The sequence below is a fragment of the Methylosinus sp. PW1 genome, assembly GCF_000745215.1.
GTDB lineage: Bacteria > Pseudomonadota > Alphaproteobacteria > Rhizobiales > Beijerinckiaceae > Methylosinus.
Genome location: NZ_JQNK01000006.1, coordinates 1 through 109,386, shown reverse-complemented (window position 1 = coordinate 109,386; position 109,386 = coordinate 1). Strand labels below are relative to the sequence as shown.

75 protein-coding genes and 16 pseudogenes are annotated in these 109,386 nt (G+C 61.6%); 37 read left to right on the top strand and 54 right to left on the bottom strand.

The window, feature by feature from the left end; genetic code table 11:
* Positions 1 to 279: 279 nt before the first annotated feature.
* Entirely contained in the window at positions 280 to 561 is a 282-nt protein-coding gene (locus tag K369_RS26105; protein ID WP_156967712.1) for a hypothetical protein, read from the top strand.
* Positions 562 to 1,054: 493 nt separating this feature from the next.
* Complete coding sequence (locus K369_RS04690) at positions 1,055 to 1,843, top strand: IS110 family transposase (RefSeq protein ID WP_036286211.1); 789 nt, start codon at positions 1,055 to 1,057, stop codon at positions 1,841 to 1,843.
* A 273-nt stretch (positions 1,844 to 2,116) separates the two neighbouring features.
* On the opposite strand, the pseudogene K369_RS26100 reads toward K369_RS04690, so the two are convergent.
* From K369_RS26100 to istA (K369_RS04680), 3 genes and pseudogenes are all read right to left on the bottom strand, one after another.
* Positions 2,117 to 2,281: pseudogene (locus K369_RS26100) on the bottom strand (IS110 family transposase); the annotation flags it as partial.
* A 506-nt stretch (positions 2,282 to 2,787) separates the two neighbouring features.
* The gene (gene istB, locus K369_RS04685) at positions 2,788 to 3,516 is read right to left on the bottom strand and encodes an IS21-like element helper ATPase IstB (RefSeq protein WP_024882319.1); all 729 of its coding nucleotides are present in this window, start codon (positions 3,514 to 3,516) and stop codon (positions 2,788 to 2,790) included.
* Positions 3,449 to 5,015, bottom strand: a pseudogene (gene istA / locus K369_RS04680) (IS21 family transposase). Before istA (K369_RS04680) ends, istB (K369_RS04685) begins: the two are co-directional and overlap by 68 nt.
* 87 nt (positions 5,016 to 5,102) lie before the next feature.
* Between istA (K369_RS04680) and K369_RS25255 the strand changes: the two are divergent.
* Positions 5,103 to 5,666, top strand: coding sequence for a hypothetical protein (locus K369_RS25255; protein ID WP_198033027.1), 564 nt, complete (start codon positions 5,103 to 5,105; stop codon positions 5,664 to 5,666).
* A 4-nt stretch (positions 5,667 to 5,670) separates the two neighbouring features.
* Here K369_RS25255 and tnpB (K369_RS04670) read toward each other — a convergent pair whose 3' ends face one another.
* From tnpB (K369_RS04670) to K369_RS04590, 17 genes and pseudogenes are all read right to left on the bottom strand, one after another.
* Positions 5,671 to 5,916: an IS66 family insertion sequence element accessory protein TnpB gene (gene tnpB, locus K369_RS04670; RefSeq protein ID WP_084570480.1), complete on the bottom strand. Its 246-nt coding sequence runs from the start codon at positions 5,914 to 5,916 to the stop codon at positions 5,671 to 5,673.
* A complete protein-coding gene (locus tag K369_RS27905) occupies positions 5,913 to 6,284 on the bottom strand; it encodes a transposase (RefSeq protein ID WP_051949034.1) in 372 nt (123 codons plus the stop codon). Before K369_RS27905 ends, tnpB (K369_RS04670) begins: the two co-directional genes overlap by 4 nt.
* Positions 6,285 to 6,391: 107 nt before the next feature.
* Positions 6,392 to 7,270 (bottom strand): annotated as a pseudogene (gene istA / locus K369_RS04660) (IS21 family transposase); the annotation flags it as partial.
* An 89-nt stretch (positions 7,271 to 7,359) separates the two neighbouring features.
* A complete protein-coding gene (gene istA, locus K369_RS04655) occupies positions 7,360 to 8,742 on the bottom strand; it encodes an IS21 family transposase (RefSeq protein WP_371033292.1) in 1,383 nt (460 codons plus the stop codon).
* A gap of 1,134 nt (positions 8,743 to 9,876) precedes the next feature.
* Entirely contained in the window at positions 9,877 to 10,176 is a 300-nt protein-coding gene (locus tag K369_RS04645) for an addiction module antidote protein (RefSeq protein WP_036288505.1), read from the bottom strand.
* Positions 10,177 to 10,181: 5 nt separating this feature from the next.
* The gene (locus tag K369_RS04640) at positions 10,182 to 10,475 is read right to left on the bottom strand and encodes a type II toxin-antitoxin system RelE/ParE family toxin (protein ID WP_026597665.1); all 294 of its coding nucleotides are present in this window, start codon (positions 10,473 to 10,475) and stop codon (positions 10,182 to 10,184) included.
* 151 nt (positions 10,476 to 10,626) lie between these two features.
* Positions 10,627 to 10,959 carry a DUF1403 family protein gene (locus K369_RS24470; RefSeq protein WP_051949032.1) on the bottom strand — a complete coding sequence of 111 codons (333 nt, stop codon included), beginning with the start codon at positions 10,957 to 10,959 and terminating at the stop codon, positions 10,627 to 10,629.
* Positions 10,960 to 11,270: 311 nt separating this feature from the next.
* Positions 11,271 to 11,501 carry a hypothetical protein gene (locus K369_RS04630; protein ID WP_036288431.1) on the bottom strand — a complete coding sequence of 77 codons (231 nt, stop codon included), beginning with the start codon at positions 11,499 to 11,501 and terminating at the stop codon, positions 11,271 to 11,273.
* A gap of 414 nt (positions 11,502 to 11,915) precedes the next feature.
* Positions 11,916 to 13,112 (bottom strand): RHS repeat-associated core domain-containing protein, encoded by a 1,197-nt coding sequence (locus tag K369_RS04625; protein WP_036288427.1) that lies wholly within the window; start codon positions 13,110 to 13,112, stop codon positions 11,916 to 11,918.
* A 234-nt stretch (positions 13,113 to 13,346) separates the two neighbouring features.
* Entirely contained in the window at positions 13,347 to 13,973 is a 627-nt protein-coding gene (locus tag K369_RS26095; RefSeq protein ID WP_156967711.1) for a hypothetical protein, read from the bottom strand.
* Between the two features lie 178 nt (positions 13,974 to 14,151).
* Positions 14,152 to 14,715, bottom strand: coding sequence for a polymorphic toxin-type HINT domain-containing protein (locus tag K369_RS04620; protein ID WP_245278097.1), 564 nt, complete (start codon positions 14,713 to 14,715; stop codon positions 14,152 to 14,154).
* Between the two features lie 5 nt (positions 14,716 to 14,720).
* Positions 14,721 to 15,026 (bottom strand): hypothetical protein, encoded by a 306-nt coding sequence (locus K369_RS04615; protein ID WP_036288421.1) that lies wholly within the window; start codon positions 15,024 to 15,026, stop codon positions 14,721 to 14,723.
* 59 nt (positions 15,027 to 15,085) lie between these two features.
* A complete protein-coding gene (locus K369_RS04610) occupies positions 15,086 to 15,403 on the bottom strand; it encodes a hypothetical protein (RefSeq protein ID WP_156967710.1) in 318 nt (105 codons plus the stop codon).
* 32 nt (positions 15,404 to 15,435) lie between these two features.
* Entirely contained in the window at positions 15,436 to 15,996 is a 561-nt protein-coding gene (locus K369_RS24465; protein WP_156967709.1) for a hypothetical protein, read from the bottom strand.
* A complete protein-coding gene (locus K369_RS25245) occupies positions 15,968 to 16,270 on the bottom strand; it encodes a hypothetical protein (RefSeq protein ID WP_198033026.1) in 303 nt (100 codons plus the stop codon). Before K369_RS25245 ends, K369_RS24465 begins: the two co-directional genes overlap by 29 nt.
* Positions 16,271 to 16,476: 206 nt before the next feature.
* Positions 16,477 to 17,199 carry a polymorphic toxin-type HINT domain-containing protein gene (locus K369_RS24460; RefSeq protein ID WP_156967708.1) on the bottom strand — a complete coding sequence of 241 codons (723 nt, stop codon included), beginning with the start codon at positions 17,197 to 17,199 and terminating at the stop codon, positions 16,477 to 16,479.
* Between the two features lie 121 nt (positions 17,200 to 17,320).
* The gene (locus K369_RS04590) at positions 17,321 to 17,686 is read right to left on the bottom strand and encodes a hypothetical protein (RefSeq protein WP_156967707.1); all 366 of its coding nucleotides are present in this window, start codon (positions 17,684 to 17,686) and stop codon (positions 17,321 to 17,323) included.
* A gap of 789 nt (positions 17,687 to 18,475) precedes the next feature.
* Here K369_RS04590 and repA point away from each other — a divergent pair.
* From repA to K369_RS04570, 4 genes are all read left to right on the top strand, one after another.
* On the top strand, positions 18,476 to 19,687 hold the full coding sequence (gene repA, locus K369_RS04585; protein WP_084570479.1) for a plasmid partitioning protein RepA: 1,212 nt from the start codon (positions 18,476 to 18,478) through the stop codon (positions 19,685 to 19,687).
* Positions 19,684 to 20,724 carry a plasmid partitioning protein RepB gene (repB, locus tag K369_RS04580; protein ID WP_036288492.1) on the top strand — a complete coding sequence of 347 codons (1,041 nt, stop codon included), beginning with the start codon at positions 19,684 to 19,686 and terminating at the stop codon, positions 20,722 to 20,724. The genes repA and repB overlap by 4 nt, the downstream gene beginning before the upstream one ends.
* Before the next feature lie 147 nt (positions 20,725 to 20,871).
* On the top strand, positions 20,872 to 22,206 hold the full coding sequence (gene repC / locus K369_RS04575) for a plasmid replication protein RepC (RefSeq protein ID WP_084570477.1): 1,335 nt from the start codon (positions 20,872 to 20,874) through the stop codon (positions 22,204 to 22,206).
* Between the two features lie 425 nt (positions 22,207 to 22,631).
* A complete protein-coding gene (locus K369_RS04570) occupies positions 22,632 to 23,612 on the top strand; it encodes an IS1595 family transposase (RefSeq protein ID WP_036288374.1) in 981 nt (326 codons plus the stop codon).
* Here the strand turns inward: K369_RS04570 and K369_RS04565 are convergent.
* Both K369_RS04565 and K369_RS04560 read right to left on the bottom strand, forming a co-directional pair.
* Positions 23,609 to 24,034 carry a hypothetical protein gene (locus K369_RS04565; protein ID WP_198033024.1) on the bottom strand — a complete coding sequence of 142 codons (426 nt, stop codon included), beginning with the start codon at positions 24,032 to 24,034 and terminating at the stop codon, positions 23,609 to 23,611. The two genes, K369_RS04570 and K369_RS04565, sit on opposite strands and share 4 nt — an antisense overlap.
* A gap of 1,516 nt (positions 24,035 to 25,550) precedes the next feature.
* Positions 25,551 to 26,592, bottom strand: a pseudogene (locus K369_RS04560) (IS3 family transposase); the annotation flags it as partial.
* 86 nt (positions 26,593 to 26,678) lie between these two features.
* On the opposite strand from K369_RS04560, the gene K369_RS04555 reads away from it, so the two are divergent.
* Entirely contained in the window at positions 26,679 to 27,719 is a 1,041-nt protein-coding gene (locus K369_RS04555; RefSeq protein ID WP_036286117.1) for an IS110 family transposase, read from the top strand.
* A gap of 218 nt (positions 27,720 to 27,937) precedes the next feature.
* Here K369_RS04555 and K369_RS25240 read toward each other — a convergent pair.
* Positions 27,938 to 28,399, bottom strand: a pseudogene (locus tag K369_RS25240) (hypothetical protein); the annotation flags it as partial.
* 134 nt (positions 28,400 to 28,533) lie between these two features.
* Between K369_RS25240 and K369_RS26090 the strand changes: the two are divergent.
* Both K369_RS26090 and K369_RS04545 read left to right on the top strand, forming a co-directional pair.
* Entirely contained in the window at positions 28,534 to 28,701 is a 168-nt protein-coding gene (locus K369_RS26090; RefSeq protein ID WP_198033025.1) for a DUF1403 family protein, read from the top strand.
* Between the two features lie 159 nt (positions 28,702 to 28,860).
* Positions 28,861 to 29,190: a hypothetical protein gene (locus K369_RS04545; protein ID WP_156967705.1), complete on the top strand. Its 330-nt coding sequence runs from the start codon at positions 28,861 to 28,863 to the stop codon at positions 29,188 to 29,190.
* A 324-nt stretch (positions 29,191 to 29,514) separates the two neighbouring features.
* On the opposite strand, the gene K369_RS04540 is transcribed toward K369_RS04545, so the two are convergent.
* On the bottom strand, positions 29,515 to 31,995 hold the full coding sequence (locus K369_RS04540) for a TonB-dependent receptor (RefSeq protein ID WP_036288381.1): 2,481 nt from the start codon (positions 31,993 to 31,995) through the stop codon (positions 29,515 to 29,517).
* A 488-nt stretch (positions 31,996 to 32,483) separates the two neighbouring features.
* Between K369_RS04540 and K369_RS27530 the strand changes: the two genes are divergently transcribed.
* The 4 genes from K369_RS27530 to K369_RS04520 all read left to right on the top strand — a co-directional run bounded on the left by K369_RS27530 (position 32,484) and on the right by K369_RS04520 (position 35,522).
* Positions 32,484 to 32,642, top strand: coding sequence for a hypothetical protein (locus K369_RS27530; protein ID WP_245278095.1), 159 nt, complete (start codon positions 32,484 to 32,486; stop codon positions 32,640 to 32,642).
* A complete protein-coding gene (locus K369_RS28145; protein ID WP_371033293.1) occupies positions 32,627 to 32,704 on the top strand; it encodes a hypothetical protein in 78 nt (25 codons plus the stop codon). The genes K369_RS27530 and K369_RS28145 overlap by 16 nt, the downstream gene beginning before the upstream one ends.
* 448 nt (positions 32,705 to 33,152) lie before the next feature.
* The gene (locus tag K369_RS04535) at positions 33,153 to 33,692 is read left to right on the top strand and encodes an AfsA-related hotdog domain-containing protein (RefSeq protein WP_036288379.1); all 540 of its coding nucleotides are present in this window, start codon (positions 33,153 to 33,155) and stop codon (positions 33,690 to 33,692) included.
* 1,170 nt (positions 33,693 to 34,862) lie between these two features.
* Positions 34,863 to 35,522, top strand: a complete 660-nt coding sequence (locus tag K369_RS04520) for a TetR/AcrR family transcriptional regulator (protein ID WP_245278094.1) — start codon at positions 34,863 to 34,865, stop codon at positions 35,520 to 35,522.
* Positions 35,523 to 36,022: 500 nt separating this feature from the next.
* Here K369_RS04520 and K369_RS25230 read toward each other — a convergent pair.
* Positions 36,023 to 36,676, bottom strand: a pseudogene (locus K369_RS25230) (transposase); the annotation flags it as partial.
* A 167-nt stretch (positions 36,677 to 36,843) separates the two neighbouring features.
* Here K369_RS25230 and K369_RS04510 point away from each other — a divergent pair.
* Positions 36,844 to 37,824, top strand: a complete 981-nt coding sequence (locus K369_RS04510; RefSeq protein ID WP_036288374.1) for an IS1595 family transposase — start codon at positions 36,844 to 36,846, stop codon at positions 37,822 to 37,824.
* Here K369_RS04510 and K369_RS04505 read toward each other — a convergent pair.
* Positions 37,821 to 38,246, bottom strand: coding sequence for a hypothetical protein (locus tag K369_RS04505; RefSeq protein ID WP_198033024.1), 426 nt, complete (start codon positions 38,244 to 38,246; stop codon positions 37,821 to 37,823). The genes K369_RS04510 and K369_RS04505 overlap by 4 nt on opposite strands.
* Before the next feature lie 133 nt (positions 38,247 to 38,379).
* Here K369_RS04505 and K369_RS04500 point away from each other — a divergent pair, with 133 nt between their 5' ends.
* Complete coding sequence (locus K369_RS04500; RefSeq protein ID WP_371033291.1) at positions 38,380 to 38,943, top strand: HlyD family efflux transporter periplasmic adaptor subunit; 564 nt, start codon at positions 38,380 to 38,382, stop codon at positions 38,941 to 38,943.
* Between the two features lie 95 nt (positions 38,944 to 39,038).
* Here the strand turns inward: K369_RS04500 and K369_RS04495 are convergent.
* Positions 39,039 to 40,079, bottom strand: a pseudogene (locus K369_RS04495) (IS3 family transposase); the annotation flags it as partial.
* An 86-nt stretch (positions 40,080 to 40,165) separates the two neighbouring features.
* Between K369_RS04495 and K369_RS04490 the strand changes: the two are divergent.
* Positions 40,166 to 41,206 (top strand): IS110 family transposase, encoded by a 1,041-nt coding sequence (locus K369_RS04490; protein ID WP_036286117.1) that lies wholly within the window; start codon positions 40,166 to 40,168, stop codon positions 41,204 to 41,206.
* Between the two features lie 249 nt (positions 41,207 to 41,455).
* On the opposite strand, the pseudogene K369_RS27525 reads toward K369_RS04490, so the two are convergent.
* Positions 41,456 to 41,887: pseudogene (locus K369_RS27525) on the bottom strand (hypothetical protein); the annotation flags it as partial.
* 89 nt (positions 41,888 to 41,976) lie between these two features.
* On the opposite strand from K369_RS27525, the gene K369_RS04480 reads away from it, so the two are divergent.
* The 4 genes and pseudogenes from K369_RS04480 to K369_RS27520 form a co-directional block, all read left to right on the top strand.
* Positions 41,977 to 43,446: a DHA2 family efflux MFS transporter permease subunit gene (locus K369_RS04480; protein ID WP_051949021.1), complete on the top strand. Its 1,470-nt coding sequence runs from the start codon at positions 41,977 to 41,979 to the stop codon at positions 43,444 to 43,446.
* A gap of 798 nt (positions 43,447 to 44,244) precedes the next feature.
* Positions 44,245 to 44,598 carry a hypothetical protein gene (locus K369_RS04475; protein WP_051949019.1) on the top strand — a complete coding sequence of 118 codons (354 nt, stop codon included), beginning with the start codon at positions 44,245 to 44,247 and terminating at the stop codon, positions 44,596 to 44,598.
* Positions 44,599 to 44,604: 6 nt separating this feature from the next.
* Positions 44,605 to 45,009 (top strand): hypothetical protein, encoded by a 405-nt coding sequence (locus K369_RS04470; RefSeq protein WP_036288366.1) that lies wholly within the window; start codon positions 44,605 to 44,607, stop codon positions 45,007 to 45,009.
* Between the two features lie 86 nt (positions 45,010 to 45,095).
* Positions 45,096 to 45,287 (top strand): annotated as a pseudogene (locus tag K369_RS27520) (IS110 family transposase); the annotation flags it as partial.
* Positions 45,288 to 45,460: 173 nt separating this feature from the next.
* Here the strand turns inward: K369_RS27520 and K369_RS04460 are convergent.
* Both K369_RS04460 and K369_RS26080 read right to left on the bottom strand, forming a co-directional pair.
* Complete coding sequence (locus tag K369_RS04460) at positions 45,461 to 47,785, bottom strand: TonB-dependent receptor (RefSeq protein WP_051949015.1); 2,325 nt, start codon at positions 47,783 to 47,785, stop codon at positions 45,461 to 45,463.
* Positions 47,786 to 48,390: 605 nt separating this feature from the next.
* Positions 48,391 to 48,542: pseudogene (locus K369_RS26080) on the bottom strand (transposase); the annotation flags it as partial.
* Between the two features lie 22 nt (positions 48,543 to 48,564).
* Here K369_RS26080 and K369_RS04455 point away from each other — a divergent pair.
* Positions 48,565 to 48,729, top strand: a pseudogene (locus K369_RS04455) (IS6 family transposase); the annotation flags it as partial.
* A 66-nt stretch (positions 48,730 to 48,795) separates the two neighbouring features.
* On the opposite strand, the pseudogene K369_RS27515 reads toward K369_RS04455, so the two are convergent.
* The 3 genes and pseudogenes from K369_RS27515 to K369_RS04445 all read right to left on the bottom strand — a co-directional run.
* Positions 48,796 to 48,939: pseudogene (locus K369_RS27515) on the bottom strand (transposase); the annotation flags it as partial.
* 521 nt (positions 48,940 to 49,460) lie between these two features.
* Positions 49,461 to 50,909, bottom strand: coding sequence for a DUF1501 domain-containing protein (locus K369_RS04450; RefSeq protein WP_198033023.1), 1,449 nt, complete (start codon positions 50,907 to 50,909; stop codon positions 49,461 to 49,463).
* A gap of 37 nt (positions 50,910 to 50,946) precedes the next feature.
* Positions 50,947 to 53,262 carry a DUF1549 and DUF1553 domain-containing protein gene (locus tag K369_RS04445; RefSeq protein ID WP_036288360.1) on the bottom strand — a complete coding sequence of 772 codons (2,316 nt, stop codon included), beginning with the start codon at positions 53,260 to 53,262 and terminating at the stop codon, positions 50,947 to 50,949.
* 769 nt (positions 53,263 to 54,031) lie between these two features.
* On the opposite strand from K369_RS04445, the gene K369_RS04440 reads away from it, so the two are divergent.
* The 4 genes and pseudogenes from K369_RS04440 (at position 54,032) to istB (K369_RS04425) (ending at position 61,191) form a co-directional block, all read left to right on the top strand.
* Positions 54,032 to 56,467, top strand: coding sequence for a TonB-dependent receptor (locus K369_RS04440; protein ID WP_036288358.1), 2,436 nt, complete (start codon positions 54,032 to 54,034; stop codon positions 56,465 to 56,467).
* Between the two features lie 762 nt (positions 56,468 to 57,229).
* Positions 57,230 to 58,903 carry a TonB-dependent receptor plug domain-containing protein gene (locus K369_RS04435; protein ID WP_245278093.1) on the top strand — a complete coding sequence of 558 codons (1,674 nt, stop codon included), beginning with the start codon at positions 57,230 to 57,232 and terminating at the stop codon, positions 58,901 to 58,903.
* Between the two features lie 60 nt (positions 58,904 to 58,963).
* Positions 58,964 to 60,530 (top strand): annotated as a pseudogene (gene istA, locus K369_RS04430) (IS21 family transposase).
* On the top strand, positions 60,463 to 61,191 hold the full coding sequence (gene istB, locus K369_RS04425) for an IS21-like element helper ATPase IstB (RefSeq protein ID WP_024882319.1): 729 nt from the start codon (positions 60,463 to 60,465) through the stop codon (positions 61,189 to 61,191). The pseudogene istA (K369_RS04430) and the gene istB (K369_RS04425) overlap by 68 nt, the downstream one beginning before the upstream one ends.
* Before the next feature lie 10 nt (positions 61,192 to 61,201).
* Here istB (K369_RS04425) and K369_RS04420 read toward each other — a convergent pair whose 3' ends face one another.
* The 14 genes and pseudogenes from K369_RS04420 to K369_RS28140 all read right to left on the bottom strand — a co-directional run bounded on the left by K369_RS04420 (position 61,202) and on the right by K369_RS28140 (position 85,343).
* On the bottom strand, positions 61,202 to 61,771 hold the full coding sequence (locus K369_RS04420) for a hypothetical protein (RefSeq protein WP_156967699.1): 570 nt from the start codon (positions 61,769 to 61,771) through the stop codon (positions 61,202 to 61,204).
* Between the two features lie 509 nt (positions 61,772 to 62,280).
* A complete protein-coding gene (locus tag K369_RS25220; protein WP_256380974.1) occupies positions 62,281 to 64,419 on the bottom strand; it encodes a DUF4236 domain-containing protein in 2,139 nt (712 codons plus the stop codon).
* 646 nt (positions 64,420 to 65,065) lie between these two features.
* A complete protein-coding gene (locus tag K369_RS04410; protein ID WP_036288461.1) occupies positions 65,066 to 65,395 on the bottom strand; it encodes a low molecular weight protein tyrosine phosphatase family protein in 330 nt (109 codons plus the stop codon).
* 136 nt (positions 65,396 to 65,531) lie between these two features.
* Entirely contained in the window at positions 65,532 to 67,121 is a 1,590-nt protein-coding gene (locus tag K369_RS04405; RefSeq protein ID WP_198033022.1) for a hypothetical protein, read from the bottom strand.
* Complete coding sequence (locus K369_RS04400) at positions 67,114 to 70,770, bottom strand: S8 family serine peptidase (RefSeq protein WP_036288348.1); 3,657 nt, start codon at positions 70,768 to 70,770, stop codon at positions 67,114 to 67,116. Before K369_RS04400 ends, K369_RS04405 begins: the two co-directional genes overlap by 8 nt.
* A gap of 184 nt (positions 70,771 to 70,954) precedes the next feature.
* Positions 70,955 to 73,864 (bottom strand): peroxidase family protein, encoded by a 2,910-nt coding sequence (locus K369_RS04395; protein WP_156967697.1) that lies wholly within the window; start codon positions 73,862 to 73,864, stop codon positions 70,955 to 70,957.
* 168 nt (positions 73,865 to 74,032) lie between these two features.
* Positions 74,033 to 75,799 carry a di-heme-cytochrome C peroxidase gene (locus K369_RS04390; protein ID WP_036288345.1) on the bottom strand — a complete coding sequence of 589 codons (1,767 nt, stop codon included), beginning with the start codon at positions 75,797 to 75,799 and terminating at the stop codon, positions 74,033 to 74,035.
* 327 nt (positions 75,800 to 76,126) lie between these two features.
* Positions 76,127 to 78,940, bottom strand: coding sequence for a hypothetical protein (locus tag K369_RS04385; RefSeq protein WP_156967696.1), 2,814 nt, complete (start codon positions 78,938 to 78,940; stop codon positions 76,127 to 76,129).
* 803 nt (positions 78,941 to 79,743) lie between these two features.
* A pseudogene (locus K369_RS25215) lies at positions 79,744 to 79,935 on the bottom strand (ISKra4 family transposase); the annotation flags it as partial.
* Between the two features lie 492 nt (positions 79,936 to 80,427).
* Positions 80,428 to 81,903: an FAD-binding oxidoreductase gene (locus K369_RS04375; protein ID WP_036288337.1), complete on the bottom strand. Its 1,476-nt coding sequence runs from the start codon at positions 81,901 to 81,903 to the stop codon at positions 80,428 to 80,430.
* Between the two features lie 30 nt (positions 81,904 to 81,933).
* Complete coding sequence (locus K369_RS04370) at positions 81,934 to 83,556, bottom strand: thiamine pyrophosphate-dependent enzyme (RefSeq protein WP_036288335.1); 1,623 nt, start codon at positions 83,554 to 83,556, stop codon at positions 81,934 to 81,936.
* Positions 83,557 to 83,597: 41 nt separating this feature from the next.
* Positions 83,598 to 84,686: an FAD-dependent oxidoreductase gene (locus K369_RS04365; protein WP_036288333.1), complete on the bottom strand. Its 1,089-nt coding sequence runs from the start codon at positions 84,684 to 84,686 to the stop codon at positions 83,598 to 83,600.
* 14 nt (positions 84,687 to 84,700) lie between these two features.
* The gene (locus K369_RS26070; RefSeq protein ID WP_156967695.1) at positions 84,701 to 85,027 is read right to left on the bottom strand and encodes a hypothetical protein; all 327 of its coding nucleotides are present in this window, start codon (positions 85,025 to 85,027) and stop codon (positions 84,701 to 84,703) included.
* A gap of 43 nt (positions 85,028 to 85,070) precedes the next feature.
* Positions 85,071 to 85,343, bottom strand: a complete 273-nt coding sequence (locus K369_RS28140) for a DUF1403 family protein (RefSeq protein ID WP_198033021.1) — start codon at positions 85,341 to 85,343, stop codon at positions 85,071 to 85,073.
* A gap of 464 nt (positions 85,344 to 85,807) precedes the next feature.
* Here K369_RS28140 and K369_RS27510 point away from each other — a divergent pair, with 464 nt between their 5' ends.
* Positions 85,808 to 86,533, top strand: coding sequence for a type II toxin-antitoxin system RelE/ParE family toxin (locus K369_RS27510; RefSeq protein WP_245278091.1), 726 nt, complete (start codon positions 85,808 to 85,810; stop codon positions 86,531 to 86,533).
* 4 nt (positions 86,534 to 86,537) lie between these two features.
* Positions 86,538 to 86,891 (top strand): DNA-binding transcriptional regulator, encoded by a 354-nt coding sequence (locus K369_RS04350; RefSeq protein WP_036288329.1) that lies wholly within the window; start codon positions 86,538 to 86,540, stop codon positions 86,889 to 86,891.
* Between the two features lie 224 nt (positions 86,892 to 87,115).
* On the opposite strand, the gene K369_RS27505 is transcribed toward K369_RS04350, so the two are convergent.
* On the bottom strand, positions 87,116 to 87,469 hold the full coding sequence (locus K369_RS27505) for an SOS response-associated peptidase (protein WP_245278090.1): 354 nt from the start codon (positions 87,467 to 87,469) through the stop codon (positions 87,116 to 87,118).
* A 539-nt stretch (positions 87,470 to 88,008) separates the two neighbouring features.
* Entirely contained in the window at positions 88,009 to 88,914 is a 906-nt protein-coding gene (locus tag K369_RS04335) for a hypothetical protein (RefSeq protein ID WP_198033020.1), read from the bottom strand.
* Positions 88,915 to 89,538: 624 nt separating this feature from the next.
* On the opposite strand from K369_RS04335, the gene K369_RS26980 reads away from it, so the two are divergent.
* From K369_RS26980 to K369_RS26060, 3 genes are all read left to right on the top strand, one after another.
* The gene (locus tag K369_RS26980) at positions 89,539 to 89,688 is read left to right on the top strand and encodes a hypothetical protein (protein WP_198033019.1); all 150 of its coding nucleotides are present in this window, start codon (positions 89,539 to 89,541) and stop codon (positions 89,686 to 89,688) included.
* Positions 89,685 to 89,948, top strand: a complete 264-nt coding sequence (tnpB, locus tag K369_RS04325) for an IS66 family insertion sequence element accessory protein TnpB (protein WP_198033018.1) — start codon at positions 89,685 to 89,687, stop codon at positions 89,946 to 89,948. Before K369_RS26980 ends, tnpB (K369_RS04325) begins: the two co-directional genes overlap by 4 nt.
* A gap of 61 nt (positions 89,949 to 90,009) precedes the next feature.
* Positions 90,010 to 90,195, top strand: a complete 186-nt coding sequence (locus tag K369_RS26060; protein WP_156967691.1) for a hypothetical protein — start codon at positions 90,010 to 90,012, stop codon at positions 90,193 to 90,195.
* Positions 90,196 to 90,223: 28 nt separating this feature from the next.
* Here K369_RS26060 and K369_RS26975 read toward each other — a convergent pair whose 3' ends face one another.
* Both K369_RS26975 and K369_RS26970 read right to left on the bottom strand, forming a co-directional pair.
* Positions 90,224 to 90,895, bottom strand: a complete 672-nt coding sequence (locus K369_RS26975) for an IS6 family transposase (RefSeq protein WP_198033028.1) — start codon at positions 90,893 to 90,895, stop codon at positions 90,224 to 90,226.
* A 9-nt stretch (positions 90,896 to 90,904) separates the two neighbouring features.
* A pseudogene (locus K369_RS26970) lies at positions 90,905 to 91,648 on the bottom strand (ISAs1 family transposase); the annotation flags it as partial.
* 217 nt (positions 91,649 to 91,865) lie between these two features.
* On the opposite strand from K369_RS26970, the gene K369_RS04310 reads away from it, so the two are divergent.
* On the top strand, positions 91,866 to 92,369 hold the full coding sequence (locus K369_RS04310) for a hypothetical protein (protein WP_198033017.1): 504 nt from the start codon (positions 91,866 to 91,868) through the stop codon (positions 92,367 to 92,369).
* A gap of 394 nt (positions 92,370 to 92,763) precedes the next feature.
* The gene (locus K369_RS25205) at positions 92,764 to 93,447 is read left to right on the top strand and encodes an IS5 family transposase (protein ID WP_256380973.1); all 684 of its coding nucleotides are present in this window, start codon (positions 92,764 to 92,766) and stop codon (positions 93,445 to 93,447) included.
* Positions 93,448 to 93,476: 29 nt separating this feature from the next.
* On the opposite strand, the gene K369_RS04300 is transcribed toward K369_RS25205, so the two are convergent.
* Positions 93,477 to 94,147 (bottom strand): IS6 family transposase gene (locus tag K369_RS04300; RefSeq protein WP_371033290.1). Its coding sequence is split into 2 segments (ribosomal slippage): positions 93,477 to 93,682 and positions 93,682 to 94,147, totalling 672 coding nucleotides; the frame shifts between segments, so codons are not numbered across the junction.
* Between the two features lie 219 nt (positions 94,148 to 94,366).
* On the opposite strand from K369_RS04300, the gene K369_RS04295 reads away from it, so the two are divergent.
* Genes K369_RS04295 through K369_RS04280 form a run of 4 tightly spaced genes read left to right on the top strand, consistent with a single transcriptional unit; the run spans position 94,367 to position 107,023 of the window.
* Positions 94,367 to 97,309: a DUF6603 domain-containing protein gene (locus K369_RS04295; protein ID WP_036288316.1), complete on the top strand. Its 2,943-nt coding sequence runs from the start codon at positions 94,367 to 94,369 to the stop codon at positions 97,307 to 97,309.
* The gene (locus K369_RS04290; RefSeq protein WP_036288313.1) at positions 97,309 to 100,722 is read left to right on the top strand and encodes a hypothetical protein; all 3,414 of its coding nucleotides are present in this window, start codon (positions 97,309 to 97,311) and stop codon (positions 100,720 to 100,722) included. Before K369_RS04295 ends, K369_RS04290 begins: the two co-directional genes overlap by 1 nt.
* 19 nt (positions 100,723 to 100,741) lie before the next feature.
* Positions 100,742 to 105,322, top strand: a complete 4,581-nt coding sequence (locus K369_RS04285) for a hypothetical protein (RefSeq protein WP_036288310.1) — start codon at positions 100,742 to 100,744, stop codon at positions 105,320 to 105,322.
* The gene (locus K369_RS04280) at positions 105,323 to 107,023 is read left to right on the top strand and encodes a hypothetical protein (RefSeq protein ID WP_036288305.1); all 1,701 of its coding nucleotides are present in this window, start codon (positions 105,323 to 105,325) and stop codon (positions 107,021 to 107,023) included.
* Positions 107,024 to 107,488: 465 nt separating this feature from the next.
* Here K369_RS04280 and istB (K369_RS04275) read toward each other — a convergent pair whose 3' ends face one another.
* Positions 107,489 to 108,217 carry an IS21-like element helper ATPase IstB gene (gene istB / locus K369_RS04275; protein ID WP_024882319.1) on the bottom strand — a complete coding sequence of 243 codons (729 nt, stop codon included), beginning with the start codon at positions 108,215 to 108,217 and terminating at the stop codon, positions 107,489 to 107,491.
* Positions 108,150 to 109,386: pseudogene (gene istA / locus K369_RS04270) on the bottom strand (IS21 family transposase); the annotation flags it as partial. The gene istB (K369_RS04275) and the pseudogene istA (K369_RS04270), both read right to left, overlap by 68 nt.

Here is a 109,386-nt window from a genome sequence, read left to right as displayed (position 1 = left end):
GTTTGCATTCAACTTGCTATTTGGCAAGTTATGGAGGGTTGGGCCAGCAATATTTTCATAGTCGCTCACGTCGACGGGGCTGAGCATATCCAAACGTCGGGCGCTTTGTGGGTCGACGAGGACGGGCTTTGTAGGTGAAACGGGGTGGCCACTCGGTATATGGGAAGATTACGAAATGAGCGCAAGCGGCACGGCAACCGCCACTGGAGAATTGGTCTCGTTCGTACGGGAGCCGTTCTGTATCTTCGGGCGCGCAGGCAAAGCCTGGAGGCGGCGGTCGTGAAGAGAGAGGAAGTGGTCGCTTCGTCCACGTATGAGCCATTCACCGCTGCCCATTTTGCGGTATTCGGCTGCCCGCCTGACGAGCAGGCGCAGAGATATTGGCAGTCGATGATATCGAGTCTCTCCCTTTTACCGCCATTGTTGATTTACTTCTCTCCCGACGTGACGCTTGACAGTTCGGAGGCTTGGGCAAAATTCGGGCTCATTCACGCGATTCAGATCGATCCGGATCAATGGCCCGAGCTCGGTCCGCTCCCCTTCATCGTCGCCCACGTATGACCGGCTCGCCGGCAAATTGCCCCAAATCGAGCAGGTGGCGCGCTTGCTGGAACACATGATCGGCAAGTCGCTGTCGCCGCGCAGCGTGATCGAGCAACTTGCGGCCGAGCTTGAGGTCGCCGGCCCATCAGTCAAAGGCTTGATAGAGGCGTGCAAGCTGGAGGGGAGCGGACCTTTCTGGCGCTTGGCTTTGGCGCGCCGAGCTCCGTTCTCGAAGAGAGAGATTTACGCGGCTCTCGTTGACGTCAAGACGATGCAGACGTTGTGGCGCACACAGTGGGGACTTCAGGCTTATGAGGCAGCGTACCGTCTATCCGCTCGCTGATATGGTGGCGGTGAAGATCGTTGGAGCGCCGGGCAAGATGAGCAAGGCGAAGGTGGTGAAAATCCACTGAATACAAGGAGGTGAACTGGTGGGGTGGATGCCCCCTTCGGCCGGCGTCGTATGAAGTCGGAGGGCGCCCGGATGGGAGGCGCGACGAAGGAGGTCATTATGGCGGAGGTCCATGTCTCGGCGATTGATTTGGCGAAGCGCAGCTTTCAGGTCTGCGGAATAGCTCGCGGCGGGGTGGTTCTATTCGTTCGCACAGTTTCGCGTTCGAAACTTGAGCAGCTCTTGCCTGGGCAGACGCCCCGCATCGTCGCGATGGAAGCCTGCGACACGAGCCATTATTGGGGTCGCGTAGCGCAAGGCCTCGGCCATGAGTTGCGCCTCATCCCTCCAATTTACGTGAAGCCCTTCGTCAAGCGCCAGAAGAACGATGCCGCAGATGCAGCGGCCATCGCCGAGGCGGCTCTGCGACCGAATATGCATTGCGTGGCGGTCAAGAGTGCTGAGTATCAGGCGCGGGCAGTCGCCCTACGGACGCATCAGTGTTTCTTCAGACAGCGAACGCAATTGATAAATTCGCTGCGCGGGCACCTGGCGGAGTTCGGGACCGTCGAGATGCACCGTCTATGCACGGTTCCCGGCGTCGGTCCCATCACGACGGGCGCGGTCCTCGCCTTCGCGCTCGATCTGCGCGCTTTTTTCAGCGGCAGGAATTTCGCCGCCTGGCTCGGCCTCGTGCCGCGCCAGCATTCGGCCGGCGGAAAAACGCGGTTGGGCTCAGTCAGCAAAATGCTGCAACATAACATTCGAAAGCTGCTGATTGTCGGCACCATGAGCCGGATCCGCTGGATTGTCCGCAAGGGCGTGCTGCCCGACCATTGGCTGGGCCGCATTCTCGGGCGCGAGCCGCGCATGGTGGCGGTCGTCGCATTGGCTAACAAGATCTTATGACCTTTTTCAAGCGGAATCTGCGTGCGCGATCCACCCCGCACTCCTATGAGGCGAGGGTGAACATATTCGGCGAGGCAGAGGTCAGGACGCCGGCGTGATTTCGACGGTTGAGCCGTTTCTCATTCGCGGGTTGGATACCGCATACGGAGCTTTCGTCGTAGGGGGGCCTCGGTCCGACCCGCGGAGATCGGTCGTGCCGCTCCTAAACTTGACGGAGGATCCCTTGACCGGCGCCGACGCCCTGGCCGCTGCCTCGATGTCCTTGTGTACGCGTTACGCGCCGATGGTCTTCGGTTCGACTTGTCGCGCGATCGCCCACATGAAGCCGACGAGCTCGCGCGCGATGGCGGTGATCACGATCGGCGCCTTCTTGCCGCGCGCCAGCATGCGACGGTATCGCCCGCACAAGCGGACCTGCGCCTTCCATGCGATCTCACGGTGTCAGGAGCCATTTTGGCGTGAGAATACGTTTTAAGGGAAATCAACGAGTTAACTAAAGCCATGATGCTTGAGAATATCCATTTAATTCGATAATATCGCTTGCCGAAGCCAGCTAATTTGAGAATTTGCTGTTCCAACATTTCTATAGAATTGCGAACGGCGACGCACGACACGGCCCAGTTTTCCGGCCAAAGCGACGTGGGAAGCCGTCAAACGTGAGAATATTATTGGTCAATATTATCACGTTCGATGGCTTTTTGGATTCGGATTCGGATATTCTCAAGCCAAGATGGCTCCTGACACCCGGGATCCGTTTTCTGCAGCGCCGCCGACGCCGATCGCGCCGGCGATTGTCAATCGGCATCGAAAATTGACCCCCGATCGGCGTTCAAAATTGACCCCCTTTTGGCGTAGGGCGGAACGCGAGCGCTCGCCCCGGCGGAGCTGGCGGGGTTGCGCAGCCGGGGCGAGTGCGTTTCGGTTCGCGATGTGATCGGGAAGCGTCAGGCGCGGTTCTTGAAGCGCCAGCTTTCGTTGCCGGTCTCGACGATGTCGCAATGGTGGGTGAGGCGATCGAGCAGCGCGCTGGTCATTTTCGCGTCGCCGAACACGCTCGGCCATTCGCCGAATGCGAGATTGGTAGTGATGATGATAGAGGTGCGTTCGTAGAGCCGGCTGATCAGATGGAAGAGCAATTGTCCGCCAGATTGCGCGAAGGGCAAGTAGCCGAGCTCGTCGAGTATGATGAAGTCCATTCTCGTGAGATATTCCGCGAAGCGTCCCTGACGACCTCCTCGCGCTTCGGTCTCGAGCCTGGTGACGAGTTCGACGGTGTTGAAGAAGCGGCCGCGTTTTCCAGCGCGAATGCAATTTCTTGCAATCGCTATCGAAAGATGGCTCTTCCCCGTACCGGTTCCACCGACGAAAACACAATTACGTTGTTGGTCGAGGAAGCCGCCGTTCGAGAGATCGCGCACCAACCCTTCATTGATCGGCGTACCGTTGAACTGGAAGCCGTCGAAGTCCTTCGCCAGCGGCAATTTGGCGATCGTCATCTGATATTTGATGGAGCGCGCGTGCTTTTCGGCGATTTCCGCCTCGAGAAGATCGCCGACGATGCGTGGCGGCTCATGCTGCCTCTTTATGCCACTCGACATCACCTCGTCATAGGCGTTCCTCATGCCGAAGAGCTTGAGCTCTCCCATGAGATCGAAGAGCTTGGTGCGTTCCATCAGCCTGTTCTCCTCAATTGATCATAGCGGGCGCAGTCGGCGAGCGGCATGTGCAGCAGCATCAACGACTCGGGCGTCGGGATCGTCGGCGGGGGCGGCGGCTCGCGCCGGCGGGCGAGAATGTTGAGAATGACGTCGGCGGAATGGACGCCTTGGCCGAGCGCCTCCGCGCAGGCGGCTTCCACCGCGGTCAATCCGTCCTCGACGACGGCGGCCAGAACCTTGACCATCTGTCGATCGCCATCATTGCTGCCGGCGAGCTTGCGCCGCACGCGCTCGATCGCTCCCGGCAACACCCAGTCCTTGAACGGCGCGCCGTTCCGTAGCGCGCCGGGCTTGCGCGCGAGAACTGGCACATAATGCCAGGGATCGAAGATCGTCGCGCCGCGCCCGAAGGCCCGAGCATGTTCGGCGACCACCCGCCCTTTTTGGCGGAAGACGATGCGGTCGGCGTAGGCGTGGATCTCGACCGGGGCGCCGACGGCGCTCGCATTGACCGAGTATTTATTGTTGTCGAAGCGCACGAGGCAAGTCTTCGACACCGACGCGGTCAGCTCGTGGAATCCGTCGAACCGCCCGCGCAGCGGAACGAGCTTCGGGCGCTCTTCTTCGAATGCCTCCCAGACCGTCTTGTCCGCGATTTCCGGATGCGGATGAGCCTTGGCGTAGGTGACGCATTTATCGAGAAGCCAGGCGTTCATATCGTCGTAGGTCTTGAACCGCAGGCGCGGCGTGAAGAACCGCTCCCGCGCCAGGCCGACTTGATTTTCGACCTGGCCTTTCTCCCAGCCGGACGCTGGCGTGCAGGCGACCGGCTCGACGAGATGATGGCTGCACATTTGCGCGAAGCGACGATTGAACTTGCGCTCCTTGCCGACGAAGATCGTCTCCACCGCCGTCTTCATATTGTCGTAGATGCCGCGCGTGCAGGCGCCCCTGAAGAAGGTAAAGGCGCGATCATGCGCGTCGAAAACCATCTCCTGCGTCTCACGCGGATAGGCGCGAACGAAAGGCATGCGGCTGTGGCACAGACGCATGTGCGCCACCTTCACGGTCGTCGTCACGCCGTCGAGCACAACGATCTCGTGGCTCCAGTCGAACTGGTAGGCTTCGCCCGGCTCGAAGCTCAACGGCACATAGGCGGCCGCCGTCGCCGCGCCTTGCTCGCTGCGCCATTTGCGCGAGTAGCGACGCACAGCGTCATAGCCGCCCGCGTAGCCCAGGCCGCTCAGATCTTCGAAAATACGGATCAGGGTTAGCCGCTCGCGCGGCGCCTTCTTCTCGTTCTCCGCGAGAACCTCATCGAGCTTGTCCGACCAAGGCCCGAGCTTGGGAAACGGCTGATTGTCGCGCTCGTAAGCGAAGGACGTTGCCTCCGACCGCAGCGCCTTGCGGACCGTGTTCCGTGAAATGCCCAGATCGCGAGCGATCTCCTTGATCGTCTTGCCCTTGACGAAATGTTCGCGACGGATTCGTCCGATCGTCTCCACAATCAACATCCCCCACCACCCGCCGTTTCAACCAAAACGGGCGGACTGTCCGGACTTCACCAGAGGGGGTCAATTTTCAACGCCGATTCCCCTCGTATGGGGGTCAAACTTGCACGCCGAATAACAGTCAAGCTACAGGCGGAAGGAACCACCAAGGTTCATGTTCGGTTCAAGGGCGGCAAAATCCAGACGCTCACGACCTCGAGCCCGAAATCGTCCGCCCAGCAGATCAAGACACAGCCCGGCATCGTCGAACTGGTCGACAAGCTGCTCGACGACCACGTCTATTCCGAGATCGCCGAACTCCTCAACCAGCAAGGGTATCGCCCGGGCGAGGCTGCGCGCCGAGGGCGCCACGACGCCCGCTTCACCCCCAAACGGGTTGCCTATCTCGTTCACGAATACAAACTGCGTCCCCGTTACGACCGACTGAGAGAGCGGGGAATGCTGACCAAGAAGGAAGCCGCGGCGCGTCTGAATATCCACGAGACCACCCTCACGAGCTGGGTCAAACATGGCCTCGTCACCGGGCATTCCTACAACGGGCACTATTGCCTCTACGAAATTCCCGACAAAGACGTACCGCAAAAACAATGCAGCCGATGGAACCGTCTCGTTGACCGAGCCGCTGCCCGCGCACAAAACACCAGCGCGGCATAAACGATCAGCTGAAGCTGGAAGAGGTGTAGTATGAATGCAGATCGTTCACGAATAGGCATTGGCCCTGGCCATCATGCCAGAGAATTTTTGCCAGATCGCCGCGGCGCCCACGAAAGACGAATAAATGTCCGCCATTGGGATTGCGGCGCAACGTCTCCTGAACGATCAGCGCCAGGCTCGCATAGCCCTTGCGCATGTCGGTATGGCCGGTGACGAGCCAGACCCGCGCGTCCGCCGAGACCGGGATCATCGCCGCAACGCCTTGACCACACGCGCCAAGGCCGAGGCGTCGACATCCGCGCTGACCATGATTCTCTCGCCCGTGGAAAGCGTGATCTCCATCCGGCCGATGGTATCGGGCGCCGACGAGAGCGCCATGGCGGGAGTCGACGTGATCGTTACCGGCAAGATCGCTGGCGGCTCGCCGCTATCGCCGGCGGCGAACCTCCGACGCCAGGTGAACAGAAGATTCGCGTTCAGGCCATAGCGCCGTGCGACTTCCGCCACCGACGCGCCTTCCTCCAAGCTCTCCGCGACAATGCGGCGCTTCTCGTCCTTCTTCCAATTGCGACGCCGGCCCTTGAAACCCGCCGCACCGTCTTCATCCGCCTCGATCATCAGAGATAGTGTCCATCATCGATAGTGGACACGATCCCCGCGCCACGCGCGCGACTATCGCCAACGTCAGCACCGATCGCCAGACGGCCTTCGGCGGAGCCTTACGCCTCCGCGATCGTCCCCGGCTGCGCGCTGTGGCCAATCTCGGCCCACAGCTCGCGGCATCGCGCCTCCAGCCAGTCGTTGAGCGCCGCCAGCGACGGAAAGCTCGGGATCGGCTGCCAGAGGCGGTGACGCGCATCCTGAACGTTCTTCTCGATTTGCCCCTTTTCCCAGCCAGAGGCCGGATTGCAGAATGCGGCCTCGAACAGGAAATGGCTGACCATGGCGGCGAAGCGGGCGTTGACCTGGCGTTCTTTGCCGCGCCCGACCTTGTCGATCGCGGTGCGCATGTTGTCGTAGACGCCTCGCCGGGGCACGCCGCCCAGCACGCGGAAGGCGTGGTTGTGGGCGTCGAACAGCATCTCATGCGTCTGTTGCGGGTAGGCGCGGAGGAAGAATGCGCGGCTGTAGGAGAGCTTGAACTGGGCGACCTGCAACTTCGTCCGCTCGCCCGCGATGATCGCCCAATCCTCCGACCAGTCGAACTGGAACGCCTCGCCGGGCAGAAACGTCAGCGGCACGAACGCGCCGCGCCCGCAGGTCTGCTGCTCCCGATGCCGCGCCGCCTTCCACTCCCGCGCGAAGGCCGCCACGCGATTGTAGGAGCCGTCGTAGCCGAGGGCGACCAGATCCGCGTGCAACTGCTTGACCGTCCGCTTCTGCTTGCGCGATTTTGCGGCCTCCTGACGCAGCATATGCGCCAGCTTGTCGGCGAACGGGTCGAGCCGGCTCGGTCGATCGGGCGTGGCGAACTGCGGCTCGATGCTGTCCGAGCGCAGGTACTTGCGCACCGTATTGCGCGACAGCCCCGTGCGTCGCGCAATCTCGCGGATCGAGAACTCCTGCCGATATCGCCAGCGTCGGATGACGCTCAATAACTCCATGTCGATCACTCCCAGGTCCCCCGCGACGGTCGAGGGGGAAAGGTTCGAACATGGGTCAGTTCTCGGTGGAAAAACCCGTGCTGCCTGGGTCAGCTCTCAGTGGAAATCAACAGATAGAGCTTCAGCAGCCCGAGGCAGGTCCGAAAGCCCTGCTCGGGATGACGCCGCGCGGCGAGCACGGCGATGATGAGCCCCTCGGTGTGCGGCCCGATCGTCGCCGCCCAGCGGCGGAAGCGATCCGGCGTCCAGGCGGCGTAACGCCGGTGCGCGCTCGGCATGTGTTCCGGGGCCGTGCCGTGCCGGGCGCCCATGTAGCGGCGCTCGTGCAGGCCGACGCGCTGACCGCGGTGAAAAATCTCGATCATCCGCTCGGTGACGCGCACGTCGACCTCGGCGTGGATGAGGGCGTGCGGAACCGAGTAGAAGAAGCTCTCGACCTCGATGTGATAATCGATACTGACGCGCGCCCGCTTCCACTCGGCGAACTCCCAATCCGTCGCGGGCAAGGGGCCGAGGGCGTCGCGCTCTATTTTCTCGAACAGCTCTCTGCGGCTGATCCCCAGCTTGCGCATCGGCCGGCCGTTCATCGTCTCCATGGCGCGCGCGATAGCGGCGTTGCATTCGGCGAGCGAGAAGAAGGTCTGCCGCCGCAGGCGCCCCAGAATGTAGAACTGCGCGAATCTCACCCCGGCTTCGACCTTGGCCTTGTCGCGCGGCTTTCGCGGGCGCGTCGGCAGCACGCCGACGTCGTAATGCGACGTCAGCGCGCCATAGGTCCGATTGATCTCGGGGTCGTAGAAAGAGGACTTATTGACGCCGCTCTTGAGATTATCGGGAACCAGCAGCCGCGGCGTCCCGCCGAAAAAGCGGAACATGCGCACATGCGCGCCGGTCCAATCCGCCAGCTTCTGCGTCCAGCTCGCCTCGGCGTAGGTGAGATTGGAGGCGCCGAGCACGGCGACGAAAATCTCCGCCTCACGGATCTCGCCGGTCACCGGGTTCACGATCCCGATCCGCTTGCCGGAATAATCGACGAAGACCTTGTCGCCGGCGACGTGATGCTGCCGCATCACCGGCGTCAGCCGCCGCTCGAAGCCACGAAAAAGATCGCAGAACCGGCTGTAGCCATAGCCCTCGGGGTTGGCGTCCCGATATTCCTCCCACAGGATCATCAGATTGACCCCGGGGCGCTTCATCTCCCGCGCCAGCTCCGCCCAGTCCGGCTCGACCCGGCGTCGTTGGCCCGTCTTGAAGCCGGGGCGCGCGAACAGCCGCTGCTCCAGCGCGTCGTCACTGGTCTCTTCCGGCAGCGGCCAGATCAGCCCCGCCGCCGCCGTTCGCTTCAAATAATCCTGCACCGTGCTGCGCGCCACGCCGAGCCGCCGCCCGATCTCCCGCGCGCTCACCCCCTCATGGGCGAGCCGCAGCATCTGCCGAAGTTGTCGCATCGTGAGTTCTCTCTTCGCCGGCATCCCGTTCTCCTCGTCGATCTCGACGAAGCGGAATGCCGCAGTTGCTGACCTGTGGGCAGCAGACGAAAAGAGGACCGGAAGGGCCTCCCGGTGGCCGGCTTCAGTTCGGAACGGTGGCCGACTTCAAATCGGAACGCCGGCCGGGATCAAATCGGAATCCCTGGCCGGATTGCGTCGGAATTCGCAGTGCGGATCGTCTCGCCGTCGTCCTCATCCAGCTCCCCATCCGTCGCGTCTTTGCCCATTGTGCGCGAACCGGTGGTTGGCTCACACACCGCGCCGTGCGGTCTCCAAGCACCGCGCAAATCGGCGAGGCCCGTCGGTCGTCAACGCCCATGCCGGTTCGCGATCGGTGATGCGACGGCGCGCGAGCAGAACGGCATGCCTCCTCGAGTTGGTGCGTCGGAGTATGGGCATCCGTCTCCGCGTCATGAAGGACGAGGTCCTCGAGGCGCACGAATTCGCCCGCGCGCCACAAGGCGGCGCAGGCGTCATGGAAATGCGCGCGGAGAACGAACACTTCGGAAACGGGAATGGAGCGAAGCCGCTCGTCGAAACGCGCGAGGGCGTCCGACGCGCTCTCGAATGGCGCTTGCAGGCGCTCGAATGCAACGGAGGCGGGAAGAACAAATCCCATTTTAATTCTGCGTGAATCAAGACAATTAGCAAGTTATCTAGAATATAGCTTGAGTGACATATGAGACTTTTTTCTCTTTCACTGAACGGATCGAAATGCGGTGCCGCGACTGCGGAAAGCAAGGCTCGGAAGGTCTCCGTAGGCGAGCTTTCGGCCCGCAAATCGACGAAAACGGCTGTTTTTCTGGCCTTTCTCCTGCTCACCAGTATGTGGCGGCGGCCAACTTCGGTCTTCGGCTGCGTTTTTAAACGGTCGTTTATTAAAATCTATCGCAATTGAAAGTTCGATTTTGAGAGCGGTTGGCGAGATCAGGGCGATAGGATTTTCTTCGTTACAATGAGACTGGCAGAGGGGCGAACGGTCCGCCGTGCGGGACACTATCGGGATATCGCTCGATCGCGCCGCTGACCGACGTCTGTTTATGGCAAGACGGTAAGTGCCCAACGTATGATCCGCATTAGAGCGTGGACTTTCGCAAGCTTGCGGGACAAGGGTGCTTATTCAGCGGAATGGGCCAGAGGCTCCACCGCCAGTCTCAGCCCGAGGGCGTGAACGACGCCGAGCAAGGTTGAGAGTTGCGGGTCGCCGGCCTCGCTAAGAGCTTTGTAGAGCGCCGGCCGGGTGACGCCGGCCTTTTCGGCGATCATCGACATGCCGCGCGCGCGCGCGACGGCGCCGAGAGCCGCCGCAATGAATTTCTGGTCGCCGGACGCAAAGGCTTCCGCCAGCAATTCGACCTGGTCTTGCTCGTCGGTGAGATCATCCGCCGGATCGTAAGGAATCGTTTTGATCGTCATGGGCGTCACTCCAGTTCTGGGATCATGGCTTTGGCTTTTTCGATGTCGGCCGCTTGTGTTTTCTTGTCGCCGCCGCAAAGCAATATCACCACGATGTCGCCGCGTCGGTGAAAGTAGACCCGGTATCCCGGCCCCAGGTCGAAGCGCAGCTCGCTGAGGCCGTCGCCGAGATATTTGGCGTCTCCGAAATTGCCCGCCTGGATGCGGATCATTCGTTTCGCTATCGCTGCTCGCGCGCGCCCGTCCTTCAGAGACCCGCGCCATTCCTGAAAAATGAGCGTCTGGCGAATTTCGAGCATGTGTCTCATATAGGAGACATTTGTTGGGCCGTCAACTTCCAAAGGAATGCCGTGACTTTGCCCCAGCACTGCTCAGCAAACTGGCCTCGATCGAAGCAATCAAGCGATCCGCACCCGGGGCGGAAAGATGCTCGGCGTTGCGCAACGCTTTCTAGTCTTCGCGCAGCCGGGCCAGCCGCGCGCAGCTCGCGGCGGCTTTGAGCGCGAGGCGCTGGTGCATGACGCCGGCATAGGGCGGCTCGACGCCGTCGGGGCCGGCGCGCAACATCCGATCGAAGAGCGCGAGGGCGGCACCGGCAGCGAAGGTCGCAGCCGCAGGGGCGACGGTGGCGTCGGGCTGGCGCGCCCATCCTGGAAAAGCGTTTAATTCTACAGAGTTCGAGGCGCGGTTCGATCGCGCCGAGGTCGCGCGCCGACCGCGCGTCGGCACAGGCGCGGCGGCGTGTTCGGGGTCGGCAGGCGCGCGCTCGGCGATTCGCGGCATGACGGAATCGTAGACCAGAGCGGCGCTCTGTCACCAGATTGCGAGGAAAATGCGCAGCACCTGTCTTCCGTTATTTGTGTCCGATAAGGTTGGCTTATCGGAAATATGGCGGCGGCCGCGGTATTCCGGGCGATCGGCGCCATTTCCGGTGCCTGGGGCCGCGTGGCCCGGACCAGCCGAGAGAGTTTGAACGCTTCCGGCGACGCCCCCTCCCCGGCCGACGCCGCTCGGCTCGCTCCGGTGCATTTCGCCGAGATCGGCGTCAAGGCGAGCAATGTGCCCGTAACGCGCGCGCCGGCGAGGTCAGCACCTTACTGCATCGGTGAGGGTGCCCCCTGCGCCCGGTTCGATCCATTGGTCGCCGCCGTCGAGACGCCGATGGTGGTCCCGTCGGAGCCGAAAGCGGCGTCGAGCCGCATCTGGTTCGTGCGGGCGCGGAAGGAGCTGACGAAGCTCCAGGCGACGCCCCCATTCTTCGGCGTGCGCTTGGTCAGCTGGCCGTCGGAGCTCCATTCGTAGCGATTGTTGGCGTTCTCCAGCACGCGGTCGGCGTTGTCGACGGCGTAGCTTGCCGAGACGTGGGAGGCGATGCTTATGCCGTGCAGTTATGCATTCGTGTCCTTGTCCTCTATGTCAGGACTATAGAACCATACCCAGCGGTCTTGTCTTGACGATCTCCTTGCGGCCCAATCAATCGGCAACTGAAATATCTCTTCCACAGAACAGTCCATTTCAAGGATATGGGAGATATGAAGTACTGTTGCATCCTCAATTCTCGATGGGGGTTCTGATAAGTCGAAATCATGGTCATCACGGTCGCATAAAGCCTGAAAATCACCGCCGCCACAAGAGATTATGAGCACCGGACGTTCTCCTGTCAGCACGTGACGGCAAACCAAACAAGCTCGTTGTCCGTCGACCCTCGCTCTTTTCTCAGCTGAGTGCTCACTCATCGCTCACCTCGCTCCTTTGCGGGAGTTACACGGAACACACAAGGACGAGAAGCCCGAAATCGAGCAACCCGGAGACGGCGACGATTTGCGCGAGGGCGGACGCGGCTTCTTCACCGCCTTCACCGCGCAGGACGACATGTCGGTCACGAGGTCATAGGCGCCGACCAGCGACGGGTCGTTGGCGAAGGAGAGCGCGTCCGCCAGCACGAAGAAGGTGCAGGCGATGCGCGCGCCGATCTTCTGCACCGCGCTGCCGCTGCGCGCGGCGACCGACGCCGCATCCGCGCCCGTCGTCAGCGCGGTGGTCCCCTCCGCCGTAGTCACAATGCCGTCGCCGAGGATCGCGCCAGCGGTCGCCGAATCGATCGTCCCCTCTTCCGCCGCGGCGCTCAGCCCGCTCGGATCGCTCCAATTCTTCGGATTGTTCCAGGCGAAGCTGTAGAGGTTGGAATCGGCGCCGCCATAGCCGAGCGGATCCTCGGCGAGGAAGCGCCCGAGCGCCGGATCGTAGAAGCGCGCACGGTTGTAGTAAATATCCGGGCCGGCGATCCATTCCCGCCCCTTCCAGCCATAGGGCTGCAGGGGAAGGCTCTCCACCACCGCCAGCCGCCGACCGAAGCTGTCATAGTCGTAGCGGTTGAAGACGGTGGAGCCGGCGTTGGTGATCAAGCGGATCGAGCCTTCGCCATCGGCGTGGTAGTAGAATTGCGACCCCGTTCCCGGCGTCGGCGCCGCGCCCTGCGCATAGACTTCCGTCGCCAGCGGCTGATCGTCCAACGGCCCATGGACATAGCGAACCCATTGGTCGCCGCTGTCGAGACGGCGCCGCGCCAGCACGACGTCGGGACCGTCGTAATAGAGCTCCTCATTGCCGCGCGGAGCCGGCCATTGCGGCGACACGAGACGCCCGAACGGGTCGTAGACCAAGCCGATGGTCGTCCCGTCGGAGCCGAGAGCGGCGTCGAGCCGCATCTGGTTGGTTCGGGCGCGGTAGGAACTGACGAAGCTCCAGGCGACGCCGCCATTCTTGGGCGTGCGCTTCAAAAGCTGGCCGTCGGCGCTCCAATCGTAGCGATTGTCGGCGTTCTCCAACACGCGGTCGGCAGCGTCGACGGCGTAGCTCGCCGAAATGTGCGAGGCGATGCGATTGCCTTCCGGATCGTAGGAATAGCTCTCGATCTGCTGCGGCGGAGCGACCAAATTCGCACCGGTCAGACGCTCGACGGCGTCATAGGAGAAGGTCTTGGTTCCCGAGAGCTCGGCGAGGGCGGAGAGATTGCCGCGCAGATCATAGGCGTGGTCGAATTTCAGGAAGGGATTGCCGGCCGGCGTCGGCCGATGCGCGCGGCTCTCGCGAGCGGCCCCGTCTGCGCCTCGAAGGAGAGATCGGTTTCGAGCCCGTTGGGGAAGCGTCTTCGCGGAACAGGGGCGCTGTCAAGGCAGCTTACCTTTGGGGCCGCACTTCATCGGCCGATGGTAAGCGTCCTTGAGAGCGATACGATATTCTTCATCGGACATTTTCGACGCCAACGGATCGCTCTCAACCTTGTAATACCACGCGATACTTTCAAGGTGTTTCTTTGCAAGGATTCGCGGAGGATCGACTACGGTACGCTTGCTTGGAAGCCAAAACCTCGCTGCAAACAGTTTGTTGGCAGGCAAATCAACAGCTAAGACACTAAAAATATATTCCAGAATATCGAGTTCGCGTATGTTAGCTGTCAATCCGAGGGCGTCTCTTGCGTATGCTGCATATTTTTCAGCCGGCCAGAATGGAACGGCACTACGAATTTTGCCTCGCTCATCTTCAATTTGGAACTCTATTAATGTGTCGTTCTTTTCTAAAGCCAAAACTTTTCCAAATCTTAGCATTCCGCCAGTAAATTTCTCGCTTCGCCGCTCAGCGTTAGCTAAGTTGATCAAGGCAACGAATTCTTTTGAACTAGGCTCTGCCGGCTCAGAGAAAACTATTTTGCCGGAGGAAATCGCCTGGGCAAGACGCTCGCCGTCCAAGCCCGCTGCGCTGAGAACGCGATTCGAATGTCTGCGATCTATCGCCATAGCGGGTTCCTTCCGGTAAGGCCTGGACGCGCTCTATTATCGGCGGCCCACTCAAGGCGTGACCGCGGGTCATGGGCGCCTCTGTTCGAAGGGTAGTGACCACAATCCATTCCGGGCGGGTTTCTTATTCGTGACCAATCCCCTTTCGTTCTCGCTAGTTCCGTTTGAATCCACCCCTTTATAGAATTGGGTGTTTCGTGTTGTTCAACACATTTTTCCAGAACCATCTTGGCGCATTATGCGCTTCTGCGCCCTCGTCTCCGACGAAATAATTATGGTCCTGAGCGACCTCGAAATTATAGACGAGCGTCGAACGCTCTTCCAGTGACACATCCGCCACAGCGAGCGTCGCTTTGCGCTCGGAGACGATGCGGTCGCCTCGTTCGAGCCGACGCACCTCTACCCAGCCCTTGTCCGCCACGAAGAACGGATGCTCGCTCGTCGCATTGAGCGTCTCGCGTCGTCCATCCGGCCCGTCGAGCGTCAGATGAACGATGCTCGGCGCCGTGCGGCGGAACAGCTCGCGCACCGGACGCCAGCCCACCTCCCCGGTGAAGCCGTCGCGCGCCGCGACCAGATCGCCGATCGCTATCTCCACGATCGGCCGGCGGCCGAGCACCGTCTCGATCGGCGTCCCCGCCTCGAAGGACGAGAAGCCCGAGATCGAGCATCCTGGCGAGGGCGCGGGCTTGCGCTTGAGAGGCTGCGGTTTCTTCACCGCCTTCACCGCGCAGGACGACATGTCGGTCACGAGGTCATAGGCGCCGACCAGAGAGGGATCATTGGCGAAGGAGAGCGCAGCACGCGGTCGGCGTTGTCGACGGCGTAGCTCGCCGAAATGTGCGAGGCGATGCGATTGCCTTCCGGATCGTAGGAATAGCTCTCGATCTGCTTCGGCGGAGCCACCAAATTCGCGCCGGTCAGACGCTCGACGGCGTCATAGGAGAAGGTCTTGGCTCCCGAGAGCTCGGCGAGGGCGGAGAGATTGCCGCGCAGATCATAGGCGTGGTCGAATTTCAGGAGGGGATTACCGGCCGGCGTCAGCCAATGCACGAGGGGCTGGCGAGCCGGCCGCTCTGCGCCTCAAAGGAGAGATGAGGCGCGCTGTAACGCTACAACTTTTGCTTTTTCCACCACGCACTCGATCTGAACGCCAGCGGGATTTGTGCGCGAGGAGTGCTGAATTCGTCAAAGTTCGGAATGCTTTTTTCAACGGCCGCATACCAAGCGTCGCTCAGTGACGCGGGCATTCGACTTGCGCACCATGGACAGTAATCCAGTTGGTCGGCACTCTCCGCATAGGGGCGCAATACGAGAAACTCCCGCTTTTCGTCGTCGTAGACGAGGAAGGAGCCGTCGGTGATTACCCGGTACAAATGATCGCAACAAAATTCGTCGCGTTTCAGGCGCAACAAATAGCGCTTCTGCACCAATCTGGATCGGCGGTATGGTCGATGGATGGTCACTCGGCCCGAAGCGCTAGTAGAATTTCCTCGTGATTTACCTGTACGACCCACGAGAACGTCGCATCGAAAATGTCGATATCCTCTGCGCCGGGAAGCCAAATGTCATTTAGGACGCGAGATAATTGTTTAAGAGATATGACATTGATGGCGTCGAATTCATAGAAGTTGATGAATACAACAACCGGATCATAACCGCAGAAATCGGTAACAGCGTTATATAGGAGTGCGTCATCCCCTATTGGAATCGAAGTTGCTATCTCTTTAAAATTACGGAAAAATAATTCCCCGATTTCTTTGCCAGGCTTATGGCCATCTACGCCCAGCGACGCGAATAAGCGTTGCCGCAATATCGAAGATTCGGAGTCGGACAACGTTATTAAACCCGGAAAAGACATGCCATTTCCCGACTTGTAATCCATCTTTTCCTGTATAAGCATGCGCCTTACAGGATTTCGATATGGCCCGACCGTCCGCTGGCGCGCGCTTACCTCCAATCCCACCCAATTGATGTGCGGACCGCGTAGGTCGTCAGCAGGAAGGGTCTTCTGGCCCAACATGGATATGATCCTGAGAAGCGCTTGAGAAGTTCCCTATAAACTCAGATGAGAAATGTTTTTCTGATTTTGGTCTGAACCAACCGTTCGTGATAGCATAGTCATATAGTGGGATATCAACTGGATATTTTGTTAGTGTGCCAGCTAGGCTTTTCTCTCTAGCCCATTGCATCGCTTTGTCTTTGGATACAAAAATTGCTGACGGAAATCGACTTGAGTTCCCATTAAAAACCCAAACATCGACAATTTTGTTATCTGGAGAGTGCTCGCTGGTCACTGCTAATACCTTCTCATTTCGTCGCGGATCGCTTTCCTGATCACCTTCTTAAACATATCGATTGCTTCCTGCTGAGACTTCGTCGGCGAAGGACCATTCGAGATTGGCTTGCCGTTCTGCCCGACGCGAGTCGAGCAGCCGCCTCCGTAGATGTGCAAATGCGAAGGCGCATGGTCGTTCGGATAGATGACATCTTTAATTCCTCTTCAGTCGAAGATTGTTGCATTATGCGCTTTAGCCCCAGCATCGCCGACAAAATAAATATGGTCCTGTGCGACCTCGAAATTATAGACCAGCGTCGGCCGCTGTTCCAGTGAGACGTCGGCCACCGCGAGCACGGTTTCGCGGTCGGATTCGCGCTCGGGGATGATTCGGTCGCCTCGTTCGAGTCGACGCACCTCTACCCAGCCCTTACTCGCAACGAAGAACGGATGCTCGCTCGTCACATGCCGCGTCTCGCGCCGTCCATCTGGCCCGTCGAGCGTCGCATGCGCGATGCTGGGCGCCGTGCGGCGGAACAACTCGCGCACCGGACGCCAGCCCACCTCCCCGGTGAATCCGTCGCGCGCCGCGACGAAATAGCCGATCGCTATCTCCTCGATCGGCCGGCGGCCGAGAGCCGTCTCGATCGGCGTCCCCGCCTCGAAGGACGAGAAGCCCGAAATCGAGCAACCGGGAGACGGCGATGATTTTCGCGTTGGCGGGCGCGGTTTCTTCACCGCCTTCACCGCGCAGGACGACATGTCGGTCACGAGATCATAGGCGCCGACCAGCGACGGATCGTTGGCGAAGGAGAGCGCATCAGCCAGCACGAAGAAGGTGCAGGCGATGCGCGCGCCGATCTTCTGCACCGCGCTGCCGCTGCGCGCCGCCGCCGAGGCGGCGTCGGCTCCCGTCGTCAGCGCCGTGATCCCTTCCGCCGTCGTCACGATGCCGTCGCCGAGGATCGCGCCGGCCGTCGCCTGCTCGATCGTCCCTTTTTCCGCTACGATGCTCAGCCCGCTCCGTCTTGATGATCGAAAGTAATAGGCATATCGGCTGGCTTACAGCTCAGACGCAGGCTGGCTTCGATTCCGGCTTCCTCCACACTGAATTTTGCCACGCCTCCGAAATGCGCCTTTCGTCGAGCGCAACACACATGTCGTCGATAACTTTTGGCATTTCTTGCTCAATGAACAGAGCGACCGATGCAATATCGAATGCGAGGCTTAGAAAGGAACTCGTCTCCTTCCGAAGCAACGCCGGATAGAATACAGCGATCGCGTGCATATCCGCAGCTAGCTCTTCGCGATCTGTCGCTTCCATGCAGGCCAGAACAGCACAAATCGCTGCCTCCTTCGTCCCCGAATTATCCAGTGCCTCACGCAGAGCGTTGGCCGTTTCCGTGAATCGGTCCAACCAGCGAGTCAGTTCCATCGCCTCGGTCCCCATAGATCGCGACAATCGGTCAGGTCATTCCACCTCGGCGGGCCGAAAGGCGGATCATTGTTGCTCGGCCATGCTCCGGTCCGGCGGCAAATCGAGTCTCTGACCCGCGAACGTTCCAGGCAGCCTCTCCGGCCCGGCTCTTCACGCTTTGAGCCTTTCGGATAGAGCACGAAGCAATAGCCGCTTTCGCTTTCCCATGACGGCGTGCATGGATCGCCGTCATCATCGTCATTCGGCCCCGGGCCGCGGCCACCTCCCGCGCCCGAACCCACGCCTGCGCCTCCCCTACCCCCTGGCCGACACGCCAAAACCGGGGAAACGAGACATGGACCGGGTCCAGCTTTTACCCCCACCACCTCGTAGGTCCCGTCGCCACTCAACCACGCAGCCAACTCCGACAATTTCGTTGAAATCGCGCAACCGACTGCGGGGGCCGCCGCGACAGGAGCCACCTGGGACAATATGCCGGATTCCGTCGCCGACAATCCGCTCGGATCATTCCACCGCCTCGGATTGTTCCAGGCGAAGCTATAGAGGTTGGAATCGCCGCCGCCATAGGTGCTGCGGGACATCTCGGTTCAGCCTGACCGCGCGAGGCGATCCAAGTAGCGTCATCATGTGAAACGGCCGGTGCCAGGAGTTTGCCGCGGCAAACTTCCGCTGGGCAGGCTTGCTCGATCAATGCTCGAAAGACCCTTGCCAATGCACGCCGAATCATAAGATCGTAAGCGAGTAACGCACTTTTCCCGATTATCCGACAAACTCCGCAGAATCGGCATGAATGCAATCGCCCCCGCGCAGCAAGCATCGACGCTCAGAGCGTTGATACAACGGCACTCCCGCGAGCTATCCGAGGAGCTGGCCAATCACCGAGTCGCCAGCTTCCCTCCATCGGCGGCCAAAACCTTCCGGCGTCTTCAACCTTCTGAAGCCGCCCGGCTGCTCGGCGTAAATGAAGGGTATCTCCGTCAAATTGCCGCAAAAGGCGAGACGGCGTCTCCTGTCGCCGTAAACGGGCGTCGGACATACTCGGTCGACGACTTGCATAACATCAGGAATGCGCTTGCCAAACGCCCCCGAGCTGATCGTCGCTACCTTCAACATCGAGTGGATGGCGAGCACCTGCAGGTCATTACCGTCATGAACTTCAAAGGAGGTTCAGGCAAGACGACCACTGCCATTCATCTCGCACAGTATCTTGCCCTCAATGGCTATAGAGTCCTCGCACTTGATCTTGATCCACAAGCGAGCCTCTCTTCGCTTTTCGGACTCCAACCCGATTTAGACGTGGCGACGAACGAAACTCTGTATGGCGCGATCAGATATGATGGGCAAAGGATCCCACTTTCGGCGATCGTAAGATCCACTTACATTCCGAATTTGCATCTCGTGCCGGCGAACCTTGAGTTAATGGAGTTCGAGCATGAGACGCCGCGAGCGCTCATCTCCCACGCGGGACAAACTCTATTTTTCGATCGGGCCGCGGAGGCGCTCGCTCAAGTGCAGGCAGCATACGACGTGGTGGTGATCGATTGCCCCCCACAACTCGGCTACCTGACATTGTCCGCTCTCACCGCGGCTACCTCGGTTTTGGTCACGATCCACCCTCAAATGCTCGACGTCGCGAGCATGAATCAGTTTCTGCAAATGACCGGAGATTTACTGGAGGTGGTCGCCCAGTCTGCACCCGGCGGCGAATCCGCCGGATACGATTGGATGCGCTATCTCGTTACTCGCTTTGAACCAAGTGATGGACCACAAAACCAGATGGTCGGCTTCTTGCGCTCGCTTTTTGGAGATCACGTCCTCAATCATCCGACACTGAAAAGTACTGCGATCTCTGACGCAGGCCTTACAAATCAAACGATATACGAAGTCGAGCGCGCCCAGTTCACCCGAGCAACGTACGACAGAGCGCTTGAGGCGGTTAACCTCGTGAACTCCGAGATTGAATCATTGATACGCAGAGCGTGGGGGCGCGAGGGATGAGCCGCAAGAACATTTTCGCCGCCGTCGGACAGTCCAAGTTTGCCGCGGCAAACGATCGGGAAGTCAAGGTGGCCGACCGACCATTAGCCGACGCAACGGAACGACTAAACGCGAGCGCCTCCCCAGTTGGGTCTCTTGGCCGCGTGTTAAACGACGCTCGGCAAAAGTCACTGCGAGCGGAAGAAATGGAGCGTTCGGTCAGGGACGCTTGCGCCGTCATTGAGCTCAATCCACAAGACATTGAGCCTTCATTTGCGCGCGACCGCATGGCCGGTTACTCTCCCGAGGATCTCGATGACAGCTTTCTTGCCTCGATCCGGTCAAACGGCCAGCAAGTCCCAGTGTTGGTCCGCCCTCACCCGACTCAAGCCGGCCGGTATGAAACAGCTTACGGCCACCGACGCATAGCTGCGGCTCGCATTTTAGGCCGAACGGTACGCGCGGTCGTGAAGTCGATGAGCGATGACGAACTTGTCGTTGCACAGGGTCAAGAAAACGTCGAGCGAAATGGTCTCTCGTTTATCGAGAAATGCCGATTTGCTTACGTTCTCGAGAGCCGTTCATTTACGCGCGAGACGATAAGTGGCGCTCTATCGGTTCACAAAACCATCCTTTCGATTATGGTCTCTCTCATCGAACGACTACCCAGCGACGTCATTGACGCGATTGGACCAGCTCCTTCGACGGGTAGGCGCGCATGGTCGCAGCTAGCGGATCGCCTCGATAGCACTGTCGTGCTCGATCGAGTCCGGAACGTCATCGCGAATCCAGAGAAGTTTGCCGCGGCAAAGTCTTCCGATGAGCGATTTCGGCTCCTTCTTGCGGTCGCGACCGAAAAAGTGTCTGCGCCCCGAAAGCAGACTTGGTCTCGGGCTGACGGGCGCTCATTCGCAAGCCTAGCAGTCAGCGAAGCAAAAATTATCCTGTCGGTCGATCGCCACAAACACCCGGAGATCGCGGAGGTGATCCTCCGCCGCTTATCGGCCCTGCAGGCCGAACTTGAGAATCCCGAAAATGACCCGATGAAGGAAAGCTAAAGCAAAAGAAAAAGGCCCCCGAAACGAAACGCCCCGGAAGCCCTTCTCAGATCTAGCAGTCAGAGAATCCCACTTCCGCGAATCGCTGTCAAGAGTCGGCGCCGTTTCGGCGAGCGGATTTCTTTTGCCTGAACGAGGCAAAGGAAGATGCAGACACGTCCAACGACGCCCTTCGGGCGGCGGCCGTTGTCGCTCGCCATGGTGGCGAGCCAGGCTGCGACCGAAAATTTCGCCGCGAAGCCGGGCGCATCCGAAACCGTCGTCCACAAATGGCGACTGTTTCGGGCGCTCACCGAAGCCAAAGAGCCGCTCGGCGTCACCGAGCGCGCGCTGTCCGTATTGCACGCGCTGCTGAGCTTTCACCAGGAGACGGCGCTCAGTCTGCCGGAGATCGATTCGATGTCCGTCAAGGCGGGCTCGGCCGGCGCCGGAATCGTCGTGTTTCCCTCGAACAAGGAGCTGTCGATCCGCGCCCATGGCATGGCGCCGGCGACGCTGCGGCGGCATCTCGCATGCCTTGTCGACGCCGGCCTGATCATCCGTCGCGATTCCCCGAACGGCAAACGTTTCGCCCGAAAAGGGCAGGGGGGAACCATCCAGGACGCTTTCGGCTTCGACCTCGCGCCGCTGGTGGCGCGCTCAAGCGAAATCGAGAACCTCGCCGAGGAGGTGCGGGCCGAGAACCGCGCGATCGCGCTGCTACGGGAAAAGATCACGCTCACTCGCCGGGACATCGTCAAAATGATCGAGACTGGATTGGAGGAGGGCGTTTCGGCCGACTGGGAGGACGCGCATCAGCGCTACGCGGCGCTCTCGGGGCGCTATGGGCGAGGGCTTACACGCACCAATTTGGAGGCTCTGGCGGGCGAGCTGGGCACGCTGGCGACCGAAATCCACAAGTCGCTGGAAAAGCATGTAAAAGCTCAAAATATGAGCGGCAATGAGTCTCAAACTGAGCGCCACATACAGAATCAAACTACAAACTTTTCTGATCTTGAACCTAGCCTTCAAAAAGGCAGGGCCAATCCGTCTGAGCCAAAGGTCGAAGAGGGCGAGGAGCCGATCGCTTGTACGCCAGGAACGTCGTCGGAACGATGTCGGACTGTCGATCCCAAACCGCCGCTTCGAACCTATCCTCTCGGCATGGTGCTGGAGGCCTGCCCAGACATCGTCGATTACGGCAAGGGCGGCGAAATTTGCTCATGGCGAGACCTTGCGGCGGCGGGGGCGACGGTGCGCTCGGCGCTCGGTGTTTCGCCAGACGCTTGGTCGCAAGCTTTGGACGTCTTGGGTGAGCATGACGCCTCCATCGTCATCGCCGCTATCCTGCAACGTGGAGATGAGATCAAGAGCGCCGGTGGTTATCTCCGCGTCCTGACCGAAAAGGCGAGGGCAGGGGAGTTCTCACTCGGGCCGGTGCTGATGGCCCTGTTGCGCGGCAAGGCTGGGAAGGCGGCGCGCGAACGAAAGAGGACGGGTTGACGTGGAGGCGCTTTTTCGGATGGCGAGGCGCGAGGGCGTCTCCGTTATGCTTCGGAGGCGATCCCTGGGAACGCCGAGAACGGGCCGTCGAAGGGATTGCGCCGCTGCGACGCGGCAAATCCTCACGCATCCCGATTGGACCGCCGCGGCGCGGGCCTGGCGCGCCTGATGGACGCTACGCTGGCCGCGCGGCTGCTCGTGGAATCGGGCGCCGCGCCCGAGAGCGGGGCAGTCTACCAAACCGGCGCGAAGCCGGTCCAATCAACCAGCGCAAATTCCGACGCCTGAATTCGATTTTCGGGGGTTGTGCAACGATGGACCGCGAGCGACGAGCGCGGTCTTATGTAGCAACCGCCACCGTCGCTTGACATCGGTCGCGATCTCGCCGAGAGTGTTCTTGTTATGTTCTATCTGGCGAAGGCGCCATGGCTCAGCATTTCCTCCTGTCAGCCGCTGCGCGATCTCTCAGCATCGGCAAGGTCATGCGTATGTCCGACCGAGGCGCCGCGAATGTTTTCGCGCGGCTGCGCTGGCCGACGACCGATGGCAAGCCCGTATGTCCGAACTGCGGCTGCACGGCCTGCTATGACTGTCGGCGCGGCGCTCATCTGCGCTGGCGATGCCAGGCCTGCGGCAGCGACTTTTCTCTGACCTCGGGCACGCTGTTCTCGTCGCATAAGCTGCCACTGAAAACCTATCTCTTGTCGATCGTCTTGTTCTGCAACGAGGTGAAGGGCAAGAGCATGCTCGCCCTGTCCCGAGATCTCGGCGTTCAATATAAGACGGCCTTCGTGCTGGCGCACAAGCTCCGCGAAGCCATGGCCGCCAGCCTGCGCGGCCTGAAAATCGGCGGCGAGGGAAAAGTCGCCGAGATCGACGGCGCCTATTTCGGCGGTCATGTCCGCCCGGAGAATCTGGCGGCCGACCGTGTCGATCGTCGCCTCGCCGAGAACCAATCGGGGAAACGCAAAGTCGTCGTCGTGGTGCGAGAACGCGACGGGCGCACCTTGCCGTCCGTGTTCCCGTCCGAGGACGCGGCAACCTCTTTCATTCGCAGCCGGGTCGCCAAGGGAACCGTGGTTCACGCCGACGAGAGCCCGGCCTGGAATTCGCTGCACGCCAAATTCTCGATGAAACGGATCAATCATCAGGAGGGATACAGCATCGACGACGCCTGCACCAATGGCGCCGAGTCGTTCTTTTCACGGATGCGCCGCGGCGAGCTCGGGCATCATCACCATATCGCCGGAATCTATTTCGCCAGATACGCGCAGGAAGCGGCATGGCGCGAAGATCACCGCCGCATCGGCAATGGCGACCAAGCGGAAGGCGTCATCGGATTGGCGATGGGCCTTGGACCATCGATCGACTTTTGCGGCTATTGGCAGCGGGCGACGGCTGGCTAAATCACGCGCCACATCGTGGTCCCGGCCGCCTCGCTGCGTTCGATCGTATCCTTCGCCCGGTTCAACGAGCAGAGAACGGTCTTGTGAACCAACTCACGCGTGCGAGCGTCGTCTTCCCGTAGACCCTTCGCCTTCATGACTCCTGCGACGACATCGCGCGTGGTCATCGCCTCCGTGACTTCACGCAGAACGTCATAGATGCGCCGGCGGCATTCGCCCGGACGGAACCAGTTGTTGTGCGCGCGTGGCGCGGTCGATCGGGTCTCCTCGTCTTCGATGCTGGGGTCGAACAGCCGTATCGTGGCGTCGATATGCCCGAGATCGGCGCGCTGTCGATCGACTTGACGCTCCAGCTGGGCGATGGTGTCGGCGAGCTCCGATCTCTTGTCTCGCAAGGCCGAGATAATTTCCCTCGTGCTCATCGCCGTTCCCATGCTCAATCAATGATGAGCCGACAGCATAGAGCCTCAAAATCCGCGCCAGTAGAGGAAGCCAGTGGCGGCTGCTACATAAGACCGGACGAGCGCTGTCGGTCCGGCCTATTTGGCGGACCGGGCAACGTTGAAAATACGGGGAGTTTTCTCAGGCTTATTGAACGGACTCCGGCTTATTGAGCGGATAATTCAGGCCCAATTGGCGGATCGCGGCGCTCGACGTGAATGTGCCGGTTTGTTTGCACGATCTCGCTCATGGGACACTATCTCATTGTAATTACAATATATAACCGGTGATGTGGGACGGCTACTCCGGCTTATCGAGCGGAATGTTCAGGGTCAATTGGCGAACAAGCTCACTCTCGGCGCCTTATTGGTGTGATTTCAAGAAGGTGCAGGCGCTGGCCGGCTCTCTCTGCGCAGCTGGCTGGATTCCCGCGGCGCGGTGATGGGAAGGACTTGGCCGCGCGCCAGGAAGGCATGCGCGACGAGCAGCCGCAAACACAATGAATTTGGCGCGGTTCATGTGCGAGGCGCGCGACCGCGTGCGCGAAGCCTCTGCGGGCGAGTCCGCCAATTGAGCCGGAGCGCCGGACGAAAAAAACGACAGCTGGGAACGCTGTCCGGTCATTGAACCAGAGCGACAAGCGCTGTCGTTCGCGTTCATTGAGTGGACAGCCAACCATCTGATTTCTCTCATTTCGGCATCGCGCTGGATCGGTGGACTCGCGTTAGATCAGTGGACTTTTTGCGGTCATTCGCTGGACTGACTTCGGAGCCTTCGATCGCGATCGAACCACCCCGATATCTGCGGTTTTCAAACGCTTGCGTGCGCCTGTCCACTAAACCGGAGCAAAGCGAGTCCGATGAACCGGCGAAAATTCCGACGCCTGAATTCGATTTTTGCGGGCTGTCCACCCAATGAATGCGAACGACACGCCCGCATTGCCGGGAAATCTGCGGCATGTCCGATAAGCGCACATTATCGGACATGGACATCAGCTAACAAGCGCGGCGCTTTTCATGCGAATTGATGGGACAAAGCGCTGGCATAGGTTGCCATTCGACATGCGCCGATCCGAATCCCGCCGCTGCGGCAAAACCCGCGCGCAACGCGTCGGCGGCGTCTGAGATGTCACCTAACAAGTTGATGACATAGCTTTTCCGCGTTGGGCACAGGCCGCGCCCGGCGGCGCGTCCTTCTCGGCCGGCGTCGGCCTCGCGCTCCTCGATCAGACGCTGCGTACCCAGCCGCGCTTTGCGGGCGCGCCGCCGTCGCCGCGCCGATCACCGCAGGCTCCCGCAAGAATGAAGCTTTCCGCGACGCTGTCTGCCTCGCCGCGCCCGGCGCCGGAGCGTCGACGCTGGGCGGCCGCGTGCTCGCCGTGTGGCGTGACCTGGCGCGCCGCCCGAGCCTCGATGGCGCCGCGCTCACCACCGGCCGCCGCGCTGCTGGAGCTGCCCCGGAGCGTGTCAACGATTTTGAGACAGCGGGATTTAGAATTTAAGCTTGGGTTTCTTGTGTTTTGAGCGGCGGATTGATCCAGGCGGCGGTTGGCTTTCGGGGCGGGCTCGGCGGCATTCTGACGAAGCGTTCGGGGTTGGCGTTGAAAGCGCGATCGAGGATTTTCTGGCGAGCGTCATAGATTTCTTCGGCCTGGCCGAAATGAACCTGATCCGGAGTCATCAATCCGATGCCAGCGTGGTGATGATCGCGATTGTACCAAGTGAAGAAAGTGGCGAACGAATGTCTTCGCGTCCTCGACGCAGCCGAAGCGCTTTGGGAACTGCGGCTGGTATTTCAGTGTCTTGAAACAGCTTTCGGAGAATGGATTGTCGTTCGATGTATAGGGTCGGCTATGCGATTTGGTGACGCCGAGATCGGCGAGCAGCAGGGCCGTGGCCTTGGCTTTCATCGGTCCGCCGCGATCGGCATGCAGAGTGAGCTGGCCGGGCTCCACGCCGTGCTTTTCGACAGCGTCGTTGAACAGAGGTTTGAACAGCGCGGCGGTTTCCGCGTCGGCGATGTGCCAGCCGACCACGCGACGGCTGAAGATATCGAGGATCACATAGAGGTAGAAGTAGGTCCATTTGACCGGCCCCATCAGCTTCGTAATGTCCCAGGACCAGACCTGATTGGGTCCGGTCGCAAGAAGCTCGGGCTTTTGATAGGCGGGATGGCGCAATTGCCGCCGTCGCTCGCGGACCTCGCCGTGCTCGGCGAGGATGCGATACATGGTTCGGATCGAGCACAGATAGACGCCCTCGTCGAGCAGGCAGGCGTAGATTTCGGCAGGCGCGAGATCGACGAAGCGCGGCCCGCGCAGCATCTCGAGAATATGCTGTCGCTCGGTGTCGGTCAGGGCGCGCAATGGTTTCGGACGCGCCCTCGCGACGGCCGGCGGCTGTTTACGGGCAGCCTCGCGACGGTGCAGGCTGGCGCGCGAAAGGCCCAGCGCTGCGCAGGCCGCAGCGATCAGGCCACGGCGTGGCGCCAGCGCCGCTACGGCGTCCATCAGGAGTCCTCGTCGTTCACGATCGGGAGCCCCAGCAACAGAGCAATTTTTATGGAATGGCCCGCCCCTCCTTCCGGCGTAGTAGGCTCGCCGGCGATAGAACGGAGGGATTGGTCATGAAGACGAAGGTTTCCGTGCTCGGGATCGACATCGGCAAGAATATTTGCAGTCTCGTTGGCTTCGACGCGGCCGGGACGGTGGTCATGCGGCGGCGGGCGACGCGGGAGACGCTGATCGGCTTGGCAGCGAAGCTGCCGGCCTGTGTCGTCGCGATGGAAGCGTGCTGCGGCGCTCATCATCTGGGGCGGGTCTTCGCGGCTCATGGCCACGAGGTTCGGCTGATGTCGCCCGAATATGTTCGCCCCTATGTGAAAGCGCAGAAGAACGACGATCGCGACGCTGAAGGGATCGCCGAGGCGGCGACGCGGCCGACCATGCGCTTTGTGGAACTGAAAACGCAGGATCAGCTCGACATCCAGACGTTGCATCGGTCTCGCGACCGACTGGTCGGCGAACGGACGGCGCTGATCAACCAACTGCGGGCGATCCTTCTGGAGCGCGGAATCGTCGTTCCCAAGGGTAAACGTCATCTCGCGGATTATCTCGCCGTCATGCTGGACGAAGGGGGCCGACACACTTTGAGCGACCGGATGTACAGGCTCGTCGACGACGCTCGCACGCAATGGCGCGAGCTGGACAAGCGCATCGCCGCCTTCGACGCGGAGTTCACGGCTTTCGCCAAAGAGAACGAGGACGCCCGGCGACTGGCGACAATACCGGGCGTCGGCGCCCTGATCGCTTCGGCCTTGTTGGCGGCGATCGGAAAGGCCGAGACGTTCGAGCATGGTCGCGATCTTGCGGCCTGGCTCGGCCTGGTCCCCCGTCAGGCGACGACGGGGGGCAAGCCGAAACTGCTCGGGATCAGCAAGCGGGGCAACCGATATTTGCGCAGGCAACTCATCCATGGCGCGCGGGCGGCGCTCCCCCATGTCGCCAAACGCGACACGTCGCTCGGGCGGTGGCTGACGACGCTGCTCGCCCGCGTGCATCAGAATGTCGCGGTCGTCGCCTTTGCCAACAAGCTGGCGCGGATCTCCTGGGCGGTGCTGCGGCGTGGAGAAACATTTGCCGACAAGGAGGCGATCCTGGCGGCGTGAGACTGGTCGTTCGGCGCATGTGCTGCTGATCGTCCGACGATGTTTGCGGGTGGTGGATCGAAAGATGGCCTGACTGATAGTCGAACGGCGTTCTGGAAACCTGGTTCAAAAAACGGCGTTCGACGCCGAGACTTTTATGAGGACCGGAACGCGCGTATCTCCATCTTGGCCGGGGGCTCGCCCCGAGGCCGGATACGTTGACGCAGACCCATCAGAAGGCGCTCTCGATAAAACTGCTTGCAGACGGGGCGGGCCATACGTTTTTGGATTTCGATGATCGCCTCGGCGCGTTCCAAGCGTTTTGTCAGGAGGCGGTTCTCGCGCTGCAATTGCGCATGTTCGGCCGCCAACGGATTGGGCTCTACGACCTTGGGGCCGCGCTTGACAGGGCTCAGCGCTTCAAAGGCCCCGGCGGCGCGTTGGCGACGCCAGTCCGTCAGGGCCGATGAATAGAGCCCCTCGCGGCGTATGATCGCCCCGATGCCTCCTGGAACCCCAGCCGCGCGATCCGCTTCATCGAGGATGCGCAATTTGTCTTTGGCCGTAAACGTGCGCCGACGCGGGCGAAGGACGAGTTCCGGCGACGCGGCGTCTGGCGTCGAAACAATCGTCGGCCTCCGGCCTTCCTCAGCTTCGACGCCAGACGCCGCAAGAGTCTTTCCATCAATGATAGGGCGCATAACCATGGGATGTTTCGACCTCGGCCCTCAAGGGTAAACTCCCGCGGGGTGTTTGTCTCAACATCGTTGGCACGGAGGGCCCGCGTCGGATTGGCAGGGCGACGCGACGCTTGCGGAGGCCGCTTCGGCGCGCGGTGGCGACATCCTCGCCGCACGGGGCGCCGAATATCGTCCTCGCCCAACGGCTGAATTGGGACGCGCCGCTGCCGCTCGCCATGATCGCCGCCGTCGATCCGGCGCTGCGCCGCGGGACGCAGGGGCGGCGGTCGCGGCCGCGCGATCCCGATTGGAGGAGGCGCTGAGCTTGGCGCAGTATGCGCCGAGACCCTCTCGGAAATCCTCACCACCCTGCAACATGCACGGTTTCGCCGGAATTTGGCGCTAGCCCTGCCAATACAAATTCAGGCAATGATTCGAGGCAGTGTTCAGCGTCTCACCCTGCAACATGGAGTTGCGGCTACATGCGAGATCCTGATCCGTTTCTCCTTTCCGTGTCAGAAAAAGTGACCACAGGAGCGATGCGCGCCAACGGGACGATTCCGCATGACTGGCGTTGCATCGAGGTTCCGTGGCAGCACGTCGTGATTTTCGACAAGATTATTGAGATTGGCGGAACCAATATGCGCGTCCTTACCAGCCGCACCGCCGATGGAAAAAAGCGCGGGCGGGTTGCCGTCGGGCCAGAAGCATCGAAGCGCATTAACGAGCGAGCGTACGAAATCCATGCTCTTTTCATGACGGTTGCTTCCGCAATCGAAACTGACGACATCGTGTCTCAAGACGCAGCATGATCGCCTATGTGCGGCTTATCTTCGCCGGCGCGCTCAGCTCGACGCCATTGTCGCGAAACGCCTGTCACAGCATCGACGTCGTGCCGAGCGATGGGCGATGTCACGTAAACTCGAATCTGGCGCGCTGCCGCCGCACGGGCCGATTTCAAGCGGCTGTCGTCATGGATTTCGTGAACCGCCTGCGCTCGGTGGCGGACGGGCGGCTCCTCGAAGCGAGCAGCGAGCGGTATTCTCGCCCATCCACGCGGATGCGAGCAACTGCTCGACGATGTTGCGAATCCTGCGGTGATCGCGCCTCAGATCAGGAGCACGCGACCCCTGTGCTCACAAGAGCTTCACGCGGAACGAGCCGCCGAAGGTCGCCGGCCAGCGCGCCAAGCCGACTTTCGCCGGATTGCTGGCGTTTCCCGGGTCCCATGACGAAAAGGGCCGCTCGTCTCCGATGTTCTTGGCCCAGAAGGTGAGGCTATATCGATTGTCGTCGGTGCGAATGCCGACGCCCGCGTTCACGATCGCAAAACTTCCCTGCCAGTATTGCAGGATGGACCAGGGATTGGTCAGCTGCGTCTTGTCCTGCCAGTTGACGTTGACATAGCCGAACGCCGTTATCGGCTGGTCGAACCGCTCGCCGAAGCTGGCGAAGCGATCGAGGTTGCTGAACACGCGCCCCAGCGGTTGCTCGTAATTCACGCCGATATTGAAGGTCCAGAGTGGGACGCTCTGCCAACGCGTGTTGGAAAGCGATAGCGTTCTAGGTGCTGCGACGGCGCCGCCGGACCAACTCCAATCCGCCGGCGGCGGCGCGTCGGGGAAGGACACCCAGCGGGCGTCCGAGAAGGCGGCATTGAAATTGATCCACAGTCTCTCAATCGGGCTCCAGCGCCCGTCGAGCTCGATTCCGCGCAAGCGGGCATGTTGGGCATTGCCGAGTAGAGACACGCTGACAGGCGCGCCGAGCGCATCGACGCTCGAGGAGTCGACGATGTTGGTCTGGAAATTGTAAAAATCGTTCCAATAGAAATTGGCATTGAAAAACAGGTGATTGTCGAGCCAGTTCGACTTGACGCCCAGCTCATAGTCCCATGAGATCTCGGGCTTCACGAACGGCGTCGGAAAGCGCAAAAATTCTCGCAGCCCGGTTTGTGGATTGAGTTGGTAAAGAGCATTAGCGATGTTGACGGCGGCCGCCTTCTCGGCTCGGCCCAGGAGTCCGTAAAGAAGGACATTTTCGTTCCACTGATATTGCGGATTGAGTATCGCCGTCAGGTTGTTTTGATAATTTGAAGTGTAGCCCCTGTCTTGGAGGCCGCCATAGCCCCCCGCTACGATGACCGCTTGGTCCTGATCGAGGATCGACAGTGTCGGATGATAGCGGTTGAGATGCCACACCGATCCCCCGCGGATCTGGTAGCTGTTGCGCAAGCCCAAAGTGATCGCGAGCTGCTCGTCGTAATGCCAGCTCGCCTGTCCATAGGCGGCGAATTGAATATCCCGATTCTTGGTATACCACCAGTCCTCGACGCCCGGCACCGCGGCCGGTCGGTTCAGCCATTTCGCGGCGTCGACGCCGAATTGCGTATGGTGCATATCGTTGCCCAAATCTTCGTAGAAGAGATAGACGCCCGTGCTCCATTCGAGTTCGCGATCCTTGGGCGAGGTGAGCCTGAATTCCTGCGACCCTTGCCCGACATGTGTGTTCATGCCGGTGCGCCACAGGTCGAGCAATTGGGTGTCGTCGAAATACCGCTGCTCATCGCGGGAGAATCCGTAGGCGGAAATCGAGGTGAAAATATTCTCGCCGACGCTCACGTTGAGCTCGTTCGAAGCCGTGATGGTTCTTACCGGATCGACGCCCATCCGTACGATGGACGGCTTGTAGGGATCGAATGATAATAGCGGCCTTCCAAGGCGATTCACGACATTCTGGCCCCAGGTCGCGCTCGGCCGCGTGCCGTTGGCGTAGACGAGGAAAGAATCTGCGAAAGGTGCGGTTGTGTAGCCATTATATTCGGTGGTCTTATTGTAATTGAAAATGAGACGGTCGGAGAAGTCGTCGCCCACATAGAACAATTGCGCACGCACGCCCCAGCGGTCGGTGTTCTTATAGCCGGCGCCACTCACCTGATCACGGATCCAGCCATCGCCCTTGTCGAGAAAGAAGCTCACGCGATAGGCGAGTTTGTCGTCGATGATCGGTCCGGTGACGGTGGCTTTCTCGATGATGCGGCTGTAATTGGCGAAATTGGTCTCGGTCATCGCCTGCCGGGTGAAAGACGGTAGCTGATTGCGAATGATGACGGCACCGACCGGCGTGTTCTTGCCGCCCGCGGTGCCCTGCGGGCCATAGGCCACTTCGAAGGACCTAACGTCGAACGGGTCCATCCACTGAAAGTTCCGATACTTCCAAAATACATTGTCGACGATATAGCCGGTCGGAGATTCTGCGCCCCATGCCCCAGTTCCGGTGCCGAGCCATCGCAATGTCGCGCGATTGCTGACCGCCGTGCTCGCTTGATTTATGCGGTAGTTCGGGACGAGCTGCTGCAATTCGTCGAGGCGGTTGACGTTTTGGCGCTCGATGCTCTTGGGATCGACGACGATGACCGACTGCGGCTTTTTCTGCGCCTCCGTGACGGGACGCGAGGTTTCGCCCCGGTCATCGTCCTCGCCGGGGACGATGACATCACCGACCTGGACGTTCACTGCAGTCGGAGCCTGGGAGTCTTCGGCGCGAGACGCGCCGAGCGAGGTCGACAAGGCGACGGCGGCCGTAACCATATAGGCGAGGCTCGACGCGCTGGACATGAAACAGGGCCGCAATTTGGGGGCGACGCCGGACTTTGAACGGAGCATTGGCAAGCCTTTAATCACATAAACTCGATCGACTTAATAGACAATAGCTCCGATGCAGCTGTCAAGGCGATCTCAGCACGCTGATAGAGGAAGCGTATCGGCGCCGCCGAAGGGCTTGTCGTCGCGCACGTCGTCTCATCGCCATGCACGCGACATGATCGCGAATGAGATCGTAGAGTGGCCGCAGCAGCGAGGCGAGGCCCCTGCGGGCCAACGCCTGCCGCTTTGCGTCCCGAGGTTGCCGCTGCGGCTCCGTTGTCGTTGGCCGGCGCGGCGATGTTGTTTTGCATCTTCCTGCGCCTCGTTCGTATCCCTTGCGACGAGTCCCGCCTCTCGAGTCGGGCGCCGGCGCGCGGCGGCGACATCCTCGCTGCCTGGGGCGCCGATCTCGTCCTCCGCTCGCTCGGCGGCTGAACTGGGACGCGCCGCTGCCGCTCGTCATGATCGGAATCGTCGATCCGTCGCTGCGCCATGGAACGCAGGGACGGCGGCCGCGGCCGGGCGATCTCGAATGGGCAGAGGCGCTCGCCGCCGAGCTCGCTCGCCGCGCCGAAGCCTTGCAACAGATCGCGCCGCGCGGCGGCTGTTCGATCGGCTGACCGCGCTCGGCGCCGCGCGCGAACTCACCGGCCGGACGAACTTCCCGCTCTACGGCCTCTAAAAGAGCGCGCAATGGGACGAGCGAACTCCGGACCAGTCGAAAGTTTCGGATGAAAACAAATTGGTTTGTTGTTCACAAAACGCTGCGAAGCCACCGATAGGCTGTTCCCGCCCTTCCACCGGGTCGCCAGTGGGCAGAGCGCTTTCTGACGTCGATTTTCGCGACGTGGAGAAGCTTTGGCGCTCTCGCTTACCGGTATCGGCGCCGATTGGACGGTCCGACCTCGAAACGCCGCCCGTGCGATTGCGAATTCGTGCGTCGACTGGCCGCGAAAGTTTACGTCGGCGACCGGGATGATCGAAGCGCGGAGCCTCTCCATCGCCGAAAGATGGTGTGCCCAGAGTCGGATTTGTGGGAAACGCCACAGCCGTCCGAACCGCGTGCCACTAGTCTGCAGCGGTTCTCAGAAAATGCGCTCGGGCGCTCCATTCATTCGAGGAAGCACGTTATGAACACTATTCAGGCGAAGCCGGAATTTCTTGCGATCACCAGAGGCGCCGCGCATGTGATCGACGAGACGAATCTCTTTGTTCATTCGGTCCTGCGGATCGGCGCGGATACATTCGAGTCGCCGCTGCTGTTTGATGGACGGCATCCTTATCTCTACGACAATCCGGCCATAGCGAATCATGTTTCCGGGACGTCTTTCCTCGATGCGAGCCGGCAGCTGCTGAAGGCCATCAGCCACCTCTATTACAATGTTCCGATCGAAAATCGTTTCGTGATCCAAAAGGTCGAAATGAATTTCGCGCGCTGGGCGAAGATCGGCGTCGAGATCCGCGCGCTGGTCGAGGCGGAGGCGCTCGAGCGCGTGCTCGGCGGCGTCGCTTCGGTGAGTGTTTGCGGAAAAATCACTTTCCAGCAGGAGGGACGCGAGCTTGGATCGATGACCGGGAAATTTTCGACCTTTTCGGCGGAGGTCGAGGCGCGGCTGATGTCGCGCCAATATCGACAGCCTCCCGTTATTGATCAGGCGGTCGCGGCCTGAGCTTTCAGTGACGCTTCGTTTTCGCCACGGGCCGTCCGGGAGATTCGCCCCGACCCCCGCGATGGCGGGGCGAGTCTCGGGAGCATGAGGAAGCATGCCGCCTCAGCATGAATCGCTAGATCCACGTTTTCGTTTGCTAGCCCCGGATACCAACGCTCGAAGGTTGATCGTAGAGTTCCATCGAGCGTCTTGGTGCGGGTCCGCAAGAGAGAATGCGCGCCGCGCCGAGTCCATTGCATCTGCTGCATTGTTTGCCTTTGATCATCGAGCCCGCGCCGCGGGCGGCGATATCACAGTGGCCACCGGCGAAAGAAACCGCGTCCGGAGTCGTCGAGGTCGGGCTGAAGGACGTGCGAGCGAAGATCAGCGCCACGGTGCATACAAGCGCTCGGTTTTGCCCCCCGCGGAGCGCAAAATTTCAACAGTTAGGATGCCGATCGGCGTCGAGAGCCCTCGCCGGTTCACATTGATGACTCTTGTTATCTGACCCTTCGGCGACGGAGCCTCTCAATCGGCGAGGGAATATCGACATTGCAACTACAGGTAAATTCAAGCGCCAACGTCTTGGCGTGTAGTCTCGGCCGGATCTTCAGTTTTTCATGTTAGACAGCCTTTGGGGCGCTCGTTATGTTCCATTCGAGAGCGTAGATCGAGAACGTTCTTACACAAACGCTATCGAGAACATAAAATAAATCTATTGTAACTACCGAGATTATAGACTTTGATACAAGCCAATGATTTTATGCGAGGGAGACTTACTTTGACTGCTGCCGCTGAAGCGCTGGTTCCAGCGCAGGGATCAATAAGCTTGGCGGAGGAATTTCGAACACGCAATCTCTTCTCGTTGGCCGAGGGCGGCCCTGCGAACTACCCCGTTCGCGCCGCCGCAGCGCTCCGCTATGCGCCACTTTGACGGATGTGGTGACCTTCCCTCTCTCGCGCACCGAGAGGTCTGTCGGGAAGACGCTGGGACTCGTCGTCGTTACGAACCCTGTGATCGATCCACCGCCTACCGACCAGGCGCCGCCACAAGACGCGCTCGACGAAACACCGCCGACGGAAGACACGCGCGGGGCCGCGAGGGCCCAGCCGTTGCGCGGGTAGGGCCGCAAGGAGCGGAGGTCGGCGGCACAGAAGGGGAGAGCGTCGCCCACACGGGGAGGGATTGCGATGAACGCGAGACTGCAGGCTGTCGTCACGGAGAGCGAAGCGATGGAGAAGCGCTCCTCCCTGCGCAAGGAAGGCATTCTCACGGCGGCGCGAGCGCAATTTCTGGAACAGGGCTTCTCAAAGACCAGCATGGACGCGATTGCGCGTTCCGCGGGCGTGTCGAAAGCGACGCTCTACGCGTATTTCCCGAGCAAGGAAACGCTCTTCGCCGATCTGGTCGAGATCGAATTTCGAACGAGAACGCTTCGCTGCGCCGCGCCCGATCTCGACCTCGGCCTTGCGCCCGCGTTGCGAGCACTGGGGAGGGAGCTCGTGAGGTGCTGGTTCGGGAAGGATTCCACTGCGTTCTTCCAGGCCGTGTGCAGCGAACGCTGGCGTTTTCCCGGACTCTGCCGTCTGGTGTTCGAGAGCAATCAGCTGGCTGTGTTCGGCGTCCTCATTTCCGTCTTCGAGGAGGCCAAGCAAAAAGGGCTTCTCACTTTCGCCGACGCGAATATCGTCGCCGCGCAACTGCTTCATCTCGTCTTGGCGGATTTGCCTCTTCGGATCGCGCTCGGCCTCGAGCCGCCGAGCGAAGCAGAGGCCGAAGCGACGCTCGATGCTGGTATCGACTGCTTTCTGAGAGCATACGGAGCGACGCCGACGTGCGACACAGCGTGATCGGAGTTTGGCCTCCAAGTTTGAGACGGTCTCAGGCATAGGCGCGCGAAGGAGCGTGCGCCTCGGTCGAATTGGATTGCTACGTATTATAAGGTTCCTTATCTTTCGCCTCGAGAGGAGACCAATTTTGCCGACCGACGGCCGAGAGCGAGAGCTCGCATTCGCGATCAGCGACGCGGCGCGCCTACTGCGAACCTACGCGGACCAAGAGGCGCGTCGATTCGGGATGAACAGGGCAAAATGGGCCGTTTTGTCCCGGCTCGAACGATCCGAAGGATTGAGGCAGAACGAGCTCGCTGAACTTCTCGATCTCCGACCCATAAGCCTAACCGCGATTATGCAGCGCTTGACCGGCTTTCGCGGTGAAGTGGAACATTTTTTGGTTCCAGATGACGCGCGCGCAGCACCAGCGACTCTGGCGGCGGGCCGGAGTTTCGAAAGGCGAAGGCTTGCGGGTGGACGGAAAAGGGTTCGGATTTCGGGGGCGCTCGCCCCGCCGGTCATGTCGCGAGGCGCGGAATGCGCGCGAGCGCGATGCGAAGGAATCGCTGGTCGGGACAGCTCGTCGGCAGATGGATTTTGATGGCGGTCTTCATCTCGACGACACGCGCGGCGATTTTCACGAGACGTAGACGCAGAGTGTCGAACTGAGCCGTCCGCCAAGCCGAGCGCTTGGGCGCCGCCATGCGCAAGCCCCACATGATCCAATAGGCTCCGGCGTGCAGGAACAGGCGAAGCTGATTGGCTGTCGCCTTCATGCATGAGGTTCGGTCGGCGCAAAGATGCGTCTTCCAGGATTTGATATGGTTCTCGGCTTGGCCGCGTCGGCAATAGACATCTTCATAGAGACGGCGGGCATTGCGGGCTTCGAGATTGGTGACGACGAAGCGCGTGTCGACGCCGTCGGGCCCTGCTTCGGTTCGTGCGATGATGCGCTCGACGCGGCTCCAGCTCTGTGCGCCGTCGAGGAATTCCTTGTAGCGCCGCGCCTTGCCGGCCGAAGGCGTCGCCTCGAACGCGGCCTTGGTTCTGGCTTCGAGGCCGAGGATATGCGATCTCAGCGTCGTCGTCGGGGCGACGCCGAAGATGAAGTCGAGGCCATTGGCGCGGCAGAAGTCGATCGTCTCGGGCGTGCAATAATGATGATGTGGACGGCCTCACCTCAACGGCATCATAGTGCCAAGGCGTGGTCGCAGGAGCGCCACAAAGAGGGAGACCGTCCGTGAAGAAACGGTCTTATGTAGCAACCGCCACCGTCGCTTGACATCGGTCGCGATCTCGCCGAGAGTGTTCTTGTTATGTTCTATCTGGCGAAGGCGCCATGGCTCAGCATTTCCTCCTGTCAGCCGCTGCGCGATCTCTCAGCATCGGCAAGGTCATGCGTATGTCCGACCGAGGCGCCGCGAATGTTTTCGCGCGGCTGCGCTGGCCGACGACCGATGGCAAGCCCGTATGTCCGAACTGCGGCTGCACGGCCTGCTATGACTGTCGGCGCGGCGCTCATCTGCGCTGGCGATGCCAGGCCTGCGGCAGCGACTTTTCTCTGACCTCGGGCACGCTGTTCTCGTCGCATAAGCTGCCACTGAAAACCTATCTCTTGTCGATCGTCTTGTTCTGCAACGAGGTGAAGGGCAAGAGCATGCTCGCCCTGTCCCGAGATCTCGGCGTTCAATATAAGACGGCCTTCGTGCTGGCGCACAAGCTCCGCGAAGCCATGGCCGCCAGCCTGCGCGGCCTGAAAATCGGCGGCGAGGGAAAAGTCGCCGAGATCGACGGCGCCTATTTCGGCGGTCATGTCCGCCCGGAGAATCTGGCGGCCGACCGTGTCGATCGTCGCCTCGCCGAGAACCAATCGGGGAAACGCAAAGTCGTCGTCGTGGTGCGAGAACGCGACGGGCGCACCTTGCCGTCCGTGTTCCCGTCCGAGGACGCGGCAACCTCTTTCATTCGCAGCCGGGTCGCCAAGGGAACCGTGGTTCACGCCGACGAGAGCCCGGCCTGGAATTCGCTGCACGCCAAATTCTCGATGAAACGGATCAATCATCAGGAGGGATACAGCATCGACGACGCCTGCACCAATGGCGCCGAGTCGTTCTTTTCACGGATGCGCCGCGGCGAGCTCGGGCATCATCACCATATCGCCGGAATCTATTTCGCCAGATACGCGCAGGAAGCGGCATGGCGCGAAGATCACCGCCGCATCGGCAATGGCGACCAAGCGGAAGGCGTCATCGGATTGGCGATGGGCCTTGGACCATCGATCGACTTTTGCGGCTATTGGCAGCGGGCGACGGCTGGCTAAATCACGCGCCACATCGTGGTCCCGGCCGCCTCGCTGCGTTCGATCGTATCCTTCGCCCGGTTCAACGAGCAGAGAACGGTCTTGTGAACCAACTCACGCGTGCGAGCGTCGTCTTCCCGTAGACCCTTCGCCTTCATGACTCCTGCGACGACATCGCGCGTGGTCATCGCCTCCGTGACTTCACGCAGAACGTCATAGATGCGCCGGCGGCATTCGCCCGGACGGAACCAGTTGTTGTGCGCGCGTGGCGCGGTCGATCGGGTCTCCTCGTCTTCGATGCTGGGGTCGAACAGCCGTATCGTGGCGTCGATATGCCCGAGATCGGCGCGCTGTCGATCGACTTGACGCTCCAGCTGGGCGATGGTGTCGGCGAGCTCCGATCTCTTGTCTCGCAAGGCCGAGATAATTTCCCTCGTGCTCATCGCCGTTCCCATGCTCAATCAATGATGAGCCGACAGCATAGAGCCTCAAAATCCGCGCCAGTAGAGGAAGCCAGTGGCGGCTGCTACATAAGACCGGGAACTCGAGCTAGTTCGCCAGCAGCTCACCATCACATTGAACCAGTTGCAAGGAAACACCAGCCTGCCGATCGACGACTTCCCGGCCTATCGACAGGCCAAAGCGGCCGTCGATCAAGCGCAACGCGACCTCGATCATGCCGTGATTAGAGCCCCAATTTCCGGAACCGCGAGCCAGGTCGACAACATCCAGCTCGGGCGCTTCGTTATCGCCGGCACGCCGGTGTTCAGTGTGGTCGACCAGGAGTCGTCATGGGTCGACGCCAATCCGAAGGAGACCGATGTTACTAACCTGCGGGTCGGCCAGAAGGTCGACATCCAGGTCGACACTTTCCCCGGCCATGCGTTCCGCGGCACCGTCGAATCCATTGGCCCAGGCACCGGAGCGCAATTCGCCATCCTGCCGCCGCAGAATGCGAGCGGGAATTGGGTGAAGGTGGTACAGCGCGTGCCGTTGCGCATCGTCTTCGACCCCGGTCAGAACGTCTCGATGCTGCGCGCCGGGATGAGCGTCACCGTCGACATCGACACCGGCCGGCAAAGCAAGCTGATTTCCATGTTCGGAACGAACCGACGTGACGCCGCCGAGACGCCGCGATGACATTGAGCGCTCCCGGCGCGCGGCGCATCATGGTGACGATCTGCGCAATGAGCGCCGGAGCGTGTCAACGATTTTGAGACAGCGGGATTTAGAATTTAAGCTTGGGTTTCTTGTGTTTTGAGCGGCGGATTGATCCAGGCGGCGGTTGGCTTTCGGGGCGGGCTCGGCGGCATTCTGACGAAGCGTTCGGGGTTGGCGTTGAAAGCGCGATCGAGGATTTTCTGGCGAGCGTCATAGATTTCTTCGGCCTGGCCGAAATGAACCTGATCCGGAGTCATCAATCCGATGCCAGCGTGGTGATGATCGCGATTGTACCAAGTGAAGAAGTGGCGAACGAATGTCTTCGCGTCCTCGACGCAGCCGAAGCGCTTTGGGAACTGCGGCTGGTATTTCAGTGTCTTGAAACAGCTTTCGGAGAATGGATTGTCGTTCGATGTATAGGGTCGGCTATGCGATTTGGTGACGCCGAGATCGGCGAGCAGCAGGGCCGTGGCCTTGGCTTTCATCGGTCCGCCGCGATCGGCATGCAGAGTGAGCTGGCCGGGCTCCACGCCGTGCTTTTCGACAGCGTCGTTGAACAGAGGTTTGAACAGCGCGGCGGTTTCCGCGTCGGCGATGTGCCAGCCGACCACGCGACGGCTGAAGATATCGAGGATCACATAGAGGTAGAAGTAGGTCCATTTGACCGGCCCCATCAGCTTCGTAATGTCCCAGGACCAGACCTGATTGGGTCCGGTCGCAAGAAGCTCGGGCTTTTGATAGGCGGGATGGCGCAATTGCCGCCGTCGCTCGCGGACCTCGCCGTGCTCGGCGAGGATGCGATACATGGTTCGGATCGAGCACAGATAGACGCCCTCGTCGAGCAGGCAGGCGTAGATTTCGGCAGGCGCGAGATCGACGAAGCGCGGCCCGCGCAGCATCTCGAGAATATGCTGTCGCTCGGTGTCGGTCAGGGCGCGCAATGGTTTCGGACGCGCCCTCGCGACGGCCGGCGGCTGTTTACGGGCAGCCTCGCGACGGTGCAGGCTGGCGCGCGAAAGGCCCAGCGCTGCGCAGGCCGCAGCGATCAGGCCACGGCGTGGCGCCAGCGCCGCTACGGCGTCCATCAGGAGTCCTCGTCGTTCACGATCGGGAGCCCCAGCAACAGAGCAATTTTTATGGAATGGCCCGCCCCTCCTTCCGGCGTAGTAGGCTCGCCGGCGATAGAACGGAGGGATTGGTCATGAAGACGAAGGTTTCCGTGCTCGGGATCGACATCGGCAAGAATATTTGCAGTCTCGTTGGCTTCGACGCGGCCGGGACGGTGGTCATGCGGCGGCGGGCGACGCGGGAGACGCTGATCGGCTTGGCAGCGAAGCTGCCGGCCTGTGTCGTCGCGATGGAAGCGTGCTGCGGCGCTCATCATCTGGGGCGGGTCTTCGCGGCTCATGGCCACGAGGTTCGGCTGATGTCGCCCGAATATGTTCGCCCCTATGTGAAAGCGCAGAAGAACGACGATCGCGACGCTGAAGGGATCGCCGAGGCGGCGACGCGGCCGACCATGCGCTTTGTGGAACTGAAAACGCAGGATCAGCTCGACATCCAGACGTTGCATCGGTCTCGCGACCGACTGGTCGGCGAACGGACGGCGCTGATCAACCAACTGCGGGCGATCCTTCTGGAGCGCGGAATCGTCGTTCCCAAGGGTAAACGTCATCTCGCGGATTATCTCGCCGTCATGCTGGACGAAGGGGGCCGACACACTTTGAGCGACCGGATGTACAGGCTCGTCGACGACGCTCGCACGCAATGGCGCGAGCTGGACAAGCGCATCGCCGCCTTCGACGCGGAGTTCACGGCTTTCGCCAAAGAGAACGAGGACGCCCGGCGACTGGCGACAATACCGGGCGTCGGCGCCCTGATCGCTTCGGCCTTGTTGGCGGCGATCGGAAAGGCCGAGACGTTCGAGCATGGTCGCGATCTTGCGGCCTGGCTCGGCCTGGTCCCCCGTCAGGCGACGACGGGGGGCAAGCCGAAACTGCTCGGGATCAGCAAGCGGGGCAACCGATATTTGCGCAGGCAACTCATCCATGGCGCGCGGGCGGCGCTCCCCCATGTCGCCAAACGCGACACGTCGCTCGGGCGGTGGCTGACGACGCTGCTCGCCCGCGTGCATCAGAATGTCGCGGTCGTCGCCTTTGCCAACAAGCTGGCGCGGATCTCCTGGGCGGTGCTGCGGCGTGGAGAAACATTTGCCGACAAGGAGGCGATCCTGGCGGCGTGAGACTGGTCGTTCGGCGCATGTGCTGCTGATCGTCCGACGATGTTTGCGGGTGGTGGATCGAAAGATGGCCTGACTGATAGTCGAACGGCGTTCTGGAAACCTGGTTCAAAAAACGGCGTTCGACGCCGAGACTTTTATGAGGACCGGAACGCGCGTATCTCCATCTTGGCCGGGGGCTCGCCCCGAGGCCGGATACGTTGACGCAGACCCATCAGAAGGCGCTCTCGATAAAACTGCTTGCAGACGGGGCGGGCCATACGTTTTTTGGATTTCGATGATCGCCTCGGCGCGTTCCAAGCGTTTTGTCAGGAGGCGGTTCTCGCGCTGCAATTGCGCATGTTCGGCCGCCAACGGATTGGGCTCTACGACCTTGGGGCCGCGCTTGACAGGGCTCAGCGCTTCAAAGGCCCCGGCGGCGCGTTGGCGACGCCAGTCCGTCAGGGCCGATGAATAGAGCCCCTCGCGGCGTATGATCGCCCCGATGCCTCCTGGAACCCCAGCCGCGCGATCCGCTTCATCGAGGATGCGCAATTTGTCTTTGGCCGTAAACGTGCGCCGACGCGGGCGAAGGACGAGTTCCGGCGACGCGGCGTCTGGCGTCGAAACAATCGTCGGCCTCCGGCCTTCCTCAGCTTCGACGCCAGACGCCGCAAGAGTCTTTCCATCAATGATAGGGCGCATAACCATGGGATGTTTCGACCTCGGCCCTCAAGGGTAAACTCCCGCGGGGTGTTTGTCTCAACATCGTTGGCACGGAGGGCGCGACCATCATGCAGGCGCTCGATACGACGATCGCGAACGTGGCGCTTCCCTATATGCAGGGCAGCCTCTCGGCGTCGCTCGATCAGATCAACTGGGTGTTGACCTCCTATATTGTGACTGCCGCAATCATGACGGCTCCGATCGGTTGGATCTCCGACCGGTTCGGACGCAAGCGCCTCTTCATCGTCTGCGCGGCCGGATTCACAGCGGCCTCCGCCCTTTGCGGATTTGCTCAGAATATCGAGCAGATGGTCGTCTTTCGACTGCTCCAAGGGGCGTTCGGCGCGGCGCTCGTCCCGCTTTCGCAAGCAGTCCTGCTAGATACCTACCCGCCGCAGCAGCGCGGATCGGCTATGGCGATTTGGGGCGTCGGTGTGATGCTCGGCCCGATCATGGGTCCCACGCTCGGCGCGTGGCTGACTGACAACTACAATTGGCGTTGGGTCTTTTTCATCAACCTCCCGATCGGCTTGCTAACGGTCGTCGGTCTTTTGACCTTCATGCAGGAAACAACGCTCCAACACGATCGTCGCTTCGACCGCTTCGGCTTTCTCGCGCTCGCGGTCGGTATCGGCGCGCTCCAACTGATGCTCGATCGCGGCGAGCAGCTCGACTGGTTTCAGTCGTCCGAGATCGTCGCTGAGGCGATCGCGGCGGCGACCGGCTTCTATTTCTTCGTCGCACATTCGCTGACAACGGCGACTCCATTCGTTCGCCTGGATCTATTCCGCAACCGCGATTTCCTCGCCGGCTGCATGCTCATGGCGATCATCGGAGTGGTTCTGTTCGGCACAATGGCGCTCGTGACGCCCTTTTTGCAGAACGTTTCCGGCTATCCGATCAAGACGATTGGCGTATTGCTCGCCACGCGGGGGATCGGCACACTGACCGCCATGGCTCTGGTCGGGCGATTGCTGACGTTCGTCGAAGCTCGTCATCTCGTCCTGTGCGGTCTCGCGCTCACCGCCTTTACGCTGAACGTGATGTCCGGGTTCACCGACCAGACTGCTTCGAAAGCTATCGTGACAACGAGTATCGAGCAGGGCTTTGGCCTCGGGCTCGTGTTCGTGCCCCTCAGCACCGCGGCATTCGCGACGCTGCCCCAACATCTTCGTACGGAAGGTGCGGCTATACTGACGCTCGTCCGAAATGTCGGCAGTTCGATCGGGATCTCCGCAGTGATCGCGCAGCTGACCAGTATGACCACGGCGAACCACGCACGCCTCGCGGAGTTTGTCACGCCGTTCAACGACGCCCTGCAAGCTCTCGACGTGGTTTCGCTACTCGATTTGACGACCGCCAAGGGGCGAGCCATGACGGATCAACTCGTCACGGAACAGGCGGCGATTATCGCCTATGCGAACGACTTCAAGCAGCTCACATATCTGATGATCGCGACAATCCCTCTCTCGCTGCTGGTCGGGCCCTCGCGCACTTCGAGCACAACCGTGACCAGGGGCAGCGCCGAGACAAATTGACGAACTATATGCGTGAATCGGCTCGACGACGCGCCGCGCCGAATGAAAATCAGGGCCTTGCTCGGCTCCGACGCTCGGCTGAAGCGCGTTGCTCGCAGGTTGCATCGTTTAGCTCAATCGCGCATTGGAGGCTGAGGGCGCGAGGAGGTTCCGCAGCTGATGCAGCGTCCGCGTGTCACTCGGCATCGAAAATTGGTTCTGACTCACTTTTGATGCAGTTGCGGCGCCGGCTTGCGCTGGTTTCAATTGGAATCAGCGCCACGACGACAGCTCTGCGACCTCTCGATCAAGTTGCCACATGACGATGAAAGCCGTGACCTCAACGAAGGTGAATGAGGATTCGAGTCGAGCGGCCCACAAGCGGGAATAAAATCGGCGCATGGACGGTCTCCTTCTTGTCCCGCTTCGGGGACAGGAACTTCAGGAGGAACCGATGACCGACATTGCTCGCACTGTCAGCAAGAGAAACGGCGCCTTTCGTCCCGTAGCGAGCGTCATTCTCGTCTTCGCGAACTCCTCTCAAGCGAACTCGAACGGCCAGCGCGCCGTCGGCGGTGTCGTCGTTACGGCGACTCCCGGTCTCGTATGCCCCACGGCGCGGGCATTTTCGTCTCCCGTGGCAGCTTGCCGAATTCCGTACCGCAGTGATAGGCTTCTGAAATAGGCGCTCCGGGAAGAGGCGCTGATAGCGCGGCTGCGCGGCGCAAGTGCTGAGAATGGAATTCGTGGCTTTGCTCTCAATTTGCGTCTACGCGCCGAGCGGCGCGTGCGGAATTCGAACCATAAAGGGATCGCGCCATGGCGCAATGTGTCTCGACAGCGCTTCTTCTCGGCCTCCTCGTTCCGACCGTCTTTGCTGGGTCAGCGATGGCGGAGGAGAGTCTCATTTCGCTCAACGCGCCGAGCGACGGCCAAAAGCTTGAAGTCGGAAAGAGCTATAAGGCCGAATATGAGGTAAAGGCTGGAGTCAAGGGCGCCCACCACGTTCATCTCTTCATCGACGGCGACGAGGCCGCGACAGGCCATAAACTGAAAGGCGGCTTTGCCTATGGGCCGCTCAAGGCTGGTGAGCACAAGATTTGTGTGGCTCCCGTCAATAAGAACCATACCCCGATCGGCGCGCAGGCCTGCGTCTCGATCACCGCTCAGTAGCAAGCCATGCTGCAACTCGACAACACGCTGTATGCCGCTGCGCAGGTCGTGCATAATTTTGGCGCGGCGGCAACGCTTGGACTGCCGGTCGCGGCGAAACATTACGGCGCGACCGGATCGATGCTGCGCAGAACCTACCAGCTCGCGCTTGCAGCTTGGATCATTCAGCTTGTCAGCGGTGTCAGCTTTGGTCTCGTCAGTTACTACATCGTCGAGGAGTTGCCGCAGATCAGCGGTCTCGCGCTCGCTGCGCTTTACACCAAAGTCCTCTGCGCATTGCTGTCTATATTTTTGATCGCCGCTGCACTCCTGAATTGGCGCGGAATTTCAGACAGGATCGCACTCGCAAGCCTTGCGACTTTCAGCGCGGCCGCCCTCATCAGCGCAGCTTTTTTGCGCTGGTTTTCCTGAGAAGCAGGGGTCATACTTACTATTCGTGTCGTTGGCTTGCGGTGGCGGCTGTACGCCGGCTGTCAGTGTACATCTTAATATTGGTGGCGATCTGCGAGGTCGCGATCCGGCCGACGATGCGCTTCGTCGCGGTCAAGACCGAGGAGCAGCAGGGACGCACCATGCGATGCCGGACGGGGGATGTTTTGGTCCGGCAGCGCACGCAACTGATCAACGTGCTGCGCGGTCACTTGTCGGAGCAAGGTATCGTGGTCGCGCATGGAGCTGCGAGTGTAAAGCTCTTGCGGACCTGGATCAGGAAGTGCGTGTTTCGCGCACTGAAGCCTACCCCGTCTCGGCCGTCGCTCGCCCCCATAGGGTCTGGGAGCGAACCCTCGTCGACTGTCAATCCCAGGCCGATGGATGGCAGCATTGTAGGTCGGACGGCGTGATGCCCCGTCCGACCAATTGTTCAGCGTAGCGAATGGCCGTTCCCGAAATCGGGGAACGGCCCGCTGACTGTCACGCGCACGGCGCGCGGATCAACCGTCTTGAAGTGGCGATCCATGATGCCGATTGACTCTCCTGGATGTGCGAGGATCAGGAAATCGGACCGGGTGAACGAGCCGTAGCCATAGGCGATGTTGTCGCCCCTGTTGTTGGTGATGTTGAAAGCGTCGGCCTGGATTTTCCAGCCATTGTCGAAGCGGAAGCCGAAGCGCGCGTTCAGCGTGCCGGCGGCGAGCGACCTGATCCGTCCGTCCTCCGTCAGAGGCCGCGACCCGAAGTAACGATAGCGTAGCGCGCCGAACCAACCTGTCTTCTCGCCGAACTCTACGCCGCCGGTCGCAACGACGGTCGGCGCATTGGTCAAGTAATTGCCGGGCGAGTTGCCGGGCAAATTCAGCGGGAAGATCGCATCGGCGTCGGCGCCGCCCGTGATGATGGCGAGGTAGCGGGCCTGATTCACCAGATCCGAGCCGCGGAACCGCGCATGCGTCGCGGACACTTCGCCGTCGAGACGAAGCCAGGAGGTGGGCGCATAATGGCCTGTCCATTCGAAACCCCAGCGGCGGCTCGGGCGCCCGAATTTGGTGGTTCCTTCGTCCCCTTCGAAAAGGTTCTCGGCGTCGAAGTCCTGCCAGAACACCGAGAGCGAGGTGTCGAGGCCGTCGAGCAGAGCCTTGGTGCGAACGCCCGCCTCTGCTCCGCGCGTCTTTACGAGGAGCGGCACGGACAAGATTCGCCCGGTTTCGCCGAACGGCGTGGCCGTCTCCAGATTGACGGTCTGCACAGTGCCGCGCGCGTCGCTCGATTGCAGCCCCTCGCCGAAATTCAAGAAGAATTCCGTATCGTGGAACGGCCCCAGCACCAAGCCGGCCTTGGGACTGCCCATGGTCATGCTCTTGGCGCCAGAATTGAACGGGCCGCTCCACGCAGATCCGACGAGGTCGCCCGTGTCTTCGTCGAAGAGCTTGGGCGCGTAGAGCGGATTCTGGATCGAACGCACGTCCGCGCTCCAAAAATCGAACCGTCCGCCGACCGTCGTACGCAGCCATGGCGTCCACCGCACAGTCGTGTCGGTCCAAAGGCCGATGCTGCCTTCCTTGATGTAGTCGTCGCGGACGACGTTTAACGGCGTGCGGTGGAATGTGTCCGAGAAGCCGTTACGGATGTCGTCGTAGCGGCCCTGCAGGCCGAACCGGGTTTCGACCGGCGTCTCGGCCACGCTCCATTTGATGGCGTGCGTGGCGTTCAAGCCAAAGACCGAGCGCCTATCGAACTGACGAACCTGATCGCCGAAGATGGGGTCTTTCAAAAAGTAAGTGGTGTCGTCCGCCAAATTGGCCATGTTGCGGATGACATAGCCCTCGATTCTCGAAGCGCTGTCTTGGTCGGTCTGGCTCCAGCGCGCAGAAAGGCTGTAGCGCGCGGCATTGCCGCCGTCGGATGGGTCGTTACTGCCCCAGCGCGAAAACAGCCCTTGATCGACCGGGTGTTGGGCGACCTGATCGGTGGCCATCCAGTGATGAGAAAAGGCCATTGCCGTGACTGACAGGCCGTTCTCTTGCGTGCCCTGGCTCCAGCGCGCGACTCCGTTGACCCGGCGCGCCCGGTCGGCATTTTGCCAAGGGCCGTTGTACATGCCGAGTTCGAGCGCCGCTAGCAATTCGCCGTCACCGAGAGCATAGGACTTCGCGCCGAGCAGGCGTCCCCAGGCGAAACTGCCGCCGCTCGCCGACAGCAAGCCCTCGCGCAACCTGTCGACATATTGCGTGTGCACGGCGCCGGCCGAGGCGAAGGCGCCTTCGTCTGCGAAGTAGGGGCCTTTGCGAACGTCGACGGAACTGAACAACTCGGGGATGATGAAATTGGCGTCGGCATAGCCTTGGCCATGCACGAACGACGGCATGTTGAGCGGCATGCCGTCGAGAGTGAGCGCTAGGTCATTGCCGTGATCGAGCGCGAAGCCGCGAAGGAAATATTGGTTCGCTTTGCCGGAGCCGGAGTGCTGGGCGACGATGAGGCCAGGCACGATCTCGAGCGCTTCGGCCGGCTGCGCGAAAGGAATGGCGTTGACCTGTTGGCCGGAGAAAGTTCTGACGCTCGACGCGGCGTCGGGCGTAGCCGGCTGGCGCAATGGCTCCGATGCCGGCTCGCCGCGAACCGGTTGGAGACGCCGGGGCGTCTCGGCGCCGATATCAATCGGCGGCAAGGCCGCCTGGGCGAAGGCGGCGGTGGAAAAGATAGTCAATGCGAGAGCGCTGGCGCTCCGCAAGAGGTCGCAAGGATGCATGGCCGGATTTCCTGCTTGCCGTCGTCAAACGGCGTCTGACGTCACGGTCACTCGGCCTGAGGCCGAAAACCGGTTCTTCGAAGGCGCGGCGGCCCGAGGGCGGGCGCCGGTCAGGACAGGAAAGGGGAGGCCCGTGCCCGGCGCGCGTCCCTATCAGACGGTCTGGCGAGCCGGTTTATTCGCCAGACGAGAGAAACTCTCCCTGGCGCGGCCCGCGCAAGTGCGAATTCGATCGGCGCGCTGTCGACAAACAGACTTTGGCCACACTCGATCGAGCACAGAGGACATGCGGAGCCCTCTCGGTCATCCTGCGCGGGAAATGGGACATCGGATGATGACTGCTCGCGAACATGAACGCAGTGGGCGGAGTGAGCCGACAGACCCGCGGTCGCCTTGAAGCCGAGAACCGGCGATCCCGCCAAAAGTAGGACGGCGGCCCCCAATGCGCATATCAGGACAGAAAATGGTCCACGCATGTTTCGGAACGGCCCGGCCTGTTGAAAATACCTAGGAAAGTTTAGGTGCCGAACCCTACTGAAAACAAGCGAATGCAGCGTCAAAGTGTGACATTTTTCATCACCGTGGCAAAAACGGCACAATCGACTGATCGCCGCCGAAACGATGCGGCCGTTCTTCCGGACTTTGACATCGGCGGTGTCGAGCCAGACATAGGCCACTTGCCCTCCTGTGGGCGTTCGAGGAAGGCGTCGACCTTCTCGTCGATCTCCTCGCAGAGCCGGCTGACCTGGCTCTTGGAGCGCCGGAGCCGTCCATGGCTTCGATTGGACGCTATGCTCGGGTTCAAGCGATTTCGGCGCGCGGCGGTCACGATCGCCGGGATCGAGCTCATGCATCGGATCCGGAAAGGTCAATTCGCACTGAGCAAACTCCGAGCGGCAGGCAAGACTCCGCCGGAGATCTGGACCTCGGTGTTTGCCGCCTGAACCAAAGAACGCCCGAACCCAATTCATGACCGTTCTCGAAACTTGCACCACAACCGTCGTTCCCATGCAATCGACCAGAACGGCGCGGTCGAGCATGATCCCGTGGCGCGCGAAGATCGGCGATTGGCAGTAGAGCGCCATGTGCTCGCTGAACTCGGTGACCGCCACTTGCGCCAGCAGCGCCTCGGTGGGGACGTCGCCCTCGATCATATGCGCGAGCACCGGCGCCTGTGCGTGCGCAAATTGTCCATCACGACGATCTCTCCCTCGCCGAGCGTCGGGGCGAGACGCGCCGGCGCTCCGACCGCATCACAAGAGCGTCACGCGGAAGGAGCCGCCGAAGGTCGCGGGCCAGCGTGTCAGGCCGACCGTCCCAATGTATCGATCGTCTATCAGGACCAGGCGATCATAGTTGCAGGCGGCTATGGTCTCCAGGACAGGGGATTCGAATCGAAATATCGCAACCATCTCACGTAGCCGCGCACAAGCTCCCATCGAGATCGGCGCGCATCCTCGTGGCCCGAAGTGCGCCACGGGCCGGTATGCTGTTAGAAGAATAGGGTCCACTCCGGTTCGGAGGTTTGCTCGAGTTCCGGGTCAGTGGTTTCCCCATTCCGAACACTGTAGTCCTTGCCGCATTTGTCGTAAGTCGGGCCGTAGCGAATATTCTTGGTGAGGCTCTCGACCCGGGAGGATAGAGAGCCTCACTTTCGCAATTTCAGAAGCGTTCGTCAGGCCAGTATGTCTCCGACGACCTTGCCGTAGACGACCGTCGGCCGTTCGGCGCGGCCGGCGCGCAAATAGACCGTCTTCAGATGATCCAGGCCGAGCAGCTGGAGCACGGTCGCATGCAGATCATAGGTGTCGACGGGGTTCTCGACCGTCTTCAGGCCGATCTCATCCGTCGCGCCATAGGTGAGGCCGTGCTTCAGGCCGCCGCCGGCGAGCCATTGCGTGTAGCCCCAGGGGTTATGGTCGCGCCCGTCGCCGCTTTGGCCATAGGAAGTGCGGCCGAATTCCGAGGTCCACACGATCAGCGTCTCGTCCAGCAGCCCGCGCGACGCGAGATCGGCCAGCAGGCCGGCGATCGGCTTGTCGATCGCCCGCGTGTTGGCGCTGTGATTCTCCTCGAGCTTGCGATGCGCGTCCCAGTTCTTATTGTCGTCGCTGATGCCGTCGACGGGGCCGGAGACGACCTGAATGAAACGCACGCCGCGCTCGACCAGACGGCGCGCGCGCAGCAGCGCGGTGCCGTAGTCCTTGGTGGCGTCATTGTCGAGACCATAGAGCGCCTTGGTGGTCGCCGTCTCCTTGGAGAGATCGACCGCTTCCGGCGCCGAGGTCTCCATGCGATAGGCGAGCTCATAGGAGCGCGTGCGGGCCTGCAGCTCGGTGTCGGACGGCTGCTCGCCGGACTTGTGCTCATTGAGCTTCTGCAACAGATCGAGATTGTCGCGCTGCTGAGCCGCGGCGATCAGCTCCGGCTTGTCGAGATTGAGGATCGGCGACGCGCCGGGACGGAAGGCCGTGCCCTGATAGACCGCCGGCAGGAAGCCGGAACTCCAGTTCACCGAGCCGCCGCGCGGCTCGCGTTTGCCGCTATAGAGCACGACATAGGGCGGCAGGTCCGGATTGGCGGAGCCGAGCGCATAAGTAACCCAGGCGCCGAGCGACGGCCGACCGGGCGTGACGTCGCCGGTGTTGAGCTTCAGGATCGATATGTCATGCGTCGCGCCGACCGTGACGCTCGACTTGACGAAGGTGATCTTGTCGGCGTGCTGCGCGAGATTGGGCAGCAGGTCCGAGAACCACGCGCCGCTCTGGCCATATTGCTTCCATGTGCGCTTGGAGGCGAACAGCTTGCCGGCGCCGCCGGAGGTGGTGACCTGGAGCCCTTTCAGGAAGGACTCGGGAACCTCCTGGCCGGCGAGGCGCACCAGCTCGGGCTTATAATCATAGAGATCGAGCGTGCTCGGCGCGCCGTCCATATGCAGCCAGATGACCGATTTCACCTTGGGCGCGAAATGCGGATCCTTCTTCGTCAGCGGATCGACGAAGGTGGCCGCCGCCTGGGCGAGCGGAACCGAGAATACGCCGCCGCCCGGCATGAAGCCGTTCAGCGCCACACCGCCGAGGCCATATCCGGCGTTGAACAGCCATTCTCGACGCGTCTTGCTCATGATGACGTTCCTTTCTTCCAGATGATCGATGCGATTGTCAGAAGCGGTAGATGAACTCATTGGAATTCGCGACCGTATGCACGAGGTCGACGAAGGCGGAGGCGCGGATCGGATTGGTGATGCTCACGTCTTTTCCGGTCGGCACGGCGATCGAGAACTTGCCGTCGGAAGGCTTGGATCCGATGAGCTTCTCATGCTCGTCGAGAAAGGCCTGGAGCAGCGTTTTCTCGTATGCGTCGGGGCTGCGTGAGAACAGGATCTGATAGAGCCGTTCCAAGCGCGCGCCCTCGTCGGCGCCGGCCTCGCGAATGACGCGGCCGGCGAGAGCCTGCGACCATTGGAAGACGAGATCACTATTGACGAGCGTCAGCGCTTGCAGCGGCGTCGTGGTGACGTCGCGCTTGCTGTGCGCCTGTTGCGGATTGTTGAGGTCGAAGGTCTCGAGCAGCGGATAGGGAACGCTCCGCCGCGCGAAAATATAGAGGCTGCGCCGATTGATCTCGTGCGGATCATTGGACGCCTCCCAGGCCGGACCGACATTGAGATTGGCCGGCAGAGGCGGGAACACGGCGGGACCGCCGATCGCGCCTTCGAGACGGCCGGAAGCCTGCAGGAAGGAATCGCGAATCTGTTCGGCGTCGAGACGCTTGCGCGGGAAGACGGCAAGCAGCTTGTTCTCCGGATCGGCCGCCGCGACCTCTTCGCGATGCGCCGACGATTGCCGATAGGCGCTCGACAGCAGAATCTCGCGATGCAGCTTCTTGATGCTCCAGCCGCCGTCGACGAAGCTGCTGGCGAGATAATCGAGCAGCTCGGGATTGCTCGGCTTGTCGCCCGCCTTGCCGAAATCGCTGACCGTGCCGACGATTCCCTTGCCGAAATATTCGTTCCACACGCGGTTCACGAAGACACGCGCCGTCAAGGGATTGGTCGGGCTGGCGAGCCAATTGGCGAGCGCCGCGCGCCGGCCGGAGGATGTGGCGGTCGGCGTGATGAGAGGCGTCTCGCCATTGGCGAAGGCCTCGGGGAAGGCCGGCTGCACTTCATCGAGCGGACGTTCGTGATTGCCGCCGAAGTAGACATAGGTCGGCGGAGCGTCGGAATGTCCGAGTTCCGTGGCCGCGGTGAATGTGTCCGATCCGCGCGTCGGCTTGAGCTTCTCGAATTTCTTCAAGTCCTCGGTCAGCTTCTTATATTCTTCCCATCTCGCCACAGCCTCCGCGCTGTGTTCGGGAATTTGCTTGTCTTCCGCTGTCTCGCGCAAATAGCCGGCCAAAGCCGTCTGGTCGGTGACGACATCAGCTCGATAATTGACCCAGCGGTCGAGCGCGTTCCACTCGCTCTTGGGCTTGAAGATCGAAGCGCGCGCGTCGGGATTATAGCGCTCTTTGTAGTAGGTCGAGGCCTTTTCCCGGACAGAGTCGATGATCTGCTTCTGCCTGTCGAGAATATCTTTGGCCGCTTTCTCGTATTTGGCGAGCGTCTTCTGATAGGCGATCTCCTGCTCGCCCTGGGCGGCGGGGATCTTCTCGTCGAAGGCCGTGTTGGCGAAAAAGGCCTGCAGCGAGAAATAATCTTTCTGCGTGATCTTGTCGGACTTGTGGTTGTGGCAGCGCGCGCAGCCGACTGTCGTGCCGAGGATCGCCGTTCCGATCGTGTCGGCGATGTCGGTCGTGATCTGATATTTGCGGCCGATGAGGTCGCGCGCACCCGGATTGTCGGTATAGCTCGCGAGGAAGCCTGTCGCGACGAGCGCCTTCTGATCGCCGGGCGCGATCTCGTCCGCCGCGATCTGCTCCTGAATGAAGCGCGAATAGGGCTTGTCCTCATTGAAGGACTGGACGACGTAATCGCGATAGCGGAAGAAATTCGGACGCGTCACATCGCCTTGAAAGCCCGCGCTATCCGCGTAACGAGCGAGATCGAGCCAGCGGCGGGCCTGCCGCTCGCCATAGCGCGGCGAGGCGAGCAGCCGGTCGATGACCTTCTCATAGGCGTCCAGCGACGCGTCGTTCACAAAGGCCGCGACCTCCTCCGGCTCGGGAATGAGACCCCAGACGTCCAGCGTCGCGCGGCGAATGAAAGACGCGCGATCGGCGTCCTGCGAAGGAGAGAGCTTCGCTGCTTCTATCTTCGCGAGAATGAAAGCGTCGATCGGCGAACGCACCCATTTCTTGTTTGCGACAGAGGGGGACGCCGGCGGATGGACGGGAAGATAGGACCAATGCGGTCGCGTGGAGCTACCGGTTCGGGCAGGAGCCTCGATGGAATTGGTCTCGGCCGCGAGGGTAACCGCGGCCCAGGAAGCGCTCAGCAGGAACGTCAAATAAACTCTCTTCAACGATTTCCGCATTTCTTTCACCCCCGATACTGATCGTGATGAGCGGGCTCACAGGAATTCTCTTCTTGCGCCGTAACCGAGCAAAATGTGACATGGCATGGCGTTCAATGAGACGCGCGCGCTTTGTATGCGAACCGAATTTGTCACCACACGTCGTGCTACGATTGCGCCCGAGTCGATATACACCATATTCCTACCTGTGCGATAGGAAATAAAGCGACTCCGAGAAAAAACGTCACCGCTCGCAGGGGGCGCCTCGCTCACCGGACCGAAACATTGGCGCAATGCGCCCACCCTTGAAGTAGCCTGGGACGACGGAATCTGTCGGTCTACCGCAGTTTGCGGGATCGATTGGGAGGGGGCCCGCGCGCCTGTCGGACTCGTCCAGTCAAGGCTCTGCTTCACTCTCGGTGCAGCAGAAGGGCAAGGTTGACGAGAACATACTGCAATTGCGCGCTATTCAGACATTCTCGGTCGCGACGGTCGGAACGGTAAGCCGCGCTACTGCATTAGACGCAGTTATCCCAAAGTATCAGATCGCTATGGCGCGGCGTGCGTCGCTTTGCACCGAGAGTGGAGCAGAGCCCAATTAAGGGTCGCGCGACACCCGCGGGCTCAGAGGTTCAACGGTTTGGGACGCCGATCGGCGTCGAGATTCAGGGTCGATGCACAGCGTTCCATTCGTGTCGGGGTCAACAAACGGGACCGCCGAGCCCTTGACAGCGACCGAAAGTCGATCAGTAATATATAAAACCGATCGATAAACTAGAGTTATAAAGCGATGAACGCGATTCATAGGACGCCCTGGCGTGTTCGCTCCGCTCAACTGATGATTGGCGCAGCGCTCGGAATGCTGATTGACGCGCCAGCGCGCGGCGATGACGCGAAAGTCGAAGACGTTATCGTCGGCGGCGGCGAAAGAGGTTTGGCTACACGTGAACAGAAAGCGCTGGTGAACGGTCCTCGACCCGCGGCGATCGTCAACGGACGCAGAGCGGAAGAGGAGCATCTCGAACGTCTGGACGATTTTGCCCAGAAGGTTCCGAGCTATCGACCGAATGTCGCCAACCCGCAAACGTCCCGCCCGGCCATTCGCGGCATAGGCTCTAGCTCGAGTTTCCAGTTCGCGACGGAGTCCGACACTGGATTCATGATAGACAACGTCTTCTATCGATCGGTCGGCTTCCAATGGGCCGACTTCATCGACATCTCCTCCTTCGAGGTCGCGCTCGGCCCTCAGGGAACGGCCTTCGGCAAGAATACGACGGTCGGCAATATCATCGTCAACACGCAATTGCCTTCCTTTGAACGCAGGGCGACCTTCGAGACGTCTTTCGCCAACTACAGCCATGTCGTTGAGAAACTGAACGCGACCGGACCCATCATCGATGACAGGCTCGCCTATCGCGTGGCCCTTTATTACGACAAGAGCGACGGCTGGATTCACGACCAGATTTCAGGAGCCGGCTATTTCAACAACAACCGCTGGGGCGCGCGCGGGCAGCTCCTTTTCGTCGGTGACGAATTTACCGACCGTCTCATCTTCAACACGTCGGCATCGCACGAATACAATAACGACGCGTCGGGGCCGTTTTCCGATTCGCTCCCTGTCAGAGCCAATGGCACGCTCGGGACGACCTATACGCAAACGCTGTTCCGACGGCTGGGTCGCAACGTCATAAGCTTCGATCCGCACAAGCTGTACCGCACCGGCCAGGGCGCGATCGACGAGCGGCAGACAACCGTATCCAATGAATTGAATTGGTCGCTCGCCGAGAACACGCTCACAGCAATATCGGCCTGGGGCGAGTTCCGATTGCACCCGCGCCACAACTTTGGCGAACAGCTTCTCGATATCAGCGACAGCCGCAATGACAATTGGACCGATCAGTTCTCGCAAGAGATTCGACTCGCGTCGCCAAGGGGAAAGGCCTTCGAATGGCAATTCGGCGTCTATTCTCTGTACGAGACGATCTGGGGCTACACGGAGACCGTGTACGGCGCGAACGCCGCGCGTTGGTTCAATACGCCGACCACGGATCCGTCGCTGCTTCTGGGCTTTCGCAACCACCAGGACGGAAAGGCAAAGACGTTTCACATAGCCGGTTACGGCCAGGGGACCTATCATTTCGACGAAAAATGGGCGCTCACCATTGGCCTGCGCGATGGTTACGAACGTCGATCGGGTTCGAGCTTCGGCTGGATCGGCGCCTGGAGCGCGAAATTCACGCCTGCTCAGATTCTCACTGCCGTGCGAGGCGCCGGCGGCTCCGCGATCTACGACACGGGCGGGGCGAGCAAGGAGCACAACTCGCTGACGGCGATTGTCAATCCGGAATACAAATTCAACGAGAATATTCTGCTCTATGGATTGGTCGGGCGGGGCGAAAAGGCCCCGGCGGTAAATACCTTCTCCAGGCCGATTCTGGACAGCGCTTCGAGCTTCAAGGGCTTTCAATCGCTCTTCACTAAGCCCGAGCAGTCCTGGGACTATGAAATCGGCGCGAAGACGAACTGGCTGGACGGCAGCGTGATCGCGAACGCCAACCTCTATTGGAACGACATCTACAATTTCCAATCGAATTTGACGAACACGGATTTTCGGGACAGCACCGGCGAAGTCTTGCGGCTGAACTACATCGGAAACGTCCCGCACATACGCCTCCGCGGCGTCGAATTCAGCGGGCGCTGGAATCCAATAGAGCGGCTTTGGCTCAGCGTGAATGGAGCCTATACGGAAGCGCGCTACATCGACTTTGCGAAAGCGGCGCCTCCGTCGGATTGGACCGGGTTCACGGGAGCGCCTCTGACGTTGTCTCGATCCAATTCGAGGTGGGAGAACCTCCCGAAATGGGCGTTCAACGTCGCCGCGAATTACGAGCAGCCGCTCGGACCTTTGTTCAAGGGCCTCGGTCCGCAGTTCGACCGGTCTGTGACCGGCTTCGGCTATCTCAACGTGGCGTGGTTGGATAAGACACAGCTCACGGACCCGAGCTCCGTGTTTCAATATTGGCAACCCGCCTACGCGATCACCAACGCCGGACTTGGTCTGCGTACCGACGATGAACGTTACAGTCTCTCGCTTTGGGTCAAAAATCTCTTCGATACTCGCTGGGCCACGTCATGGACGCCGGGGACGAGCACCGCGCCGGCGACAGTCGGATGGCCGGCTAGGCCGCGATACTTCGGAGGCTCCTTGCTGGTGAGGCTCGAATGATCTCGAGTAATCGAGGGCCGATGGAACGGCGCTTCACCACAGCATCGTAAAGCGCTTGGCCATCATAGCAGGCGTCCGGAATCACCGAGTGGCGACAGCCTCCTCGATCTGATCGAGAAAGTCGGGGATTTATATCGTTGAGGCGTATGATGGGTAATTTGTTGAGTGTCCGACTTGCCGCCATGCCCAATGTCAGGATTTCCGGAACGGGCTTCGCGCAGTCCAGGGGACTCGTGGATGGTCCGCGTCAAACGTCTGGGTCGGCCGAGATCCGTCCCGCTGCGTCCGAGCATCGCAGCGCCAAGAGGCCTGCGGCGACGCGGGTCGAACCTTCGCGAATGGCGCGGCCGAGCGATGGCGAGATTCTCGGCGCGAGTGGCGAAGCCAATTCGGTCAGACTTCAGGACGCGATGGTGACGGGTTCGCATCGCGCCGGCGTGACAGCGGCGAACAGCGCAGTTCCGGTGGACGTTGTTCACGCCCAGGCCGGTGCGTCGGCTTGCTCCGCGAGGCGCTGGAGTTCCTGCGCAGGATCGACGTCCGCGCGTCAACGAATGAGGGCGACACGAACGACGTCGCCGACGTTGGGATCGATCGGCGGCGAGGCGCAGACATAGGCGCCGTGCTCGTCTTGCCACAGCCCATTCCAATGGCGAAGCGGCAACGCGCTAGGACATCCAACCGAACTCGGCCTGACAGCTGTACCGCAGCTACACACGATCAGAATCAGATATTAATAAGTATAATTACAAAGGGTTGCCCATGTTCCGCTCAGAGTCCGGCGTCGCGCCGAAGTTGTGGTTTTGTTTCATGTCCAGTGCGTCGAGCCTCTCCTATATGGTGACGGCCGCCGTCGTCTTATCGACTCAACTCGACGCGTCTCGCGCCGAGGACGCGCCAGCTGCGACTGCGGTGAACGTCCAGGTCGGCGACGTTCACGTGCCTGGTGAAGACGATGACCGGGGTGAAACCTCGCGTCCCGTCATGGAAGCGCAGAAGAAGCCGCGGTCGATCGTCGTCGTCGATCCCAAGACCATCGAGCGCGAAAACATCAACCGCCTCGACGAGCTACAACAAAGGGTCCCGAATTATCGCGCCAACAACGCTGGCGCAGCACACTCGGCTCGCGCAACGATACGATGGCTCGGCGTCGCTGGCGGAGGCGTCGGCGCTGAGTCCCCGACGGGCTATGTCGTGGACAACGTGTTTTGGAAATATTGGGGCTTCCAATGGATGGACTTGTTCGACGTGTCGTCGTTCGAAGTCGCCTATGGCCCCCAGGGCACGGCGGGTGGCAAGAACACGGCGGTCGGCAACGTCATCATTCGAAACCAACTGCCGTCCTTCACCCGTCAGGCCACGACCGAGACCAGTTTCGCCAATTACAGCCGCGTCATCGAGAAAGCCACCGTCACCGGCCCGATCATCGACGACAAGCTCGCCTACCGCGTAAGCTTCTTTCTCGACAAGGGCGACGGCTGGATTCGCGATCAGGTGAGCGGCGCCGGCTATAAAAACACGGACCGCTGGGGCGTGCGCGGGCAGTTGTTCTATGTCGGAGACGATTTCTCCAATCGCCTAATTTTCAATTACAACAAGTCCACCGAATATAATGGCTACAGCAGCGCCGCTTTCGCCGACTCCTTTCTCGTGTACGCCAATGGCGCACGTCCGAACTCGACCTTCGCCCAGAACGTCGCCAGCCGGCTCGGCAAACCGATCTTGTCCTTCGACCCCTACAGGCCGACCATCGCGCGCGAGGGCGTCGATCCGGTGAGAAACATCACAATTTCGAACGAGCTCAACGTGGGCATCGGCGAAAATATCTTTACCTCCATTTCCGCGTATGGCTTCCACCGCAACGAGCAGAGATATTTCGACGATTCTCAGTTGCTCGAGCTCTGGCGCGCCGGCATGGACACCTATCTTGGTCAGGGATCGCAGGAATTCAGGCTGACTTCGCCCAAGGACCAAGAACTCGAATGGACGACGGGCCTCTATCTCTTCTATGACGATGCGGCCAATCAGATGCACCATACGCAATTCGGCGTCGACGCCGCAAAGTGGCTGAACCGGCCAGCCGCGCTGCCGGGAGTCCAGGACTGGTGGTATACCAAGGCGCGGGACATTCAGTTCGCTGCGTACGGACAGGCCACCTGGCATTATGACGAGCAACTCGCGGTCACTCTCGGCTTGCGTGACAGCTACGAGATTCGCGGGGGCTCGGTATGGCATTTCAACCGTTATTATCCCACCGTGTCGATCCTCGATCAGGACCAGGCGGTCATCGTCGCAGGCGGCTATGGGGGCCTCCAAGACCGGGGCTATACTTCGAATTATCGAAACCACGTGACGTCGATACTCAACCTCCAATATCAGTGTTATTCGGCGTGCAAGTTTGACCCCCATACGAGGGGAATCGGCGTTGAAAATTGACCCCCTCTGGTGAAGTCCGGACAGTCCGCCCGTTTTGGTTGAAACGGCGGGTGGTGGGGGATGTTGATTGTGGAGACGATCGGACGAATCCGTCGCGAACATTTCGTCAAGGGCAAGACGATCAAGGAGATCGCTCGCGATCTGGGCATTTCACGGAACACGGTCCGCAAGGCGCTGCGGTCGGAGGCAACGTCCTTCGCTTACGAGCGCGACAATCAGCCGTTTCCCAAGCTCGGGCCTTGGTCGGACAAGCTCGATGAGGTTCTCGCGGAGAACGAGAAGAAGGCGCCGCGCGAGCGGCTAACCCTGATCCGTATTTTCGAAGATCTGAGCGGCCTGGGCTACGCGGGCGGCTATGACGCTGTGCGTCGCTACTCGCGCAAATGGCGCAGCGAGCAAGGCGCGGCGACGGCGGCCGCCTATGTGCCGTTGAGCTTCGAGCCGGGCGAAGCCTACCAGTTCGACTGGAGCCACGAGATCGTTGTGCTCGACGGCGTGACGACGACCGTGAAGGTGGCGCACATGCGTCTGTGCCACAGCCGCATGCCTTTCGTTCGCGCCTATCCGCGTGAGACGCAGGAGATGGTTTTCGACGCGCATGATCGCGCCTTTACCTTCTTCAGGGGCGCCTGCACGCGCGGCATCTACGACAATATGAAGACGGCGGTGGAGACGATCTTCGTCGGCAAGGAGCGCAAGTTCAATCGTCGCTTCGCGCAAATGTGCAGCCATCATCTCGTCGAGCCGGTCGCCTGCACGCCAGCGTCCGGCTGGGAGAAAGGCCAGGTCGAAAATCAAGTCGGCCTGGCGCGGGAGCGGTTCTTCACGCCGCGCCTGCGGTTCAAGACCTACGACGATATGAACGCCTGGCTTCTCGATAAATGCGTCACCTACGCCAAGGCTCATCCGCATCCGGAAATCGCGGACAAGACGGTCTGGGAGGCATTCGAAGAAGAGCGCCCGAAGCTCGTTCCGCTGCGCGGGCGGTTCGACGGATTCCACGAGCTGACCGCGTCGGTGTCGAAGACTTGCCTCGTGCGCTTCGACAACAATAAATACTCGGTCAATGCGAGCGCCGTCGGCGCCCCGGTCGAGATCCACGCCTACGCCGACCGCATCGTCTTCCGCCAAAAAGGGCGGGTGGTCGCCGAACATGCTCGGGCCTTCGGGCGCGGCGCGACGATCTTCGATCCCTGGCATTATGTGCCAGTTCTCGCGCGCAAGCCCGGCGCGCTACGGAACGGCGCGCCGTTCAAGGACTGGGTGTTGCCGGGAGCGATCGAGCGCGTGCGGCGCAAGCTCGCCGGCAGCAATGATGGCGATCGACAGATGGTCAAGGTTCTGGCCGCCGTCGTCGAGGACGGATTGACCGCGGTGGAAGCCGCCTGCGCGGAGGCGCTCGGCCAAGGCGTCCATTCCGCCGACGTCATTCTCAACATTCTCGCCCGCCGGCGCGAGCCGCCGCCCCCGCCGACGATCCCGACGCCCGAGTCGTTGATGCTGCTGCACATGCCGCTCGCCGACTGCGCCCGCTATGATCAATTGAGGAGAACAGGCTGATGGAACGCACCAAGCTCTTCGATCTCATGGGAGAGCTCAAGCTCTTCGGCATGAGGAACGCCTATGACGAGGTGATGTCGAGTGGCATAAAGAGGCAGCATGAGCCGCCACGCATCGTCGGCGATCTTCTCGAGGCGGAAATCGCCGAAAAGCACGCGCGCTCCATCAAATATCAGATGACGATCGCCAAATTGCCGCTGGCGAAGGACTTCGACGGCTTCCAGTTCAACGGTACGCCGATCAATGAAGGGTTGGTGCGCGATCTCTCGAACGGCGGCTTCCTCGACCAACAACGTAATTGTGTTTTCGTCGGTGGAACCGGTACGGGGAAGAGCCATCTTTCGATAGCGATTGCAAGAAATTGCATTCGCGCTGGAAAACGCGGCCGCTTCTTCAACACCGTCGAACTCGTCACCAGGCTCGAGACCGAAGCGCGAGGAGGTCGTCAGGGACGCTTCGCGGAATATCTCACGAGAATGGACTTCATCATACTCGACGAGCTCGGCTACTTGCCCTTCGCGCAATCTGGCGGACAATTGCTCTTCCATCTGATCAGCCGGCTCTACGAACGCACCTCTATCATCATCACTACCAATCTCGCATTCGGCGAATGGCCGAGCGTGTTCGGCGACGCGAAAATGACCAGCGCGCTGCTCGATCGCCTCACCCACCATTGCGACATCGTCGAGACCGGCAACGAAAGCTGGCGCTTCAAGAACCGCGCCTGACGCTTCCCGATCACATCGCGAACCGAAACGCACTCGCCCCGGCTGCGCAACCCCGCCAGCTCCGCCGGGGCGAGCGCTCGCGTTCCGCCCTACGCCAAAAGGGGGTCAATTTTGAACGCCGATCGGGGGTCAATTTTCGATGCCGATTGACAAATGTGAACACCAAGCCGAGGGTCAAGAACACGCCGCCCAAGGTCGTTGACCATTTCAGGTAGCTTCCGCCCGGAACCCGATCGGCCGAAAAGAACACTTCTGGGTCGCTGTAGTTGTAGACCCTGCCGTCCTCGAATTCGAGGCACGCCCGATACTGCTTCCAATTCGGCTCGAGAGCGTTCCTTTCGAAGAATTCCTGAATTAGAGCCAAGCGTTCTTCCTGCGTGCCGTGCGTCGCATTCCTGATTTTCCGAATGGCGGCGGCGGCGACTTTGAAATGCCCGGTAAAACGTCGTCCCGAAGGATAGAGCCACGCGAAATACAGCGCACACGACGCGAGCAATAACCCGAGCGCGATGCCCACTGCCAAAGGCTTTCCAGAGAACATCGAAATCGGTAGCAGCGCCAGATCTACAAAAGACTTCATTTTTGCGCCATTGAGCCCGACGGGCAGGTTCGTGATTACGACAGGGCAAACGCATTCAAGTCAGATCCGCATCGAAGCCTACCGAGCGACGTCCGACTGGATGCATGCTCGCTCCGACTGTAATCTCGTCGCCTCTTCTAGAGCAGGCAAACGTTTTGAATCATGTCAAGCTAATTCGAGGTCCCAGCTCGAAAAACCGGAACCAAGACAGCAAATTTCGTAACTCCCCTTCGGCCCGAAAAACTGGCCACGAAAAGCTTCGGTGACGACCGTGCGGGTGCCGGGATTGAATGGGCGGCGTCGAATAGCCATGTTAACAGAGAGAGACCGGGACGAGGATGCCGCAATTCCCGGACTGCGGTTTATCGCTTCCACACCCAGGCTCTCCAACCCGTGTTAACCGGGCGGACTCGGCACCTCCGGACACCATGCCTACGATGAGCCGGACCCCGGATTTCGAACGCCTGTATTGGCCTCCCGAAAATTCGCCGGAGCAGCCTCAATAGAAGCTACCGCGTCCTCAGAACGCCACCGATCACGTTCCCGAGCAGTTGCAGGAACATTTCCTGGTCATGCCGATGTTGTTCGGGGTTGCGCTCCTCCTCCGCGGGATCACGCTGCTCAATGGCCAATCTTGCACCGGCATGACCGAGTCGCGCCGCCCGTTCAAGCAGCATGAACTTGGCTCGTTCTCCGTCAGGATGAACGACAATGCTGTTGTCGATTAGCGCTGCCATTGTGACCATCGAATCTGGATCTCCCAAGCGGATGCCTTCATGCAATAGCGCCACGACTTGGGACATCTGCCTCCTATCCTTGCGCTGTAACAGAAGGCTTGCGAGATTATCAAATGCCGCTGGATAGCGTTCTCTGGTCAGCTTCTTGTAAATTTCCGCCGCAGAAGTTGGATCGGAAAATCCGACAGCTCGCGCCAACTGATATCGATATCTCGGCTCATTTGGCAACTTCTTGACGGCAACCTCACAAAGCCTTCTGGCGCTTTCGGAGTTTTTCTGGAGCTCGCCATACGGAACCCCGGGAACAGAAGCGGGTTTGCGGGGATCCGTCGGGTTCGCCGCGGCCTGATCGCAGAGCAGGCCGGCTTGCGTCCGCATTTCTTCTTCTTCGCGCTCGCGATCGGCTCGATTCTGCAATTCCGCCCGTTGTGAAATTTCGAGCTGCCGCTCCCGTTCCGCCTGCTTCTCCAACTCGGCCCTTTGTGCGAGCTCGGCTTGTCGCTTCAATTCGGTCGCGCGCTCTGATTTCCATTGTTGATCTCGCTCACGCGCTTTGTCGATGCCGGACCGGTCCTTCTCCCGTTGGTTTCCATTTGCTAAATCTGGGGCGATAGGCGGCGGCGGGGTCTGTGGAACGGGAGCAGAACCGCCATTGGGTTCTGGTCGCGGCTGGGCAGTCAGCATCATGATCAAAATCGCTCCCACGACACCGCCCGCGATCAGACTCGGGATGATCAGCGCCGACTTCGAACTTGCCTTTCTATCAGCGTTTCTGACTTCTGCTTCTGTATTGGCAAGCGGGATCAGTGCAGCATCAGCCTGCGGCGTTCGGCCCTTGTTATAAAGATCGAGTTGCTTCAGAGCAGCATCGAATTGGTAGCGATTATCGTTCTTCGATAAATATAGGTTTTTTAGCGTTCCTGTCGGACAGGAGATCAGCATGGATTGATACAAAACGACAGGTATCTGCCTATTATTATTAAATCTCCTGTCCGGCCCCCCGTCTTTATTCACGAATGCCCAAGTATGGTTTATAATCTGACCATCGTGAGGGACACGCTCAGACTCAATGAATGGCTGATCGGCCCAATGGATCGAAAGCTGATCGTAGTTTATTCCGGTAATTCTTGAATCTTTTGCAATCATGACCATATCTGGAAAAAAGTATATGGTCGTCTTGCCGCCTGTTACGCATGGAACAGATATATTTGATTTAAGAACTGACGGAAGGCTATAGACAATCGTCGCTTCGCTCCTAGTTATTTGCGAATTTGCTCCAGCATTACGCTTCCAATCCAGAATCCACCCATGAGTGTCTACGTTCCAAATCCTTGCTGCCTTCGACAGGACATCAAACTCTCTACAAACAGAAGAAAACACTTTGTTGGCACCATCGTCAATGTCGTACAGAACGACAACGACCTTCCTCATTCGGTCATAATACCAAGCAAATATAGAAATAACTATCGTAAATACAAATATCGCCGATGCCGCTGGCTCCAACTGTGGCGCATTGTACGCATATCCAAAAACAAAGAGCCCAACTACGATTACTATAGGCCAATACGAGAAAAGCGACATCTTCTGATTTATTTGGTCGATGATGCCTTGAGGCGTCGTCGGAACCAGCTCCAATAGATTTGCCGTCTCCATTTCCGCCAACTGCGATTGGCCTTCCGCGGGTCGGTTCACCAGCGGTTCGCGACTGCCTGTTTGTGATTCCCTACCTTTAAACGACCCTTCAAGCGATGCGCGATAGTATATGCCGCCGACGCCCATGTGGACGTAGTTACCTCTCGGGCCGGATCCAATTCTCAGCCCCTTTATACCCACCGACACGCCAATGCCGCTCTTGGATAGATTGAATCGAAAAGGGCCCGCTGAAATGCTTCGTCGAAAGTAGAGTGGCATCTTGAGTAACCGCATAGGAACGTGGGACTCGTGGTTTTTAACACAACCACGAGAATTTGGAGAAGGTGCTCCGCGGTCGAGACCGACCGTGGTCGAGTAGCTCGGCCATTCGGCTTCGCCATCACAGATCCGGGCATGCGGCTTTCCCGCACCCGGCTCTTCCCGGAAATCCCCCGCATCAGGCGCTCTATGGCGTCCAGGGTGAGTGATGCGTGAGAGCGGTAGGGGCAGACGGGCGGCTCGGCGAGCGGCGCCAGCTCCGCGCCGGCGGCTCTACTAATATCGGATAAATAAGAGAAGTCAGAGTGTTCGACGACGGCGCCGCGGGACGCCCGTGCCAGGCCCTCGCGAACGGCCCGCGGCCGCGCTACGTCGGGGACATGCTGTGTGAGGTCGAATCGGCGCATGGCGGAATGCTGATTGATTCCGGCGCTTTGTGCCTTCATATTCGGGCAATAGCGCCGCGCCTGTCGGGCTCGCTTGATCGAAGGAGCCGAAGTCAGTCCAGCGAATGACCGCAAAAAATCCACTGATCTAACGCGAGTCCAGCGATCCAGCGCGAAGCCAAAATGAGGGAAAATCAATTGATTGCAGACCACTCAATAAGCGCGAACGACACGTGGAATGGCAAGGTCTCGAGGCGCTTTCAACCGGACGGAAGATACCGACCAAGTCTCGATTTCAGCAGTTTCACCAACGTCGGGTCCATGAACTCGAACTCGTCCGGTATGTCGAGGCAGATCAAGCGCTTGCCGTTTAACGAAGAGCGAAACCGCTTCTGCACCTTGGATCGATGAGCCTTTTCCATGACCACAACCACATCGGCCCAGGCTACCAGTTCAGAAGTGAGGGGATTGTCAGCATCGTTGTTCGTTCCGGCCGACGCAACTTCGAGGTCCGGCCGCGACGAGAAAACCTGTTCGGCGGTAGGGCTGCGGAGACGGTTCTGACTACATACGAATAGGACTTTTTTCATCCAGCGAGCCTTCGGCATCAAGGCCACCATCTTACGATCAATGACCGCTTTCGGGAACCGTTGTTCCCAGCCTGAACGGCGGGAGACAGACATACTCGCTCGATAAGAGGGCGATATTTCCCTGGTGATCGCGCCTTCACGCCACGTCCACCTCGACCCAAAGACCAGGCTTCACGCGCATCGCTTTGATGGAGCCGCTCGCGGACTGAAATTCCTTCGGGATCCTCCCGTTCTTGAGCATCGGGTCGTCGGCGCGAATCGTGCGCGACGCGGTTTGCTCCTGCAGCCGCTCGAGAATGTCCGGAAAGGGCATCTGGCCCCAGCGCACCCTTTTCGCGTCTGCTTCGTTGACCGGAATGAAGGCCGAAAGATCGGCGGAGCGCATGAGTTCGAGCCCCTTCTCCTTCAGCGTCGCATTCTGGCTACCGTGATGGCCGACCTTGTAATAGACGGTGCGCGCGAGAATGTCCGGGCCGCTGGTGTTGGCCCATTTCACATCGTGCCAGGACAGCCAGTTGCCGACCTGCGCGTCGGCGGCAAAAAGCAGCACGCGGCCGCTCTCGGTAAATTCGAAAGCGAGCACCAGACTGCTGTTGTTGGTGCGCTGGTCAAGCTGCATGGCGAGCTCGGCCGAGACGCCGAGCCAGTCACTGTCGATCCTCCGCCAATCGCGGCTGCCGGGCGCCGAACTACCCGCCTTTCCCCGACCAGAGGGGGGCGCGCTGTCGCTTCCGACATAATGATCGCGCAGCAGCTCGATCGCGGGCGATGCGGGCACGTGCGCCGGATCATTGGCGAGCGCCAGAGCCTCGGTGAGATCGACGCCGATCTCAGCGTCGAAGGGCGCGTCCGGATCGTCCAGCGACACGGCAGGATCGTTGGCGCCGAAACCCATTGCCAAAGCGCGCGCCATAGGCGAACCGATCCCGCCCAAACCATACATTTCGCGCGTGCTTTCCATCAGCCCCAGCAGCTTTTCGTCGCGCGGCGGCCCCAGGACGTAAACATTCACCCCCGCGACGCCTGGCAACGTCAGCGGCCCGTCGCCGGGTTCGTGGTAGACGACCTTACCTTTGGCCATCCTTATCGCGGCGTCGCGCGCGGCACGCACCTTCTCGCCCTTGGCGCCGAAGTAAAATCCCAGCAGATTGTCGAGGCCAATCCCGAGCGTCTCCAATTGCCGGCCTCTCGCCGCCGCCAGCCGGCAACTTGCCATTTGCAGGGCGCTCAGCGCCTCGGCCTTGTATTTCTCGAGCTGCCGGGCCTGCGGATCGCGCGGATTCTCGGTCCAGGCGAGCCAGACGTCGCCTATGTCCAGCGACTCGAACCCTTCCGCTGCCGTCGTGAAGGCGGAGAGATGGTCCCAATGTTCGTGGGTGATGACCAGAACGTCGATGCGCTTGGTCACCGTCGCTATGTCCGCGACGATCTCATCCATCAGATCGGAGCCGCCGGTGACCGAGCTGTGCACGCCGCAATCGATGAGCATGAAAAAATCATTTTCACCGTCTACGGGCCAGCGCAGCAGGTGGCAGTCGCCAATGCCCTGGCAATAGTGACGGATGGTGACGCTGCGCCCGACCGTCGTCCGCCCCGCAGCCGACCGTCGCGGCGTCCCCTCGCCGGACTTCCCCTCCTTCCCACGCGTCTTGTTCTGCGGGTCACCTGTCCGGGACGTCGTCCCGCCGGCGCGCGGTTTGGCGTCTTTTGGCGGCCTCTTACCCATGTTCATGATCCCTCTGGCCCGAATGCATCATTGCGAAAGGCTCAAAGCTGGCCGCACCGAAATACAGCGCCTGCATCGGCGACTGGTGCGCGCCGAGCGCCGTCTTGCGTTGGATGTCGATACGGCTCCTGCTATCGATGTTCTTGACGATGCTGTAACGGATGCGTGGCGCGCCTTGATTGGGATCGAGAATGAGCGTGGCGCCGCCCCGGAACCAGAATTGCCCCTGCGACGGATCTTTCTCGTCGTAGAACAGGGGCCGTCGTTGATCGATGACGACGACGATGTCGGTGCGGAAACTGCCGTCCGGCGCGATGCGCCGCGCCGGACGCACGTTGAAGACGTTGAAGGTCGTCACATTGTTCTTCCGCAGTGGTCCGAGCGGCCCGAAATTGCCGTCGTAGCGGAGGATTCCTGGCATCAGCCCGAATTCGCCGCACAGAGCCGGATCTCGATTGAACGCCTCCTTCAAAGCGCTCCACACGCGCCAGCGGTTCTTCTCGTTGAGGTCGAACATCTCCGTGCGCGTGAGCTTTCGATCGAGACCGAAATCGACATGCTCGAAGATCGTCTTCAGCCAGCTCGGCTGGTCGTTCGCCGGCGCGTTCCACGTAACCGATTCAGCCGACAACGTACGCACGTCGCGCACCGGCACGCCGCAGGCGCGGAACCCTTCGATGAAGGCCGTGCGATATCCGAGATCGTCGCTTTGGACGAGGTCGGCGTCGGCGGTGATCAAGGCGCGCAGATACTCGCCGAAAGTGATGTCGACCGATGGACAATAGTCGAGCGCGCGGATGCACATGCGCAGCACGTGCCGCGCCGCTGTGCAGATTTCCATTGTGAGGCGCTCGACGAGATCGGGATGCACAGCGCCTTTCGGCAGAATCCCGCTGCCGCCCGACCCAATTCGTATGAGATCGGCAGTGCGCCGGCTGACGATCGCGAGAAAGGCGCGGTAGATGGCGAGCACCAGAATCTGAGCGCGGTCGTGCGGCTCGAGCGTGTCTTCGTACCGCCTGAATTTGGCGGCGCCCTTTCCGTAATTGCGCAGAGCGGCGCCCACGCCGCTCGTTTCGCCAAACTGGAACGCGACGCCCGAAAGCAGATCGGCCCCTTCAATAGCGCCGCGATGGCGGCCGACTTCGAAGCGGACGAGTTCGGGAATGGTAAAATGCTGAAACACCGCCACGATATCAGCGAAGGCTTCGTGAAAGGCCGGGACGTCGGGGTTCGAGGCCTCCTGGAATCGACGATGCAAGCCGTCGAGCAGCGCATGCGACATCTCATGGGCGACAATGTCGCTGGAGAGGCAGGCGAACACCATGTTGCCCGGCGCCGTCGCGCCCCGATCGTCACCGCCCGCGGGGAAATAGCCGAATAACAGCGCCTTTTTATCGGGACTATAATAGGCGTTGGCAGTGCGCAGCGCGTGCGGATAAATCCGCAGTCGCCGCACTTCCCGGCCGGCCAGTCTTCCGCTCGCATCGGTTTCGTACCGCGGCGCCCAGAGCGCCTTGCGTCCCAGCGCCTCCTCGAAATGGCGGATGGTGGTCATCGCCACCGCATAGACCATTTGCTGGTGGAAATTCGGATTGCCCTCGGAAGGCGTCAGGCCATCCCGCGCGAGGATGAAGCGATCGTTGAGATCGACCGGGTCGTACACCTTTCGCGATACGGGATCGACGTCGATTACTTCCAGATATTCGCCGACCGGACCCGGACGCAATGGTTCCCCGGTCGTCTCGACATCGTCCCAAGGCGTCTGCAGCGTGGTCTCATTGATTGGCAGGGTTTCGAGCCGCTTTGCCGTGCCGGGATCGAGCGCGAAGATGCGCAGGCGCCGATTTGGCGGCTCCTGCGGCGTCGACCGGCGCTGCGGTCGGTTCACGGCTCGCGCCGCGGCGGGCGCCGCACTTGGCCTCTCTCGCGCCTTTCCCGGCTTGCTGGCGTCGCGGCGCAAATGCCTCTCCAAAAACTCCCGCAGCGGCTTCGACGGCGCGCCCTCGTCAAGCGCCGCTTCGAGATAGCGATTGCGCGCCGCGGGCGAGATTTTTGTCGTGTCCGCGTCAGGCGCGACGATCGTCGCCTCCACCTGCGGCGAGATCTGCGCCATCTGCGTCAATTCGAGCGCAAACATTTTCTCTTGGCGTCCGTTCGCCGCCACACTAACGCCGCCGGTTCCGAAGATCAGCTCGAGCCAGGGCCAGGACGCTCGCGCCGGCGGCGATTTCTTCAGCTCGCTCGCATGGCGCGGCGTCAGCTTCAACGCCTCGGCCGCCTGCATGACGCCGCGTCCGAGCTTTTCCTGCGTTTCTGTCGGGTCCATGCGCGGCGTCGACTTGTGCGCCGAGTCGAACAGCGCCCGCCGGACCGCCTCGACGCGCATCCAGGCTTGCGGGTACGCGCTGATCTCGTCCCAATGCGCAGCCAGCCATAACGCGGCCGCCGCGGCGATTTGCGGCGTCGCGGCCGATGTGCCCGCGCCGTTCATGTCGACAGTCTTAACGCATCCGATTTTCGCCCAGGGCGTATTGGGCGTATAGGCCCCGAGCGCCGTGTCCATCTTATCGACGGGCCCGTAATTGCCCTGCATCTCGCCGGGCGAAAGGCCCGCGTAGGCGCGCCCGTCGGCCATCACGCCGCAGGCCGCGAGAACGCGATTGAACCGCGCCGGAAAGACGATCGTCTTCGGAGACGGTACCCACGCGAAATTATTGCCCGCGGCCGTGACCATAACGAGGCCTGCCTCATAGGCGAGATTGACGGCGTCAGCGAGAGCCTGCGACGACAAGCCGCCCATGCTCATCGACAGCACATGCGCGCCTTTTTCGCGCGCATAGTCAAATCCCTGCACCATCGTTGCGGTGGAGAAGCGCACGACGGAGTCGGCGATGCGCACCGGGATGATTTTCGCCTGCGGCGCGCCGCCGAGCCAGTCTTCGAAGCCGGGAAAGCCCGGGGAGTCGCCGCCGAGATGATTGCCCGAGAGGAGTGACAGCGTGCCCGGGCCATGGCCGCGATTGGCGAAGGGCGCGCCCGGCGGAACCTGGTCGACGGCGTTCCCCGGGTTTTCCCCGGTGACAAAGCTGCGTTGCAGCTCCTTCGACAAATTCGCCGGCAAGGTGACATGCGTCGGATCGTAGCCCGTATCGAGGTGCGCGATGACGATCTTCGCTTGCGCCGCGCCGACGTCCTCGCGCGCCTTTTTCAACTGGCTGTAATCGTCGATGAAATTCCACGCCGGCCCCGGTCCCTTGGCCTTGCCGCCGGCCCCGTCCTGATCGTCGAAGGCGCAAACGTCGGCGCCCGACACAGCGATGCCGGCACCGTCGGCGTGCAGCGGCCGCCAGATCCATTGCTGCGCCCTGTCCGGTTCGACGGCCTCGATCGCGGAGCCGCCCGCCGCGGTGAAAGCCGCGCCGGCCGCGAGCAAGGCATGCGCCTCGTCCCAGGGATTTTCTGGCTGCGCGCGCGAGGCGACGCGCAGCCAGGTGGATGCCGTCGCCGCCGCCACGCCGGGGCCGGCGCCAGTCGACGTTACGGAGAGGATGGGCGTGACATCGACTTTGCCCCCGGCGAGGCCTTGCGTTGCCTGCGCGATGAAAGCCTTTCCGTCGCCCGAAACTTTCACCAGCAGCGCCGCCATCGTCCCGTCCTCCGCTCGTCCCTGCTGTGCGGCTGCGCCGCGGTCATCACCTGATCGGCCCGTCCGAATGGCTGCAACGTCGACGGACCGTTGTCGGTCTGATCGCTCAGCATTGCGCAAGCGACTGGCTCGGCCCCAGCTTCGGCAGGAGCGATCACGGTCGAAAATTTTTTCTGCCTGTTCATTATTTAAACGCCTCGTCTGCTTCAGCTCCCGGACGCGCCTTCCACTGCAAAGAGTACCATTCTCCACGGTCGCGGGCCCAAGGGTCGAAGGCGTTCGCGACTGTACGCAACTCCAGCTCGAGCTCTGGCATCGCGCGCAACAGCACCCGCTTGAGTGGCGAGATCTCCTGGTGATGTCGACCGTTGATGTCGAACGACTCGTATTGCTTGCCAGTGGAGCCGTTGTTGTTCACCCATTCTATCCCCAAGGTCGTGTAAAATTCCGGTCGGAAGCTCGAGGTGAAAAAACGGTCGCTGAACAGCCGTCGTGAGGCGTTGATGATGAAGACGTGGAATTGCGTCTCCGAGATCGCGTAGCCATGCGGACGCGCCATTTCGGCGAGATAGCCGACAACGAGGTCTACATCCTCGATATTGTCGACCGAACTGCCGTCGGGGAAGCTGTGGCAGTCGTTAATCGGCTGGCCTGTGGCGTCGCGCTGCGCCGCCGTGATGACCTTCTTGGCGTTGCAAACGTGCTGACCATAGATCTCGCGGAGCGCATCGACAATCTTCTGCTGATCCGCGCGATCCGGTGCGCTAAGGTCCACGAACTCGTCGAAGCTCTTGAGATCCCGCAGGCCAATCTGGCGGCGAAACTCGTTAAAACGCGTGACGCCCCGCTCGCGATCGCGAATGATGTCGAGCGCCGCGACGTCGAGCTTGGTGTCGAGACGCGGCGGCAGATCGACGTTCTGCAGGAAAGCCGGGTGGTTCTGCAGCTCCAGCACGCCGAGCCGCTGGCGGCCCATGCTCAGCGCCCAATTGGTCAGTCCGCCCTCGCGCATCGCCGCCGTCGCCTTGCCACGGAAAGTGTCGATGACCGGGACTTTCTTCTGGATTGTGTTGGCCTCCTTGAGGTCACGATATTCAATGAGATCGGGAAGCAGCGGATGCAGGCGATAGACGGAGACGAACTCCTCCGGAAAATTGAACGGTGAGCCAAAATGATTGACGCCACCATTGACGTCGTCCGGATTTTTCAGGCTCCAGAGGTCCGGCGTCAGCCAAGTCGGCAGGAACCTCGGCCAGTGCCGGCTATTGCCGAGACCGACGATGCCCGCGCCGCCTGCCAGAGCGGAGTAGAATTGGTTCGCCTCAGTTGCGTGCGCCGACCCGCCGAGCGCCCCGACGATCTGCTTCGTCACGTTGGAGGCGATCAGATCATCGGCGAAGAGCCCCGACCAGTTCGCGTTCATGGCGACGTGTAGCGGCTCATCGTAAAGCAGCTGCGTGGTCCATTCGGTCGTGTGGATCTTGGCGACCTCCGCTGCGACAACTAGCCTAGCGACCTCGAATATCTCCCGGTCCGAAAGCTTCGCATAGGGAATGACGTCATTCGGCTTTTCCGGATTGCGCAGCCCGGAATCTTTCAGCGGGGCCTTCTTCGCCCTGTCGCGCAGGGCATCCACGACGTTGTTATGTTCGCGCACGAACAGGTTGTGATAGAAGCTTATCCCGAGCGACCAATTGTCGGGGAAAGCTGCGGACTCCTGTCCAGCCCATTCCGGCTGCAGCGAGTCGCAGCCGACAGAGTTCGCGCCTTTGTCACAGGCCGCACGAAACTCGGGCAGATAGCCCTGGCGGTCACCAGCGCCGGTGCGCTCCGCCAGCGTCAACACTTCGAACTTCGCGGGATCCTTCGGGTCGACCCGCAGGCGTCCGCGCGAGCGCTCGTCATAGCCATAGATCTGAGAGACATCCCACCATGCGGTGACGTTGTTACGGGTGGTGCGGTAAGAGCGTTTCAGCCGGCTTGCGCCATTGTAGCTGAAGCGTTCCGGATCGCTGTTATCGGCGACAAGCGCCGCCTCCATCTTGTCGTCTATGCGGCAACCGAGCTCCGCGGCGCGGGCAGCAGAAACCGGCTGCTCCACATTGTTCACGCGCTCGCTCGTGCATCCGAGAGTCGTCATGATGCGACTCTGGTCATTGCGCGCCTCGTCAAGATGCGAGAACCAGTCGTGCGTCATGAACTGAATCCAAAACGCCGCGAGCACGTTGAAGAAAGGCGCCTTTTTGTAGTCGCAATTCCCGCCGTCGGCGGTCGGATCGCCATGGCCTAGATTGCAGCTCGTCGGCTTCGATTGAAGGCGCGAAAAAAGCTTTCTGCTGATAATCTGCGGATCGGGCTTGAACAGCGATAGCCTCTCGCCATGACGGTTCTTCGTGTATTCGTCAAGGCCGAGATCCGGATAGTTGGCCTCGAACTCGACCTGGCGCGCGAAGAGCTGCCCCTTCGACCCCATCGCTGGGTTGCGAATGTCGTTGCACGCGCCGCTCAGCGTACGGAAGCGGATGAGCTCGCCTGCGCAAATCTGGTTGCCTTCGGCGTCGATCTGCAGTTTCCCGTAGTCGGGATGGTTCTGCGGGAGACGCATCTCCTTCCAGACTTTGAGCGCCGAACCATCCACCTTACGACCGGCGACTTCATCGCCGGTCAGATAGCGCTCGAACGTGTTGTTGTTGTCAAAGAGATTGAAGCGTATCAATTCCATGCGCTGATATTCGAGATCGATCAGCGAGCCATTCAATCCTCGTTTGTTGCGGTCAATGAGCTCCAGCTTGGTGTCTAGGACCGAGGAGCGCGAGCTCGCGTCGCCGGAGCCCCAATAATGTTGCCAGTCAACCCAGGGCTCGCCCATTTTGGCGACCGCGGACTCCCCACCATTGCAGCGCACGTGCGAAAGCCGCCCCTTGCCGAGGAAGCGGTTTAAGCGGTCTTCTGCGATCGGAGGAAGCCCTGCAGCAAGATCTTCGGCGCAGGCGAACGCAACGTCGATGTCTGGCTCGGCGGCGAGAGCGGAAGTTGCGATCATCTTCACGGCGACGAAGCATGCCGCGACCACAATTCGATTGCGTTCAAACATCGTCCACCTCTCAAATTCGCTACGGAAAAAACCAACAGCAGAATGTAGGAATGCGCGTCCTACTCGCCGCGCAACGTTTTGCCCTGTTTTCTCTTCCGTTCTAACGCAGCCGTAGCAGCGCCATTTGCGTCGTCGGTTGGCCAAGTCGTTTCCGCGGCGCTGCGCGCGTCACAAGGTCTTGAGATACTCGAGCAGCGCCTTCTTCTGGTCGTCACTGAGCGTCACGCCGAAGTCATGGCCGCAATGGCTGTCGCCAGATGTCGGATTCTCGCAACCCGTGGTGGACAGCGTAGTGCTGGAAGTGGGCTGTTCGACGGCAAGGCCCACCGCCGCCGGATCATAGGCCGGCCCGACCTTGAAGGTTCCGACGCGATTGTCCGACGGTTTGAGCAATTCGGCCAGGGACGGCACAGAGCCATTGTGCAAGTACGGCGCGGCGGCCCATATGCCCTGCATCACGCGCGCCTCGTAGCCGGGAGCCGGCGGAGCGCCGACGCCGGGTATAGGATAGGCGCCCTTCAAGGCGTCGAGATCTTTCATGACCTCCGCTTTGAGCTTCGGATCCAGCGTCTCAATCACCACGTCGAGACTCTGGTGCAAGCTCATTAGCAGCCGGCGCAGATTGGGATCCATGCGCACATCGGGAAAATAATGCTGCAACACCGCGCCGCGCACCGAGAGGCCGAGCACGCTCACGGCCTTGTCGACTTTTTTCAAGGGCTGGCCGAGGAAGGGAATGAAGGCGCCGGTCATCACGCCGGTGTCGACGTTCCGCCCCAAATTCAACAATTCCTTTGCGTCCGTGCGGATCTGAGCGATCGGCGTCACCGGGGTGAGCCAATTTCCGTCGGCAAGGGGTTTGATGCCATGGCATTCGACGCAGCCTCCTTGCGCCGTCGTCCAGTTGAAAATCTTCTCGCCCTCCGCGGCGAGTTTCTCATCGACGGCCCAGGGCCATTTCGGCGGCTCAAGCGCGTGAACATCAGATTCCAGCGCAGCGAGTCCATCGAAATTGGCGGAATTGTCGCCAAGATAATCATAGCCGATGGGGTGCGAGTCGTCTTTCTTGGGACGAAACACGCCAAAGACACCGTACACCTGACCGAGATTGCGCGACAGCGCGAGGAGGTCGTTGCCGTTTTCGGCGAAGCCGGGCCATTGCGTGCGGTTCTGGATCGCCGAGTTCCACAGGAAGGGCGGCCGAACCGCCGCATCGGCCCGCACGATGTTTGACGCGATGATGTGGCCGTCTTCAGGCTCGCCGATGGAGAGACCCGCGATACGGTTGAGGATCATGCCGACGGCGTCGAGGCGGCCCTTGCCCCAGGGACGATCATGCTCCGGTTTGGGCAGACCGCCGTCGGAAATGGCGTGGAACGGCGCATACCACGCCTTGACCTTGATCCGCAGGGTCTCCTGCTTTTTGTCGGACCACTCCGCGCCGAGCGCGGATTTGGCAAAGGCGGTGAATTTAGCCGGGTCATCCAGCGTACGGCCCACTGCGGCATCGAGATCGCTCCAGAAGGCGCCGAGATCCGCGAGGGACGGCCCGCCGTCGATGCGATAGCTCTTGCCGCCATACTCGATCTGCCGGGTGTGGCAGGCGGCGCAATTCATTCCCAGCGAAGGCTCATCCACGCCGCTCCGCGCCACCATGAAGCCGACCGGCAGGCCCGCCGGCGAACTGTCGGGATTGGGCAGATAGCCGTAACGGGACAGGCTGTCGGCCATGAAGAGCGTTCCATCGGCCTGTTCCAGCGCCGACATCCAACTCCAGGGAATAAGCCGCGTTCCCTGATCCTGCGTGTAGAAATTGTTGCGCGTTGCGGCGTCCCAGCCCTGTCCGTCGACGGTTTGCACGGCGGCGAGAGTGGCGGAGGCCAGCAGCGATGCGCCGACTAGGCGCGCAAGATGCAAGAGTTTCGGCCCCCACATTCGCTTTCTCCTCAATGCAGAATAAATGAACACGGATGAGGGACGGATCCGGACGATTTTCCCCGCCCCGAAAATTCACGGCAGGTTGGCGCGAGTGACGCCCTTCGCCGATTTGGCGAGATGCTACTCCGCCGCTTTCCGGCCTGTCACCTGTTTTTCCGTGATGCGGTCATCTCCCGGCCAGCATTTGTGTTGTCGCGCGAAATCGAGCGAGGACGATGCATTGCACCACTCTTGTGGAGCTGCTGGGCGAAAGCCACGATCCCCGCGAGCAGAGAGTCGAACCGACGGGTGAAGATTTCGGTGCGATAGCACGGTTAAACGCGGTTAAAAGCCGAAGGTTGTCTTCAATGGGAGCAGATTCGTAACGCCTATGCTCAGCAAGGGAAAAGACAGTGCTCGAACAACGGGCTGCTCGAGCACTGGGCTGAAGGCACCGCCACGCATACGCTCGACGCGCTCGCGGAGCGTGTCGAGCTGGGGAGCCGACCAGTCCTTTATCTTGCCGTCACCCAAGCCGCCCTTGCCGCTCTCGGCCTTGGCTCGGATGTCGACGTCGGAAATGTGATTGCGCGTTTCCGCACGCGCCCTTTCGGCGACGCGCCGAAAAGCCCATACGCAGCAGAAGACGGCTAGGAGCCCAGCTGCCTCCGCCGCGAAGACGAGGCCAGCAGCAGGATAAGGAGCAAATACACCGCTCTGCGCGAGTATCACGATGGCGATCACGAAGAAGGGATAATAGACGAGCGCGTTGACGCATTCGGTCCGCCGCTGGATGAAGACAAGATCGATCCAATCGTTTAGAACGCGGTCCGGCGTGGAGCTGCCGACCTCGCTCGGCTTCGAAACCTCCCCCACCGACTTGCCGAGCTTTTTCTCGTACAGCGCCACGGTTAATTGCGGCCATTTCGTGCAGCCTCGCGCGAGCTCCCAGATAAAGCTCAGGCAAAGAAAAGTCGCGTCGAAGACGATAAAGACGAGCATGGAAATGAAGAACACCTCGGCGAGGAGGCCGAAGGTTGAGGCTGTTCTCGCGAGATCGCCGCGAATCGGGGGGCTCGGCGCGCCGAGCAGCGTTACTAGCACGAATAGGGTGATGGTGAGAATGGCGCTGGCGATCCCACTGCGCAGAAGTCGGGCCTTCCGACGGCCCTGAACCACATAGGTCTCCCAAGCCTTTTCTACCTCATAGGGAAGCCCGTCGAGCTTCTTTTCCGATTCCTCGTCGTCTCCCATATCGTCCGCGGATTTGTTGGAAGTCTCAAATACGCCGAAAAGGCCGAAGGCCGGCCATAGCGCCCAAGGCAAGGTCTGCGTCGGCTTGGGCGGATCGCTTCTCACCTTGGGCTGCTTCACTTCCGATTCCGATAGGCGGTAAAAAAATATTCTTTTGAAATTCATCCAGCCGCTATCGTGCTTTGTCCTCTTGTCTGCTGCGTCTATCAGCGTTTCGGGTTTGGGCAGTCTCATACGCGTCGCGATCTCGTCGATATTGGCGTCGAGCTCGGCGCCGGCGCGCATGATCAGCCGAATGGAGACGATTACGGCGAGACAGGCAATCAGCACTGACGGCCAAGTGCTGACGCCGTGGAAGAAGGCTATCCGCTCGCCGGCGCCGTCCTCAGTCACAGCGCGCGCGAAAGACTCCCAGAACAATGCGACGAGTCCCGACAAGCTGAGCAGCGCCCCGAGCCAGACAAAGTCGATGGAATATTGATCCGGCTTGCCCCATTTGCGAAATCGCTCGCGACGGATATAGGCGTAGACTAGAATTGCGGCTCCCGCCGATCCGAGCAGGATCGCCAAGCCGATCTGCGCTGGCGCGCCGATCGAAGGATAGAGCCGCGGCGCGTCCGGCTGGATGTTGTCGCATGACCCGAGACGATTGTGGTCGCAATGCGCCCGCTTCGTCGCATAATCGGTCCTATGGCGCGGAAGCGGCAGAATCTCGCCCGTTCTCGCGACCTCGAAAATCAGCGCTTCGGAAAACCAGTCTTCGATGTGGCTGGGCGCCGTCGTAGCGCTGCGGTCGGACGTCAACGCCGCTAATTTCGGCTGCGGTTCCTTCGCCCTGATCAATTTAAAGTTGCGGTCCCGCCAACCATTCTTGCCCATGCCATGCGGCTCAGACGCAGAACGAGAATCGCTTCCATTCCGAACGCCCTTCCCCTCAGCGACGACCAATTGCGTCGCGAGAAAGGCCGCAGTCTGGTAGCCGCTGCGAAACGGCGGAATCTGGCCTTGCAGACTTCCGTCAAGCTCCGGCCCGAGACTTGAGGCGACCAGCAGATTGCGCGTCCATTCGAGCTCGCTTGCAGTCGCGAAGATCGTGTCGAAATCCGTCGTGAAGAATTGCGCGTTTGGAAACGCCGGCTTCAGTGCGCGAAGCACGAGGAGCTTGTCGAAGGCGTCGCTTCCGAGCACGCCGATCGCCCTTATGCCTTCCTTGCCCCGCTCGCGTAGCCCGTCATCTATCCTCCGCAGCCTTTCGGCGATGCGACGCAGATAATCGAACTGGCTCTGGCCATAAGGAAGATCGAGGGCGCGAGGATCGATCTGCGTCTTGGCCGTATCCCGGTCTTTCGACGGCACGCCCGCATCCATGCGGTCCCCACTCTCAGCCTTCGGCGTGGCTCCGTCCAATCCACGCAAATAGCCGAGCCTGTGCACGAAGGACTCACTGCAGCAGGCGCGGCCGTTGCGCATCCCCTTCGTGAAACGGCGTTCGAACGTGTCCGCCACGCTCTGGCCGTAGATCGTGTCCGATTCGGCGATGAGCGCGACATGCTGGTGGTCGCCTGGAGCTACGCCGCGCTTGTCCAATTCGTCGAAGACGACCTCGGCGAGCTTATCGTCCGACGCAATCCCCCGACGGAGCACGCCGTTCGTCGGCCAGGCGACCTCCTTTCCGAGCCTCTCGGCGGTCGCGCCATAAGAGACGATCTGATAGGCTCCGGGGTCCGCATTCTGAGAATTTTCTATCAGATCGCCGAGCGTATCGGAGGATTGCGGTCCGATGACGAAGAGCGGGCCATTCCACGCGTCTGCGGCGCGGCGGCTCGACGGCTTTTCGATTTCACGCAGCCTCGTGAATTTCTCGAAAGGCGAGCCGGCGATGACATCTTCGTTCAGCCAAAACACCAAGACCTTCTTGTGCGAAGACCGATCGGGAGAATCCGAAGTCGATTCGATATTCTTCGCCTCGAAATTTTCAAACGGAACGACGCAAGGCAACATTCGTTTCTGGTCGCGATCGGGCCGCGGAGCGAAATAGCCCAGGTGTCGAGGATCATGCGGTCGAAATCCGGCTCGATCGAGTCCTGCGATCACGGCGTAACGAAGCCGCCGACGATATTCCGAGTCGTCGTAATTCGGCCCGCCGGATACAGTCACAACCAGCGGGATCGTATCTGCGTCAAGCTTGGGCGATGATCCGGCCGGAAGAGCTCGCGTGCACTCCGATTTCGCGTTTCGCGCTTGCGCAATGGCGGAGAACGGGTCCTGCCACAGTCGCGCGTCAGCCTGCGGGGCAGCCTCGCGGATCGCCATCTCGCTCGAGTTCGGACGCGAAGGCAGCAGCGGCGCTTCGCGATAGATGAAGGCCGCACCGGTCATGACGAGCGCGACGACGATCAAGCCATTGCCGGCGAGAGCGCCGCCCTGCGGCTTACTTTCGTTCTCGGTCATGGGCGAACTCCGACCTTCGTTGCCGCGACGGGGGCCAGATAATTCGCTCTCCCTGCTTGTCGAGCCCTATCGATCACAATCGAGCGAAGGGCGAGCGGTCTCAGAAAGATAGTGGGCATTTGCTTATTGACGGGGTTCCAACGGCTCTGCTTCACTGGGACCGATAAATTAACTGGGTCTCATGCCGCTTTTAACAAAGGTGGCGTCGGCTCGAACATCCACGTCAGGTGATGACGATGCGTCGACTTCGGAGGTTGTTAAGCCAATCGCTCACGCAAATCGCCGTTGAGAACGGCCGCGCGAACTTGCAACAAGCGATGTGCGCCTCTGAGCGTCCATTGCATCTGCTGCTTCTTTACCATTCTCCGGGCGACAAGGGAATCGACAGCGGACTCGGCGAGCGAGGAGGCAATCCGCCGGCCCGATCGGTAGCGTGCGCCGTAGTTGACGGTCGCGTCTCGATTTGAGCGCATGTCATCACCAGGGCGGCGACAATCATGCTGTTGCCGGCGAGAGCGCCGCCCTGCGGCTTACTTTCGTTCTCGGTCATGGGCGAACTCCGACCTTCGCTGCCGCGACGCGGGCCAGATAATTCGCCCTCTCTGGTTGTCGAGTCCCATCGACGAGACTGGGCGGAATAGCTTCATAACAGCATAGGAATAGCGTTCACTCTGAGCGCGTTAGAACGTCCCTACCGGGACGTGGGCCGGGTCATTCCGTTTGATGGGATGCACCGCTGATTCGGCGAAGTACGTTGTCCACCTTGGGACGCTCTTCCCACGAAGCCCCATCATGCCGCGGCCTATGGCGACCGCGAAGACGACCCTGCACCCGGCATACGCATTCGAAGCCACGCAAAACCGCTTGACATAGAAACCGCGATTAGACGGCTCCATCGGAGCCGGTGCGCGCTGATCGAATTCATCAAGACCCTCTGGAACTCATACGGTGGGGACGCTGAGCGGCACGCTCTGGGCGTGGTGGAATAGATCGTTGGGATCATATTGTTGTTTGACCGCGACCAGTCGGGCAAGGTTGTCCCCCCAATAGGCCGACGCATAGTCGCCGAGGTCAAGATCGCTGTAGTTGACATAGGAGGCGCCGAACATGAACGGCCGCATCGTGGCATAGACCCTCGCAATTTGCGCAAGATGGACGGGTGTGTCAGCGGAACGGCCCCAGCTCGTGAAATATTGGATACAATATTGCGTGCCGGCCCGGCGCGGAAACGCCGTGGCGTCAGGTGCGATATCGGCGATCTTGCCGCCATAGGAGTCGCACAGCAGCACTATACCGCCAGGCACAATTGGTGCGAGCGCCGCCATCATGGCTCCGATTCCGTCTTCGCTGAGAGGTTTCAGCACATAGTCCGATTTTGCTTTCATGAGCAGTGACTCGTACACGAGCGGTCCCGCAAAGTGTTTGACGGCGTCGAGGAATGCGAGCATACGCACGCTCAGCCGCGTCGACGGCGAGAGAACCGACGTCAGCCGCCGAAGTTCATTGCGCAGCTCCCTTTCGTCTCCGACCGACTGGCCGATGCAACGCATTCCGATGAGTCCATTTCCTGCCGGGCCGACCTTCATGATCGAGGTAATGCCTGAGGGCGCGTTCGGCGCCCAGTCCTGCCAGGCCGCGAAGAGTCGTGCTGCGTCCGCCCGCGACAATTTCCAGGATACGCCGAACACCAGTACGGATTTCAACGCAAACACCTGGATTTTGAATTCCGTCACGACGCCGAAACTGCCGCCGCCGCCGCCTCGGCAGGCCCAGTAGAGGTTCGGCTGCGAGAACGCGTTGGCCTGCAGCACTCGTCCTTGGCCATCGACAAGTGTGGCATCCAGCAGGGCGTCGCAAGTCAATCCATGCGAGCGCGCCAGCAGGCCGTGACCGCCACCGGTGAGATGACCGGAGACGCCGACAGTTGGGCAGCTCCCAGCTTGCAGCGCCAGTCCCTGTGCGGCCAGCCCAGAATAAAGTTCGAACAGCGATACGCCGGACCCGACCGTGACGAACTCCGACGCTTTGTCGACTGCGAGCCGCTTCAATCCGCGCACATCGATAGCGATGCCAGTCGTTTGAGACAGCCCTTCATAGGAGTGGCCGCCGCTGCGCGTGGCGAAGTTCAACCCATTGCTGCGCACCCAATCGACCATGACGGCGACGGCATGCTCGGTCTTGCAGATCGCACGCAGCGCCGGGGCTAGCTGCTTGCGCTTGCTCACCGCTGGCAGGAAATCCGCATAGTGCGGATCCGGCGGTCGCAGGAATTGCACTTCGCTCGCCGGAAGGCTTGGCAACGGCGGTAGCGGCGCAGCAGCCGCCTTCGCGAGCGGCAGGGCGATCTCATCTTCGACAGCGGCCGTCGGGGGCGCCTTCCGGGAAGAGTACTCTTCGAGGCGAAGCGGGTGCTCCATGTCGACTCCTCCCGCAATTCTCAGGAAGACTTAAGGCAGCTCGACCGGTAAGCCATGGGGATCGATCTGGGCAGCAATCAGCGCCGGTCCGTCGAACGCCGCGGCTTCCGCCAACGCCGCATCGAAAGCAACTGCCGTGTTGACCGCTCGAGCGAGCTGCAGGCCGAGCCCGCTGGCAAAGGCTACGAAATCCCAACGGTTGAGCACCACATAGTCGCGCGGTGGCTTACTCGTGCTCTCGAAATAGGACCTGTCGACGAGAAACTGTTCATAACCATAGATGCCGTTGGAGACGATGATGATGACGGGATTGCAGCCATGCTGCGCCATCGTCGACAAGGCCGGCGCGGTCATTTGGAAGCCGCCATCGCCGCAGATGACGAGCGGACGGCGGGCGGCGCCGAACGAAGCGCCGACCGCAGCAGCGACCGAGTGGCCAATCGATGCCCAGACGGCGCTGCACAGGAACCCATCGCGGCCTTTGATCGGCAGATTGGCCGCCGAATAAACGCCGAGAAACGTATCGGGAATTACGATCCAGCTTTGATCCAGCGCCACGGCGATTCGCTCGAACACTTGCCTGTAAGTCAGCGCGCCCGAAGCCGGGCCGGGAACAGGCGGCGGCGCGCCTCCGGGCGCCCACGATGGCGGCTTCTTCGCCGCCTCGGTGACGAGCGCGGAGACCAACGCCCCGAGTTCGGCGTTTTGCTTCGCTGCGGCCTTGATCCGCACCTTGCCGTCATAAATCTGAACCATCCGGCCGAAGGAATTCTGTACGAGGTTCGCATAGCCGTTCGGAAAGGCGCAGCCGAGCGTGACGAGGAGATCCGCCCGTTCGACCGCCCGCTTGACCGCGGCTTGCGAGTGGGGAGGATCGTAGACGCCGACCCATCCGTCGCCCCCTTCGGCCAGCACGGACTTGGCGAGCAGCGTCGTGGACCAGCGTACGCCGAGCTTGGTAATGAGATCGGCGACCGCTTTCGCGTGGCCGTAACGCTGCACCTCGACGCCAATTAGAATCAACGGCGCATGCGCAGCGCGGATCAAGCCAACGATCGTTGCCGCAAGCTGCTGCTCGTCGCCGACGGGCGCGTTGACGGTCTGCAGCGGTCCGCTCGGCGCCGCGCACGGCGCGGTCCAGATGTCCATGTTGATTTCCAGGTAGACCGGTCGCTTTCTCAATATTGCAGTTGAAATCGCCAAGTCGACGACGCCTGGCGCCTCGGCGGCTGTAACGGCGCGCACCGCCAGCGCGGTCACGAGCTTGTATGCATTGAGGTCGGTCGCGACCTGTCCGATAGAATGGGAGAACACAATGTCGAACTTGCGCAGGTTGGCGATCGCGCCAGGCGTCGGCCCACCATTGATGACGACCACTGGACTCCGCTCGACATAAGCGCCCGCGATCGCGTTGATCATGCTCAAGGCTCCGACGCCATAGGCCACCGATACGGCGCCAAGCCCCTTGGTGCGCGCATAGCCATCGGCGGCGTATCCCGCTTCCAGATCGCTCGCGGCGACGACGGATCTGATGCGGTGTGAAAGGGCGGCGTCGAACAGTGGAGCGCAATAGGCGGCGGGCACGCCAAACAGCCGATCGACATACTGGTCGGCGAGTCGCTTCAGAATGTAATCGGCGACAGTGAAGGCCATGGTTTGCGCTCCAGGAGAGCGCGCGCCTATGTGCGCGGCGCTCAGACGTCAGGGACACGAGGATTGACGATCGGCGCATGGAACGGGTTGTGAATGTGGATATCGGAGAGCGGCTTGACGGCTGCGCGCCCGAACAGCGAGGCGATGTGGTCGACGAGGCTTCGACACACCGCCTTGTTCGGCCTCTCGTTGTTGACGCCGGCCTCGAAGGTGCCGCCGATCACGACATGGTCGCTGCGAGGGAACATGTACCCGTTCTGGCCGTAGAGGTATTGAAGCGCCGGTTGCGGTGGTAGCATGGCCAGCTGTCCTTTTATCGGCGTCATTTTGGGGTCGCTCCACAACGTCATCGAGCCAAGCCCCGTGCAGTTGACGATAATGCTCTGCGGCACATACGTCAGAACGTCCGAACGGCTCGCGAAAGATTTCGACACGAAGGCGACTCCGTGGTTATCGAGGTCCGCCTTGAGCCTGGCGAGCAGGATCGGCGGTTCGACCAGCAACGTCCGATAGACGAAACCGCGCTTGGTGTGGTGCTCAAACGGTAGCCGAGACAAGGATTGTCGCGCTGGGATCAGGCCAGGCACGAGCTTGATCACGACATCGAGGTTTTCCGAGGGCGTAGCGGTGTAGTTTGGCCGCTCGAGCACGCCATAACCTTGGCCTATGCGGTTCTTGAACTCGCGGTGGGCCGTCTTGAGAATCTCGGCGAGCTCACCCTCCTTGCCGGCGTATTCTACAACCGAGACCGCCCACTGGCCGCCTGCCTTAGCGGAGGTGGTCTGCAGCGGCGCGCGATCGGCATAGATTGTGACCTTCAGTCCGAGATCGAGAAGCAGAGTTGCCGCCGTCAAGCCCATCACGCCGGTGCCGAGCACAGCGACCTCCGTCGTCCCTGGACTGGACACCAGATGGTCCTTCACGATGTCTCGCACCTTCGCGGCACAGCCGAAACTCAGCGTGATACCAGCGCCACCGTGGCCGTAATTGTGGACAATGAATTTCTGCGAAATAGTCTCTGCGTCTAGCCGATACGATCCGTTGCGATAGGGTCGTACGCCTGCAGTGCAGGCGCCAAGTTGACTCGGATCAAAGGTAAAGTCGGGGGTCGGCAGGTTGGTCGTGACCATCGCAGCCCTCTCTTTCAGGTCGTACCCCCCTTGCGAGGTGTAACAGCGGTGCCTGGACGGACGGACCGGAGACCATAGGCACCAAGCGTGGCCATCGAATTGGTGGTGAAAGTCTTTCGTGGCGAGTTGGTAGAGCCCGTAACGGTCAGAAGCTCGGTCGGCGTCAGTTCGGGCGGGCCAGCGTCGCGCGGATTCCCCCCGTTGGCGCCCAAATCGCCACTGCAAAACGCGCCTAACATAAAAAAGGGAGCGCCGGGCTCGGATGCGCGCGAGATGCCGTCGACGAGGGCAAGCCGCTTCAAGCGGCCGATCACGTCGCGACCGGCCTCCTTGCCGGCCATTCCCGAATTCTCCGCGCGCGTCGCCGGATCCGTCAGTCCCGCGTTACGCGGGGCGCGTACCGCGGCGCGGCGCGAGCTGCTGAAATGCTTCGGCGCGAGCGTGCGAGCTCGGCGGCGAGGGCCTCCTCCAATCGGGATCGCCCGGCCGCGACCGCCACCCCTGCGTCCCGCGGCGCAGCGCCGGATCGACGGCGCCGTTCATGGCGAGCGGCAGCGGCCGGTCCCAATTCAGCCGCTGGGCGAGGCCGAGATCGGCACCCCATGCGGCGAGGATATCGCCACCGGGCGCGGCGGCAGGTGGTGAGCACGGCGCCATCGAGGCTCGCGCGGCGCACGAGCTCGCGCAGAGGGCGAGCAGACGGCCGCCCAGCGTCGACGCGCCGGCGCCGGGCGCGGCGAGGCAGACGGGTCGCAGAGAGCTTCGGCCTTGCGGGAGCTTGCGACCGGCGCGGCGACGGCGCGCCCGCGAAGCGCGGCTCGGTCCGCGGTGTCTGATCGAGGAGCGCGAGGCCGACGCCGGCCGAGAACGACGCGCCGCCCGGCGCGAGCCGCGCCAGCCAGGAAAAATGGTGTCGGATAGAGCTTTAGACGAGCCGGTCGAGGCCATAGCAGCGACTCGGCGCGCCGCTCGCCGCGGGGATTTTGACGCGGCGAGCGGCGGCCGCATCGGCCGCGATGAGCGTGTCGGAGTCGAATCGGCTCATTGCGGGATCGCAACCGACGGCGGCGCTTTGTCACATCGCTTCACGGTATATCCGCCGCACACGTAGGGCGCGTTCGATGTCCGATAATCGGCGCTTATCGGACATGACGCAGATTTCCCGGCCATACGGGCGTGTCATTCGCATTTCATGGCTGGACAGCCCCCGAAAATCGAATTCAGGCGTCGGATCTTCGTGGTTCATTCGTGGACTGACGCTGGCGAAGCCCGGATATTCGTGCATCGCCCTCTCGGCGGAGCCCGAGGCCGGCGGTCGCGATCGCCGCCGAAGCGGCGCGACGGGTTTTCGTTCGGGCCCGCCATCCCGACGGCCACGGCGTCGTTTCGCACTGACCAGCAGACCGCCGCCCGGGGAGCGGCGTGGCCGGGCGGACCCACTTTCGAACCGCACGCCCCGCCGGCGCCTTGCATTCGGCTACCCCTTTGGGGTATTCATCGACTATGAATTCGCCCGCATCACCGTCGTCGAGACAGAAACCGATCTGGCGCGCGCGACGGAGATCATGAGCGAAGCCGAGAGAACGGCCGTCATCGATATGATCGCGGCCGACCCTCGAGCCGGTGATTTGATCCAAGGCACGGGCGGCATGCGGAAAGTCCGCGTTCCGCTGGGCGGAAAAGGAAAGCGAGGCGGCGCCCGCCTCATCACATTTTTTCACGACGCCAACATGCCGTGCTTTCTGATCACGGTCTACGCCAAGAACGTGCAAGCAGACCTCGATCCCAGACAGCGCAAAGCGGCGACGGCGCTCACCGACGCGATCCGCGCCCAATTCCGGAGATAGGACGATGGACGGCAAAGATTTCGAAAGCATGATCTCGGGTCTCGAAGACGCTCTCGCCTACGCCAAAGGAAAGCCGCGCGCAGGAACCCGCGCGCACAAGCTGAAGATCGATCGGAGCTTCATCGCCGAGACGCGCCTCAAAGCGGGATTGACGCAGGAAGAATTTGCGAAGGTCACGGGCGCGTCGCTGGGAACCGTGCGCAAATGGGAGCGCGGCGAGCGCTCCCCTTCCGGCGCCGCAGGAATGCTGGTGAGAATTCTGGCGCGCGACCCGGCTCTGGTGATCCAGGAGGCCGGAATTGGCGAGAAAACGCCGCGCAACCGGCGACGCTGTGGCGATAGCGATGTCGGAGGGTGAGACGCCCGAAGCGAGCAACGCGCGCGCCCAGCGCATGACCTCGATGGCTTCGTGATAGGCGGTCGCCGCGCTAACGGAACCAACCGCCGGTCCCTCGGCCGTCGCGTGGACTGGCTGGGGCGCTGATAGATGTGGAAACCGAGTTGCGCATAATAGCGCGCTTCGGCTTCGGCCGGCGGAATGTTTCGCGACGGGGCTACACCAGCGTAGCCGCAAGTCTCCCGTCACCTGCGGAAACCGCAGAGTGTGCCGAGAACGCCGCGACCGCCGACCGTCGTGACGCCTCCTTCCGGCGTCTCGAACATCACCGACGCGGTGGGCTCACTATCGCGCAACATCTCGCGGCGCAGACCACCGTCGCGCCATGAGAAGTAGAGCGGAACGCCGAAGGCCTCGGCGATCGCTCGGCAGTAGCCTGCGGTGATCGGCCAATCGAACGTCGGCGGCCCGCGACCGTCGACGTCGTGATGATGCAACTCGATCCGAGTGGGATCGCCGGAACGCACGACATCGATCGTCGTGGTGGGCGCGATGTTGTAGCGGGGTCGCAGGTTCCGTGGCGGCCCGATCACGCTCAAAAAAGCGTACACTTCGGCCCAAGTATAGGATTGGCTGAACCCGCCCGCACATCAACGAAAGATAAGCCACGCCCGCCGCAAACGGAAGCCGCTTCTCGAGCATACGCAATTCATCTGTTGCTTATGTGCCTTATCCGCAAATGTGCGTGTCGCGAGGTCGCATCGGCAGGTGCGGTACGAGTCGCGCAAGCAAGCCGCGAAGCCTTACATAAGCTAACAGTTTGCCGACACCTTTGCCCGCGACGGTCCCTAGGATTGCCGCGCCAGCAAGTGTGAGCCATCCGGAAATGTTCACCGGCGTGCTGAGGATGAGGTCAGTGGCGACTGCGATCAGTAACCCGATCGCGGCCTGAGGACATCCGCAAGCATGGAAGCTGTCGTTGATCGCCGGCTCGATGGCGCGGACCTCTTCCGGCAATGTAGTTCCGCCGAGCGAAATATGGCCGATGTGGGACGGCCGCAGGCCTGGGAGTCGCCCCAGAAGGTCCACATCTTTACGGGTTTTGATAAGGAAGACTCGTCTCTGAATAGCCAGAGGGTTAGATGTAAGTGACATGCTTCGAAGCCCTGAGTAGCAAAATCTGGAACGTGTTAAGTCGCATGCGGGCTACTGCTGCCTCGATTGTGGGAGGCGTCTCAGTTGCCGGGACTTCCATAAGGTTTTCCTGGTTTGAACCAGCGTTGAGGTGCCACCAGTGACCACAAACATGGTTCACCTCGTGGGCGATGACCCGGAGGTTGCACGTCAGCAGGCCTATCGGCCAACCGTTGCGCGGCCCCTGGTTTTGCACCCAGACCCAACCAGCTTCATATTGAGCATGACCGTACGCGCGCTCAAGGCTTCGGACGATGAACACTGTTACCGGCGCGCCATAGCCAACGATCCGCCGCCAACTTCCGTAGAAGCAGCAGCGGCTGGCCTTGGCCTCGAATTGCGAACCCAGTTCTCCGAAGTTCTTGACGAAGCCTTGGCCACCTGTGGCGGGGTCAAGCAACGCCTTTGTGCTCGGGGTCTTGTCGACGATGATCCAGTCATCAGTGACCTCCGCCTCACCTGCAAACCCGTTGGAGAATTGGAACGGTGCCGACGGCATGAGCCGGACATTGGCCTCATGCTTGAAGGCCGTTGCAGCTGCTTGTAGCATCATCCGTACATAGGCGAGATCGGCAATGGGTTCGCCTAGTTCATCGGACAGCACAACCGTGCAGACACGCAGACGCTTTTCCGGCCGCACGCCGAAAAGGCCTGCCAATGCGTCCGGCAATGATACGACTGTCCACACAATCGCCGTAGCCGTTCCCAGGATCACCTTTAGCGCATTGCCGAGTCCAGGGATTAGAAAGAATAGGTCTATGACGAAGGCTACGGCCGACAATACCCAGCCGAAGATGGACTCGAATAGACTGATCGCATTGGCGATCACGATGACGATAATATCCCACACAAGGCAAGCCGACGTGACAATCCACCCATAGCCGACGCAGACGATGTTCTCAATCCAAACCGTCGCGTGGCAGATCCAACTGATGATCTCGCAAGCCCAGCTGCAGGGCCACCAAGTGCAACACTCTTTGGACCAATTGGCGCACTCTGAGTGACCGTGGTCCGCGGTCTCAGTGCACCCCCATTCCTTCGCGTATTCCAGGCACTTGGGCATGAGGACTCCGACCGAATTCAAAGCTGCGCGAAGGATAATGAGCCGACGCGATAAAAATTTGCACGCTTGTTTGTGATCTTTTTGCAGTGACGCAATCATAACAACGCATGCCGAAAGGTGCAAGAGAGCCGAATTGACAGCCGCTTCTCGAGGGGCGTCGCAATAGGAATCGCCGGGTAGTCGCCGCTTCCAATTTCGAGCAGCTATACGCACGCGCGGCGCGGTCGGCATCGACGCTCGGACAATGCCATTTAGAAAATGTCCTTGCTGATCTGCGCCTTCGCCAGGTTCCCCGAGAGCATGTCCTCGAGCCGCACGTAGCGTCCACCGTATACGCGCAGCAATTGACGCAGTGGCGCCGCCAGGCGCGCACCGGGCGGCTTGCGCTCGTGACCGGGTCCCGCGGAGTTCGTGGAGATCGAACTCGAGCAGCCGTCCGTTCGTAATGAGAGCGATGCGAAGATCGAGATCGTCGTCGGCAAGGTCGTGCTACGATTGGAGCAGGACACCGCGTCGACGCGCATCGCCGAGATCATGACGGCGTTGGAGCGCGGCGCGTGATCATTCCGTCGCAAGGGTTGCGGATCGTGCTCGCCGTGCGTCCCGTCGATTTTCGTTGCGGGCATGACGCGCTGGCCGCTCTGGTGCAAAACAAGCTCGGACTCGATCCGCATTCCGGCCTCATCGTCGTGTTCCGCTCGAAGCGAAAGGATCGCTTGAAGATTTTGTTGTGGGACGGAACCGGACTCGTGCTGATCTACAAGCGTCTTGGCGATAACGGTTTTCTTGGCCGCAGGTCAGCGACGGCGTCCTGCAATTGAGCCGGGTGCAGTTCGAAGCTCTATTAGCGGGCATCCACTCCATCATTATGTCGGAATTGACGTGTCTTTGGAACTCTCGAGCGTTTGCATCGTCGATGGAGGTGGCAAGATCGTTTCGGAGGCGAAGGTCGAAAGCCATCCGGATGCGATCGTCGATTTCCTGCGTAAGCTCGGACATTCGATCGGGCGTATCGGGTTGGAGGGGCTGTGGTGCAAATTTGGCTTTGTCGCAATTTTTGATTATTGACGCGATGAGCGCTTGAGAACGACGCGGCTCACGCGGCAAGGGCGTAGAACTGCTGTGCTGGACGCAATTCACCTGTCGTTCGCAGCTGCCCCTTTCGGATCATGTGCATGAGCTCGATGCCGGAAAGCGTGGCAGCAGCCGATCGAAATGATTTGAAACCCAGCATCGGCCGCGTCACTCGCTTCACCGCTCGATGGTCCTGTTCGACGATATTATTGAGATATTTGATGCGGCGGATTTCGATGTTCGCCTCATGCTCCGCGTTGTAGCTTTCGATCGCCGCCGTGTTGGCGCCGCTCTTGTCGATCGTGATCTTCTCCGGCGCGCCATGCTGCCCGATCGCCTTGCGCAAAAAGCGCAGCGCGGCTTTGCGATCCCGCTTTGCGGTCAGCAGGAAATCTACCGTCGCCCCTGCCTTGTCGACCGCCCGATACAGATATTTCCAGCGGCCTTTGATCTTCACGTAGGTCTCATCGAGACGCCAGCTGGATCCGATCGCGTGCTTGCGAGCACGAAACTCTTTCTCTAGCAAAGGCGCATATTTGACGACCCAGCGGTTGAGCGTGGAATGGTCGACGTCGACGCCTCGCTCTTCCATCATTTCCTCGAGCTGACGATAGCTCATCGGATACGCCACATACCAGCGGACGCCCCACAGGATCACGGCGCGTTCAAAATGGCTGCCCTTGAAATCGATCATCGGACTACGCGTCTCGATGCGGCCGTGGTCGCCGTCGAGCGTCTCGTGGCGGCTGACCGTGGCGTCCGCGAATCCATTGGCTTTCTGCTCGGCGGCGAACAACTTCACGTCTTCGTGGAGCGTTCCCTGATTGCCTTTGAGCGCAATGATGTAATCGGCCTTCTTGTCCTTGATCTTCTTGGCGATGGCGCGCTGGCAGCCCATCGCGTCGATGGTGACGACGGCGCCTTCGATCGCCATCATATCCAAGAGCGCGGGAATGGCGACGATCTCGTTGGATTTTTCCGCGACGGCGACCTGCCCCAGGACCAGACGCTGCCTGGCTGCGAAAGCCGAGACCATATGGATCGGCTGCTTGGAGTTCTTCTTCGCCCCGGACCGGCGCGAGGTCTTGCCGTCGATAGCGATGACATCGGCGGGCGCCTTGGTCAGCGCGGCGGTCCAGGCGACAAAGCAGCGCTGGAACGCCTCGGCGTCGAGCGTGGCGAAGATGTCGCCGAGGTGGTCATGCGCCGGCGTGCCGTTGGCGAAAGGGCGGAAGCGACGCAAAAGGTCGAGCTTCTTCTCGCCGAAGCGCGCGATATCCGTGAAGGCCTCCGCCCCGGCCAGCACGGCGAGCAGGGACAAGAGCAAGATCTCGTCGAGCGGATACATCTCCTTGCCGGGCTGCCGTTCGTCCGGCATATCGTTGAAATATTGTAGGAACACTGTCGTCTCGGCCAAAGCCGCGCAATCCGCCCCGCTCTCGTCCATCGACCTGACCTCCTACCCGAATCAACAGGAAGTCGACTGATTCAGCACGAGAGCGATCTGTCACCTACTTCTTCACCCGATCGCCCTGAGGTGAAATCTCTCCGCTGTTGACAAGTCGATCCGTGAGATCGTAAAGCTTGTCCCACATTGAAGTGGCTCCGCATCAGATGCTTATATCATAATATAAATAGGATAGCACCGCTTGAGGTTGCCGACAATGAGTAATCGAGAAAACCACAAATCCGATACGACCCACCTTCCCACCATCCGAAGCGCTCGAGTGGCTGAGTTATCGCCAGGCGACAGCGATCTGCTGTTTAAGCTCTACGAGCAGACTTGCACGACATGGCGGATGCTGGTCGATGTCCGGTTCAAATTGCTCGCGCTGGTCCCGACGGCGTCCTTGCTGTCTCTGGCGACGGTCATCGGCAGTGGGGAACCGAGCAAATTCATTGCACCGCAAGTTCGCATCCTGTTTTCGGTCCTTGGGCTCATGGTGACCTTGGGACTGTTGATCTACGACCTACGAAATTCTGAACTGCACAACGACCTGATCATCCGGGGAAGAAAGATCGAAGACGAGTTAGGGGTGGACACCGGAGTCTTTCGCGGGCGGCTAGAACCACAAAAGTTCAGCCTCATCAGGCACAGCAGTGCAACTAATTTGATTTATGGGGCAGCCATCGTCGCTTGGCTCGCCGCAATCTGGATATCAGCGTAGCCGCTTTTCTGTCAATAAATAACAGACAACACCGCTTCAGCATGCGATCTTTGTAGGCTCTGTCGCGAATTTTCCTCGCGGGTCGGTTGAGGCATGATCGCTGTGGAGTGGGGCAGGCGGAACGGCGCGATGATCGACTTCAAGGGCAGCCATTTTGAACGCGACGTGAGCTTGGTGCAGGGATACCTGGTGATCCGGGATTTTAAGGAATGCTGGGGAAAACATGCTTCCGGTTTTGACGACGGGAGCGGACCATGCCTTTCAAGTTTCACGCGAAGGGCAGGCGCGACATTCCGCGTCCGCGTCATCGGGTCGCGAACTGGCGGGACCATGATGCGGCGCTGCGCAATCGCGGCAGCCTTACGATCTGGCTCACGCCCGAAGCAATCGTCGGTTGGAGGGCGCAGCTTCGCACGACGCGGGGGGGGGGGGCAGCGCCACTATTGGGATCTCGCCAATTGAAACCGCCCTCACTTTACGCGCCGTGTTTCGATTGGCGCTGCGTCAGAGTGAAGGCCAGATCGGCTCTATCATGAAAATGTTGGAGATCGACCTGCCGGTTCCAGATCATACGAAGCTGAGCCGTCGAGCATGTGGCCTGTCTGTTTGCCAGCCTGCGCGGATGGGAACCGGCGAGCTTCATCTGATCGTCGATAGCACCGGACTGAAATTGCGCGGCGCCGGCGAGTGGTTGTCTGAAAAACACAGAACCATAAAGCGCCGCGCCTGGCGCAAGTTGCATGTTGGCATTGACGCGGACACCGGCGAGATCGTCACCTTCGATCTCACGGACAAGGATGTCGACGGCGCGTCTCACGTCCCCGCGCTGTTGGACAAGTTGCCCCAGGCTGCGGCTTCGTTCATGGGCGATGGCGCCTATGAACGGGAAGCGACATTTGACGCCGTTCTCGATCGAAATCCGTTCGCTCGTTTCATCGTCCCACCCTGCAAGGGAGCCGTTCCCGGCCCCACGGCGACCATCGCGCCATCGCAGCGCGATTTGCATATTCATGCGATTGACGCACGCGGAAGGATAAATTGGCAAAAGACTTGGCTTTGTCGCAATTTTTGTTTATAGACGTGATGAGCGCGTACGAACGACGCGGGTCACGCGGCGATGGCGTAGAACTGCTGTGCTGGACGCAATTCGCTTGTCGTTTGCAGCTGCCCCTTTCGGATCATGTGCATGAGCTCGATGCCAGAAAGCGTCGCAGCAGCTGATCGAAATGATTTGAAACCCAACATCGGCCGCGTCACTCGCTTCGCCGCTCGATGGTCCTGTTCAACAATATTGTTGAGATATTGATGCGGCGGATTTCGATGTCCGCTTCATGCTCCGCATTGTAGCTTTCGATCGCTGCCGTGTTGGCGCCGCTCTTGTCGATCGTGATCTTCTCCGGCTCGCCATGCTGGCCGATCGCCTTTCGCAAAAAGCGCAACGCGGCTTTGCAGTCCCTCTTGGCCGTCAGCAGGAAATTCACCGTCGCGCCTGCATTGTCGACCGCCCGATACAGATATTTCCAGCAACCTTTGACTTTCACGTAGGTCTCATCGAGACGCCAGCTGGATCCGATCGAGCGCTTGCGAGCACGGAACTGCTTCTCCAGCAAAGGCGCATATTTGACGACCCAGCGGTTGAGCGTGGAATGGTCGACTTCGACGCCTCGCTCTTCCATCATTTCCTCAAGTTGACGATAGCTCATAGGATACGCCAAATACCAGGGGACGCCCCATAGGATCACGTCGCGTTCAAAATGGCTGCCCTTGAAATCAATCATCGCGCTATCCCGCCTGCTTAGCTGCCTGCGATCATAGCCCTACCGACCCGCGAGAAAAATTCGCGACAGAGCCCAAAATTTGCACCGCAACCCAATTTCGAACAGATTCCACGATGCCTCTATTGCTAAAACCGCGAAGGTCGCATAGCTTTCTAGCGATACTGATTTCCGCTTTTCAACATCGAGCAGGGCATCCCCTCTCGCCGTGACGAGGCTGTCGTGTCGGAAGACATTTTTTCATCGTTCGGCAAAGGGTTCGTCGCTTTCGCGCATACACGGGCGGCAGACCTCGTAGGCGACAGCTTCTCCGATAGCGGCAAGCTCATCGCATCGCTCGCCGACGGCAAGACCGGCAGCACAAAGACCGCATTTGATCAGGTCAAGGACGACGTCACGCAGCTCACTAATGCCGGCAAGGCGTTGAAGGGCGCGATCGACAAGGAAATCAACGACGGCAAGGCCGCCGTGCAGGAGATGGCGGCGGAGCTGGGCACGAGCCCATTCGGCGTGGGCGAGACAATGCGGGCGCTTACAGCGCTCGGCAAACTGCTCGTCGCCTATGACAACGCCATCGGCAAGATCGCCGAGAAAGTCTCCGAGAAGGCGAACGGGTCGATGACCGCGGCGCAGATCAAGGCCGACATCAACGGCATGAACGCGCCGATCAAGAAGCTGCTCAACAATGCAGGCGGCGCCGTCACCGCCAATTTTGACAAGCTCTGCAAGCTCGTGCTCAGCGTCGACAGCGCTTCCAACAAGTTGGGCGACAAGCTCGTCTGGAATTACGACGAAAAGCGGCTGCATGTCGATTTTGCGTCGGCCGGGTCCGGTTCGGTTCCGCCGCTGGGTTTTGACGGCGGCTCGCTCGTCGCCTTCTTCACTTACAAGAGCGACGTCAAGGCCGGCGTCGAACTCAAGACGAATCTCAAGGCCGGACTGAGGGGCGACAAGCTCCTCGAAAAGATCATGCCGGGCCGGCAGCCGACGGCCGATTCCGATCAGGTGGCCATCACGCTCGATACGCATGACGGACTGACCTTCGGCTCGGGCAAGGACAAGCGGATCACGCTGCCGGTCCGCTTCTCCTATCCCGGAGTCGAACTGCGCGAATTCGGGATCGAGCAGCCCGCGCAAGACAATGAGAAGAACAAGAACCGCGTGAACGTAACCGTCACCGTCGCGGGAAAGCTGGGCGATGCTTTCGCCGTGGTGGTCGAGGGCGGCGGCGTTTCGATCCGCTGGGTCGACGGCGGCGATCCCGAGGTCAAGCCGAAGATTCCTTCAGGCGCGGGCATGCGTCTCAAGACGTCCGTCGTCACCGGCGGCGGCTATCTGCGCTATGACGAGGTCAAGAGCGAATATGGCGGCGTCTTCCAGCTCGAATTCGTCAAGATCGGCGTGACCGCCATCGGCCTGCTGGGGACCGAGCCCTTCAATCTGGTCATCGTCATCGGCGTGCATTTCTCGCCGAAGATCGAACTGGGCTTCGGCTTTACGCTTTCCGGGCTCGGCGGCATTCTCGCGATCGAACGGGCGCTCGACAGCGACGCCCTGCGCGACGGCCTGAAGGACGGCGTCGTCGGGCAGCTTCTCTTCCCCGCCGATCCGGTTGCGGCGGCGCCGCAGATCCTGAACCAGCTCGGCAGGATTTTTCCGCCGCGCGCGGACGGCTTCGTCGTCGGGCCGATCGCCGAGCTGGGTTGGGGTTCGCAGGCGGGTTTCGTCAAGGCGCGGCTCGGGATCGTGCTGTCCTTGCCGGACCCCAAGATCGTACTGCTCGGCGCGGTCGAGATCGGCGTACCTTCCGCCGACGTCGAGGAAAATCTGCGCATCGTCGATCTGCGTGCGGAGCTGGTGGGCGAGATCACGTCCGACTATTTCTTTCTCAAGGTCTCGCTTGCGAAATCGAAGCTCTTCAAGATCGAGATCACGGGCGATCTCGCGCTCTTCATCCAGTGGGCGGGGGAAGGCGCCTTCGTCCTTTCGGTGGGCGGCTTCTTCCCCGGCTACGAGGCGCCGAAGCAGATCGGAGATATGCAGCCGGTCGGCATGAAATTCACGCCGTCCGTCGACTGGCTGTCGCTCTCGGCGACCGCCTATGTCGCCATCACCTCCAATACGGTGCAGTTCGGCGGACGCGTGGAGCTCATCGCAAAGTTCTCTCCCGCCAAGGCGGAGGCTTGGTTGCAGCTCGACGCGCTCTTCAAATGGGCGCCGTATTTCTATTTCGTGATTCGCATCGATGCGGGAATCAAGGTCTCTGCCTTCGGCGAAACGCTGGCGGGCGTAACCTTCAGGGGCGAGCTCTCCGGCGATCAGCCCTTCCGGCTGGAGGGACACGCCGATGTCGAAATCCTGTGGTGGGACGTGCCCGTCGACGTCGGCCCCATCGAATGGGGGAACAAGACTCCGGCTCCCGCGCCGGAAATCGATCCCATACCGGTCGCTGCGGCGGCCCTGCGCGCCGAGGCGGCCTGGAGTCCGCGATTGCCGCCCGACGCGCAGTCGATCGCACGGCTGGCGCCGGCCGACGACGCGAAGCTTTATCATCCCCTCGGTCAGATCGAGCTCCGCCAGATCAGCGTGCCGCTCGAGACCGACATCGACCGCATCGGTTCGAGCAAGGTCAAACGCAAGCGCATCAATCTGCGCGCCCCCAGGCTCAACGGCGCGAACGCCGGCGCGGTGTGGCCGCTCGTCGACCATTTTCCGCCCGGCCATTTCCTGGAGCTTTCCGATCAGGAAGTGCTGGCGCGGCCGGAATATGAAGACCACGACTCCGGCTGCGGCATGGGCGCGGCGCGGGGCGCGGCCTTCTCGGATGCGACGCACGCCGGCTATGCCTGGAACACCGTCTGCCCGAACGAGAATTTCGACGGCCTGACGGTCAAATGGCTGATCGACCCCAAAGCCGGCGCCGGCAAGCTGCTCGCGGCGGCGGGCAAGTCGCGCCAGTTCAAGGGCAATCCCTACATCCCCGTCGGCCCGCGCCCCTCGGAGGAGATCGTCACGCCGCGCGGCGATGTGCGGGTCGTGTCGGCGGAGACGCTCGCGCTGTCGCATCCCGACGGGGCGCTGCCAGCGAGCGTCGCCGCCCAGTTGGTCAGGCTCGGCGCGCATGCCGGGGTGGAACTCACCACATTGTCCGCGGGGTTGGCGTGATGGCCGACAGTCTCAAACTGCGCGCCGGCGCGGCCTTTTTCGTCTCGCCCCAGGCGCTTGCTGCGATCGCCTACACGCCGGAGAACATCCATCTCGGCGACTACGTGTTCCTGCCCTTTGTGAGGAACGGGCTCGCGGCGGCGATCGCCAAGTCGCCCCCCGGCAATCGCGCGACCATCACCATTGACGTCGAGGTCGCGGACTCGAATGACGGCTCCGCGAGCGAGAAGGTCGGCCACGAACTCACTCTGATCGGCCCAGGTGATCTGACGGGCGTAGACGTCGATCAGATTATCCGACGCGAGCCAGCCCCCAACACCTTCGAGGCGGAGGAGGGCTATCTGGCGCATATCGAATTCGCCCGGCCCGACTACCCTTGGCTTTTCTCGCCGACACCGGCGCAGGGCGACGTGTGCCAGCCCTGGCTGGCGTTGATCGTCTGCGAAGCGGCCGTCTCGCGCATCGAGCCGTCGGCGGACGAACGCCCCGACCAGATCTGGACGAAGAAGGGCCAGTTGCAGCCACTGACCGACCACACCCGTTTCTGCCATGCGCAGCTCGTGGGCGTCGCGCTGGACGGCGAGCATCCGCGAATGCGGGGCTCGGGAGCGGATACGGTCGAAACCCGCCTCTCGGACGAGCACGCTCCGGCCAATCTTTCGCGCATCCTCTGCCCACGCCGGCTGGCTCAGGGCGTGGATTACATCGCCGCCCTGGTTCCGGCCTTCGATTGCGGCGTAAAGGCGGGGCTCGGCCAGAGCGGGGGAACGTTGGCGCCGGCATGGACGCGTTCGCCCGGCGACGAGGCCGCCGACATCGTGCTGCCGGTCTATGACTCCTGGGCCTTCCGCACCAAGCCTGGCGGCGATTTCCGGGCGCTCGCCGAGCGCATCAAGGGGATTGCGGCGCCTTGGGCGATCGGGCGGCGCTTCATCGATCTCTCGGGGTCGATCGGCGATCTTCCGGCCATGGTTGGGGGCGAGGCCGGCGGCGTCCAGGTGCTGGAATGCGCGCTCTACTCGCCCGCGGCCAACGGCCCGGCGGCGCCCGCGCCTTGGCCGGTCGAACGCCGGGACGCGTTGCGAAAGCGCCTCGACGAGGCCAATGCCGACGACCCCGATCTGCCGCGCGTCGGCGCGCGGCTCTATGCGCGTTATCAACGGGCGGCCAACCGGCTTGGGGCGGCCTTCGGTTCGCCGCCCTTCGGCCCTTTCGCCGCCGCCACGGCGGACGCAGACTGGTTCACACAGATCAACACCAATCCCCTGCATCGCATCGTCGCCGGCCTCGGCGCGCGTGTCGTGCAGAAGGACCAGGAGCAGTTGATGCAGGCCGCCTGGGCGCAGGTCGATGGCATCCGCCGCGCCAATCAGGTCGTCATCTGGGCGAAGTTCGCCGAGGTGCTGAACCTCTCGATCATGAAGCGCCATCTCCAGCCGCTCGATCCCGGCCGGCTGATGCAGGTGACGCGAAATGTCCACGCGCGCATCCGGGACGCCGGCGCGCCGCGCACGGTCGCCGCGGCGGTCATCGACAGCCGGACGGCCCAATCGACGCTCGACGCCGGCTTTCGCCGTGCGACGCGCCCGAGCGGGCCGCTTGCCCGGCGCCAGGATCTGGGCACAAGTCCCAGCCGCATGGTGGCGACCGAAGGCGGCTTCCGAGACCATCGCCGCCTCTACGGCAATCCAGACGGAATCTCCGGCCTCTCCGAAGCCGGACGGAAATTCTTCAGTCCGGAGGTCATCGCCAAGGTCAGCGGCGCGCCTCTCGACCGGGCCCAAGCTGTTCTGGCTGAAAAGGCGCAAAAGCTGGCCCAGGCCGGCGCCGCCGTGACCGTGCTTGGCCGCTCGCCCTGGGTCGGCCCAGTCGAGCCGCCCGGCGACATCTTTGGCCGACAGGCGCTGGAAGAGATCGAAGCCCGCATCCCGCAGAGCGCCGCGGGGGGATTCGCCGAGGCCGGGGCGGCCGCGGAGGTGATGGTGGGCATTGCCAATGCGGAGAGCGGCGTTTCCGACGCAGCGAAGGTCGGCCTGGCGAAGGTCGAGCGCGTCGCTCCCCAGCAGGATTGGCTGCGCGCGGTCCGCCCGACGACGCCCGTCCGGAGGTTCGGCGGAATCGAGCTGACCAGTCCCGGTCTGAGCCCGTCGGTCACGGCGCCGACGCCGCGGCCGACGATTCGCGTCGTCCCGCAGCTTGCGGAGCCGTCCGTCGCCATCGGCCGGCGCGCCAGCCCGATCATCGTTGATCGCCCTCAGGCGCCTCCGGCGGGAGCGCCGCCGCGCGAGGCGCCGCTGGTGCGGTTCGAAACCGACGTTTCCCGCCGCGTCACCGACGTGATCAAGGAATTGAACGCCCAGGGCATGGACAAGGTGCGCGCCGACATGGCCGGCATCGTCGCCGGCGTCGCCCTGCCGCCCCCGGCGAGAACCGATCTCGGCCCGCTCGCGGTCACGAAGCCTTCGCTGCTCAAGCAGATCGACCCCTTGCAAACCGCCAGGGCGGCCTTTAAGGGCCGCCTCGTCCGTCTGCCCGACTGCGTCGCGCCCGACTGGTTCGATCGCGTCGGGCTTGCCCCGATCATGGCCGCGCCCGTTTTCAACCGTCCCATGTACGCCGCGCTCGAAGACTATGATCGCGAATGGATCGCGCCGGGCCTCGGCCTCATTCCCGAACGCGATTTCATCACGCTGCTATCGATCAATCCGGCTTTCGCCGAGGCGTTCCTGATCGGCGCCTCGGACGAGATGGGACGCGAGCTGTTGTGGCGCGATTATCCGACCGACCAGCGCGGCACCTATTTCAAGCGCTTCTGGGACCCGGACGAAGACGAGTTGACGAATCCGATCCATCGGTTCGACAAGAAGCCGCTCGGCAGCCATTTCTCCATCGGCGGCGACAAGGCGGCGGGCGCGGGGGCGCTGGCGCTGGTGGCGCGGGCCGAGCTCTTCCGGCGCTTTCCCGACACGGTCGTCACAGCGATGCGCGCGTCGAATGCAAGCGGGCCGCCCCAGTTCATCGCCGGCTCGGAAGCGGCGATTCTTTTCCACATCCATCTCGATCCTGACTACCGGCTCGTCGGCTTCGACCTGACGGCGGAACAGGTGACCGGCGGCGGCAATTGGTGGATCGTGATAGCGCAAAACCCGGCCGCGCCGCGCTTCGGCCTCGCAACCAATCCTAGCCCCTCCACCGACCACGACAATCTCGACTGGGCGGACTTCGGCGCCATACCGCCCGGCCGCTTCCTCAGCACGAGCCGCAGCTTTCCTGTCCGCGATCCCAACAGCCATCCGCAGACCGTTCAATGGCCCGGCCATGCGGGCGTGGTCGCGCGGGTGCTTTTGACCAATCCGGTGCGCGCCGCATTCCGCGCCGACAGACTGATCAGCTCGATCAGAACTCAACGCTGACGCCAAAAGGGGGGCCGCCATGCCGCCGATCGACCTCGCCGCCCTGAACGCCGCCCAGTCCAAAACCGTCGACGCCCGGCTGGCGCTGAGCCGCGTCGAACAGGCGCTCAACGCGGCGCGCGGTCAAAAGCGGGTCGGCGAGGCCGCGCTCGCCGCCGCGCGGGCATCCGGCGACCAACCGGCCGCGGACAGGGCGCGCCGCGCCATACAGAGCGCCGACGGCGCGATCGAAGCCGCGACGCGCGGGAAGATCGACCTGTCGGATCAGTTGCGGCAGCGGCTCGACGAAATCGTGAAGATTCCTTTCGACGCGCCCGCCGATGTCCCGCTCCTGCTGACGCCGCTCCGCCTCGAAACGCGCTTCGGCATATCGGCCGCGGGAACGCCCATCCTCAAGATTCGCATCTATCCGGACGACATCCTTGTCGACCGGACCGATCCCGGCCTGACCGAGACGGAGGAGGAGGCCGCCCGCGCCTATTGGTCGACTCTCTTCGCCGCGCCGGACGACAATGGCGTCGACGCGCCATGGGCCGCACTGAAGAAGGCCGTGGGACGCAATCGCGCGCGCTGGGCCGCCATGGCGACGCGTCCGACCAACCCGCAAGCGCGCGGAACCGGCGCCCAGCCCATCTTTCCCGAGACGAAGCCCGCCGCCCGCGCGGCGTCGCGCCCGCGCTTGTTGCCCGACCGGTTTCTCGTCACCGCTTGGCAGGCCGGCAAGCAACTGCGCGCGCAAGGCCTCGCTGTGGCCGTCGATCTCAAGATCGGGTTATTGGCGGACGACGGATCGGCGCTCGTCGATCAGAACGGACTCAAAGTGCTAGAAGGGACCGAATGGCTCGTCGATTACGACCGCGCCCTCGCCACCGGCATGGCGATCGAGCTGCCGCTCGATTCCGATGCGCCGATTGAGCGGCTTTTCGTCTATGGCGTCAGCCTGAGCCGCAATGGGGCTGACGCCGCGGCGGAGTTGGAAGCGCTTCTCGCCGCGCATGACGGCGAGGGGCGGCTGGATTTCATCCCGCAGGGCGCGCCGACCAACAACACCGAGGCCGGCGCCGCCGGCTGGCGGCGCTGGTCCGATCCGGCGCCCGTGCTCCTGACGCCGCCCGCGCCGGCGACTGACGCGAACGCCGCCGTGACGGCGTCGGCGTTGGGCGTGAGCGCGGGCGTGCTGGCCGGCGTCGAACATGCGGGGCTGCGCGAGCAGGGCGCCGCGGCGGCGATGAATGCGGCGCTCTGGCCCGCCACCTGGGGTTATTTTCTCGAGACGCTGGACCAGCACGAAAAGGGGCTGTCGCCCTTCGTAATCGAGGACGCGCGCGCCTTCCATCAGACCTATGTGCGCGGCCGCGGCGCTCTCCCGGCGATCCGGGTCGGCGACCAGCCCTACGGCCTGTTGCCCTTCGCGGGTTTCGCCCGCCGCTTCAAGCCGCTCGGCGCCGGCGGGACGGAGGCGGGACTGGAGATGCTGCTGCGCCGCGCTTGGCCCAACTGGCTCAACGGCGCAGGCGGCCTGCCGCGAATTCAAAGCGGCGGCGGCGCGGCCAAGGTGCTTGAGATCTATGGCCACGCGCCGCTGTCCTGGGGCGTGCGCGCCCGCAAATGCCTGTCGAAGGAGTTCATCGACAAGATCGAGGCGACGACATCGGTCGGAAAGGAGTCATCCGACATCGAAGACCTTCTCACGCGGCTTCTCGCCGAGACGCTCGGCGGATTTTCTTTCATTTACGGCGTCGGATCGCTCGCGGCCGAATCGCGCCCCGTAATGCTGCCTTACGCCGACCCCGCCCGGGACGCCGATTACGCCGAGGCGCTGATCGGCGGCGGCAATCCCGGCGCGATCTCCAGCGTGTTCCAGGCGTTGATCACGCTGGGCTGGAACCGCGTCAAGAGCGCCGCGACGCCGAGCCGGCTGTTCCCGGACGCTGTGCGCGCGACCGCAACTCTCCAGCCCGCGCTCGCGGAGCGCGTCATCGGCGCCGTGATGCAGGACGGCCCCGGCCGCGTCGGCGAATTTGACGTGCTGATCGGCGACGTCACGGAGGTCGTCGGCGAAGAGAGGGCGACGCCGCCGCCCATCTTCCGTCCGATTACGCTCGGAGCGCGCGATTTCGCCGCGATGACCGTGGAGGCAACCTCGACGGTCGAGCGCGACCGCTTCGGCGCGGCGACCGTCGCTGCGGCGCTGCGAGACAAACGCCGACTCGCTGACCTGGCCGCAGGCTTGAAGACGCTGATCGACCTGTCGCGCGCGCCGGGCGGGGCGGATCTCACCGCGCTCGTGGCGGAGACGCTCGACACGGCGAGCCATCGGCTCGACGCCTGGATCTGCGGCCTCTCCACCGCGCGACTAGCACGCTTGCGTCAGGCGCAGCCAAAAGGGCTGACTGTCGGCGCCTTCGGCTGGCTCTTCGATCTCGCCCCGCAAAATCGCAAACTGCCCGAGGGCGGCTTCGTCGCGGCGCCCGCGCTGGAGCTCGCCACGACGGCGGGCCTGTTGCGCAGCGCCTATATCGCCCACAACCCCGCCGACGGCACGGGCGGCGCCTTCGCCATCGACCTCTCCAGCGCCCGCGTCCGGCGCGCCCTGTGGCTCCTCGAAGGCGTGTCGAACGGTCAGCCGCTCGCCGCGCTCTTCGGCTATGAGTTCGAACGGCGGCTGCACGAAGCGGATTGCGACCGCTTCATCCTCACCTTCCGCGGCCTGGCGCCGCTCGTGGCCGGCAAGCTCAACATCACCGACGCGCCGACATCCGATCCGGAGAGCGCCCAGGTCGTGGCCGCGGCGAATGTGACGGACATGCTGCGGCTGCTCGACATCTGGAACGATCCCGCGCGCGGGCCGAAGAGGGTTTTCGACGCGCTGGCGGCGCGGCCGACAGGGAACGAATATCTTGATCCCAACGTGCATTGGGACCCGCCGACGAAAGAGCAGATGGAGGCCGTCACGGCCGCCGTCGCGAACGCCGCGGAAGACGCCGACGCGCTGGCCGATCTGCTGCTCGCCGAATCGGTCCATCAGCTCGCGCAGGGCAACATGGCGCGCGCCTCCGCCGTGCTTGACGCGAGCGGAAGGGGCGAAGCGCCGCCGCCGGCCGACCCCGCCGTGATCCAGAGCCATGGACCAGGCACGGTCGTCACGCATCGCGTGATCGTCGCGACAACGGAGACGGAGAAAGGCGGCTGGAGCGCCGCGACGCCGCGCGCCCTTTCCAATCCGGCGCTGGAGGCTTGGGCAGGCAGGCGCCTCGGTGACCCCAAACGCGTGATCCTGGGCAAGAGCGGCGAGAAGCAGGCGAAGCTGGCCGACGCCGGGCTCGGAGCGCTGGATTTCGTCGCCCTCTGCCGCCACCCGAATATGCTCGACCGGACGATCCGCGCCCGCGCGCCGCTCGCCGATTCCTCGACCGCGTTCCAGGACGCAAAAGCATTCGAGGAACTCGTTCTGACTGGGGCTGCGCTGCAGCAGGTTCTGGACGGGGCGCGCAGCTTGGGGTCGTTCAATATCGGCATTCCCGGAACCGACGGCTGGGGGCCCGCCCCGGGCGCTGTGGCGGCCGCGAAGCAGCGTCTCTCGACGGCCAGCGGCATGCTGCAGGCCCGGCTGACGCGCCTGCAATCGCTCATGTCGGGCGCGAATGTGGCGCGCGCCGATCTGATGGCCGCGCTGCTCGATCTCGGCGATTTCGGCGTCGTCCTGCCCGACCTCGCGGACAAGCAGGCCGCCGACCTGGCGCATCTCGCGGTCGCCGAAGCCGTGGGCCGACTGACTCGGGCGCAGGAGGCGCTCGCCGCGCCGGCGACGCCCGCAACGCTCGACAAAGCGGCGGAGGCGCTGTTCGGCTCGGGGTTCCCCTTGCCGCTGCCTTACGTCTTCACGCCGCCAAACCCCGGCGACGCCATCGGCGAGCGCGCCGTTTCGGAGGTTGCGCCGGGAGCGGCCGAACGCTATCTCGCCGATGTCGGCTGCGTGCGCGCCCCGATCGGCGTCTTCCAGCGGCTCAATCTCCTTTCCGGCGTCGCCGGCGCCGGGCCCTCTCTGACAATACGCCAGCTTTGCGCTCCCGGCGACGATCCGCCCGACCACTGGATCGGCGACGGTCTGCCGCCCGACCGACCCTCGCCCATGGGCGCCGTCGTGTCCATTCTCGCCGACGCGCCTGCGGGGCTCGATTTCGCCAAGGGCGTCGCCGGGCTCCTGATCGACGACTGGACGGAGATCATGCCGCGCCGCATAGCAGTCGGGGCCAACGGTCCGGCGGCGAGCCGCACGACTGCCGGCGTCGCGATTCACGCCGATGCGCCGCGCGCCGAGCCGCCGCAGACTCTCGTGCTGGCGATTTCGCCCGACGGCGAACGCTGGACCGAGGATTCGCTGTGCGATTTCCTGTCGGACCTCCTCGACATGGCGCGTATCCGGCTGGTGACGCTGGAGACGCTGCCGGCGGCGCCCCGCATTCTGCCGGCGATCTATACGCAGAGCTGGTCCTTGCAGGGCGAGACGGTGATCGACTGGTCAAAGATTATTCTCGACGCGCGCCTCGCCGCGCGCGTCGAAGGACTGAAGAATTTCACACTGACGAAGGAGGCGTGAATGGCTCTGAAGCTCACGCTCCATGACGCGCTCTTGCAGAAGTCGATCTCGTCCAAGGCGCTCGTAGATATTTTCCTGAAGCCGCCCGCCTGGACGCGGCTCGAACCGCAATCGCTATCGGGGAATCCGGGGCCGGGAATCGCTGCGTGCATTTCCGATCCGCTCTGGCTGATCGGCCGGCAATGGCAGATGGGCGAGTTTCATGGCGAGGATTGCGGAACGCCGGTTTCGGTTCGCCTCTCGGCCGAGACGCAGCGGCTCAGCGCCCTGCGCCAGGGCGACGCGGCTCGGGGCAATGCGCCCGCCGCGCTGGCCGAGGGCGCGACGTTCGAGCCCGAAATCGAAGCCGAGCCCTGGGCGCCTCCCAGTCTGCGCGACAGCGCGGAGGCCGCCGCGGCGCTGATCGCGTCGCTCGAGCCTCTCGGCTGGAGCGACAAGGCGACGCTTCTCGCCGCTTGCGCCTTCGATGTGAATGCGGCGGATATCGCCGCGCAGCGGCCCGACGCGACCTGGTTGATGATCGCCCGGCATCTGCCGGACGCCGAAGCGGCGGCGCTGGGGCTTGAGGCCGGGACGCCTGCCTGGATGGCAGGCGCCTCCGCCGAGGTCCAGGAAGCCGCCAAGGGCTGGCTTGGATGGTATCGCCGCAATGTCTCGCGCCGGTCCCGCGCCGCGGATAGCTGGCACGCCGAACGGCTGGAATATCGCTTCGCCTTGCAGGCGGGCGAGGGCGGCAACGCGCGACGGCTCGAAGCGCCTCGCCATTCCGGCGGCCCCTTCGACTGGCACAGTCTCGATCTGGCATCGGGCGCCGGACTTGGCGTCGCCGCTGCCGATGCGAAGGTCGAAACCCACGAAGTGCATGTCCACGCGACGCGGTTGCGCTACGCCGGCATGCCCGCCGACCGCATGTGGCAGTTCGAGGACGGCCTCGTGAATTTCGGCGTGACCGAGGTGCAGCCGAACGATCTGGCGCGCCTCGCTTTTCTCGAATTCGCGACGATCTACGGCAATGACTGGCTGATCGCGCCGATCGACCTGCCGCGCGGCGTCCTGGCGCGCGTGACGGGCGTCAGCTACCTCACCACTTTCGGCGAAACGATTGACGTCGCGCCGGCGTCCAATCAGGGACGGCGAGGAAGCTTCGCGCTCTTCAGCACGACCGGGCCGAACGGGATTGAGGCCTGCTTCGTCATTCCGCCGAATGGGCGCGCGGCGTTGGAGGGGCCGGCCCGCGAGGAGGTCGTCTTCGCGCGCGACGAGACGGCCAATGTTGTCTGGGCGGTGGAGCGCAGCGTCGAGGGCGCCGACGGCCTCGCGCGCGACCGCAGCCTCGAGGAGCCGGCGCTCCCGCTCCCCGCAAAACCCCAAGCCGGCGCGGATTACGCCTGGACGCTCGAAACCCTGCCGCCCGATTACTGGATTCCGATGGTTCCGGTTCCCAAAGGCGGCGCCGGGGGGTTCTTCCTGCGCAAGGGAACCTTCGAGAAGGAAGATCAGGCGAGGGGACGCATGCTCGCGCCGAAGCCTTTCGACCTTTTCGACGAGGAGGTTCCGCGCGAAGGCGTGCGCCTGCGCCGGACGCCTTCGCTTCTGCGCGACGAGCATGGCCGGCTGACGCGCTGGATCGCGCGGCGCGTCACGACCGCTTGGGGCGAGGCCCGCTCGCGTCTCGCCTATGACGCGACGCGCCGGGAGTGACCGGCGCTTCATCGCGCGAGCTTGGTGCAGGGATACCCCGTGATCCGGGATTTTAAGGAATGCTGGGGCAAACATGCTTCCGGTTTTTACGACGGGAGCGGACCATGCCTTTCAAGTTTCACGCGAAGGGCAGGCGCCTTGTCGATTTCCGTCGAGATTTGACCCAGGATTTCCATTGAGAACTGACCCGGGTTGAAGATGGCTTGCGGGTCAGTCGGTCGTCAAGTTTCGATCTACTCCTTTGATGGTTTGTCCGCCTTCGCCGAGCTGTCCTTGAACCGGAAGCTGTCGTTTCCGGTTTCGAGGATATGGCTGTCAATCGGCATCGAAAATTGACCCCCGATCGGCGTTCAAAATTGACCCCCTTTTGGCGTAGGGCGGAACGCGAGCGCTCGCCCCGGCGGAGCTGGCGGGGTTGCGCAGCCGGGGCGAGTGCGTTTCGGTTCGCGATGTGATCGGGAAGCGTCAGGCGCGGTTCTTGAAGCGCCAGCTTTCGTTGCCGGTCTCGACGATGTCGCAATGGTGGGTGAGGCGATCGAGCAGCGCGCTGGTCATTTTCGCGTCGCCGAACACGCTCGGCCATTCGCCGAATGCGAGATTGGTAGTGATGATGATAGAGGTGCGTTCGTAGAGCCGGCTGATCAGATGGAAGAGCAATTGTCCGCCAGATTGCGCGAAGGGCAAGTAGCCGAGCTCGTCGAGTATGATGAAGTCCATTCTCGTGAGATATTCCGCGAAGCGTCCCTGACGACCTCCTCGCGCTTCGGTCTCGAGCCTGGTGACGAGTTCGACGGTGTTGAAGAAGCGGCCGCGTTTTCCAGCGCGAATGCAATTTCTTGCAATCGCTATCGAAAGATGGCTCTTCCCCGTACCGGTTCCACCGACGAAAACACAATTACGTTGTTGGTCGAGGAAGCCGCCGTTCGAGAGATCGCGCACCAACCCTTCATTGATCGGCGTACCGTTGAACTGGAAGCCGTCGAAGTCCTTCGCCAGCGGCAATTTGGCGATCGTCATCTGATATTTGATGGAGCGCGCGTGCTTTTCGGCGATTTCCGCCTCGAGAAGATCGCCGACGATGCGTGGCGGCTCATGCTGCCTCTTTATGCCACTCGACATCACCTCGTCATAGGCGTTCCTCATGCCGAAGAGCTTGAGCTCTCCCATGAGATCGAAGAGCTTGGTGCGTTCCATCAGCCTGTTCTCCTCAATTGATCATAGCGGGCGCAGTCGGCGAGCGGCATGTGCAGCAGCATCAACGACTCGGGCGTCGGGATCGTCGGCGGGGGCGGCGGCTCGCGCCGGCGGGCGAGAATGTTGAGAATGACGTCGGCGGAATGGACGCCTTGGCCGAGCGCCTCCGCGCAGGCGGCTTCCACCGCGGTCAATCCGTCCTCGACGACGGCGGCCAGAACCTTGACCATCTGTCGATCGCCATCATTGCTGCCGGCGAGCTTGCGCCGCACGCGCTCGATCGCTCCCGGCAACACCCAGTCCTTGAACGGCGCGCCGTTCCGTAGCGCGCCGGGCTTGCGCGCGAGAACTGGCACATAATGCCAGGGATCGAAGATCGTCGCGCCGCGCCCGAAGGCCCGAGCATGTTCGGCGACCACCCGCCCTTTTTGGCGGAAGACGATGCGGTCGGCGTAGGCGTGGATCTCGACCGGGGCGCCGACGGCGCTCGCATTGACCGAGTATTTATTGTTGTCGAAGCGCACGAGGCAAGTCTTCGACACCGACGCGGTCAGCTCGTGGAATCCGTCGAACCGCCCGCGCAGCGGAACGAGCTTCGGGCGCTCTTCTTCGAATGCCTCCCAGACCGTCTTGTCCGCGATTTCCGGATGCGGATGAGCCTTGGCGTAGGTGACGCATTTATCGAGAAGCCAGGCGTTCATATCGTCGTAGGTCTTGAACCGCAGGCGCGGCGTGAAGAACCGCTCCCGCGCCAGGCCGACTTGATTTTCGACCTGGCCTTTCTCCCAGCCGGACGCTGGCGTGCAGGCGACCGGCTCGACGAGATGATGGCTGCACATTTGCGCGAAGCGACGATTGAACTTGCGCTCCTTGCCGACGAAGATCGTCTCCACCGCCGTCTTCATATTGTCGTAGATGCCGCGCGTGCAGGCGCCCCTGAAGAAGGTAAAGGCGCGATCATGCGCGTCGAAAACCATCTCCTGCGTCTCACGCGGATAGGCGCGAACGAAAGGCATGCGGCTGTGGCACAGACGCATGTGCGCCACCTTCCACGGTCGTCGTCACGCCGTCGAGCACAACGATCTCGTGGCTCCAGTCGAACTGGTAGGCTTCGCCGGCTCGAAGCTCAACGGCACATAGGCGGCCGCCGTCGCCGCGCCTTGCTCGCT

What these genes read in the sequence shown, in the direction of transcription:
- istB (WP_024882319.1), bottom strand. Translation starts at nt 3,516, where the DNA reads ATGGAACGCACCAAGCTCTTCGATCTCATGGGAGAGCTCAAGCTCTTC.
- K369_RS04640 (WP_026597665.1), bottom strand. Translation starts at nt 10,475, where the DNA reads ATGCTCGAAATTCGCCAGACGCTCATTTTTCAGGAATGGCGCGGGTCT.
- repC (WP_084570477.1), top strand. Translation starts at nt 20,872, where the DNA reads ATGCAGACACGTCCAACGACGCCCTTCGGGCGGCGGCCGTTGTCGCTC.
- K369_RS04570 (WP_036288374.1), top strand. Translation starts at nt 22,632, where the DNA reads ATGGCTCAGCATTTCCTCCTGTCAGCCGCTGCGCGATCTCTCAGCATC.
- K369_RS04470 (WP_036288366.1), top strand. Translation starts at nt 44,605, where the DNA reads ATGCTGCAACTCGACAACACGCTGTATGCCGCTGCGCAGGTCGTGCAT.
- K369_RS04445 (WP_036288360.1), bottom strand. Translation starts at nt 53,262, where the DNA reads ATGCGGAAATCGTTGAAGAGAGTTTATTTGACGTTCCTGCTGAGCGCT.
- K369_RS04590 (WP_156967707.1), bottom strand. Translation starts at nt 17,686, where the DNA reads ATGGAACTGACTCGCTGGTTGGACCGATTCACGGAAACGGCCAACGCT.
- K369_RS27905 (WP_051949034.1), bottom strand. Translation starts at nt 6,284, where the DNA reads ATGATCGAGGCGGATGAAGACGGTGCGGCGGGTTTCAAGGGCCGGCGT.
- K369_RS04535 (WP_036288379.1), top strand. Translation starts at nt 33,153, where the DNA reads ATGAACACTATTCAGGCGAAGCCGGAATTTCTTGCGATCACCAGAGGC.
- K369_RS04370 (WP_036288335.1), bottom strand. Translation starts at nt 83,556, where the DNA reads ATGGCCTTCACTGTCGCCGATTACATTCTGAAGCGACTCGCCGACCAG.
- K369_RS04520 (WP_245278094.1), top strand. Translation starts at nt 34,863, where the DNA reads ATGAACGCGAGACTGCAGGCTGTCGTCACGGAGAGCGAAGCGATGGAG.
- K369_RS04510 (WP_036288374.1), top strand. Translation starts at nt 36,844, where the DNA reads ATGGCTCAGCATTTCCTCCTGTCAGCCGCTGCGCGATCTCTCAGCATC.
- K369_RS04460 (WP_051949015.1), bottom strand. Translation starts at nt 47,785, where the DNA reads ATGCATCCTTGCGACCTCTTGCGGAGCGCCAGCGCTCTCGCATTGACT.
- K369_RS27510 (WP_245278091.1), top strand. Translation starts at nt 85,808, where the DNA reads ATGTCCGATAATCGGCGCTTATCGGACATGACGCAGATTTCCCGGCCA.
- K369_RS04565 (WP_198033024.1), bottom strand. Translation starts at nt 24,034, where the DNA reads ATGAGCACGAGGGAAATTATCTCGGCCTTGCGAGACAAGAGATCGGAG.
- K369_RS26975 (WP_198033028.1), bottom strand. Translation starts at nt 90,895, where the DNA reads ATGATCGATTTCAAGGGCAGCCATTTTGAACGCGCCGTGATCCTGTGG.
- K369_RS26070 (WP_156967695.1), bottom strand. Translation starts at nt 85,027, where the DNA reads ATGGCCGGCAAGGAGGCCGGTCGCGACGTGATCGGCCGCTTGAAGCGG.
- K369_RS04365 (WP_036288333.1), bottom strand. Translation starts at nt 84,686, where the DNA reads ATGGTCACGACCAACCTGCCGACCCCCGACTTTACCTTTGATCCGAGT.
- repA (WP_084570479.1), top strand. Translation starts at nt 18,476, where the DNA reads ATGAATGCAATCGCCCCCGCGCAGCAAGCATCGACGCTCAGAGCGTTG.
- K369_RS04450 (WP_198033023.1), bottom strand. Translation starts at nt 50,909, where the DNA reads ATGAGCAAGACGCGTCGAGAATGGCTGTTCAACGCCGGATATGGCCTC.
- K369_RS04290 (WP_036288313.1), top strand. Translation starts at nt 97,309, where the DNA reads ATGGCCGACAGTCTCAAACTGCGCGCCGGCGCGGCCTTTTTCGTCTCG.
- K369_RS04280 (WP_036288305.1), top strand. Translation starts at nt 105,323, where the DNA reads ATGGCTCTGAAGCTCACGCTCCATGACGCGCTCTTGCAGAAGTCGATC.
- K369_RS04620 (WP_245278097.1), bottom strand. Translation starts at nt 14,715, where the DNA reads ATGTCGTCCTGCGCGGTGAAGGCGGTGAAGAAACCGCAGCCTCTCAAG.
- K369_RS27530 (WP_245278095.1), top strand. Translation starts at nt 32,484, where the DNA reads ATGATCGGAATCGTCGATCCGTCGCTGCGCCATGGAACGCAGGGACGG.
- K369_RS04540 (WP_036288381.1), bottom strand. Translation starts at nt 31,995, where the DNA reads ATGTCCAGCGCGTCGAGCCTCGCCTATATGGTTACGGCCGCCGTCGCC.
- K369_RS04490 (WP_036286117.1), top strand. Translation starts at nt 40,166, where the DNA reads ATGAAGACGAAGGTTTCCGTGCTCGGGATCGACATCGGCAAGAATATT.
- K369_RS04395 (WP_156967697.1), bottom strand. Translation starts at nt 73,864, where the DNA reads ATGTTTGAACGCAATCGAATTGTGGTCGCGGCATGCTTCGTCGCCGTG.
- istB (WP_024882319.1), top strand. Translation starts at nt 60,463, where the DNA reads ATGGAACGCACCAAGCTCTTCGATCTCATGGGAGAGCTCAAGCTCTTC.
- K369_RS04475 (WP_051949019.1), top strand. Translation starts at nt 44,245, where the DNA reads ATGGCGCAATGTGTCTCGACAGCGCTTCTTCTCGGCCTCCTCGTTCCG.
- repB (WP_036288492.1), top strand. Translation starts at nt 19,684, where the DNA reads ATGAGCCGCAAGAACATTTTCGCCGCCGTCGGACAGTCCAAGTTTGCC.
- K369_RS04690 (WP_036286211.1), top strand. Translation starts at nt 1,055, where the DNA reads ATGGCGGAGGTCCATGTCTCGGCGATTGATTTGGCGAAGCGCAGCTTT.
- K369_RS04435 (WP_245278093.1), top strand. Translation starts at nt 57,230, where the DNA reads ATGTTCCGCTCAGAGTCCGGCGTCGCGCCGAAGTTGTGGTTTTGTTTC.
- K369_RS24470 (WP_051949032.1), bottom strand. Translation starts at nt 10,959, where the DNA reads ATGCCGCGAATCGCCGAGCGCGCGCCTGCCGACCCCGAACACGCCGCC.
- K369_RS04555 (WP_036286117.1), top strand. Translation starts at nt 26,679, where the DNA reads ATGAAGACGAAGGTTTCCGTGCTCGGGATCGACATCGGCAAGAATATT.
- istA (WP_371033292.1), bottom strand. Translation starts at nt 8,742, where the DNA reads ATGCCGGCGAAGAGAGAACTCACGATGCGACAACTTCGGCAGATGCTG.
- K369_RS25220 (WP_256380974.1), bottom strand. Translation starts at nt 64,419, where the DNA reads ATGCCACTCTACTTTCGACGAAGCATTTCAGCGGGCCCTTTTCGATTC.
- K369_RS04480 (WP_051949021.1), top strand. Translation starts at nt 41,977, where the DNA reads ATGCAGGCGCTCGATACGACGATCGCGAACGTGGCGCTTCCCTATATG.
- K369_RS04285 (WP_036288310.1), top strand. Translation starts at nt 100,742, where the DNA reads ATGCCGCCGATCGACCTCGCCGCCCTGAACGCCGCCCAGTCCAAAACC.
- K369_RS04310 (WP_198033017.1), top strand. Translation starts at nt 91,866, where the DNA reads ATGAGTAATCGAGAAAACCACAAATCCGATACGACCCACCTTCCCACC.
- K369_RS26095 (WP_156967711.1), bottom strand. Translation starts at nt 13,973, where the DNA reads ATGGCGATAGATCGCAGACATTCGAATCGCGTTCTCAGCGCAGCGGGC.
- tnpB (WP_084570480.1), bottom strand. Translation starts at nt 5,916, where the DNA reads ATGATCCCGGTCTCGGCGGACGCGCGGGTCTGGCTCGTCACCGGCCAT.
- K369_RS04645 (WP_036288505.1), bottom strand. Translation starts at nt 10,176, where the DNA reads ATGACGATCAAAACGATTCCTTACGATCCGGCGGATGATCTCACCGAC.
- K369_RS04505 (WP_198033024.1), bottom strand. Translation starts at nt 38,246, where the DNA reads ATGAGCACGAGGGAAATTATCTCGGCCTTGCGAGACAAGAGATCGGAG.
- K369_RS04440 (WP_036288358.1), top strand. Translation starts at nt 54,032, where the DNA reads ATGAACGCGATTCATAGGACGCCCTGGCGTGTTCGCTCCGCTCAACTG.
- K369_RS04405 (WP_198033022.1), bottom strand. Translation starts at nt 67,121, where the DNA reads ATGGGTAAGAGGCCGCCAAAAGACGCCAAACCGCGCGCCGGCGGGACG.
- K369_RS04420 (WP_156967699.1), bottom strand. Translation starts at nt 61,771, where the DNA reads ATGAAGTCTTTTGTAGATCTGGCGCTGCTACCGATTTCGATGTTCTCT.
- K369_RS04375 (WP_036288337.1), bottom strand. Translation starts at nt 81,903, where the DNA reads ATGGAGCACCCGCTTCGCCTCGAAGAGTACTCTTCCCGGAAGGCGCCC.
- K369_RS04400 (WP_036288348.1), bottom strand. Translation starts at nt 70,770, where the DNA reads ATGGCGGCGCTGCTGGTGAAAGTTTCGGGCGACGGAAAGGCTTTCATC.
- K369_RS28140 (WP_198033021.1), bottom strand. Translation starts at nt 85,343, where the DNA reads ATGGCGCCGTGCTCACCACCTGCCGCCGCGCCCGGTGGCGATATCCTC.
- K369_RS24465 (WP_156967709.1), bottom strand. Translation starts at nt 15,996, where the DNA reads ATGTTGGGCCAGAAGACCCTTCCTGCTGACGACCTACGCGGTCCGCAC.
- K369_RS04410 (WP_036288461.1), bottom strand. Translation starts at nt 65,395, where the DNA reads ATGAAAAAAGTCCTATTCGTATGTAGTCAGAACCGTCTCCGCAGCCCT.
- istB (WP_024882319.1), bottom strand. Translation starts at nt 108,217, where the DNA reads ATGGAACGCACCAAGCTCTTCGATCTCATGGGAGAGCTCAAGCTCTTC.
- K369_RS04545 (WP_156967705.1), top strand. Translation starts at nt 28,861, where the DNA reads ATGCGAGATCCTGATCCGTTTCTCCTTTCCGTGTCAGAAAAAGTGACC.
- K369_RS04390 (WP_036288345.1), bottom strand. Translation starts at nt 75,799, where the DNA reads ATGTGGGGGCCGAAACTCTTGCATCTTGCGCGCCTAGTCGGCGCATCG.
- K369_RS04350 (WP_036288329.1), top strand. Translation starts at nt 86,538, where the DNA reads ATGGACGGCAAAGATTTCGAAAGCATGATCTCGGGTCTCGAAGACGCT.
- K369_RS25255 (WP_198033027.1), top strand. Translation starts at nt 5,103, where the DNA reads ATGGGGGTCAAACTTGCACGCCGAATAACAGTCAAGCTACAGGCGGAA.